This is a genomic window from Actinopolymorpha sp. B17G11, from assembly GCF_040196095.1.
GTDB lineage: Bacteria > Actinomycetota > Actinomycetes > Propionibacteriales > Actinopolymorphaceae > Thermasporomyces.
The window spans coordinates 1-115343 of record NZ_JBEFTW010000015.1 but is presented as its reverse complement, the minus strand read 5'-3'; the positions used below and the strand labels follow the sequence as shown (position 1 = coordinate 115343).

Below are 115343 nucleotides of genomic sequence, written 5' to 3'. Positions count from 1 at the left end.
ATGCCGGACCTTTCCCGTCGAACGATTCTCAAATCTGGCGCCACGGCAGCGGCGGCCGGCTACCTCTGCGTCGGCAACGCCGGTACGGCGGTGGCAGCACCAGCGTTAGCGCCAGCCGTAGGTGCGCCTGGCCGCCCACCCGACGAGGACGGCCACGAGCTGTGGCTGCGCTATCGCCGGGTCGCCCATGCCGGGCGCCTGGACGAGTACCGCCGCGCCATCGAGGGGATCGCGCCGGAGGGTTCGGGGGAGCTGCTGGCCTCCGCCGTCGCAGAGCTGCGGCGCGGCTTCGGCGGGCTGCTCGACCGGGACGTTCCGCTGGTCGATCCGGACGGCGGCGCTGTCGTCCTCGGTACGTACGACGAGTCGCCGGCGGTCCGCGCCCACGTCAGCCGGAACGAGATGGACGCGCTCGGCGACGAGGGTTACGTCATCCGGACGACCGGGCGTTCCGGGATCGTGATCGGTGCCTCGCACCAGCGTGGTGTGCTCTACGGTGCGTTCCACCTGCTCCGGCTGCTGCAGACATACCAGCGGCTCGACACACTCGATGTGCGGGAGCGGCCGGCCAATCCGCTTCGGATACTGAACCACTGGGACGACCTGGACCGCAACGTCGAACGCGGCTACGCCGGCCTGTCGATCTTCCGTTGGGACGCGCTGCCCGAGCTCGACCCGCGCTACAGCGACTACGCACGGATCCTCGCCTCCGTCGGCCTCAACGCGACGGTCGTCAACAGCGTCAACGCGAACGCACAGTTCCTCGCCTCCGAACGCCTGCCCGGTCTCGCCGCGCTGGCAGGCGTGCTACGGGCCTGGGGTGTGCGGATGTTCGTCTCCGCCAACTACGCAAGCCCGATCGTGCTGACCGCCGGGGGCGCGGATCCGATCACGACCGCCGACCCGTTCGACGCGCGGGTCCAGCAGTGGTGGCAGGACAAGATCGCCGAGATCTACGACCTGATCCCCGACTTCGGCGGCTTCCTGGTGAAGGCCAACTCCGAGGGTCAGCCCGGTCCGCTGGACTACGGGCGTACCCACGCCGAAGGCGCCAACATGCTGGCCGACCGGCTCCGCCCGTACGACGGTCTGCTCGTGTGGCGGAGCTTCGTCCACGAAGGCTTCTCCGACTGGGCGGAGTACCAGTACGAGACCTTCGCCCCGCTCGACGGCGACTTCGCCGACAACGCGGTCGTGCAGACGAAGAACGGCCCGATCGACTTCCAGGTCCGCGAACCGGTCCACCCGTTGTTCGGGGCGATGCCGCGGACCAACCAGGCGATCGAGCTGCAGATCACCCAGGAGTACACCGGCCACGAGGTCCATCTCTGCTACCTGGTGCCGCAGTGGAAGGAGGTCCTCGACTTCGACACGCTCGCCCAGGGGGAGGGCACCACCGTCAAGGCCATCGTCGGCGGAGCCGCCTACGGGCAGTCGAACGTCGGTCTCATCGGGGTGGTCAACTTCGGCGACGACCGCGACTGGACCGGGTACCAGTTGGGCGCGGCGAACACCCATGGCTTCGCCCGGCTGGCGTGGAACCCCGACCTGTCCGCCGAGAAGATCGTGACCGAGTGGATCCGGATGACGTTCACCCCTGCTGCGCCCTTCGTCGAGAAGCTGCGCCGGGTCATGCTCGACTCCTGGCGTACGTACGAGGCCTACACGTCCCCGCTGGGCATGGGATATCTGACGTTCCCCACCGGGTCACACTTCGACCCGGATCCCCGGTCGACGCTGAACCAGTCCCACCACACGACAACCGAGGGCACGGGCTTCGACCGGAGCGTGGCGACGGGTTCCGGATTCGCCGGGTTGTACGCGGCGCACTGGTCCGAGCGCTACGAGTCACTGGAGACGGTCCCGGACGACCTGCTGCTCTTCCTGCACTGGGTGCCCTACACCCACCGACTCCACTCGGGTACGACGGTCATCCAGCACATCTACGACAGTCACTTCGCCGGCTACCAACGGGTCCTGCAGATGCGCGAGACCTGGCGCGGGCTCGCGGGACAGGTCGACGCCCGTCGCCATGCCGACATCCTGGCGACCTTCGACGACCACGTGTTCCATGCGCGACGGTGGCGGGACGCGATCGTCGCGTACTTCTTCGGCTACTCCCGGACGCTGGACGAGCGGCGAGGCTGGCTGGCGTACGAAGCCACTGGCGGCGCCCCACTCCTGCTCGGTGGCTGGCCGAACCGGCTCGCGTTGAGCGTGACCAACGGAACCGTCGCGACGCACGCCGTCACCGCGCGGGTGGACGTCCCGAGCGGCGGATGGACATCTGGCACCGTCTCGGCGGAGCTCGCGGCCGCCGCAACGGTGGAGATGAGGGCCCCGGTGCAGCCGCCGCTGGTGGCCGACCAGGTCCCGCTCGGGCTCACGGTGACGCCCGACGTCGAGCTGCTCGGCAACGCCGGTCAGCCGGCGGTCGTGGTGCCGGCCGGCCGCCGGTGCCACGTGGCCCTCGACGCGGGCTCCGGGTCGAGCCCGCTCGTCCCCGGCTACCAACGTCTGACACCACAGACGTCATGGGACCCCACGCGGGCGTACGGATGGGTCGGCAGGAGCCCGCAGGAGCGTGACCGGGGCGGGGCATGGGACGCCGCACGCCGGGACTTCTGCGGTGACACGGCTCCAGCGACACTGCGGCTGGCGATCCCGGCAGGCGTCCACGAGGTGTCGATCCTGGTCGGTGACGGAGGTCCCGACGTGTGGCCGACGTTCGTCGACGTCGACGGCGTACGCATCGCCGAGGGTGGCCGGATCCGCGGTGGCACCTTCGAATGGCTGCATGCCGACCTCGACGGTGGAGGGTCCGGGCGGGAGGTGGACCTCGCGTTCTCCAGCGTCCCCGGACGGTTCTGGCGGCTGTGCGCGCTGGTCATCATCGACCACGACTCGGTGGTGCCACCCGCGGTCGTGACCGATGTACGTGCGGACGGCGTGTGGTTCGGCGGCCGACCGAACGAGGTGACGGTGACGGTGGCGGGTACGACGCCGGACGCGCCGGCGGACGTCACCATCACCGTCGACGTTCCCGACGGCTGGTCGGTGGAGCCCGCGCCAGGCCAGGTGCCTCCCGGCGACGAACGGACCTTCGTCGCGGTCGTCACCCCGCCGTCGCCACCCGCACTCGCGACCGTCGCAGTCCGGATCGAGGGCGACGCCGAGGCGGAGAAGTGGCCCCTCGACGTCGTGAGCGTGCCTGCCGCCGACGAAGCCGTGCTCGCCCTCGACGCCGGGAGTCCGACGAGTCCCGTGCTCGACGGCTACACCCGGCTGTCACCTGCGGAGACCTGGGACGCCGGTCGGGGATTCGGCTGGGTCGGGGAGCCACCCGACTTCCGCGACCGCGCCCGGATGGACGTCCTTCGCCGCGACATCGTCCTGGGCCGGGACCAGGACTACGTGCTGCGGGTCGCGGTACCCGCCGGCCCGCACCGGGTCCACATCCTCACCGGAGACGCCTTCGCACCGTCCGGGACGACGACGGTCTACGAGGGCGACACCGAACTCGGGAGTTCCGGACCGGAGATCATCCCGCAGGCCGAGTTCCGGTGGTTCTCGTTCGTGCTGGACGGCGGGACGCCGGGACGTCTCGCCGATCTGCGCCTCGTCGGGTCGCTACGGGACGGCTACTGGCGGGTGGCAGCACTGGTCATGCAGGGGGAGTAGCACCAACCCATCACCACGTCGGCAAGGGAGATCGGCTCATGCACACTCGGCTTCGACGACTGCTGCTCGCGGTGTTCGCGGTGTTCGCACTCGTTGCTACGGGCACCACGCCACTGGTCGCCGCCCAGGCCGTTGACGCCCAGGCCGTTGACGCCCCGGGCGTGGACGCTCAGGGCGCGAACACACAGGGGAGGTTCACCAACCCACTGATGTCGAACTTCGCCGACGCGTTCTCCGATCCGGGAGTGATTCGCGGCAAGGACGGCTACTGGTACGCCTTCGCCACGGCGACCGTGATGACGCACGAGAACCAGGACGCGGGCGGTCCGCCGTACTACATGCCGATCGGCAGGACCGCCGATCTGGTGAACTGGGAGTACGTCGGGACGGTGTTCAGCGAGGAGAACCACCCGACGTGGAAGCCCTTCCCGGGAACGGGGTACTGGGCGCCGGACGTCCGCTACGTCGACGGTAGGTACTACCTGTACTACTCGCTCGCCGGCGGGGGGAACGCCGCCATCGGCCTCGCCACGGCGCCGACCCCGGCCGGGCCGTGGACCGACTCGGGTGGACCCGTCGTCGACTTCGTACCCGACGGCGAGATCATGGAGATCGACCCGGCGCTGTTCGTCGACACCGACGGGACGAAGTACCTCTACTACGGTTCGTTCCGGCGTGGCGGCATGCATGTGGTGCGGCTCTCCGCTGACGGCACGCGGGCCGTGGGGGAGTCGACCCAGGTGGTCGCCGGCGACCGTGGGGAGGCGCCCTGGGTCGTCAAGCGGGACGGCTACTACTACCTCTTCTACTCCGCGTACGGATGCTGCGCGGTCGACACCGGTGGCTACCCGGTCTTCGCCGGGCGTTCGATGTCGCCGACCGGTCCGTTCGTGGACGCCGAAGGTGTTTCGCTGACGGCCACCGCACCGGGCGGGACGATCGTCAACTCACCCAACGGCAACAGCCTGGTCGGTACCGGGCACAACGCGGTCGCCGTGGACAGGTCAGGACAGGACTGGTACTTCTCCAACGCCAACAGCCGGTTCGACGCATGGGGTGGACGCCCGACGGTGATGGACCGGCTCGACTGGATCGCTGGCTGGCCGACCGTCCGGGCCGGCGCATGGACGTCGGACATACCGCTGCCGGCGCCCGCGGGGACATGGGACGTGGGCGGTACCTTCGCCGACGGGTCGCTACGGGGGTGGCGGCAGAGCCCCGAAGAGGCGTGGCGCCTCGACGAGGACGCCGACTCCGGCGCCTTCGCTTCCGCCCGATCGCGCGGCCCGCAACCGGTGCTGCTGCGCAGCAAGGAGGCAGGTGCCGCCGACTACCGCGCCGAGGCGGATCTTCGGGTGAGAGGCGACGGTGCGGTCGGCCTGGTGGTCGGCTACCAGAACGCGGGCACCCACGCCACCGCCTGGCTCGACCCGGATCGGCGGGCGCTGGTCGTCGACGTCGTGGTGGACGGTGAGACCGTGCAGGCGGCGACCAGGCCTCTCCACGACGGCTTCGCCTTCGACGCGTGGCACGCGGTCACGGCGGAGGTGCGCGGTACGCGGGCGACGTTCGAGGTGAGTGCGGCGATGGAGGGCAGTCCGCTGGCGAGACTGCACCTGGACCTGCCCGACGAGCTCGCCGGGCAGGCACCGGTCGGCGTGGTGTCCCGCGGTGGCGGTGGGCAGGCCGACAACGTGGGGACCACCACGCTCTACGAACCGGTGACCGAGAAGGTGCCCGACCCCGAGGTCGGCACGCCCCTCCCGGAGTACGGCGACGAGTTCGACGGCACCACCCTCGGCCAGGGCTGGACGTGGGAGGGGGCGCCCAGCGGCGATCTGGCCGATGGTGCGTATGTCTGGGACACCCAGGACGCCGACTTCAGCCAGGACGACCACGCGTCGGTCCTCCTGCGGGAGGCACCGGAGGGCACGTACACCGTGGAGACGAAGCTCACCCTGCCACTCGGCACGGGTCCGCGGGGGTACGAACGGGCTGGGCTCGTCGCGTGGATCGACCGGGTCGACTCCGTGCACGTGGCTCCCACGTCGACGGGCGCGACCCGACAGGCGTTCCTGTGGGTGGGCCCGGACGCCAGTCCGTGGCCGGACGCGGTGCAGCTCGGCCCGTCAGCGGACACGCTCTGGCTCCGGCTGCGGCACACGACCCACCCTGGTACGGGTGAGCACCTGTTCCAGGCGGCGACCAGTCGCGACGGAACGCACTGGAACTGGGGCGCCATCTGGCCTCTCCCGGGCGACGCGGCGCCACCGCGGATCGGGCTCGTCTCGATGGGTGGCGAAGGAGCGACGGCCAGGTTCGACCACGTCCGCGTCTACGGTCCCTGAGACGAGATCGTCCGCGGTGGCGTCGCGGTCCGGCCGGCTGTGTTCCCCGCGGCTGACCCTATGACCGGTCGGCCGCGACGCCCTCGGCGTACATCTTGGCGATCACCGTTTCGATCGCCGGCTCCTGGATGGACAGGTCGGCCAGTGGGTACCGCTCGGCGATCGCGGACACGAGCGGTGCCGCGCTGGCGGCGGTGGGGAACGCGAGCCACTGCCGTGGTCCGTCCCTCCGGACGACCCGCGCGCCCGGGACCTCGATCGCGGGCAGGGGCTCGGCCAGGTCGACGACGAGGGTGCGTTCGCTGTCACCGAGCTGGTGCAGACCGTCGAGGTCGCCGTCGTACATGAGGGTGCCGTGGTCGATCACCATGACCCGGGTGCACAGCTGCTCGATGTCGGTGAGGTCGTGGGTGGTGAGCAGGACCGTGGTGCCCTGTTCGGCGTTCAGGTCGCGGAGGAACTCCCGGACTTTCGCCTTGCTCACGATGTCGAGTCCGATGGTTGGCTCGTCGAGGTAGAGCACCTCGGGGTCGTGGAGCAGGGCGGCCGCGATGTCGCCGCGCATGCGCTGGCCGAGGGAGAGCTGGCGGACCGGTACGTCGAGGAGTGGGCCCAGCTCGAGCAGGTCGACGAACCGGTCGAGGTTCTCGGCGTACCTCCCGTCCGGGATCTTGTAGATCCTGCGCAGCAGCCCGAAGCTGTCGCGCAGCGGGAGATCCCACCAGAGCGTGGTGCGCTGGCCGAAGACGACGCCGATCCGGCGGGCGAGGGAGAGGCGCTCCTTCGACGGCTCGATCCCGGCCACGCGCAGCGTGCCCGCGCTCGGCACGAGGATGCCGGTGAGCATCTTGATCGTCGTCGACTTCCCTGCGCCGTTGGGGCCGATGTAGCCGACCATCTCACCCCGGTCGACGGTGAAGGACAGGTCGGCGACGGCGTGCACCTCCGCCTTCGTACGACGGATCCGACCGACCCGCCGGCGTACGACGAAGGTCTTTCCCACCCCGGACAACTCGATCAGCGCGCCAGGCCCGGCGGGCTGTGAAGGTACGGACGGCGACATGTCAGCTCCCTGTACTGCGATAGCTACGGATTCCCGCGCGCCAGGCGAGCGCGGCGACGAGGGCAATGGCGAGGGCTGCGACGGGCGAGCCGAACTGGAACGCCTTCGGCAGCCCGAGCGGGTCGGCGTGGCCGAGGATGTGCAGGGCCGGCATCCAGTTGACGAACGCCAGCGGGATCACGAACGTCGCCGCCCTGACCAGCTCCTTGGCGAAGATCGTCGGCGGATACTGCGTGAGGAACGTCCCGCCGTAGGTGAACGCGTTGGTGACCTCCGCCGCATCGCTCGCCGCGAACTGGAACGAGGCGCCGAGCACGAAGATCGCCCCGAAGATCACACTGCCGCTGACGAGCATCACCGGCATCAACAGCACCCGGTCCCAGGTCCAGTCGAGGTCGAGTGCGAACAGCGACCAGACGAGCACCACGGTCGCCTGCGTGATCCGGCCGAGTCGGCGCAGTGCGAACTCGTCGCCCGCCACCTGGATGAACGCCGGCACCGGTCGCACCAGCATCACGTCCAGCGATCCCATCCGGATCCGGCGTCCGAGCCGCTCGGTGCTGCCGATGAGCAGGTCGGCCACACCGAGCGCGAAGCTCGATGTCCCGTAGAGGAACGCCACCTCCGGCAGGGTGAAACCACCCAGTTCGCGGGTGTGGGCGAACATGATGAAGATGGCCACGAAGTCGAGCGCGGTGACCACGAATTGCCCGGCCGTCAGCATGAGAAACGATGCCCGGTAGACCATCGTCGACCGGATCCACATCGTGACGATCCAGCCGTACGCACGCAGCGCGTCAGCCACCCTGGACCACGACCTTTCGCGTGGCGAGCGAGGTCAGGAAGTAGCCGGCCACCCACAGCACCAGGGCCCACGCCGCCTGGAAACCGAACACCGGCAGGAGGTCGAGGCCTTGGTAGGTGCCAAGGAAGACGTCCGCGGGGATCTGTAGCGCCGAGGACCAGGGCAGGATACGGGCGAGGTCGCCGAACCAGCCGGGAAAGATGTTCAGCGGGAGGAGCATGCCGGAGAAGAACATCGCCAGCACTCCGGCGACCTGGTGCACCCCGCGGGAGTCGAGGAGCCAGAAGCCGGTGAGGGCGAAGAGGTAGTTGATCGAGAAGCACACGATCGCGCCGAGGAGGACGGCCAGGAGGAAGGCGAGCCAGGTCAGTGGATCGCGGGGGAGGGTGAGGGTGAAGACGAGCGCGCCGATGAAGGTGGGCGGGACGCCACGGGCGAGCAGGTGGAACGCCGCCCTGCCGAGATCGCCGGCGAGCCACCAGGCCTGGAAGCTGACCGGCCGGGTGAGGTCGACGGCGATGTCGCCGGTACGGATGCGCTCGGCGAGCTCGTCGCGGAACCCGCCGCCCCAGAGGCCACCGATCATGCCGAGCGACTGGCCGAGCCAGACGTAGGTGACCGCGTCACTCACGTCGTAGCCGCCGAGCCCGGGCCGGGCCTCCCACAGGGCGATGTAGGTGAACGCCATGATGAATCCGAAAACGGTGTTGGTGAAGACACCGGCGACAGTGGCCGCGCGGTAGGTCGCGAAGCGACGGAAGGTACGCAGCGCGATGGCCGCATAGACCCTCATCGGGGTTCGGGCTCCCTTCGTGGAAAGGCATCCGGGCATCAGTGGTCGGGCATCAGTGGTCGGGCATCGGTCGTCGGGCATCGGTCGTCGGGCATCGGTCGTCGGGCATCGGTCGTCGGGCATCGGTCGTCGGGCATCAGTCGTCGGCATCAGTGGTCGGGCTTTGGGCACCGGGCATTCGGGTTCGGGCAGGGGGAATCGCCCGGCCATGTGGTCATTGGCCGGGTGCGAGTCGGGTGCTTGGCGCCGAAGGGTGCAGGCGAGCCGAGCACGCCGAATGTCCCCCGAGCCAACGCGGACCGGGGGTTCGTCAGGTGGAGAATTCTGGGCTGTGGCCCTGCTGTCGCTCGTCAGGGCATTTGTCAGGACCGGTCAGCTTATCGGCTGTCCGGCCGCGATGGGAAGGCCCCTGTCCGCGGGTCTTCCCCTCGATGGACTTCGGCCAGGTGGTGCGTGATAGGCAGGTGGGGTTCGATCGCTGCCCACCTACGAGGACCGTCGACATGCCGCGACTGCTGACCGCCTACCGCGTGATGGCCTACGTCACCGGGATTGTTCTGATCGCTCTGCTGTTCGTCGCCGTCCCGCTTAACCACCTCGCGGACAATCCGGGACCGAGCGCGGTGATCGGGCCGCTGCACGGCTTCCTCTATGCGGTGTACGTGGTGGTCGTCCTGCTGCTCGGCTACGCGCGGCGGTGGTCTCTCTGGCGGACCCTCGTGGTGCTGGTCGCGGGGACCGTGCCGTTCGCCGCGTTCTTCGCCGAGCACCGGATCGTGATGGACGCACGTACGCAGGATGGCGGTGCTGGTGCACCCGACGCTGCCGACGAGACGGGACACGCCGGCGGACACGACACGGTCCCGGCAGCACATGACTGAGCGGCCCATGACTGAGCGGCCCATGACTGAGCGGCCCATGACTGAGCAGCCGACGATGGGACAGGCGGACGTCCTCGTACTCGCCCGGGAGCACGCCCGCGCACTCGTCGACGTCGACGGCGTCGTCGGCGTCATGGTGGGTGGGAGCCATGCGCGCGGGACCGCCGACGGGAGCTCCGACCTCGACCTCGGCGTCTACTACCGCGAACCGCTGGACCTCGACACCCTCCGCGCCCTCGCGAGCGAGACGGTCGGTCGGCCCACGGAGGTCGCCGGGCCCGGTGGTTGGGGTCCGTGGGTCAACGGTGGTGCCTGGCTCGACCTGCCGAGCGGCCGGGTGGACTGGATTCTGCGCGACCTCGACCGGGTGCACCGCGAGTGGGAGCGCGCGCAGCGAGGGGAGTTCGGGCTGCATCACCAGCCGGGGCACCCGTTCGGATTCGTCTCGACGACGTACGTGGGCGAGGTGGCGTTCGGCATCGTCGTCGCCGATCCCAGTGGCGAGCTGGAACGACTGAAAGCCGCCGCGGGACACTATCCGAGTCCGCTCCGCGTGGCATTCGCGAACTGGCTGTGGGAGGCCGGGTTCAGCCTCGACATCGCGCACAAACCGGCCGGCCGCGGCGACGCGGCGTACGTCGGAATGTGCCTTGCCCACGCGGTCGGCATCATGGCGCACGCTCTCCATGCCCACGACGGTCGGTGGGTCGTGAACGAGAAGGGCCTCGTCGACGGCGCCGGTCGGCTGCCCTCGGCACCGACCGACTTCGCGGAACGGGCGCACGGCCTGTGCGCCGGTGGCACGGACCCGGCGGATCTCCTTGCCCGGCTGGACTCCGCGGCCGTGCTGCTCGCGGACGTGCGGGCCGTTGCCGGCCAGCGGGCGGAAACGGGTCATGATCGCGACTAGCTTCCAGGCGGTGGTCCCGACCGTCGTCCCTGGAGGTCACCGTGGAGACTCCCGCATCCGATCCGCTCCTCAGCCACGCGCAGCTCTCCCGTCGGGGTGTGATCACGCTGGCCGGCGCCGGTGTCGCGCTCGGCGCGCTTGGTGACGACGCCGTGGCAGTGCCGGCTGACGCGGTTCCGGCTGATGCCGCGCAGGCGGCTCCCTCGTCTCTCGGCGCGTCCGAGGCGGCGGTTGTGCCTCGCCTGTTGAACGGTGCCCGGTACCCGATCGGCATGTGGTGGCCGCCGCATCCCTTCGCGACGAACGACGAGCGGTACGCCGAGATGGCCGAGGCGGGCTTCACGTTCGCAATCGGCGGCAACTACCTCAACGACCAGTGGATCACCCGCTGGGCCCTGGCCGCCGCCGAACGCGCCGGACTCGACTTCGTACCCGTCGATCCCGACCTCGGCACGCTGACGCACTCGTTCGACGCGGGGGTTCCGGACGACCGGCCCTTCGTGCTGAGTGACGAGGAGGTCGTGGAGGGTGTACGCCAGGCGCTGGGGCGGTATCCCGGTCAGGCGTTCGCCGGGATCAACCTCTACGACGAACCGTCACCACCGAAGTTCGCGACGCTGGCGAAGTACGTCGCCGCGGTCCAGGCGCTCGCCCCGGAGGCCCTTCCGTACATCAATCTCTTCCCGTCCAACGACATCGCCTACGTGCGCGGGTTCGTCGAGACTGTACGACCGCCGTTCGTGTCGTTCGACCGCTACCCGCTGCTGCTCGGCGGCGACGACCAGGGCTGGTGGGACAACCTGCAGATCGTGCGGACGGTCGGGCTCGAGGCCGGCATCCCGTACTGGGTGTTCATCCAGAGCATCAAGTACGCCAACCACCGGATGCCGACGGCGGCCGAGCTGTCGTGGCAGATCGGGATCGCGCTCGCCTACGGCTACAAGGGGATCCAGTACTTCACCTACTGGACGCCTGATCCGGCGCGGGGTGAGGCGTTCGAGCCGGCTCTCATCACGGTCGACGGGAAGCGCACGGACCTCTGGCATGCCGCGAAGAAGATCAACCCGATGCTGCAGGCGGCCGGTACGCGGATCCTGCCGCTGACGAGCCACGCCGTCAGCGTGACGGGTGTGGACGCACCGCCCGCCGGCCTTCCGGTGTTCGAGGCCGACGAATGGATCGTCGACGCGACCGGGGCCCCGGTCGTGATCGGCGCCTTCGCGGCAGCCGGTGACGCGTCGAGCCGGACGTTGATCATCGCCAACTACAGCCACGCGGGCGAGGCTCGGGCGACGCTGACGTTCGGGCAGGATGTGACCCGTGTCGAGTTCGAGGAGTCACCCGGCCAGCGGCCGCCCAGGGTCGTCGGCAACCCCGCCGACATCCGGCTCCCCGCGGGCGGCTTCACCGTCGTCACACTCACCAGGGGCTGAGGAGGAAGGTCCGGCGCAGGGCGAGCCTGCGCAGGACCGGCTGGAGCGCGCCTTCCGCCAGCTGCTCGTGGCGGATCACCGGGTCCGGGCTGCGCTGACCTACGGCTCGCGCCCGGCCGGGCTCGGCGACGCCTTCTCGGATGTGGAGTTCTGGGTCTTCCTCGACGATGCCGAGCTCGGCTCATGGTCGGTCATGGACTGGATCGGCCAGGTTGCGGAACCGGATCTCGTTGTACGCAACGAGTCCGGTGGCTGGGTCGCCGTGGTCGACCGGCACATCCGGGTGGAGCTGCACGTGTGGCCGGCGTCCGAGACCGAGGTCGTACGCAGCTGGCCGGGCAGGGGAGCGCCGGTCGAGGCGATGCTCGTCGTCGACCGGGACGGTCGGCTCGCGCCAGCACTGGCGGAGCTTCCCGTGCATGCTCCCGCGCCCTCCACGTCCCTCGAGGTCGCGGAGCTGTGCGGCAGATTCGCGAACTGGTGGCTCCTCGGCCGCAACGTCCTCGCGCGAGGAGAGTACGAACGCGCTGTCGACGCCCTCGCCCACATACGCCGGCACCTGCTGTGGATGGCGCGCCTGGCCGAAGGTGCGACCGATCGGTGGCTCACGCCGTCGAGGTTGGCGGAGCGGGACCTGTCGCGCGAGACGCTGGACGCCCTCCAAGGGATCGGCACAGGAACCGGGCGTGGCGACGACCTGGCTGACGCCTTCGTCGCGGCGTGGGAACTCGGCATCCGGCTGTGGAGTTCGCTGGCACAGAAGTGGGAGTTCCACCTTCCTCCGCTCGCGGAAGGCCGGTCCGCCCCGGACATCCCCACGTAGGTCGACGCCCGCGGGCGCCCCGGAGTGGGACGGCTGAACGGCGTCAGGTCACCAGGCGTCGACGCCGAGTAGCTTGCGGCCAAGTGGTCCGGCGGCGGCGAGTTGGCGCTCGTTGAAGCGCCCAGGTGCGGGAGCCTTGCCCGCGCCGTGCGGGTGGTCCTCCCGGGCGTACCGCATGAACTGCGCCACCCGCGCCACCGGCTGGCGGTTGTGCGACGCGCCGTGCGGCATCAGGTGGTGCAGCAGGGCGAAGTCGCCCGCCTCGCCAGTGACCTCCACGCTCTCCAGGTGGGTGATCCGCTTCCAGTCGTCGTGCAGGTGCCGGCCCTGTGGATGCGCGCGCGACTCCTCCTCGACGATCTTGTGGCCGCCGGGCACGATGTGGATGCCGCCGCCGTCGGGAAGAACGTCGGTGAAGTAGTAGCAGCCGCCGACCTGGACCTCCTCCAGCGTGAAGAGGAAGTTGTCGACGTCCTTCGGTACGGAGGCGTCGATGTGCAGCGTCTGGCTGCGTGGAGTGTCGCGGTGCATGTCATTGCGCATGGTGACGCCGAGCGAGCCGTCGAAGACCCGGAGCCGGTGGGACTCCAGAAGTTGCGCGGCCACGTGGTACAGGCGTTCGTTGGCCCAGAGCGGCAGGAGTTCGGGTGTGTCGTAGGTGTGGTCGCCGGGCGTCGCCATCGGCTTGATCCGCCCGTCGGCGGTGTGCCAGTGCTCGGGGATGTTCAGGTCGCGGGGGATCATGTCGAGGATGAGGTCGCGGTAGTACGCGGCCTCCTCCCTCGAGATGGCACCGCGGACCACCACGTAGCCCTGCTCCCAGAACTGTTCGATCTCGGTGTAGGTCAGGACCTTTGGTGTGTCGACCACGGCGGTCACGATGCACTCCTCGGCTGTTCCAGTGGGGCGGCGTCGGACCGCCGCACCTCAACGGTACGAAGGCGACCGGCATGGTGGCAGCGGGTTTGCCAGCATCGGCCAGCGCCACGGGCGCCACCAACGACGACCCCTCGCCCAACCGGCCGCGTCAGTAGCCGGCGGCCTTGTCGACGACGTGGGTCAGCGACTCGCCGTCGACGAAGCGGCGGAGGTTCGCGATGAAGATGTCCACCGCGCGCTGTCGCGTCTGTGGTGTGGTTGCTCCGTTGTGGGGCGTGATGATCGTGTGGGGCGCGGTCCAGAACGGGCTGTCGGCCGGCAGCGGCTCCTGCCCGTGTGCGTCGATGCCGGCGCCGGCGATCCAGCCGTTCTGCAGGGCGGCGAGAAGAGCGTCGTCGTCGGCGATACCGCCGCGGGAGAAGTTGACGTAGTAGGCGGTCGGCTTCATCGCCTGGAACTCCGCCTCGCCGAGCATTCCCCGCGTCTCCGGTGTGATCGGCGCGGTCAGGACGAGGAAGTCCACCCGGGGAAGGATCTTGTGCAGCTGGTCCGGCCCGTAGACCTCATCGACGTTCGGGGTGGGCTGCGGGTTGCGGCGGATACCCAACACCTGCATGTGGAACGCCTTCGCCTTCAGCGCGAGGTCGACACCGGAGTAGCCGAGGCCGAGGATGCCGACCGTGAGACCGTTGAGCTCACCGTGGGTGTGCCGTTCCCAGCGTTGTTCGTTCTGCGCGCGTACCCACCGCATCGCGTCGCGGTTGAGCATCAGCATGAGCATGATCGCGTGCTCGGCCAGGGGTACGGCGCCGTTGCCCTTCGAGCAGGTGACCGTCACCGGGCTCGCGACCATCTCGGGAAAGACCTGGTTGTTGGGTCCCGCGGCCCAGCTGTGCACCCACGCCAGGTGTGATGCCTTGGCGAGGTTGGTCGCGTCGACGTGGCCGGCCACCACATGCGCTGACCCGATCTTGTCCGCCAGTTCGTCGCCGGCGTACCGCTCGACGGTGGCCTCGGGGACGGCTGCGCAGATCTGGCCGAACTGGTCGTCGGTGACGCTGGTGACAAGCACGAGGGGGTCGCGCATGGATCACTCCACTCCACAGTCATGTCTGGGAAGACCTGCAGGTCAGGGAAAGACAGTCTGGCGGGAAAGCGCTTTACGCGCCCAGGATCTCACTGTTGGGCCCATCCGTGCGAACGGATGGCTGGCCGATTCCCGTCCTGTCGCGCGACGCGGAGACCGGATGAGCCGCGCGGCTGACCCGTCAATCCAGCCTGACGTGACCCAGGCGGCGACCTGATCCACCACGGTGGCCGGCTCACAGGCGTAGGAACTGAACGACGGCTCGATGTGGTCACGCAACCATGCGGCGAACCCCAGTTGCCGGGCGACGAAGTCCTCGTCGGTTCCCCGCCACGGCGGTCGCGCACGCAGGCGTTCGACGAGTACGTCGTCCGGGCAGTCGAGCAGGCAGGAGTGGATCGGTCCGACGAGCTGGCGGGTCGGCAGCGTCTCGAGCTGGTCAGGGGTGATCGTGCCGCACAGCACGGTCGAGCGGCCGTTCTGGGCGATCCCGTGCGCGATCTGCAGCCACGTGGCTCGCCAGGCATCCCAGCCGAGGGCGGCGATGTGCAGGGTGAGGTCGACGTCGAAGACCTCACAGCCGACGAGTTTTCGCGCCAGCGCCGGCACAATCGTCGTTTTTCCCGCACCGCTGGCGCCGATGACCACAAAGAGCGGACGGAGCGGCACCAGGCGTACCCATCCACAGCGGGGACATCGCAGTTGGGAGCCGTCGCCGCGTGGACGCAAGCCCGTTCCGGGCCCGCACTGCAGGCAGAACTCCACCTCGACTGGTTTCTCCGGCGTCGTCTGCATCGGTCGGGCACGCTACCCGCGACGCCCGTGAGGGCCAACAGGTTTCGGCTCCGAGCACTCAGCACCGGGCTGTCCGACCTACCGCATAGCATCGGCCGGGTGCTGACACCTGACTGTCCGATCGAGACCGACCGGCTCCTGCTACGGCCGTTCACCCCGGATGACCACGACGCCCTGTTCGACATCCAGCGTCGTGCCGACGTGGCCCGCTACCTGTACTGGGAGCCGCGCCGTGCGGAGGAGATGCCCGACGTCCTGGCAAAGCGGATCAGCCGGAGCTGCATCAGGTCCGAGGGCGACGGCCTCGCGCTTGCCGTCGTACGCCGTGACACCGGCGCACTGGTGGGCGACCTCCTGGTGTTCTGGGTGAGCCGCGAACACCGGCTGGGCGAGATCGGGTACGTCTTCCACCCCGACCATGGCGGGCAGGGATTCGCCACCGAGGCGGCGGAGGTCGCCCTACGGCTCGGCTTCGAGGGACTCGGCCTGCACCGGATGATCGGGCGCCTCGACGCCCGCAACGTCCGCTCCGCCCGGCTCCTCGAACGGCTCGGGATGCGACGCGAGGCGCACTTCGTGGAGAACGAGTACGTCAAGGGCGAATGGACCGACGAGGTTGTCTACGCGATGGTGGAGACGGAGTGGCGGGCCACCAGGGCACGTGACGACACTCGCGTCAGCCGCGCACCAACTCCTTGAACCGCCGGCCACGTTCGACGAAGTTGCCGAACATCCCGTAGCTCGCACAGGCCGGCGACAAGAGCACCGTGTCTCCTGGCCGGGCCACGCTGCGCGCTGCCGCCACGGCGTCGTCGAAGCTCGCCGCGCGGTGCAGCTCGAACCCGTCCGGCTCCCCCGGGGACTCCCGCATACGAACGGATTCGGCGACAGTTTCCCGCGGACGAAGGGACTCCGCGATCGCGTCGGCGGTCTGGCCGAACACGACGGCGGCGCGGCAGCGCTCCCGTACCCGACGTCCGAGGTCTGCGAAGGGCAGCTTCTTGTCGTAGCCGCCGAGCAGGATCACGAGCGGTCCGGTGAGCGTGTCGAGAGCAGCGAGAGTGCGTTCGGGGGTGGTGGCGATCGAGTCGTCGTAGTAGGTCACACCGTCGCGTTCGACGACGTACTCCATCCGGTGCTCGACACCGGCGGACGACCCGAACACCTGCTCCGCGGCGTCGCCCCAGCCGTCGAACGCCCCCGCCGTCGCGGCGACGGCGGCGGCCATGTTGTGCAGGTGGAACCGGCCGGCCAACCGTCTCGCCGACACGTCCAACACCCGCCCACCGTGGTGGATCGACTCACCCTGGATCCACGTGCCGCTCGTGGCGTCGCCGCTCTCGCCGAACCACCGGGTCGTGCCGCCGGCGAAGTTTCGTACGACCGGATCATCGGCGTTGAGCACCCGGAGGTCACCGTCGCGTTGGTGGGCCACGATGGCGCGCTTGGCGGCGACGTAGCGGTCCATCGAGCCGTGCCGGTCCAGATGGTTGGGCGTGACGTTGAGCACGACCGCGACCTGCGGGCTGCGCCGGATCGCGTCGAGGTTCTCCAGCTGGAAGCTCGACAGTTCGAGGACGACGACGTCCTCTGGCGCGATCTCGTCCACGACCGGAAGCAGCGAGACTCCGATGTTGCCGCCGAGCCAGGTGCGCCGCGGCCCTTGCTCGAGGATCCTGGCGATGAGCGTGGTCGTGGTCGTCTTGCCGTTGGAGCCGGTGATGCCGTAGACCGTCCGGGCGCGACACAGCTTGACGAAGAGGTTCAACTCGGTATCGACGGCGTGCGCGAGCGACAGCCAGGGAGAGTCAAGCGGTACGCCTGGGCTCGCGACCACGAGATCTGCCTGGCGAAAGTCCTTCTCCCGGTGCTCGCCCAGATGGAACTCGACCGGCCAGCCGGCCAGCTCGGCAACGGATGCGTGCAGATCCTCAGCGGACTTGAGATCGGTGACGGTCACCCTGGCGCCCGACCGGCAGAGGTACTTCGTCACCCCGACACCCGCGTCGAACAGGCCGAGACCCATCACCGTCACGCGGGCGCCTTCCAGGCGCGGAACATCGACCAGCATCCGCCCATCCTCTCGCAGTCGGATGGCCGACCGGGCGGACTCAGCCGGTTGGCGTCAGACGGTGAAGGATCTGCCGGGTCTGCTGGTCGGCGGGGAAGAACGACTCGACGGCCAACTCCGCGACGGTGACATCGTTCGGGCTCCCGAAGCTGGTGACCGTGCTGTGCAGGTGAAGCTCCCCAGCCGGGTGCGCGAGCTTCAGGGTCAGCAGAAGCTCTCGGGAGGAGGCTTCGTATGGCCGGTCCAGGGCTGCGGCGACGCCGGGATATCTGCGGATCTCGGCGAGGAGGTCGGCCAGCTTCGGGTCGCCCGTGAGCCGTGCGAGACGGGTGAGGCGGTGACCGAGGTGGGCGGTCCAGTCGTCCCGGTTGCGGATCCGCGGCGCCAGGCCGTCGGGGCGCAGGCTGAGCCGGTACACGTTGATCGGCTGCGCGAGAAGCGCCGCATCGACATCGACCAGGAGCGGTGCGATCGCATTGTTGGTGCGTACGACATCACCGCAGCGGTCCAGGACGAGTGCCGGATAGGGCTCGTGGCCGGCGAGCAGGCGTTCGAGCGCATCGCTGATCGCGCGGGACTGTGCGCTGTCCAGGCCGGTCTCGGTGTAGGCGGGGGCGTAGCCCGCTGCGAGCAGGAGAGCGTTCCGTTCGCGCAGCGGTACGTCGAGTTGGTCGGCCAGAGCGAGCAGCAGCCTCCGGCTGGGCTGGGACCGGCCGGTCTCCACGAAGCTCAGATGTCGGGCGGAAACGCCGGTGTCCAGGGCGAGGTCGAGCTGGCTCCGGCCGCGTAGGCGCCGCCACTCCCGCAGCAGATCACCGACCTGCGGGTTGTCGGCGGGGGCCAGCGGGGTCACGGTCGGTGGGCTCCTCACCGCACCGACCATAGGCCGTCGCCCATTCGCCCGGCGACTACCTGGGAGGTAATCGACACGACGACCCGAGTCGCCGAAGCTCGTCTCGCAAGGTCACGCCCGCTCGGCGCTGAGCATCGTTCACAAGTATTCGACGGAAGGAAGAAACCATGACGGCCTACGCGGTCGCCCACCTCCGCAAGGCACCGGTGCATGTGGAGGTGTTGACCTATCTCGAACGAATCCAGGGGACTCTGGATCCGTTCGGTGGGCGGTTCATCGTGCACGGAGGGCCGGTGGACGTTCGGGAGGGCCGTTGGGCCGGTGATGTGATCATCATCGAGTTCCCCGACATGACGGTCGTGCGCAGCTGGTACGAATCCTCCGCCTATGAGGAGATCAAGCCGCTGCGGACCCGCCACCTCGACGGTGACGTCATCTTCGTCGAAGGTGTCGGACGGGACCACGATTCAGCCGGGATGGCGGCGAGCCTGCGCCAGACCCTCGACGCGCAGAGCTGACCGGCAAGGACGCCATGTCGTCGGTGTGCGCAGAGGACACGATCTCGCCGCCGCCGTCGGGCGTTGGACCGTCGGTGGTGACCTCATCGGAGTGGTAGCAGGCTCGCCAAGGCTCGTGCTCAGGACCGTCACCTGAACGACAACATGACCTCAACGGTCGGGTAGAAACTGCCGGATCGGCTCCGACTTCCTCTCAGAACTCGTACCACGTTGGCACAGACGACCACGTGACAGACAAGGAGCACCGTGCAGGAATTACCCCTCGGCTATGAGCGTCTCTGCGCCGAGATCGTTGCGCAGACCGGCCTAGTGCGGTCCGACATCAAAGGCGCCGACATGACCGTCCAGGCGCCCAGCTGCGCAGACTGGAATGTCGGCCAGTTAGTTCGGCATCTTGGTGGCGCCCATCGCTCGGCCGAGGCACAGGCGCTCATCCACCGCGCCGACGCCGCCCTTTGCGCTCGGTATGACCTACACGGTCGACCCCGACCTGGCGATCGACGCTATCGACGAGTGGATGCGCCTCACCGCGATGCCGGTGATTTTCGAGATCGACCCCGGCAGGCGCAAGCTGCTCGGGCCCGGCCGCAACCTGCACTTCCATGCCACCGACACCACACCAGAGAAGTCCGCGGAGTGGACGATCGATCTCACCGGCGACGTCATCACATGGCATCGTGGTCGTGCGAAGGCGGCTGTGGTCTCGGTGCGGGGACCTGTGGCCGATCCTCCTTGTCTGCTACCGACGCCTACCTGTTCGTCGCAACGGAATAGCGATCGTCGGCGACAGCCAGCTGCTCGACCTGTGGCTGGAGGCGGTCCCGTTTGGTTGACTCGACTTGGGGTTTTCGTAGCCTCCGCACCCTAAACGTCCGCGCCGGAGCACTGAGCTGTCGCCGATTCCGGGCAGCACCTGGGCGGTGAGGGCCGTGCTGGTGGTCGTGGACGCTGGTTGATAAGGGGTGGCGACTGGTCGCTGACTTCCTCGCCGAAACGGAGTGCGGATCTGTCATTGGAGCGGTGGTGACCTGCGCAGACCTGGGGTCAGGGCGAGTGCGGCCGCCGCGGTTGCGCCGACTGTGGCGATTGCTACCGCGCCGACGCTCAGTGGTGCCACTGTGAGGAGGGCGCCGGCCAGCAGTGGGCCGACGGCAATTCCGGCAGTTCCGATCCCGCCAACGAGGCCGAACACGTGGCCTTGGTCGGCGGGCGGGATGCGCTCGTACTCGATGGTGGTGAAGGTGGCCGAGAAGAGTCCGGAGCCGAAGCCGGCCGTGAGCATCGCGCCGACCACGGCGGGCACCGGTGCCTGGGACGCGATGAGGATGAACGGTGGCACGAGTGCGAGCAGGACAGCGGTCGCCATCAGCAACCGTCGGTCGAGGCGGGGCCCCAGGATGCCTGCGAGTGAGGAACCGGCGATCGCGCCGATCCCGCTCGCGGTGAGGATGGCCGCGAGCTGGGGCGCGCTGTGGAGAACTGTCTGCCCATAGACGGGGGCGAGGACGCTATTCCAACCGGACATGGCGACAGCGAGCGCGAGCATGATCGTGATCAGCCGCACGAGAACGCGGTCTGCCCGCAACACCTGGGCTGCTGATAGCAGTGACGGTCGGTGGTCCTGGCGGGGTTGGCGTTCGGCTGGCAGGAACAGCTGGATGGCCAGACCGGAGACGAGGAAGGTCGCGGCATCGACGACGAGAGCCCACGGAGCGCCCACCAGGGCGATGGTGGCGCCGGCGAGGGGTACCCCGATCACCTTCGCGAGCTCGAGGGAGGCGAGATACGGTCCGCTGACAGTCTCGGTCGTCGTCTCTGCCAGGCGTGCCGTCTGCGCGAGCATGACCATGCTGGCGGCGACGGCGGGGGTGCGAAGGAGGCCGTTGACCGCGACCAGGACCAGGAGGAGGGGGTAGGCGATCCCGGTGGTCACGTGCAACACGGGAACGGCGAGGACTGCGAGGCCTGCGACAACGTCGGAGATGACGCGGGTACCGCGCGGGCCGAGATGCCGGATGACCGACCCGGCGAACAGTGACGCTGCCGCGACCGCGAGAAACTCGCACGTGGCCGCGATGCCGGTGAGCGCCGTGTCACCGGTGGTCTGGAAGACAAACCATGGGAGGGCGACCAGACTCATCGCTCCGCCGACGGTGGAGACAAGATTGGCGCCCATAAGGGCGGCCAGGGGAGCACGTCGGCGAGGTCGCGTTACCGTCACGTAGGAAGTTTACGGCGTAAACGTGTACGGTGTAAACGTGCGGGAGTCGCGCGAAGCCGAGCCGTGGAATGCGCCGTCAGGCGGAGTGCCAGTGAGCCGCCGCGACGAGATCGTCGACGCTGCGATCGCCATCTCCGAAGAGGTCGGCGTTGACAACCTGTCGATGCGGCTGATCGGCAAGCGGATGGGTACCTCGGCCATGGCGATCTACCGGCACGTCCCTAGCCGGGAGGCACTCCTCGACGCCATGGTGGGCCGCGTCCTCGCCTCCGTCGCACTGCCTGGACCGGAGAAACCGTGGCCAGAACGCCTCCGGGTGATCGGACACGGGTTGCTCGATGCCGCCCAAGCCAACCCGACCGTCTTCCCGATGGTGCTCACCCGCACCTACCAGGCCGATGAGGCGATTGCTGTGATGCGGTCGATGTATGAGGTGCTGGCCGAGGCTGAGGTACCGCCGGATGCCGTGCCGCGCGTCGAACGCATGGTCAGCACGGCCTTGATCGGTTACGCCGTAGCCGCCTCGACTGATGCCTTCTGGGCCGTGGACCCCACACTCGCGTCCCGTGAATTGAGAGTTCCTGACGTCCGGTCGGCCGGGGGAGCCCCCGAACGCTGGCACGACGAGCTGGACCAAAACGTGGACGACCTCGTCATGCTGGTGCAGTCCCTTGCAAGAAAGGATCGGCGTAGCGAAGATCCTTGACTCGATCTGTCCGTACGAGGATCGCCACCGAACACCTACAGCCGCTCAAGGCAGCCAGTGAGACCTTCTACGACGGCGAGCACGTCAACCGAGCGATTGCGAGTGGCAGACGAACTGCCCGCCGTGGAATCGTGCCGAGCTTGTCGTCCACACCGCTGGCAGCATCAGAACAAGCGACTTCCGTACTGTGCAGGAGCAGCGTTTCGACCGGAGCCGATCCCATACGCACAGCCCAGGTTAGTTCTGGGGCTCCGGGAGTCGGGGATGCTCGGTCGGGTAGAGCGCAACCATGAATGCGTGGGCCTTGCCTGGATTTCGTCTGGGCAACTGCGCGAACTCGTTGACCAGGTCCAGGACGCGGCGGTAGAACTCCTCGGCGTCTGCGTCGTCGATCCAGGCGTAGCGCTTGATCGCGCGGAGATTGTCGTCGATGTGAGCGGGAGCGGCCTCGGCTGCCCACTCGGCCATTCGGTTAGGGATCAGCTCGGTCTGTTCAGGCGTGATCTGGCCGACGTAGAAGACTCGTGCGGTTCTCCCGTAGAAGCGTTCCTCTTGTCCCCGGATGGTGCGCGTTCGTACGACCTTGAGCATCCCGGCGTCGGTCAGGAGATCGACGTGATAGGCGACCGTGCTCTTTGGGCGCTTTACCGCAGAGGCTAGTTCTTGCACCGAGGCCGCCCTCTCGAGCAGTAGTTCGAGCAGGGTGCCGCGGAAGGAGTCGAACATCGCCTTGAGCTCCTGGGTGGACGTGACGATGCGCACGTCGTCGAGCTCGTAGTCCGGCACCTGCTGACTGATCGACATTTCTCGATTACTCCGCTACTGTGACTGCTCGAAATATCTGGATTAGTTTCGCGGCCAGGCTACGCGTCGCGGCACGAAACGATCAACTACACGCGATAAGCGCCAGGCGAGGGATCTCGTGACCGGCGAGGGCGGATGGGAATCGAGGCTGGACATGGTTGTCGTGGATGTGGAACACGTTGGAGGGTCTTCCTGGGAACCGGCGGCGTCGAGGATCGAGTGCGCCGGACGTCGGCCGCACCCGGCGAAACGCTGCCTGACCTCGGATGAGGTGCCGAATGCCTGACAGGACGGCGGCCAAGCCATACACCGTCCGCCCGCTCGATGCGTCGACATGGGATGCCTTCGCGGAGTTGGTCGAGCGTAACGGTGGGGTATTCGGCGGATGCTGGTGCATGGGCGGTCACCCCGAGGCCGCGCAGGAAGGCCTGGACAAACGCGCCGCGAAGGAAGAGCGCGTACGCACGGGCCGAGCCCATGCCGCGCTGGTATTCGATGCCGAAGGCGTTGCCCAAGGTTGGGCGCGTTACGGCAGCCTCGAAGAGCTGCCGGGAATCAGTCACCGGCGCGCGTATGAGCAGGATCCACCACCGCGGCCAGACTGGCGCATCAGCTGTTTCTACGTCGACAAGCGTCACCGCCAGCAGGGCGTCGCCCGGGCCGCCCTCGAAGGGGCGCTCGACCAGATCGCGCGGGCAGGCGGAGGGCTCGTCGAGGCGATCCCTGAGGTGACCACCGGGCGCACGGCGCATGGCCGGTTCCTGTTCAACGCGACGGTCGAGCTGTTCGAGCAGAACGGATTCCAGCGCGTACGCCAGGTCGGCAAGCACGCATGGATCGTCACCCGCGTCCTCGACCCCGCCTGACCTCCGTCGAGGTCACACCAGGCCCCGGCCCGAGCATCCGGATCCGCCCACAGTTATCCATCTGGCCAGAGCCCGTTCGACGAGCAAGGAGATCGCTATGACCACCCTGTCAGATCGACCCAACACCGCTTTGATGGTGATCGACGTCCAGAACGGCGTGGTGGCCGATGCGTACGAGCGCGACAGCGTCGTCGCCAACATCGGCACACTCGTCGACCGGGCTCGCGAAGAGGGCGTCGCCATCGTGTGGGTTCAGCACTCCTCCGAGCAGATGACAACAGGGAGTGAATCCTGGGCCTACGTCGCGGAACTGAGACGTCAGGAGTCAGAACCGTTGGTGCACAAGACATTCGCCGATTCCTTCGAAGACACCGACCTCGAGGACGTACTGGCCAAGGCTGGTGTCGGACGCCTGGTCGTGACAGGAGCGCAGACGGACGAGTGCATCCGGTCTACGATCCACGGCGCCTTTGTACGTGGCTACGACGTGACTCTCGTCGGCGACGCGCACACAACGGAGGATCTGAGCCCGTGGGGTGCTCCACCGCCGGACAAGGTCATCTCGCATACGAACCTCTATTGGCAGAACCACTCGGCGCCCGGCCGCACTGCCGGAGTCACGGAAACAAAGGACGTGACGTTCAGCGGCTGAAGGGCCGGCATCGGAGCGAGCCGACTGTCAAACGAACCGGCATGCTGCGCCGACGGCATCCACCGTCGAAGACGACCCTGGCCGGCTTGATCAAGCACATGGCCTCAGTCGAGGAGTGCTGGACCGCGGACGCTCAAGGTCGTAAACCCGACCTGCCGTGGGATCCGGCCGAAGCCGAGGAGGACTGGGACTGGAACTCAGCGGTCACCTTCGCGACCAGCCTGTCCGTGACCAAGCCCTTCACCGGACGCGTCGTCGTCTTCGGTTCGGCATCCGGAGAGGCCAGCCTCACGACCCACGACCTGGTCTTCGCCCACCAGGTACAGGTCAAGGGACCGCACATAGGCGCATTGGCGACCGCGGCGCCTTCCATCTACCGACGTCTGCTCGATGAGATCGAAACGCTCATTGAGCAAGGCGTGTATATCCCCGGCACTCCACACATTCATCCCCTCAGCGACGGCCCGGCCGTGCTCCAAGAACTTGAAGCGGGCGTGACGCACGGCAAGCATGCCCTCGACCCAACGCGATGGGGTGAGCATTGTGAGCCATCGCAACGCTCCGCTGTCGGAACGCTTGGACACTGCCACCCTCGTTCACCCGAACGCTGGCTCGTCGACGGGCGACAGCTCAGAACCCGCGCCGGGACGACGAATCAACGCCGCGGAGCAGCTCGACCAGCGGCATGTCGGCCATGGAGGTCAGCACCATGTCGGCGTCGTGGAGGGGGAGCTGCCTTGTCATCGCGTTGGGGACGACGACGCAGGACAGTCCGGCCGCCCTCGCCGCCGCCAGTCCGTTGGGGGAGTCTTCCAGGGCGATCGCCCGCTCCGGCGCGACGCCGAGTGCCTCGACGGCGACCTGGTAGAGCGCCGGGTCCGGCTTGGTCCTGCGTACGTCCTCGGACGTCTTGACGGTGTCGAAGTGCTCGGTCAGGCCGAGCCGGCGCAGGTGCCCGTCGACCCAGCTCAGCGGGGAGCTGGACGCCAACCCGATCTTGAGGCCGTGTTCTCGCGCGTCCCGGAGATACGCCTCCACGCCGGGCAGGATCGGGTTGGCCGCGATCAGCTCGTGGACGCGGGCCCGCTTGGCGGTACGGATGGCTGTCCGGTCGACGCTTCGGCCGCTCAGGTCGGCGAGATGGGCGTACGGATCCCAGCCGTGATCGGAGCTGCCGATGCACTGCGCCCAGATCTCGATCTCCAGTACGGCGTCATGGGCGGCGAAGATCTCCTGCCACGCCTGGAACTCCGGTACCTCGGTGTCGAGGATGAGCCCGTCGAAGTCGAACACCAGGGCCTCGAAAACCGGGGCCTCGAACGCCGGCATGGGTCGCGGTTCAGCCGGGCCGTCACCGTCCTGCACCTCAGATCTCTCCACGACGACCATTCTGGGTTGTCGTAGGTCCGACGTGGTCGACGACCCGCGGAGGCGCCCTCGGATGCCCCGGGCGTCGAGGGGGAGGTAATTGCCCGGGCGGGCCACCTAGGCTCCGGGCATGGCAGCGCGCGACAACCGTCGGGAGCCCCGGCCACGTGGCCGCCCGCCGCACCCTGACGTGCTGACGCCCACCGAGTGGGCGGTCCTGCTGAAGGTCCGGGAAGGGCTAGGTAACGCCGAGATCGCCCAGATCCGCGGATGTCGCGTCGACACCGTGAAGTACCACGTCGCGAACATCGTCGGGAAGCTGCAGCTCACCGACCGGGCAGCCCTGCAGCGCTGGTCCGGCCGACCACTCGGGGACGAGCCAGGGCCCGGGATCGACCTCGCCCGGGCCGAGAGGAGACAGAAGATGGCCACCACGACCGCACCAGGCACGCTCACCGGGATCGCACCGATGTTCCTCGTCGACGACGTGGCGAGGACCGCCGAGTGGTACCGCGACCACCTGGGTTTCGACATCGGCGACTACCTCCGCGAGGACCACGCGCATGGCCGAATGCACGAGAGCCTCGGTGAGCCCGTCTTCGCGATCCTGCACCGCGACGGCCAGCGGGTGATGCTGGGGCGGACGACGGAGCGCGGCAGGGGCGTGCACTCCAACCAGGACTTCAAGAAGATGTCCTGCGACGCGTACTTCTGGGTCGAGGACGTCGAGGCGTTGTACGCCTATGCGAAGGCGGCCCGCGTGACCTTCCTGCAGGACCTGCACGACCGGTACTACGGCCTGCGCGAGTTCCAGCTCAGGGACTGCGACGGTCGGGTTCTCACCTTCGGCGGAGACCTGCCTGGCAGCTGAGCAGTCCCTGACGTGGACGGAGCTGGGTTCCTCCTGTTTGGGAGAAACACCTGGAAGCGCGGTCGTCGTCCGGCTGACATTCAGAACGTTGGCCTCGGGACGGCATCGGATCAGGCATTGGCGACAACCCGTTCGAACCCGTCGATCCCTTACCCGGTTGGACTGTCCTACGTCCGGCGCCCCTGGTGACGTGACCCCAGGGCCGGCCATACTCGAAGGCCCGCGTCCCAGAAGGAGTCCACGTCATGCAGATCGAGGCCATGGAGATCGAGTCCGCCGTTGACAAGGCGCTCGCGCGCCTGGACCTCGCGACGAAGGCGAGCCTGCTTGCCGGCAAGGACGTCTGGTCGCTCCCGGCTGTGCCCGAGATCGGGTTGAAGTCGCTGGTGATGTCCGACGGGCCGATCGGCGTACGCGGAACCCGGTGGACGCCCGACGACCCGTCGATCGCGCTGCCCAGCCCCACCGCGCTCGCGGCGACCTGGGATCCGGAGCTGGCCCGGCGTGTCGGGCGGCTGCTCGCCCAGGAGGCGCGCCGCAAGGGCGTGCACCTGCTGCTGGCGCCGACGGTCAACCTGCACCGGAGCCCGCGCGGTGGACGGCATTTCGAGGCGTACTCCGAGGATCCGTTCCTCACCGGCCGGATCGGGGTGGGCTACGTCGCGGGTGTGCAGGACGGCGGCGTCGGTGTGACCGTCAAGCACTATGTGGCGAACGACTCCGAGACCGACCGGTTCACCGTCGACGTGCGCGCGTCGGACCGGGCGCTGCGCGAGCTCTACCTCGCGCCGTTCGAGGCGATCGTGCGCGAGGCCGGCGCCTGGGGTGTGATGACGGCATACAACAAGGTCGACGGCACGACGATGACCGAGCACGACGGGCTGGTGAACGGCGTGCTGAAGGGCGAATGGGGCTTCGACGGGGTGAATGTCTCCGACTGGACCGCGGCCCGCGACACCGTGGGTGCGGCGCTCGGTGGTTTGGACGTCGCGATGCCCGGGCCGCGGACCGTCTTCGGCGAGGCACTGGCGCGCGCCGTCGAGGAGGGCAGGGTGCCCCTGACCGTCGTCGACGAGGCCTGCCGCCGGGTGCTGCGGCTGGCGGCGCGGGTGGGTCTGCTCGCGGGCGCGGGACCTGTCGTGGCGCCCGAAGCGCTCCCGGAACCGGTCGACGGCGAGGGCCTCGCGCGTGAGGCGGCGAGCCGGTCGTTCGTCCTGCTCCGTAACGACGGCCTGCTCCCGCTGGACCCGGGCCGGCTCACGCGAGTGGCGGTCATCGGTGCGGCCGCGGCCGAGGCGCGCGTCCTCGGCGGTGGTTCGGCACAGGTGTTCCCGGAGCGGGTCGTCTCGCCGCTCGACGGTCTCCGGGCGGTCCTGCCCGAGGTGACGTACGCCGTCGGCGCGGATCCGCGGACCAAGCTCGCTCCCGCGGCCGGCGACTTCGGGCTGCACGCGGTGTTCCGGGCCGCCGACGGCACGGTCCTCGGTACGCAACCGCTCCAGGACGGCTCTGCCCGCTGGCTGGGCGACCTGCCGGACGGAGTAGACCTCGCGGCCCTGGACAGCGTCGAGGTCGCGGGCGAGTTCACACCAGCCATCGCTGGCACCCACCGGTTCGGGATCGCCGGTGTGGGGGACTACCGGCTCGTCGTCGACGGTGTGGAGCGGTTCGCCGGCCGGCTGGAGGCCGACAGCGACGATCCTGGCGCGGCGCTACTGAACCCGCCGGAGCTGCGCTTCGACGTCGACCTCTCGTCCGGACGTCCGGTCCAGGTGTCGCTGACCCACCGGGTCGCCCGTGCCGAGGACCGCGACGAGGGTGCGTTCATCACGTTCCGGCTCGGCCATGCCACTCCGACGCCTCCGGCGGACGCGCTGATCGAGCAGGCCGCTGCGGCTGCCGGAACCGCGGACGTCGCGATCGTCGTGGTGGGAACGACCGAGGAGGTCGAGTCGGAGGGTTTCGACCGGTCGAGCCTCGCGCTCCCCGGACGTCAGGACGAGCTGGTCCGGAAGGTCGCGGCCGCCAACGCACGCACGGTGGTCGTCGTCAACGCCGGCTCGCCGGTGGAGATGCCGTGGCGCGACGAGGTGGCGGCCGTCCTGCTGGTCTGGTTCCCGGGCCAGGAGGCCGGCGCGGCCCTGGCCGACGTACTCACGGGAGTCGCCGAGCCCGGCGGGCGGCTGCCGACCACCTGGCCGGTGGCCGCGGCCGATTGCCCCATCCTCGACGTCGAGCCGGTCGACGGTGTGCTGGCGTACGACGAAGGGATCTTCATCGGATACCGCGCATGGCAACGCCGGGAGGGCCCCGCCCCGGCGTACTGGTTCGGGCACGGTCTCGGTTACACCGACTGGTCGTACGACACCATCGACGTACGACCGGCGAGCGATCCGGATCTCGCCGAGGTGACAGTCGGCGTCCGCAACACCGGCACCCGGGCCGGCCGGGAGGTCGTCCAGGTCTACCTCGCGGCCGAGGCGCCCGAACCCGAGCGGCCCGCCCGCTGGCTCACCGGTTTCGCGAGCGTCAGCGCGGCGCCGGGAGAAGCCGCCGAGGTGACCGTCACCGTGCCTCGCCGGGCCGCCGAGGTCTGGGACGACGGCTGGACACTCGTGCCCGGAACCTACCGGGTGGAGGTCGGCAGAAACGCCGCCGACGTCCGGGTCACCGCACCGCTGGCGCTCGGGTCCTAGAAACGCGGACCCGCTTGGGTCGGAGAAACCCGGACAACAACCGTCCCGGGATGGTCATCGCTCCGGGTCCTTCGTACGTGTACAACGTGATGGACATGCCGAGCGACGACTACGACGAAGGGCACATTCGGAGTTTTACGGGAGCCTTTCCGGACCTGTTCCCGCGGGCGGTACGCCTGGCCCGCCGGATCCTCACCGACCAGGCATCGGCCGAGGATGTGGCGGCGGAGGCCCTGACTCGTGCGTACGCGGCCTGGGACCGGATCAACACCTCCGCCGGCCACCGCACCGCATGGGTCCTGAGGGTCACCACCAACCTGGCCATCGACGTCGTACGCCGGCGGGCGAACCTGGAGAGGGTGACCGAGGCGTCGCCCTTCGAGCTCGAGACCCTCGGATCGTCACCGCGCCAGGTGGACGAGCAGGACGCCGCCACCACCCGACTGGTCCTCATCGACGCGATGCGCGGGTTGCCACGCCGCCAGCAGGAGGCGATCACCCTGCGGTATCTCGCCGGCCTCAGCCAGGTCGAGACCGCCCAGGCGCTCGGCGTCAGCACGGGAACCGTGGCGAGACATGTCCATCGCGGTCTCGCCGGCCTTCGGACCCACCTGGCCGAGTTGCAGCCGGCGATAGCAGGGATCACGGAACTCGTCGAAGGAGGACGCATGAAGATCAGTTCGTTGCAGGAAGCAGTGGAGCTGCAGGGCACCGACACCGTGCTCGAAGCGCACGTGACCGGGGTACTGCCCGGCGAGTGGGGGTGGAGCGTCGACGTCGGAATCCCCGCCGTCCTTGTCATGCGCGGACGACGCCAAAGGCCGATTGGCGACGACGACCTGTCCGCGCTCGTGGGCGAGGACGTCGACTGCGTGGTCGCCGAAGTCGACCTGGACCGCGAACGCATGGTCGTGGCGCGGGTGATGAGTGGTGTGGACGAGGAGGAGGAGTACGCCCGACGCCACCGGCTCGTGGCCGGGATTCGGCCCGGCGAGCTGCGGTCGGGACGGGTGCACTCGCTCGTACCGTTCGGTGCGTTCGTGGACATCGGTGGCCTGCATGGACTGGTGCACGTGTCGGAGCTGGGGCGGTCGGTCGACCATCCGGGCGAGGTCCTTCAGGTCGGCCAGGACGTGGACGTCGAGGTCCTCGACACGAACGTCGAGCTCCAGCGGGTCGCGCTCCGCCTCCATCAGATCGCCTCAACGCAGTGAGACTCCCGCCGCCTCCTCGTGTCCGGCACGGTTCGGGCGTACGGCACCATGGGAAGCTGCCGTGCGACGAAAAAGGCGGGTGTGATGGGAGTACGTAGCGACTATCTGGCCGTTGCCGACTCGGCCGTGGCGTTGCTGAAGGATTTGGCGGTCGCGTCGAAGTGGGACGGACCGAGTGCGCTCGAGGACTTCAGCGTCGGAGGGCTCGCGTTCCATCTGGCCAACCAGATCTTCCATGTCCCGCAGACGACACCGTCCTCCGGTCCGGCGATCTCGCTCGCGGAGAACTACGCCCGGGCCGCCTGGGTCGGCAAGGACGCGTCGCACGAGGTGAACGTCGGGATCCGCCAGCGCAGCGAGAACGACGCCACAGAAGGCGTTTCGACATTGATCAGCCAGGTCGAGGCCGCGCTCGCCGAGGTCAGGGCGTTGATCGCCGAAGCACCCGAGGACCTTGTCGTCCACATCGAACGGGCAGGTTGGGACCTGACATTCGACGACTTCCTGACGACCCGGCTGATGGAGCTCGTCGTCCATTCCGACGACCTCGCGGTGAGCGTGGGAGTTCCGACGCCTCCCGTGCCCGAGTCGGCGGCGCGGACGGTCGTGGATCTGCTGAGCGGGATCGCGGTACGACGGCACGGTGCGACGGCGGTGATCCGGGCTCTGTCCAGGGCCGAACGCGCGCCCTCGACGATCGCCGCCTTCTAGCCCGGACGGTCAGGTCCCGCTGGCGCCGGCCCTGGGCCCCGACCTGGCCCGGAATGGCTGGTGGCCGCCGGCGCCTTCGGACACGCGCCGGTCCTCAACCGGGCTGGGCAGCCAGTTCGGCGATCCGGCTGACCCGCGCGGCGACCACCGGGTGGTCGCGGGGGATACCGCGTTCGGGAGCGAGCCAGCCACACAGTTCAGGAAGACCGTGTACCACCGCCGACCGCCTGATCGACTCCAGGTGGTCGGGCGGCAACGGCTGGACCCGCTGGTAGCCCTCGAGCAGCACCGGCAACAGCGGGACGCCCAACACCTCCGGGGCGTTGAGATGGAAGAACCCGAGGTCGAACAGGGAATCAGTACCTCGGATCTCGCCGAAGTCGATGAGTCCGGTGTACGCACCACGCTGGACGAAGATGTGGGCCAGCGTGAGGTCACCGTGCGCGAGGGTGGCGGCCGGCACGGGGCGGGCGATCTCCTGCTCGACCAGCCGTTCGATGGCGTCGAGAGTCTCGGTGCTGAAGGCGGTGGCGAGTGGACCCGGCCATGTGTGGCGTGGCGGAAGGCCGTCGATGACGAAACTGCCGTAGGTGTCGAGCTGCGCCTGTAGCGGCCCAGGTCCGCGCCGCTGGATCCAGCCGAAGCCCTTCACCGGATGCTGGTTGAGCCGGGCAAGGTCGGCGCCCGCCTCCTGGAGTGCCGTGGTCGCACCCGACCGGACCGAGACCTGTTCGAGGGGGACGCCGTGGATCTCGGTGGTGATGAGGACAGAGCGCCCGAGCGCGGGGTCGAACGGCTCGACGTGGACCGGCTCGGGAACCCGGACACCCAGCTGGCGGAGCTGGCGGAAGAGTTCCGCCTCCGCCTCGAGATTCTCATCGGCCTCCTCCGCGAGCCGGAGATAGAACGTCTCGCGGTCGCGGCGCAGACGGTAGACCTGGGTACGGAGGCCGTCAGGTGTGCGCTGACAGGAGACAGGCACCGTGGTGCCGAACGCCCTGTCGACGACGGCGTCAAGAGCAGCCTGGTCGACGTCGGGCTTGCGGGCGAGCACGGGCAGGTATCTGGGCCCTTCATGCATGGCGGTAACCGTACGGACGTCCCTTTTCGAAGTAAATGCCCAAACCGGACATCTCCCGATCGGCTCACGGCATGGGCTCGACGTGCCACGCGTCGCCGTCCGGCCGGAGCCGCCAGACATCTGTCACCCGGAGGGTCCAGCCGTCGCCGTTCAACGTGGTGGGAAGGGACGGCGGGGATCCGTCCGGAAGGGTCGAGGCATCGAGCGGCACCCAGATCTCGGACCAGTCGGGCGTGAGGAGCGCGCCGCCTGGTGCGACGAGTTCGCAACCATCCGGTGAGCGCCAGGCGAGGTGGCGATAGACGGTGCCGATGTCGAGGGGTGTGACCTGGCCCGGACGGAACGTCAGCCCGTTGCGCTGCCAGCGGATTCGTAGCACTCTCGATGCCGCGAACCGCTTCCTGAGCACGTCGACCTTGGCTTGCTGCCGCTTCTCGCGGGCGGTTTCGAGTCGTCGTACACCCTCGAGTCCGTACGCTTCTCCACGCGTTTCGGCGGCGGCCAGGTCGTGGTTCTCAACCGTCTCGGACAGCAGCGCCTGGAGGTCCTTGACGACCTGCAGCCGACGTCGCCATTCGCTGCCGGTCGCGTCGAGAAGATATCCGTACGCAGGTCCGGTGTGGTACGGAAAGCTGCGTACCCACGACACCTCGTCACCGTCAGGAAGGTCCTGCACATGCTCGGCCAACGCCTGCGGTGAAGCGCCCGAGAGCCGCCAGCCGGTGTACTCCGCCATTCCTTCGGCGATGTCGAGGTTCTGTTCGCGCATCGCCTCTGCCGCCGTCGCATGCAGACCTCGACGACGGCGGAACAGCAGAGCATCGGCCGCCGCGGATCGCCACTCGTCGTCCGTCCCCACGAGCGCGAGAGCACGGGAGAGGGCGACGCTTTCGAGTCGTAACCAGGTCCGCCCGTTCGCGGTGTCGAGCAGGTCGGCTCCAGGGACGCCGGTGGTCTCGATCGAGGTGATGTCGGAGAAGAGTTGCGGTTGCACCACTACGTGCCACGCTTCGTGGAGCAACTCGCGCACGGCCGCCTTATCGGTGTCGTGGAAGGAGAACTCGCTGGCCGCCCATCGCCTACCCGCCCACTCGAGCGAGGTACTTCCGAGTGCGAAGTCCGGCGGCCGTGGGCCCGACCACAGGCCTTGACCGTCAGGTGCGTAGCCCGGTCGGCACGGATCGGCGGTGAGCAGGATGCGGTCGTCCTCGATGCCCATCCACGAGACGTCCGCGAGCGAGATGCCCCACAGGTCACCGTCATCGGCAACGAGACAGGCTCGTGCGGTGGAGACGAGGTCGGCGAAGCGTGTCATGGCCGCACGTCCAATCGTGACTGCCGCAAGGCGGCGATGGCGGCCTCCAGCACGTCGTCCCGGCCGGCGGCGATTCCCTCTGGCGTTGGCGCGACGAGGATGTCGGGGTGGATGCCGAGGTTCTGGAACCGGGCCCCGTCGGCGTAGGTGACCCGCATCCCGGTGAAGCTCACAGAAGCCCCTCCAGGAAGGTCCACCCAGGTGACGTTGCCGTTCGTGCCGGCGGTCGGCGTACCGACGAAGATCCCGCGGCCGGCGTTGCGGAGGCAGATGCAGAAGTCCTCGGACTGGCTGATCGCCCGATCGTCGATCAGCACCGCGACCTCGCCGCCATAGTGCAGGTCCAGGTCGGGATGGATGAGGTAGTGCTCCTGCGTCCAGTACTCGGCCACGTGGTCGCGCCCCGGTGTCGTTCCTGCCCCGCCACCTCGCCGCGAACCCGAACGCAAGGGAAAGTGGTAGTGCGGGCTGTGGCACGGACGGTCGATCAGCCGGGGTACGACGGTGCCGCGCGGATAGCACCGCGGGTACCCACGCATGTCGAGGAGGAGCCCGGGCGCGTCGACGAAACGGGCGAACGCCTCGTCGACGACCGCTGGACTCTCGGCCGTCGCGAGGTCGAGGTAGCCGAACTCCTCGACCCAGCGTGCTGCGTCCTGGTTGTGTGCCGGCGGACTCAGTTGAGACGCTGGACGGCTCCGCGTCACCGTGACCTTCCGGTCGTGTCCGCCGGAGTTGACGGTCAGTTCGGCAGGTGAGTTCGCCGGCCCGAGGAGGACGACCCGCGACAGCCTCGCCATCCGTGCCTGGGGCGTCGAGGCGGAGATGAGGGGCGCGTACTCGGCGGCGACGTCGGTGAGTGTCCGGCCGTCGACCTGCGTCACGTCCATTCCCGGGACGAGCTCCTGACCGTCCTCGCTCCCGCGCGCCGTCGCGTCGGGCGGTTCGCCGACGACAAAGCGATCGCCCAACGCCAGCAGGCGGATCGGTGGCGCATGCGTGGCCGACCGCGCGACGAACACCTGCTCGCGCAAGGCGTGGTTGACACTCACGTGACTGTCGTTGAGGAGTGCGGTCAGCTCGAGCAGGACCTCGCCCCAAGTGGCGATGGTGCCAGCCGCCTCGACCCGTGGGACCCACTCGTCGAGAAGGCGCGGCCAGTCGAGGTCGGCGTACTCCAGATGTGGAGAGAACTCACCGAGGACGCACCAGAGTTTGAATAGTCCCAGGAGCCGCGCCTCACGAGAGGGCAGGTCCGGTGAGGTGGTGACCCGCTCGTACGCCGGTGAATCGGGCAGGACGAGCGGGCGCCCGGTCAGGCGTTCCGGCGTCCCGTCGTGAAGCAGGCCTGCGGCGGCGGCGACCGCGGCGTCCGGATCGCTGGGCGACACGATGCGGTCAGGTGTGACGTCGACCAGACTGTGGCCGGTGGCCAGCCGATGGTGGCGTTGGCAGACCTCGACGTCTCCCCACAGCAGGAGCGACTCGCCGGTCGCCCGGGCCGCCGGAACATGAGGGCCGTCCGCGGTCTCGTGGACGACGAACGGTCGCCCCGCGGACTGGAGTCCGGCCAGCGCCACCTCACATCGAGCGAAGGACTCGTCGTCGACGATGACCGCGAGCGGACCGGTGTAGGAGGGCAGTGCGTCGAAGTCGGTCGACGCGTACCTTGCGCGTACGGGTGGACCGGCCGAGCGCATCGGAGTGAGGAAACCGGCGGATCGGTGTTCCCAGGTCGAGCCGTAGACCGACCTCCTTCCGACCGCGGAGCCCTCGTTCCAACCATGGTGGACGCGTTCGAGCCGGCCGGGCGTCGGGAGCGGGGAGTCGACGAAGAAGCCGAACGCGTCCGGCAGCGGGCTTTGTGCCCAGGTAGCGGAGCCCACGGGGTACGCACGCCGCAGGTCGAGGACGATCCCGGTGCCGTCGGCGAGGCTGTCGACCGCTTCTCCCCACCTGGTCAGCAGGTCGGGTTGCTCGGTGAGGCCGGCGTTGCCCGCGTCCAGGTATCCGAGACCGCCCGAAAGCCGGCGAGCGGAGGGCAGCCGGACAGTTTCGACCGTCTCGCCTGCGCGGTCATCTCGGAGGCGGCCGGTAGGGGAAGTGTTGCTCGCGACCGCCCGGGTCCACCGATCGTCGAGGTGGCGGATCAGGAGGTTGAGGGCGGCGGCGTACGCCTCGCCGGTCTGAGCCGCCTCCACGCGCGGGATGGCGGCCACCAGCAGGTCCTCCCACCGCTCATCTGGAACGGTCAGGCTCGGATGGTAGAAGTACAGCTCGCCCCACACACGCGCCAGTCCGGTCAGTCGCTCGATCCGCGCGGAGTCGCCAGCCATTGGTCGAGTATGACCCGGTTTCGCACGCGTCCTCGGGCACGCGGACCGTGTTGCGATTTTCGCAACGTACGCATAGGCTCGATCTCATGGCCGACTCCACCGCGACACGGGTGCGCGCACTGATCGAGTCCAGCGGGCTCACGCAGTCGGCGTTCGCCGCCAGAGCGGGGCTGGACGCGTCGAAGATGTCCAAGTCACTGTCGGGCGTGCGGCGGTTCACCTCGTTGGACCTCGCTCACATCGCTGAGCTCGGCGACGTGACCGTCGACTGGCTTCTCGGCGGGAGGGCCGGCCCGCCCGCGGTGGCTGCCCGCGCGGAGAGCTCCCATGACGGTGGAGTGGATGCGGGCGTTCGCGAGGCGACCCGCCTGGCGCAGGCGCGGGAGGATCTCGCGTTCCTCGGCTATGCGCAGGCATCGGGCACGGTGCGTTCGGTCGACGCTCGCGACCGGCCGGCGGACAATGGCGCCCGCCTCGCCGCCCGGGTCGTCGACCAACTCCGCGACGCAGGAGGCGATCCGCTTGCCCGGGATCTCGCGTCCGTCGTCGAGCACTACTTCGGCATCGGCGTCGCCGTGAGCATGATTCCGGCCGGGTGTGACGGCCTGGCCTGGCACGACCAGCACACCCGGCTCATCCTGGTGGCGACGAGCGAGTATCCGACCCGGCAACGCTTCACGGTCGCTCACGAGCTGGGCCACCTGCTGGCCGGCGACGACCAGGGCCTCTCGATCGACAAGGACGTGATGGATCCGGAACGCCGGCGCCATCCGTCCGAGGCCACCGCCAACGCCTTCGCCGCCGCGTTCCTGCTTCCGGAGGACGCGTTGCGCGACGCTGTACCGAGCGACGGCGGGTTGTCGGTCGATGACTTCGCCGCGCTGGTCATGCGCCTCTCCGTCTCGCCCAGCACCCTCGCCTACCGCCTTCACGCCCTCGGCCTCATCGCGACCCCGCTTCGGGAAGAGTTCCGTACGCTGACGACCGCCGCATGCGCGTTCCGGGTGGGGCGGAGCGGTGAGTTCGCTGACTGGATCGAGTCGAGTCGCCGGTCGCGGCTCCCCGCAGCGCTCGTCCGGGACACCTTCACGGCCTATCTCGATGGCAAGGCCACCCTGCGACCGTTCGCCAACCTCGTCGGTGTCGATGTCGACATCCTGCGGCGGGCCCTCGAGACGCCGGCTGAACCGGGCGCCGGCGATCCGGAGCCCGAGTTCGTTCCGTGACCGCCTACTGGTTCCCCGACAACACCGTCCTCTGCAACTTCGCGGCGGTCGACAGCCTGGCGCTACTCGAGGAGACTCTCGCCGGGCGCGGTCGCTGGGTGGAGGCGATCGCCTTCGAGGCGGACCGATCGGCAAGGACCTACCCGTGCCTCGCGACGATCGGGCGCGACGGTTGGCTCGGCAAGCCCGTCGAGATCACCGAAGCCCACGACATCCACCAGATCGAACGCCTCCGCCGCGCGGTCTTCGGCGGGCCACCGCGGCAGGCGCTGCGCCACCTCGGCGAAGCCCAGACCTGTTACGTGATCCAGTCTTGGCCCGAGTTCGCCGGCTCGCACTGGGTGAGTGACGACCGGGAGGCGTTACGGTACGCCCGGCTGGCCGGCATACCCACCTGCGACACCGCCGGTCTGATCAGCGAGGCGATCGCGGGCGACCTTGTTTCGCGTACGCACGGCTATCAGCTCATGCGCGACATGCTGTCCGCCGGTCGCCACCCCCGCGTCCCTTCCCATCCCGCCCACCTCTGAATCCCGCCCACCTCTGAAGGCGAGGTAGTCGTCGATCGACGGTGGGACCACTCGGACAGGTCGCCAGGACCGTCCGAGCCGTCATGCGCTGATCAACTTCTGGCGAAGTGGGCGAAGCCTCGCCCGAGGGATCTCACCAGCCGCGGGAACGCCATTCGCCGAGGTGGGGGCGTTCCGCGCCGAGGGTGGTGTCGGCACCGTGACCCGGATAGACCCACGTCTCGTCCGGCAAGCGGTCGAACAGCTTGCGCTCCACATCGCCCAGGAGGATCTCGAAGTCCTTCTTCGACCCGTGCGTGTTGCCGACCCCGCCGGGGAAGAGGCTGTCACCGGTGAAGATGTGCGGCCGGCCGCCCGGCTCGTCGTACAGCAGGGTGATCGAACCCGGCGTGTGGCCGACCAGATGGATCACCTCGAGTGTGCACGAGCCCACCGACACCTGGTCTCCGTCGCGTAGGACCTCGTCGGTCGGTACCGGGATCCCCTCGGCGTCGTCGACGTGCGCCGCGGTCCGGGCGCCGGTGTGTGCCACGACGTCGGCGAGCGCCTGCCAGTGGTCGCCGTGCCGGTGGGTGGTGACCACACGCGCCAGCGGACCGTCGGCGTCGAGCAGGCCGAGCAGCGTTGCCGCTTCGTTGGCGGCGTCGATGAGGAGCCTCTCGCCGGTCTCGCGGCATCGGAGAAGATAAGCGTTGTTGTCCATCGGACCGACCGCGACCTTGGTGAGGACGAGGCCGGTGAGCTCCCGTACCGCAGGTGGTCCGCCAACCGTTACTTTTCCGTCGTACGCCACAACTCGTCACGCTAGCGCACCGGACACCCGACTCCGCGGTAGCCCTGTGCCCAGGTGTCGCTCGACGACACCTGGGCCGGCCGCGGCAATTCGGTGGACTGGACGTGAGATCCTTATGTGTTGTGACGGACCTTCCCCAGCTGCTGACAGACCGACTGGCCCGTGCCTTCTCCGAGGTTGCCGGCGATCACGCCGACCCCGCGGTCCGGCGTTCCGACCACGCCGACTACCAGGCAGACGGCGCACTCCCGCTGGCGAAGAAGCTCCGCCGCCCCCCGCGCGAGATCGCGGCCGCGATCCTCAACGTCGCCAAGATCGAGGACCTCGTGGCAAAGGCTGAGATCGCGGGTCCGGGGTTCCTCAACCTCACGGTCGCCGACTCCGCGCTGACACGAATCGTCGAGGAGATGGCCGCCGACGAGCGCGTCGGAGTTGCGACCGTAGCCGAGCCGCAGAAGATCCTCGTCGACTACTCCGGGCCGAACGTCGGCAAGGAGCTGCACGTCGGGCACCTGCGCTCGACAGTGATCGGTGACGCACTCGCCAGGCTGCTGGAGTTCCTCGGCCACGACGTGGTCCGGCAGAATCACCTGGGCGACTGGGGGACGACGTTCGGCATGCTCATCGAGCACTTCGCCGATTCGGGCGCCGACCCGACCTCCGACGACTTCGCGCTCGGCGACCTCACGGACTTCTATCAGGCGGCCAGGCGGAAGTTCGACGCCGACGAGGACTTCGCCGACCGGGCCCGCCGTCGGGTGGTCCTCCTGCAGAGCGGTGACGCCGCGACCCACGCGCTGTGGAAACTGTTCATCGAGGAGTCGGAGAAGCACTTCCAGGGCGTCTACGACGCGCTCGACATCACCTTGACCCCTGAGCACAACGTCGGCGAGTCCGCGTACAACGATGGTCTGCCCGGCATCGTGGAGGAACTCGACCGGCTTGGCCTGCTGCGGGAGAGTGACGGCGCCATCTGCCTCTTCCCCGAGGGTTTCACCGGCCGCGACGGCAAGCCGTTCCCGATCATCGTCCGCAAGCGCGACGGCGGCTACAACTACGAAGCCACCGATCTGGTGGCGATCCGCCGGCGCCTGCTCGACCTGCATGCGGACCGGATCTACTACGTCGTCGCCAACGAGCAGCGGTTGCGGCTCGCGATGCTGTTCGTAGCGGCCCGGGACGCCGGCTGGCTCAAGCCTCCAGCCACCGCGGAGCACATCACCATGGGGATGGTGCTCGGCACCGACCGCAAGCGGCTCCGGACCCGGTCCGGAGACCTGCCGAAGCTCGCGGATCTGCTCGACGCGGCGGTACAGCGCGCGGAGGCCGTGGTCAGCGAGAAGGCACCTGACCTCGACGCCGACGAGCGGTCAGCCGTCGCGAGAGCGGTCGGGATCGGGGCGATCAAGTACGGCGACCTGTCCAACGACCGGATCAAGGACTACCTGTTCGACCTCGACCAGATGGTCTCCTTCGACGGCAACACGGCGCCGTATCTCCAGTACGCCCGTGCGCGGATCCTGTCGGTGTTCCGGCGTGGGGAGATCGACCCGGCGAGCATCAAGGGCTCCGAGGTCGTGCTCACCGCCCCGGAGGAGCACCGGCTCGCGCTGCGGCTCGCCGAGTTCGAGGGCGTGCTGCACAAGGCGGCTGAAGGCGTCGAGCTGCACCGGATCTGTGGGTACCTCTTCGACCTGGCCACGGCGTTCACGGCGTTCTACGAACACTGTCCGGTTCTGCGTGCCGAGGACGAGAAGACGAAGACCAGCCGGCTCGTCCTCTGCGACGTGACCGGGCGGGTCCTCGCCACCGGGCTCTCCGTCCTGGGCATCTCGGCTCCCGACCGCATGTAGGAGCCCCCTGTTGCGGCGCTGGTCACTCGGTGCCGCCACAGCGCGGTCGCCGACCGAGTGGACGCTCGGCGTGGAAGGATGACAGCCATGAGTGAGTCCGTGAGCACGACAGTCGAGCTTCGCGCCGCGATCGACCGGAGCGGTTACTACCCGGACGTCGTCGCCGACGCGCTGGAGACCTGCCTCGCCGGTGAGCGGGTGCTGTCGTACTTCGTCCACCACGAGCCGACGTTCACCCGCGACGAGGTGACCCGCCACATCACCGTGCTGGTCCTCACCCCGACGCGGCTCATCGTGGGCCACACCGACGAACACCCCGCCGACGACAGCCTGCCGACGCCTTACGCCACGGCGTCGACCGAGGCGGTACCCATCGACCGGGTGAGCTCGGTCGTGGTGAGCCGCGTGGTCGCCAACCCGGCGGCGTACGAACCAGGCGGGGCCGTGCACTCGGCGATCCTCACTGTCGGGTGGGGAGCGATGGGACGTCTGGAGCTGGAGCCGGCCGCCTGCGCCGACCCCAACTGCGAGGCCGACCACGGCTACAGCGGCACGTTCTCTTCCGACGACGTGACGGTCCAGGTCAGCTCGGCCGCCGAGGGTGGCGACGCCGTCGGGCGCCTGCTCGGGTTCGCGCAGGAACTGTCGAGCGTGTCCCGGCGCCCGTCGGTCCGGTGAATGCTGGTCCTCCCGAAGTACGGCGAGGCCGCCCTCTCTGATCTCGTCGCGGCCGCGATGGCGGGTCTGGAGGTCGACAGCGCGCGGAACCTGCTCGGGCTGCCGCCGGCGAGGCGGTACGTCGTCCTCCTCATCGACGGACTCGGCTGGAACCTGCTGCGGACCTACGCCACCGAGGCGCCGTACCTCGCCGGGCTCGCCGACCAGGGCGGGCGGCCGCTGACCGCGCCGGTGCCGTCCACGACCTCGACGAGCCTGGTCAGTTTCGGCACCGGGCGCCCGCCCGGTGAGCACGGGGTGGTCGGCTACACGATGCTGGTGCCGGGCACCGACCACCTCCTCAACACGCTGCGCTGGAACACCACCGTCGAGCCACTGCTCTGGCAGCCGCACGCCACCCTTTTCGAGCAGGCCGAACGAGCCGGCGTCGCGGTGACATCGGTGTCACCCAAGGCGTTTCGCGGCTCGGGCCTCACCGTGGCGGGGCTCCGCGGTGGCGAGTTCGTGGCGGCCGACAGTGCCGGACAGCGGATCGCGTACACCGCGGAGGCGTCCGCCCGCGGCCAGCGCAGCCTGGTCTATCTGTACGAAGGAAGCCTTGACTGGACCGGCCATCGGGACGGCTGCCACTCGCCGGCCTGGAGGCACCAGCTGTCAGCGACCGACGCCTTCGTCGCGCGACTCCGTGCGGCGTTACCCGCCGACGCGACCCTGCTCATCACCGGCGACCACGGCATGCTCGACGTACCCTTCGACCGACGGGTCGACGTCGACAGCGACCCGCGACTCCGTGCGGGGGTCTACCTCGTCGGCGGTGATCCACGGTTGCGCTACCTCTACACCGAGCCTGGGGCGACCGACGACGTGGTGGCGGCCTGGCGCGAACGGCTCGGGCCCGACGCGATGGTGCTCACCCGGGACGAGGCCGTGACCCAGGGCTGGTTCGGTCCCGTGGACGAACGGGTGCTGCCGCGCCTGGGTGATGTCGTGATCGCTTCGCTCGGCGATGTCGCCGTGGAATGTGCCGCCGAGTTTCCCATGGAGGCGAGCCTGCTCGGCTGGCACGGCTCACTCACCGCCGACGAGATGCTGGTACCCCTCCTCGTCGCCGCCTGATCCGTGGGAATGATCACGCATACGTGATCATTTCCCACGACACACGGCAAATTTGCCGTGCATCGTTGGTACTTGCCAGGTAAGCGTGATCGTTCACGTCCGGCGCGTCGGTGGCACGGGTGTGAGGTAGCCCACCCTTTTCGACCACGAGTCGATCACGGCGTGTCTCGCAACCTGAGTTTGCAAGGATGGCTCGCCGTGGCCGAACTCGTCTTCTTCACCGGAACGATGGACTGCGGCAAGTCCACACTCGCCCTCCAGCTGGACTACAACGCGCGTCAGCGTGGGCTTGCTGGGCGTCTGTTCACCTGCCATGACAGGGCCGGGCAGGCGACGCTGTCCAGCCGCCTCGGACTGACCGTGCCGGCGATCGAGGTCAAGGCTGATCTCAACCTGCAGCGTCTGGTGGTGGGGGAGATGACCGCGGGCGCGCGGATCGACTACCTGATCTGCGACGAGGCACAGTTCTACTCGGGTGAGCAGATCGAGCAGCTCGGCCGCATCGTCGACGAGTTGAGCGTCGACGTCTACGCGTTCGGGATCTTGACCGACTTCCGGACCCGGCTGTTCGAAGGCAGCCAGCGCCTGGTGGAACTGGCCGACCGGGTGGAGGCCCTGCAGGTGAGGTCGCTGTGCTGGTGCGGCCGGCCCGGCACCCACAACGCGCGCACCGTCGGCGGCGTCATGGTCACCGAGGGCGAGCAGGTGGTGATCGGCGACACCGACGAGGTGCGGGCGCTCGACCTCGGCTACGAAGTGCTGTGCCGGCGCCATCACCGGCGGAAGGTGACTGCGCACGTCGGCAACTCAGGATCGCTGTCGCCCGACGTCCTTCCGTTCGGCACCAGCAGCTGACCCAACGACGACCGGGAAACGCGCGACGGCCCCGTACGCAGGAACGTCCGCGCCAGCTCAGCACTCCTGCAGGAACCGGTCCAGCACCCGCGCCCCGAACCGCAGCCCGTCGACCGGCACGCGTTCGTCGACCCCGTGCGCCATTCCCCGGAACGCATAGTCGGGCGGCAGGCGCAGCGGCGAGAAGCCGTAGCCGGCGATGCCGAGCCGGGCGAACGCCTTCGCGTCGGTGCCGCCCCCCATGCAGAACGGCACGACGACCGCCTCGGGATCCTCGGCCCGCAGCGCGTCGCCCATGGCCCGGAACCACGGCGAGTCCACGGGCGCTGCGACGGCCTCGGTGTAGTCGAGCGTTTCGCGGCTGACGTCGGGGCCGAGCAGTTCGTCGATGGTGGCGAGGAACTCCTCCTCCGTGCCGGGCAACGCGCGCCCGTCGAGCAGGGCGTGGGCGGTGCCGGGGATCACGTTGATCTTGTATCCGGCGTCGAGCATGGTCGGCGTGGCCGTGTTGCGCACCGTGCCGGCAGCCAGCAGGCTCGCCCGGCCGAGGCGTTCGAGGGTGCCGTCGATGTCGGTCAGGTCGACGGGGACGTTCAGGGCCGCGCCGGCGTGTTCGAGGTAGGCCTGGACCGTCGGCGTGAGGCGTACCGGCCACTCGTGGTCCGCAATCCGGCCGAGCGCCTTCGCGAGCTTCACGACCGCGTTGTCGGGGTTGGGCCGAGACCCGTGCCCCGCCCGCCCGCGTGCGGTGAGCCGCAGATGGATGGTGCCGCGCTCGCCGGCCGCCACCGGGTAGAGGCGTACGCCGTCGACATGGAACGTATGCCCACCGGACTCGCTGATCGCCGCCGTACACCCGGCGAACAGGTCGGGGTGGTTGTCGACCAGCCAGTTCGCGCCGTAATCGCCGTGTGCCTCCTCGTCAGCGACGAACGCCACCACGATGTCGCGCCTCGGCTCCACCTCCCGGACCGCCCACGACCGCAGCACGGACAGGACCATCGCGCACATGTCCTTCATGTCGATCGCACCCCGGCCCCACACGTAGCCGTCCTGGATCCTTCCGCTGAACGGCGGCACGGACCACTCACTCGGATCGGCGGGTACGACGTCGAGGTGGGCATGGACGAGCAGCGCGTCGGCCTCGGGGTCGCGGCCGGCGATCCGGGTGACGACGTTGGCCCTCCGGGGAGCGGACTCGAGCGTCTTCGGTACATAACCCGCAGCCGCCAGCGTGTCGGCGACGAACGCAGCCGCCTCGCGCTCGCCCACGGAGTCGCCAGGTCCGCGGTTGGTGGTGTCGAACCGGATGAGCTCGGCGCAGAGCTCCTCGACGCCATCGTCGGGGTGGCCGGACGACCCGGAATCCTGCGTACTGGCTGGGCTCACAGCGGTCCTTCCTGGCTGGGAGGTGTGTGGGGTCTGGGGACGTGTGCGGTCGTGGCCCTTCCTCCGGACGCTAGGCGAGGGCAGGTTCGGTCAGTCTCAGCCTGGCGGTACCGGTCTGGGCGTCTGATTCCAGCTCGACCTCGCTGCCGAGCGGGACCGCGAGCTGCCCACGGCAGTGGCCGAACCCGAGCTCCCAGACGATGGGTACGCCGAGATCGCCCAGCCGGTCGGACAGGACCTCCCGGACGTCGGCGAGTTCACCACAGTCGACCCACGAGCCGAGGGCGATGCCGGCCACGTTGCGAAACCACCCGGCCCGGCGGAGGTGGCTGAGGTACCGGTCGATGCGGTACGGCTCCTCGGTGACGTCCTCGAGCAGCGCGATCGCCCCCGGAGGCGGCGGTGCGATCTCCGGGACCCCGGCACCACTCGCGACCAGGCTCAAATTGCCGCCGACCGCGATCCCGCGTGCCCGACCAGGTACCAGTGGCGCGGCCCGCGGACTCTCGAGCAGCACGCCAGCATCGGGCGCGAACAGCATGCGGCGCAGATTGTCCTGGGCCACCGGGTCGTCGACGAAGGAGCCGCTGCCCACCATCGCGCCGAAAACGGTAGGGATACGCAGCCGCGAGCCGATCACCTGGTGGAGTGCCGTGATGTCGCTGGACCCGGTGAAGACCTTGGCCGGTGCTGCGGCGAGTGCGTCCCAGTCGAGAAGGTCGAGAGTCCGCATCGCACCGTAGCCGCCGCGGGCGCAGAACACCGCGACCGTCTCCGGATCGCACCAGGCCCGCGTCAGGTCCTCGGCCCGTTGTCCGTCCGTACCGGCGAGATAGTCGAACCGGGGATGCCGGGCGTGTACGTACGTGCCGAGGCGTACGTCCAGCCCCCAGGCCGACAGGATCGCCACCCCCTTGTCGAGCAGGTCCGGCGCCACTGGTCCGGCGGGCGCCACGACGCTCACCCGGTCCCCGGCGCGAAGTCGCCGGAGCCGGTCGTTGTGGCGGGGCCGGTCGTTGTGGCGGGACCGGTCGTGCTGGCGGGACCGGTCGTGCTGGCGTCCCCCGTGTTGTCCTGGCATCGATGCCACTCCTTCTCGCAGCGCCCGTCGACAGCACTTCGGAGCAGCCTGTCAGATGCGGCCTCGTCACGAGGGCGGTGGTCCGCGCGAGGGTAGCGATCGGTCATGGCGAGGATCAGCGGTTCCCGAGCCCGCGGGTTGTGTGTGGCATGGCGGTCGGATTTGGAAGACTGCGTGCCGTGAGTGCGCTGATCTCAGTCTCCGAGCTGTCCGAAACCCTGCGGTCGGACCGGCCGCCGGCCGTGCTCGACGTCCGGTGGGCGCTGACCGGACCACCAGGTCGGAGCCGGTACGACGTCGGCCACATTCCTGGCGCCCGGTTTGTCGACCTCGACAAGGACCTGTCCGCTCCGCCCGGCGGGTCCGGGCAACGGTATGGCGGGGGCCGGCATCCGCTGCCGGATGCGGAGGCCTTCTCCCAGGCCATGCGGCAGGCGGGGGTGTGGGCCGACCGAGCGGTCGTGGTCTATGGCGAGCAGGACGGCTTCGGTCCCGCCCGAGCATGGTGGTGCCTTCGGTACTTCGGCCACACCGCGGTCCAGTTTCTCGACGGCGGCTTCCCCGCATGGATGGCGGCCGGCCTGCAGGTCGAGTCGACGACGCCGGACGTCGCGCCAGGTGACTTCGAAGCGCAACCGGGTGGGATGACCCTGCTCGACGCCGACGGTACCGCACGGATGGCACGCGAGGGCGTGCTGCTCGACGCCCGGGCGGGGGAGCGGTACCGCGGCGAGAGCGAGCTGGTCGACCCGGTTGCCGGCCACATTCCAGGAGCCCTGAACGCACCCACCGACGCCAACACCAGTGGCTCAGGCGGCTTTCGCGCCGCCGCGGAGCTGCGGAAGCGGTTCGCCGGCCTGGGTGTGAAGCCCGAGAGCCCGGTCGGCGTCTACTGCGGATCCGGCGTGAGCGCGGCCCACGAGGTGCTCGCGCTCGAACTGGCCGGAATCCCGGCCGCGCTGTATGTCGGCTCATGGTCGGACTGGGTGTCCGACCCGAGCCGTCCCGTGGCGACGGGCACGCATCCGGATCCGCCCGGTGCCCAACCAGGGGCACAGCAGAGCCCACCGACCGGCGGGTGGTTCGCGGAGCACGCGCGTGGTGGCGAGCGTCAGGGGTGAGCGCCGCACGGACCGAACTCCTGACCAGGCTCGCCGACCTCATCGAGGCAGTCCGCCGACCGCATCCGGTACGGGTGGCGATCGATGGCGTGGATGCGGCAGGCAAGACCACGCTGGCCAACGAGGTCGCCGAGGTGCTCCGGGCGCGGCGTCGGCACGTGATCCGCGGGTCGATCGACGGGTTCCACCGACCTCGGGCGCTACGCCGGCAGCGGGGTGAGCTGTCGCCGTACGGCTACTACGCGGACTCCTTCGACACATCGGCCGTTCGTACGTTCCTGCTGGATCCGCTCGGACCGGACGGTGACCTGCGGTATCGCTCCGCGGTCTACGACTACCGCGCCGACCGCCCGGTCGAGACGCCGCCCGTCCTGGCGGTGCCGGACTCAGTCCTGGTCTTCGACGGCGTATTCCTGCTCCGCCCGGAGTTGCGAGCCGCGTGGGACCTCCGCCTCTTCGTCTCGGTCGGTTTCGCCGAGATCCTGCGCCGTGCGACCCGGCGTGACGCGGACCTGTTCGGCGACGTCGCGCAGGTGAAGCGCCGCTACCACGCGCGGTACCTCCCCGGCCAACGGCTCTACCTCGCCGCCGAGCGACCGGCGTACGAGGCGGACGGCGTCGTCTACAACGACGACCCCGCGAGGCCCTGCATGCGGATGCGGACCACCTCGCGCTGAGTCAACTCGAGACGACCGCCGGCCGCCCGCGCGTCCCAGGCGTCGAGTCCGTCGCGGGAACGGCCGCGAAGCAGTCGGCGCCACAGCGTGTCGAACAGCGGTGCGGCCTCGTCGGGCCCGAGGAGCCCTGCCTCGTGGCCGCACCAGCCGCGATCCCTCATTCCGTCGTACGCCACGATCTGCGCCGGCCGCGCATCGACGGGGACGATGTAGCGCGGAGCGTCCGAGGAACTGACAGGGCCGTCGTCATGGCTGCGGCCGCAGTCGCATCCGCGGCTGGCGACGGGGGCGGCGACGAAGAGAGCCGACTCCGGGTGGCGCTCCATGGTGACCCGGGTGCCGCGGCACCGGAACAGAACCAGACCGCCGTCCGGGATCAGGGCGCAGACCTGGATCGGCGTGGGATGGGTGGGTGCGACGATGGTGAACCCTCGCTCGGAAAGTGCGCGGGTCCAGTCGGCGAAATTCATCACGAACGTCCTTGAAGCTGCTGGTCGCGGGTGCATCGATCCCTTGGATGAGGACCAGGTCGCGAGGCCGGCGAATACCGGCACAAAAGCCGCGGAACCTGGGGTGGCTCAGCGACAACAACAGCGACAAGAGACGCGTGAACGCATGGCGGCCATTGTGCCAGCGGCATGCGCGTACCCCCTGGGCAGGGGTCCTCTACCCAGGGGAGGCGGGCCCGATCTAGTCCTTGGCCTCGCGGCCACCGCCGCCGAAGAGGATGTCGTCCCAGCTGGGAACCGAACCCCGACGGCCGCTCGAGCGGGCCCGCTTGCGCCGTGCCTCGGCGGTCGAGCGGGCCCGACGCGGTGTGGCCTGCTCGCTGCCGTTGGACCGCTCGGCGGCGGGCGGGGGAGCCGGCTCGGCCCGGGATGCGACGGCAGGTTCCTCAACGCGCTCGGTGCTGGGCGGATCATCAAGATCGGGCATCTCGTCCGGGGCGAGCTCCCCGGAGTCCGAGGTTGGCGGACCGGCGTCGGGCCGGTGCTCGCCGGACGTGCTCCGCCCCGGCTGTGGCTTGGGTCCAGACCCACGGGCGGCCAGGGTCTGCGACAGGTCGATCGTGTCCTCGGTCTCGGGAAGCTCAAGGGCCGGCTCGGCCGGGGTGACGCCCGGGTCCGGCGAAGGAACGGGTGCGAGCCGCAGCCGGTGACCGTCTCGGGTGGAACGACCCGCGGCGGAGCGGTGTCGTTCGTCGGCGTCGTCAGGGGAAGGCCCGAACCCTGGTGCCAGCTCTGGCGTCAGCCCCGGAACCGGCTGGGTGGCCTCGCCGACGAGAGCCCTGGCGATGTCATCCGCGGACGTGACCACCCGGCCGAGCGGGTCGTAGCGGAACGTCGCCTTGTGGTCGGTGCCGCCGAGGCCGAACGACACGGCCACCACCCAACGCCCCTCGCTGCTCCGCCAGGCGTCCCAGCTCGCGTGGTCACGGCCCACCTGCAGCTCGTCGAGACGCTTGCCGACCGCTTCGTCGAGAATCTGGCCGGGCCCGTCGCGTCCATTGCGGCGGAGTGCACAGCGGCGGGCCTGCTCGGCGATGTATTCACGCTCGGCGAGCACCGGGCCGGCGTAGCGCAGGATGCGTTCGATCGGCACGTCAGCCGCCGCCGCGATGTCCTCTGAGGACTCACCGGCCCGCAGGCGGGCCTGGATCTCCTTGGGACGAAGCCGGCTCTGCCGCTCCAGCGGCAATGCACCTTGCCGGGCCCGATCACTCACCACTGCTCCCCGTAGTCGATCGTCGACGCGTAGCGCGAACTCCTCGCCAGTGCGCTCGTGAGTCAGGACCAGATGGGTGCCGTCATCGCTGAGACGTACCAGCTTGACGTCGCGCATCGTCTCCGCCTCCCCACTTCTCGAGCCCGTCTAGTCTCTCCTGGCTCGGGAGGGCGACGCCAGGCAGCGCGCCGTGGACATCGGAGGTCCTTGGGCAGGCTTTGGATTAATCAGGCCGCGGATCGGGCAAGGCTAGCGTCTTCGGGCGAGGAAACCCGCGGGCCGGGCGCGCGGCCGGCGAGTGTGACGAGGGCGGTGGCGACGGCCGCGACGAGCGGGACGAAGAACCCCGCGCGTCCGCCGGCGGCGTCCACGACCAGTCCGGCGATCGCCGCGCCCGCCGCGACACCCGCTGCCACTCCGGTGTGCGTCCACGCCATGCCCTCGGTCAGTCGCGACGCGGGCACCGTGCGCTCGATCACCGCCATCACGGCGACCAGAGTCGGTGAGATGGCGAACCCGGCGAGGAACATGACGACCCCGAGGATGCCGAGGTGACCGATGAACGGCATCGGGATCAGGGTGACGGCGAGCACCGCCGCACTCACCCGGAGCCGGACATGGGGTGGGGTACGCAGCCGCAGTGTGCCGATGACGAGCGCGGCGAGCATGCTTCCCGTCGCCCAGACCCCGAGCAGCACGCCGGACAGGGCGCGCTGGCCGCCCTCCGACGCGACGGCCACGACGACCACCTCGGCACTGCCGAAGAGGACGCCGAGACCGGCGCTCGCGACGACGAGCGGTCCGAGGTTCGGCCAGCCCAGAGCAGGTTTCCTGCCCTGCCCCGCCCGGACCTGGTGCACCGGAGGTTCCGTGCGTCGCTGGACGGCGAGCAGCAGTGCCCCGGAGAGTCCGGCGAACACCGCCGCCGCAAGTCCGGCGACGGGGCTGATCGAGGTGGCGAGCAGGGTGATGAGGGGTGGGCCGATCATGAACACCAGTTCGTCGATCAACGCCTCGAGCGCGAACGCGGTGTGTAACCCGGGCCGGCCCTCCAGGACGTGCGTCCAGCGGGCCCGCACGAACGAACCGATCAGCGGGCTGGTGGCACCCGAGACGGCCGCGATGAGCTGCGGCACCGGCGAGCCGGTGCCGGCCTGGACGGCGACGATGACGCCACCCATCGACACCGCGTTGAGGAGAGCGAGCGGCGGGATGACGCGGCCCTGGCCGAAGCGGTCGACCAGCCGCGCCTGCACCGGAGCCGTGACCGCCTGCGCGACGATGAACGCTGCCGCGACGGAGCCGGCGAGGCCGTAGGAGCCGCTCACCGCCGACACCAGGAGCACGAGGCCGATGCCGGTCATCGATATCGGAAGTCGGGCGTACCACCCGATCGCCGAGAACGCGAGACTGCCGGGCAGGCTCAGGATCGTGCGGTAGGGCGTGAACATGTGACCAGCGGCTCGCAAATGCTCGACGGTGAACTGGACTCGAGTTCGTTCACCCTAACGACGGGCACCGACAGACCGCCTGGGAATATCGACCCATGGCGGCCGAACCGTTCGATGCTCTCCTGCTGGTGTCCTTCGGGGGTCCGGAGAAGCCGGCCGACGTCCTGCCGTTCCTCGAGAACGTCACACGCGGTCGGGGCATACCGCGCGAACGCCTCGCCGAGGTCGGCGCACACTACGACCTCTTCGGGGGGCGGAGCCCGATCAACGACCAGTGCCGGGCGTTGCGTCAGGCGCTCGTCGACGAGTTCTCCGCGAGCGGGCTCGACCTCCCCGTCTTCTGGGGAAACCGGAACTGGGACCCCTACCTCGTCGACGCCGTGCGCGAGCTCCGTGACGCTGGCGCCAGGCGGGTGGTGTGCCTGCTGACCAGCGCCTACGCGTCGTACTCGGGCTGCCGGCAGTATCGCGAGGACCTGGCGGCAGCCGTCGCGGAGGTCGGTGAGGGGGCGCCGGTGTTGACCCGACTTCCGCACTACTTCAACCGGCCGGGCTTCGTCGCGCCGTTCGTCGACGGTACGCAGGAGGCGTTGGCTCGGCTGCCCGTAGGCGCTCGCGTCGTGTTCGTGACCCACTCGATCCCCGAGGCGATGAACGACGCGAGCGGCCCGGACGGCGGTCGCTACGTCGCCGAGCACCGTGACGTGTCCGCGGTCGTCGCCGCCACGGTGGCGGAGCGCATCGGCACCCGCCTCGACTGGGACCTCGCCTACTGCAGCCGCTCGGGTCCGCCCGCCATGCCGTGGCTCGAGCCCGACATCAACGACCACCTCGCCACCCTCGCCGACAAGGGCGTGCCCGGCGTCGCCGTCGTACCCATCGGTTTCGTTTCCGACCATATGGAAGTGATGTACGACCTCGACACCGAGGCGAGGGCGACCGCCGAACGGCTGGGGCTGGCGTTCGCGCGCGTTCCCACGCCGGGCGTCGACCGGCGGTTCGTCGCGATGGTGCGCGAACTCGTGCTCGAGCGGATCACGACGGCCCGCGGAGAGATCGCCGAACCGCCGGCCGCCGCGGTCGAAGGTCTGCTCGGGCCGGCGTGGGGTGACTGTCCGGCGGGCTGTTGCGCCAATCTCCGTGGACCGCGCCCCGCCGCCTGTGGCGCCGACTGACACGCTCCCTTCCCGCAGGAAGCCCGCAGGAAGTCGGCCGCGAGGGTTCCCCCACGAAGTCGACCGGGGAAAATCGAGATCTGGAAATGTGTCGCTACGATGACCTGGATATGGCCGGCGCATGACGGGGCAACAAACCGCGGAAATGCCCGGCTCCCTTCTTTGGGTGACCACGGACACTGCTGAGTAGACACGCGATGCAGACATTTCCCTCAGGGCACGGTGCTCTTCCCTGTGAGGTGACGACATTCGTCGGTCGCCGCCAGGCGGTGGCGGACGTCAAGCGCCTCTTGTCAGCGGCGCGACTGGTGACGTTGACCGGGTTTGGAGGGGTCGGCAAGTCCCGGTTGGCCATGCAGGTCGGTCGTGAGCTCCGCCGAGCCTTCCCTGACGGTGCGTGTCTGATCGAGCTCGCGAAACTCAGAGATCCGCTGCTCGTCGGACAGGCGGTCGCGGCCGCACTGGATGTCCGCGACCGGTCGGTCCGCAATATCGAGTCGGTATTGTTGCGCTATCTCGCAGACAAGCGAATGTTGCTCATTCTGGACAACTGCGAACATGTTCTCGACGGATGCGGCGAACTCGTGACCCGCCTTTTGTCGGCGGCACCAAAGGTACGGATACTGGCGACCAGTCGGGAATCACTCGGTATTTCCGGTGAACACAGTTGGCGCGTCCCTCCTTTGGCATTTCCTACCGAGACCGCTGCGGGGACCATGGGCGTTTCTCGGCTCGCGGGGGAGGCGACCGGTCGGTTACCGGCCCGCCGGCACGAGGCGCTGATGCTCTTCGAGGACCGAGCCGCGGCCGTGTCGCCCGGCTTCTGCGTCAACGGCGACAACGAGGCGACCGTCGCCCGGCTCTGCCAGCGTCTGGACGGCGTACCTCTCGCCATCGAACTCGCGGCGGTCCGGATGCGGATGTTGTCGGCGGAGCAGATCCTCGCGCGGTTGGAGGATCGCTTCCGGCTGCTGACCGACGGCCAGCATGACGCGCAGGGCCGGCACAGGTCGTTGCGTGCGGCGGTGGAGTGGAGCTTCGACCTCTGCACCGAAACCGAGCGGTTGCTGTGGGCACGGTGCTCGGTGTTCGCCGGCGGGTTCGACCTTGACGCGGTGGAGAGCGTCTGCGCAGGCGAGGGCCTCTCCCAGGCGGACGTCTTCGCCGGCGTGACGGGACTCGTGGACAAGTCCATCCTCAGCTGCGACCACACCGGGCGGGCGGCGAGATACCGGATGCTGGAGACGATCCGGCACTACGGTCAGGAGCAGCTCGTCGCCGGCGGCGAGGAGGCCACCGTCCGGCGCGGGCATCGCGACTACTACCTGCGGATCGCCGAGCAGTCCGACGCCGACTCGTGCGGCCCACGCCAGGCCGAGTGGATGGCGCGGCTACGGGACGAGCGATCGAACATCTGGGCCGCGCTCGACTATTGCCTCACCGAACCAGGGGAGGCACGGACCGGGCTGCGGATGGCGTCGGCGCTGTGGTTCTACTGGGTCGCGTGTGGTGTCGTCCGCGATGGTCGGCTCTGGTTGGACCGCGCGCTCGCCCTCGACACCGCGCCGAGTGGTGAACGCGCCCGCGCGCTGTGGATGGCCGGTTGGATCGCCAGTCTGCAGGGTGACAACACGGCGAGCCGGCGCCTGCTCCGTGAGTGTCAGGGCCTCGCCAGGCAGCTCGGCGACGAGACCGACCTGACGTATGCGACCCAGTTCCTCGGTGAAGCGGAGACCTTCGTCAACGACCTCGAGCACGCGATGCCGTTGCTCGACGACGCGTTGTCTCGGCATCGGCAGGCGAACGCCTGGACGGCGCCGGGACTGCTGATCTTCGGTCAACACGCCAGAACCGACTTCCTTCGCGGCGATGTCGACCGTGCTGTCGCCCGGCTCACCGACGGTCTGGAACTCTGCGTGTCTCTGAACGAACGCTGGACGCTCTCGTGCACGGAGTGGAACCTCAGCGTCACCTGGTGGGCAGCGGGGAACGTGCGGGAGGCCGCGAAGTACGCCGGCGACGCATTGCGGAAGAAGGCGGCGCTGGACGACCAGTTCGGCATCCCCTTCTGTCTCGAGGTCCTGGCATGGGTCGCCGCGTCCGACTCCCGCCCGCACCGAGCCGCGGTGCTCCTCGGTGCCGTACGCAGGATGTGGGACCTGATCGGCCGTCCGCTCTTCGGCTTCACCACCCTGCTCGAGTGGAGTGCGGAGGCCCGGCAGCGCAGCCAGGTCGCCCTGGGTGAGGACGCGTTCGCGGCGGCCGAGCGGATCGGTGCCACAGTCCCGCAACAGGAGCTGATCGCGTTCGCGCTGAGTGACGAGGCGGATCTCCAGGCGGTGGCGGGCAGCGCTACCGTCGCTGTGCCGTCGACCGGGCGGGGCACGACAGCCGTACGAATTCCGGCTTCCCGGAGGCCCGCGGCCCCGGCAGCCCTGACCAGACGCGAACGCGAGGTGGCCGCACTCGTCGCGGAGGGGATGACGAACAAGGAGATCGCCTCCCGGCTGGTCATCTCCCGCCGGACGGCGGAGGCACACATCGAGAACATCCTCACCAAGTTCGGGTTCAACTGCCGCGCACAGATCGCGGCATGGGCGGCCGTCAACGCCGAGCTGGCCTGAGGTGTCCTCGGTGGCGACCGGATGCGCCAGAGCGTCGAGCCGCCGGGAAGAAACTTCCGATCCAGGACATTAGGCTCTGGATCATGACTGCGGAGACGACGCCCGGACCAGGCGCGGAAGCCGGGCAGGATCCGGTGGCCGATCCGGCGACACCGTTCCACGACCTCGACCACTATGTCGCGCTGCGGCGGCTGACGGGCATGTGGCTGGCTCCCGACGGGGGCCAGCTGGTGGCGGCCGTCCAGCAGCTCGCCCCGGACAGGAAGAGCTACCTCAGCGCGCTGTGGCGGATCGACCCCTACGGGGATAGGCCTGCCCGGCGCCTGACGCGTGGCGCCAGTGGCGAGACCAGCCCGGCGTTCCTCCCCGACGGGTCACTGCTGTTCGTGTCCAAGCGACCACACGCCGAATCCGAAGGATCCAAGGAGTCCGACGACGAGAAGCCTGCCCTGTGGCTGCTCCCCGCCGCCGGCGGCGAGGCGCGTGCGGTGGCGACAAGGCCAGGCGGGATCGCCGGCGTAGCGGTCGCGCGCGCCGCCGGCACCCTGATCGTGTCTGCCTCCGCGCTGCCGGGAGCGAAGACGCCTGACGACGACGCCGAACGCCGGAAGGACCGCAGGGACCACGCGGTTGCGGCGATCCTGCACGAGGGTTACCCGATTCGGCACTGGGACCACGACCTCGGTCCCGACGAGGTGCGCCTGTTCGCCGCGGAGCGGCCGCTCGCGGGCGACGCGGAGGAGGACGAACCCGTCGACCTCCGTGACCTGACCCCTGAGCCGGGCCGTGCCCTCGACGAGGCCAGTTACGACGTCAGTCCCGACGGCAACACCCTGGTGACGACGTGGGGCGTTCGCCTCCCACGCGGTGACGTACGCGCCGAGCTCGTGGCGGTCGACACGGCGACGGGCGAGCGCCGGGTGCTCGGCGGCGACCAGGCCTACGAATACGGGGAGCCGCAGATCTCGCCCGACGGCCAGTGGGTGGCATGCGTACGCCACCTTCGCAGCACGACGGAAGCGCCGGCGGACAAGACCCTGTGGCTCGTGCCGCTCACCGGCGGACCGGGCCGCGACCTCACCCCGGAGCTGGACCTGTGGCCGACCGGGCCGCGGTGGTCGCCTGACGGGAGCGTGCTCTACTTCGTCGCCGACGAACTCGGCCGAGCGCCGGTGTTCGCGCTCGAGGTCGATACCGGTGACATCCGCCGGTTGGCCGCCGACGCGGCCTACACCAACCTGTCACCGGCGCCGGATGCCCGGTCGCTCTACGCCCTGCGTACGTCCATCGACGCGCCGCTCGCGCCCGTCCGGCTGGCCGTGGACCGTGAGGACCAGACTCCGACATTCCTGCGCGGACCGGACGAGGCGCCGGCCGTTCCCGGTCACGTCAGCCAGGTGAGAACGGAGGCGGCCGACGGCACACCGCTGCGGGCCTGGCTGGTCCTGCCCTCCGGCGCGTCGAGCGACACACCCGCTCCGCTGCTGTTGTGGATCCACGGTGGCCCGCTCGGCTCGTGGAACACCTGGAGCTGGCGGTGGAACCCCTGGCTGATGGCCGCTCGCGGCTACGCCGTGCTGTTGCCCGACCCCGCACTCTCCACCGGCTACGGCCGCGAGTTCGTCAAGCGGGGTTGGGGACGTTGGGGTGCTGAGCCCTTCACCGACCTGATGAGCATCACCGACGCTGCCTGCGCCCGCGACGACATCGACGAGCAGACGACGGCCGCGATGGGCGGGTCGTTCGGCGGCTACATGGCCAACTGGGTCGCCGGGCACACCGACCGGTTCAAGGCGATCGTGACGCACGCGAGCCTGTGGGCCCTGGACCAGTTCGGGCCGACGACCGACGTCGCGGCGTACTGGTACCGCGAGCTCACACCGGAGCGCGCTCTCGCCAACTCACCGCACATGTTCGCCGACCGGATCCGCACGCCGATGCTGGTCGTCCACGGCGACCGTGACTACCGCGTTCCGATCGGCGAGGCGTTGCGGCTGTGGTGGGAGCTGTCGTACCGCCACGAGGGGGAGCCGGACGACTTCCCGCACCGCTTCCTGTACTTCCCTGACGAGAACCACTGGGTGCTCAGCCCGCAGCACGCGAAGGTGTGGTACGACACGGTGCACGCGTTCCTCGCCTGGCACGTCCACGACGAGCCATGGGCCCGACCAGACCTGGTCTGAGCCGGTCGGCCAGAACCGGGCATTCGTGACATGGCTGCCAATTCAGGTCTTTCATTGCGCGAAACGGGTTGCATCCAACGAGGACTGCGCACATTTCAGCAACAAAATCGGGTTACATCTTGCTGGATGTGGTTCCGTTCAGCCGGGTCGAAGGTATAGCTTCCGGGCAGTCAAACTCCGTCTCGCGGACCTGCGAGGCGGAGTCCCTGTGACCTGATGTCCCAAGCCTGCATGGAGAGTTCCCGTTCGACTGCGCTGTGTAGTTATCGAAGGCTGTTGTTGTAGGAAAGCAGGCGGCGCTGCCGAGGCAGCAAGCGCCGTACGACCGGGAGGTGAAAGTGTCGGCGACCGACCAGACGGAGCACGCGGTCGAGCAGAGCAAGACTCCGCGACAGTCCGGACGAAGGTCCGCGGCGCGATATGTGGTCGGTCGGATAGTCAAGGCACTGTTCACGATCTACGTCGTCGCGACGGCGACGTTCTTCCTCGTGCGACTCCTTCCTGGCAACCCGGTTGACGTCTACATCAACCAGCAGATCGCGCAGTACGGCATGAGCTACCAGGACGCCGCCAACCAGGCCGCGGGACTGTTCTCGTTCGATCCCAACGAGCCGGTTCTCCTGCAGTACCTCGACTATCTCGCCGGCATCGTGAGGGGTGACTTCGGCGAGTCGCTGCTCTCACCCGGCTCGTCCGTGCTCGGCCAGATCGGTGCGTACCTTCCCTGGACACTCTTCAGCGTCGGAATCGCCCTTGTCGTCAGCTTCATCCTCGGCATCGGGATCGGCATGATGATGGCCTACCGGCGCGGCGGCATCTTCGACCATCTGATGACCTTCGCCGGCTCGGTGACCCACTCGGTCCCCAACTTCCTGCTCGCGATGATGATCGTCGTCTTCTTCGGCGTACAGCTGGAGTGGCTGCCGATCGCCGACATGCGCGGTGCCTACTCACCCGGCGTGGTTCCGGAGTTCAGTGCGGCCTTCATCGCGGACGCGCTCTACCATGCGGCGTTACCGATGCTGGTCTATGTGCTGACCTCGCTCGGCGGTTGGATGCTGGTGATGAAGTCCTCCACCGTCGAGACGCTCGGCGAGGACTACGTCACCGTCGCACGAGCCCGTGGGCTCACCGACCGGCGGATCCAGTTCCAGTACGTCGGGCGCAACGCGATGCTGCCGCTCTTCACCAGCTTCGCGTTGTCCTTGGGATTCGTCGTCGGCGGCTCGATCCTGGTCGAGCAGGTGACGCAGTACCAAGGCATCGGCTTCCTGCTGTTCGAGGCGGTCAACCGGCGTGACTATCCCGTCCTCCAAGGGATTCTGCTGGTCGTCACCATCTCCGTCGTGATCGCCAACCTGGTCGCCGACCTTCTCTACAGCCGGATCGATCCGCGGATCCGGATCGCGAGCGGAGGGAACTGAAACGTGGCCCAGATTCTCGAGCCGAGCGCCACGGACTTCCACGCTCCGCCACCACCGGACGAGAAGGACGTCGGTGTCTTCAGGGCGTTCGTCCGTGCGCTGATGCGCAGTCGCACTGGCTTCATCGGGTTTCTCGTCTTCGCGGGCATGGTGCTCATCTGCCTGATCGGTCCGCTGTTCACCCCCGACGACCTGCCGACCGACGTCGCGAGGATCTACGCCGCACCGACGCTCGCGCATCCCCTGGGCTTCGACTCCGAGGGACGCGACGTGCTGATGCAGCTCATCAACGGTGGGCGAACGGTCATCTTCGTCGGCTTCATGGCGGCACTCGTCTCCACCGTCATCGCCGTCCTCTTCGGGGCACTCGCGGCGTACGTCGGTGGCCGGGTCGACTCCATCATCGTCACCGCCACCGACATCGTCCTGACCGTTCCGGGCATCATCCTGCTGGCGGTGCTCGCCGCGTTCTACCGGGTCGGAAGCTCCTGGGCACTGGCGGTGATCCTCGGCATCCTGGGGTGGCCGGGGCTCTTACGCGCCGTGCGTGCGCAGGTGTTCTCGTTGAAGGAACGCGAGTACATCGAGGCGGCCAAGCTGCTCGACCTCGGCACCGTCCGGATCGTCATCCGCGAGATCCTGCCCAACATGGCGAGCTTCATCCTGATGAACTTCGTCATCGGCATGACGAACGCCATCTACGCGCTGGCCGGCCTTTATCTGTTGGGCCTCGCGCCGATGGAGGGCGACAACTGGGGCATCATGATCAACTTCGCGTGGACGCGGGGGGCGATCTTCTTCGAGGGCAGCTTCTTCTACATCATGGGCCCGGTGCTCGCGATCTGCATCCTCCAGCTCGCGCTCGTGACGATGGCCCGCTCGTTCGAGGAGATCCTCAACCCGCGGCTGCGGCACAACTAGGAGGACGTACGCAAGTGGATCGCGAGCAGGAGAGTCCCACGGTGACCGGATCGGCGTCCGGCGTCGCCGCGACAGGTGAGCCGATCCTGTCCGTGCGGGATCTCTCGGTGGAGTACAAAACCGGCCAGGGTGTCGACGATCCCGCACAGCGTGCGGTCAACAGCGTGAGTTTCGACCTCTACCCGGGCGAGAGCATCGCGCTGATCGGCGAGAGTGGGTGCGGCAAGACCACGCTCGGGCTTGCGATTCTGCGTCTCCTGCCCAGACTCGGCTCGATACCGAGCGGATCGGTCACCTATCGACGCAGGGACGGGTCGGTCGTCGATCTCCTGAGCCTGAACCACGAGCAGCTGCGTCAGTTCCGGTGGAGCGAGTGCGCCATGGTCTTCCAGGGCGCGATGAACTCCTTCAACCCCGTCCTGCGGGTCTGGGACCAGATCTATGACACCATCCGGGCACATGACACGTCGATGTCCCGCCACGACGCCCATGACCGCGGTGTCGAGGTGCTGAAGGAGGTCGACCTCGAACCCGACCGGGTACTCAGGTCCTACCCCCACGAGCTGTCCGGCGGGATGCGCCAGCGGGTCCTGATCGCGATGAGCATGCTGTTGCGCCCGCAGATGCTGATCCTCGACGAGCCGACGACCGCACTCGACATCCTGACCCAGCGGGCGATCGTCGACCTCATCCACGACCTGCATGACAAGCTCGACTTCGCGATGATCTTCGTGTCGCACGACCTCGCCGTGGCGGCCGAGCTCGCGACGCGGGTCGCGACGATGTACGACGGCGAGATCGTCGAGATGGGCGATGTCAGGGACATCTTCTATCGCCCGCAACACCCTTACACCACGAGCCTCATCAACGCCGTGCCCACGGTTGCCGACGGTTCGACCGTCGTCGAGTCACCCGTCGGTGCCACCGGCCAGGAGTCGCCCGCGAACGGAGGTCCGGCCGATGAGTGAGCTACTGGAACTCGACTCTCTCACCCACGTGTTCAAGACCCGTCGCGGCGAGGTCCGTGCCGTGGATGATGTGTCCCTCAAGCTCGCCGAGGGCGAGGTGCTCTGTCTCGTCGGCCAGAGCGGCTCGGGCAAGAGCACCGCGGCCAAGATCGCGTCCGGTCTGCTCAAGCCCACCGAGGGTGCCGTGCGGTTCGACAAGGGAGACATCTACGCCAAGGGCCACGGGCACAAGCAGCGGTTCAAGAGCTTCCGACGAGCCGTTCAGTACGTCCATCAGGATCCGTACGCCTCGCTCAACCCGATCCAGGACGTCATGGCCACCCTGTCCGCGCCGCTGTTCCGGCACCGCCTGGTGCGCAGCAGGTCGGAGGCCCGCAGCCGGGTGTCGGACCTCCTGACCCAGGTGGGTCTCACACCTCCGGAGACGTTCCTGACGAAGTTCCCGCACCAGATGTCAGGCGGCCAGCGGCAGCGGGTGGCGGTGGCAAGGGCGCTCACGCTCGACCCGCGGCTGATCATCGCCGACGAGGCCACCTCGATGCTGGACGTGTCGATCCGGATCGGCCTGCTCGGCATGCTGACCAAGCTGCGCAAGGAACTCGGGGTCGGCTTCCTCTACATCACCCATGACCTCGCGATGGCGAAGTACTTCGGACGTGAGGGCAACATCGCCGTCATGCACGTGGGCCGGATCGTGGAGTTCGGCCCGACCCTCGACGTCATCGCGGACCCGCAGGATCCCTACACCCAAGCACTTCTGGAGGCTATCCCAGAACCGGACCCCGACCTGGCGCGGCGCAAGCGCGCCGCCCGCCTCGCGGCCAGCCGAGCCGGCCAGGACAAAGGAGTTCCGGCGGCATGATCGGTCCCGGAGCCGGAATGGCGGCATTTCGATGGGCGGCTTTCCTTGCCGTGTGCGCAGGGTTCCTGCTGCTCGTCGTCCAACCCGGGACAGCCGAGTTCGTGATCACCGTGTTCATGCTGTGTCTCAGCGTGTTCTTCGCTGGGGCGGTCGCTGTTCTCGTACGAATGAAGAATCGCTGAGGAATCACCTCCTTATGCGGCACAACCCTTTGATGGGGAGGAACCCAATGAATGCAACACCTGGCCCGGTCGAGCGGGAGTTGTCCCGTCGACACGTGCTCGAGATCTTCGGTTTCGGTGCCGCGGGGGCGGCCCTCCTCGCCGCGTGTGGCGGCGGCGGGGGCGGGACAGGCACCGGCGGCGGCGGTGGCGGTGGAGGCGGCAGTGCCGAGTTCGCCGGTGCGTGGCCGTACCAAGTGCCGCCGAAGGGTCACTTCAACCTGATGAGCGGTGTCACCGACGGCATCATCGCCGGTGGTGCCTATCAGGACCTGGTGGTCCTGCCCGGTGGGATGTACTACTGGGCGGACAAGAAGTGGGAGCTGCTGCTCGCCGAGAACTTCGCCATCGACGACGCTGCCAAGACCTTCACCTACACCGTGCGGTCCGGGCTCACCTGGAGTGACGGCAAGCCCATCACCAGCAAGGACGTCGTTACGACCTTCTGGTGTCTGCGGGTCATGCGTAACGTCGTCTGGAACTACGTCTCCAAGGTCGAGGCGACCGATGACCAGACGGTCGTCTTCACGATGAACAACCCGTCGACGGTGCTCGAACGTTACGTCCTTCGGCAGGCGATCTTCGCTGACGCGGTCTACGGCGAGTTCGCCACCCGTGCCCAGGAGCTGTTCGACGGCGGCAAGGACCTCGACAGTCCCGAGGGCGGCACGCTCAACAAGGACCTGCAGGCGTTCCGGCCGGAGGCGGGCAAGTTCCTCGCCAGCGGCCCGTTCACCTTCGACACCAACAGCATCACCAACGCCCAGCTGACGCTCGTCAAGAATGACAAGGGTTACCTGGCCGACACGGTGAAGTTCGACGTTGTCACCCTCTTCAACGGCGAGACCCCGACGATCACCCCGCTAGTGCTGAGCAAGAAGGTCGACTACGCGACCCACGGGTTCCCGGTGGCAACGGAGAAGGAGTTCATCAACAAGGACATCCGGGTGCTCCGGCCACCGGTCTACTCCGGTCCCGCGCTCTTCATCAACCTCGACAAGCTCAAGGAATTCAAGGACGTCAAGGTCCGGCAGGCGCTCGCGCACGCCATCAACCGCGACCAGAACGGCACGGTCTCGCTCGCCGAGTCCGGCAAGGGCGTCAAGTACATGGCGGGGTTCTCCGACATCCAGGTGCCGGACTGGCTGAGCCAGGAGGAGCAGGACCAGCTCAACCCGTACGAGTTCGACCAGGACAAGGCGGCTTCCCTGCTCACCGAGGCAGGCTGGAAGAAGCAGGGCAACAACTGGCTGAAGCCCGACGGCAAGCCGGCAAGCTACGAGCTGACTTTCCCGGCCGAGTTCGCGGACTGGTCTGCCGCGGGTGCGGAGCTCGCCAAGCAGCTCTCGTCGTTCGGCATCCAGGTGAAGGGTCGTGGCGTCACGCACACCCAGCAGCCGATCGATGTCGACAAGGGCGCGTTCGAGTTCGCGATCCAGGGGTGGGGCGCGGGCAACCCGCATCCGCACTTCGCGTTCGTCGCGGACTTCTTCACCCACAACATCCCGATTGCGGCCAACCAGGGCGGGAAGGGCAGCGCGTTCGAGCTGAACCAGACCACCGAGGCGTTCGGCAAGGTCGACCTGGAGAAGACCGTCACCGAGGCGGGCCAGGGTCTCGACGAAGCGGCGCAGAAGAAGAACGTCGCCACCGCGGCGATCGCGTTCAACGAGCTGTTGCCGATCATCCCGATCTTCGAGCGGTACGGAAACAACGCCGCGCTGGAAGGGGATCGGGTGAAGGCCTGGCCGCCGGACGATGACCCGATCCTGCTCAACTCGCCGTACGCCGACAACTTCACGGTCCTGCTCATGCTGACCGGGAAGCTCGAACCCGCCGGCTGAGCGAGAGTTCGGCCGACCCCACGCGGTCAGTGGAGCGGCGGAGCAACACGGACGGACCCCCGGCAGGCATGCCCTGTCGGGGGTCCGTCCGTGTCCAGGTCACCTGACCGCTCGGGTCATTCCTTGTGGTCTGCGCTTCGCGCGCCAGGCGCATGCCTTGGATGAGGGTGCCCCTCACACAATGTGCCGTGCGACTCATCCGGCGGACAAGGCCTCCTCGGCCGTTTCCGGCCGCCGCCTCGCGCCGAGCCAGGCGTCCTTGAGCGAGATCTTCGCGCCCATCCGCAGGATCGCCCCCTCGTAGATCCGGGCGCCGGCGACGACGAGAAGAGCGATGGCCGCCAGCATCAGGCCCAACGCGAGTCCCGTCTCCCACCAGGGCGCCGAGCCGCGGGACATGCGTACCGGCGCGCACAGCGCGGAGAAAGGTGGGATCACGCCGAGCAGTCGCGACGCCAACCCGTCAGGGTTGAAGTTGACGTAGAACGTGGCGAAGAACGACACCATGATCAGCATGTTCGCCGGCCCGATGACGTTCTGCAGCTCCTCCTGACGGGACACTCGCGCGGCGCTGGCCGCGAACACCGCACTGTAGAAGGCGTAGCCGAGAACGAACCACAACAGGACGAACCCGACCGGGACCAACAGGTCAGGCGTCACCTCCAGCATCCCCGTGGCGTTGCCGAGCAACAGGCCGAAGGCCGCGATCAGGGTCAGCTGGAGGAACCCGAGCAGCCCGATGCCGAGGATCTTCCCGGCCAGCAGGGCCTTGGTGTTGATCGCCGAGAGGATCAGCTCGACCACCCGGCTCGCCTTCTCCTCCACGATTCCGAACGCCACCCACATGCAGTAGCCGATGATCTGGCCGTAGAGGACGATGCTGCCGATGAAGGCCACCTGACCCCGCTGCTCGGCCTTCGGGTCCGGCGGGTCGAGCGCGTCGACGGCGAGCGGAGGCACGGACTGGACGGCCCGCGCTTCGTCCAGGTCGAGCCCCTTGGCGCGAAGCTGCGCCGTGGCGGTCACGTCGCGATGGGCCGCCTGCAGCGCGGCCGCGAGCGTGTCGTCCAGGTCCTCCTTGACGAGGATCTTGTCCTTCATGATGTAGGCGTCGAGGTCGCCGTCCTCGACGGCCGCCTTGGCCCGCGCCTCGGAGGAGTAGTGGTGCTGCTCGATGGTGATGCCGAGCAGCTGCTCCTGGGCGTTCACCGCCGCCGACAGCTTGTAGATGCCGTCGGCGATCGCCACCTTGTGCGTACCGTCATTGCCGAACAGTTTCGGCATGAACAGCACGGCTCCCAGGATCACCAGTGTGATCACGGTCGAGAACCAGAACGACCGGTCACGCAGCCGTTCGGACAGCTCACGCCGGGCAACAGTCCGCGTCGCCTCCCGGAAGGTCAGAGCCGCACTCATGCTGGTTTCCTTTCGCATGGCCGCTGCGGTGCCTCACTTCGGCACACCTCGTTCCTCGGCGTACCTGCGTGGGGGCTCCTCGCGCTCATGCTGTTCCCCTTTTCGCATGGCCGCTGCGGTGCCTCACTTCGGCACACCTCGTTCCTCGGCGTACCTACGTGGGGGCTCCTCGCGCTCATGCGACGACCTCCGTCTTCTGCGTGTCCTGCGATCCTGTGGCGTTCCCCGGAAGGGCGCTGTCAGCCTCGGAGACGGCTTCCCGGAAGAGCTCCGCCAGCGTGGGGGTCAGCCAGCGGAACTCCTGGACCGCACCAGCGGCACGGGCAGTGTCGAGCAGGAGTTGGTCGTCGGTTCCCTCGGCGAGCTCGACCACCGTCTCGGTGGCCGCCCTCTTTGTCGGTCCAACGGCAGGCCGCTCGGTGAGGACCTGGGCGCCCCGCACTGCCGCGCTCCACCCCGGCGGTGCGCCGACCACCACCCGGTAACGGCGTGGACGATCCTTGTTGCGAAGGTCCTCGACCGGGCCGGACGCGACGATCCGCCCCGCCTGGATGATCCCGACGGCATCGCACAACCGCTCCACGAGCTCCAGCTGGTGGCTGGAGAAGAGGACGCCGACACCTCGCCGGACCCGCTCGCTCAGAATGTGGGCGAGGGCATCGACTCCTACCGGGTCGAGGCCGGAGAACGGCTCGTCGAGCACGAGCAGCTCCGGATCGTGGACCAGCGCGGCGGCCAGCTGCACCCGCTGCTGGTTGCCGAGGGACAGTTGCTCCACGCGTTCGTTCGCTCGGTCGGCCAGGCCGAACTCGCCTAGCAGCGAGGCGACCGACGCGGCTGCCACCGTCGGCGGGGTCCCGCGCAACCGGGCCAGATAAATCAGTTGGTTCCGGATCCGCATCTTGGGGTAGAGGCCGCGTTCTTCGGGCATATACCCGAAACCCCGGCGGGCGTCGGCATCAGCCGATCGACCGTGCCAGTGGACGGCACCGGCGTCCTGGGCCAGGACACCCATGAGTATGCGCATCGTGGTCGTCTTGCCAGCGCCGTTCGTCCCGACGAACCCGAACATCTGGCCGGGCAAAACGGACAAGGAGAGGTTATCGACGGCGACGCGGTCGCCGTATCGCTTGGTTACGCCAAGTAGTTCGAGCACCAACCAAGGCTCTCAGGCGTACACCTTGCTCGATGTCATCCTCGGGGACGGTTTCCTATCGCTCCGGGGTAGGATCCGGGCGCCCCCATGAAAGAGGGGTGACAGTGACACAGGCGTAACGGGGATGTACGTCCGCAAGATCACGAGCGACACGCGGATCCAGTACGAGTGTGCCGGATCTGCATAGGGCAGAATCTGCGCCCGCGAATCGGGCACAAGTTCAGCCCGCCACGCGTTACGTGCTCGACAAGCGGTGATGGGCGCACCGCCAAGCGCGCCACCACCAGAGGGGGTCGAGCGCGACGTTTGCGCACAAGGATGTGCGTACCGCAACACCCGCTGAGCCAGGGGGAAGAGGGACGATGGCCACCGACTACGACGCGCCACGCAAGACAGACGAAGAGCTCTCCGAGGACAGCATCGAGGAGCTCAAGGCGCGGCGCATGGACAAGAACTCAGGGAAGGTCGACGTCGACGAGGCCGAAGTAGCCGAGACGTTCGAACTGCCCGGTGCCGACCTGTCCAACGAAGAACTATCCGTGCGGGTGCTGCCCCGCCAGTCAGACGAGTTCACCTGCTCGAACTGCTTCCTGGTCCACCACCGGAGCCAGCTCGCATTCGAGAAGAAGGGCCAACCGGTCTGCCGCGACTGTGCTGCCTAGCCCGGTCCGGGCCGCCTGCTGGTGGCCACGGACAAGGGTCTGGCCAGAGTCGCTCGCAGGAACGCGTCCGGCGCCGTGTTGACCGCTCGAGAAGTCGGTCGGCACGGCGCCGGACGCGTCACGTGTGACCCGCGCTGGCCCTATGAGCCGGAAACCGGATGCCCGCGTCACGCGGAGTCGTCGGGCCGCAGGCCGGGCGGCAGCTCACCGGTCCACTTGCGCCACATCCGGGCGGCCTGACGGCCGGCAAGGAGCCTGGCGACCGCGACCCCGACACCACTCGCCACCGCCCAGGTGACGGCTTCGCGCCAGGTGAGGTCCGGATCGTCCGGGTCGGCCGGCGGCTCATTGCCCGTGACCCAGCGCCAGCCGGTGTCGACCCCCTTCTTCGTCACCGCCACGGCGGCGAAGGTGCTCAGTCCGCGTACGACGGTCCATCCAAGCTTCGACCCAGCCACGTGAAACCTCCGTTCTTGTCCCGAGTCTTCCACGCGGTACCGGTCCGCGGGGTCAGTCTCGAGTCCTCGCAGCCGCCACCGCGTCATCGAGCGCGCGGGCGAGGGCTTCCGGGCGCCGGGTCGCGACGTACCAGTACGGCGTCGGATCGGCGGGGTCGGTGACCTCGACGCGGATCCCGCGGGGGAGGTAGGGCCGCAGGAACATCCGTGCGGTCGCGTCTGCCGCCGGCCCGCGGAGGGCACGCGCCTGCGCGGACGAGAGTGGAAGCGCCGAGCCCACCGCCGTGAGAGGGAGGCGGGCAGAGCCCACCCGGAGCGAGTGCTGGTCGACCCGGATCGCGAGCCGGCCGTAGACGAGGAGGCCGGCGGCGCACAGCAGCGTCGTGGCGAGTCCGGCGATGTGCCCACCGAGATGCGGCCACCCGTGCTGGGCCGCGAACCAGAAGGAGCCCGCCAGCCCGCCCACGACCAGCCACCACCAGACCGGGACCCACAGGCGCTCGGTGTAGCGGGTGGCGCCAGCCGTGGACTGGTGCCGGTCAGGGTCGGTCTCCGCCGGTGCGTTCACGACCGCCAAGCCTCCCATCCACCCGCTCGGTGCCACGGGTAGGGTCAGGCACCGTGACCCCCGAGAACGACGTACCGGTTCTCATCCGGCGTCTCGACCCAGACGTCACCATTCCCGCCTATGCTCATGCGGGTGACGCCGGTGCCGATCTTGTCACCACGGTTGGCCTCACCCTCCAGCCGGGGGAGCGTTCGGTCGTGCCCACCGGCATCGCCCTCGCACTGCCGGCCGGGTACGTCGCCTTCGTCCATCCGAGGTCCGGCCTCGCGGCACGATGCGGGATGTCGATCGTGAACGCGCCTGGCACCGTCGACGCCGGCTACCGGGGAGAACTCCGCGTCGTCCTGATCAACCTCGACCCGCACCAACCGATCGAGCTCCGGCGTGGTGACCGGATCGCCCAACTCGTCGTCCAGCGTGTCGAGCGGGCCCACTTCATCGAGGTCGACACCCTGCCCGAATCGTTGCGAGGTGACGGCGGCTATGGCTCGACCGGTGGCTTTACCGAGGCGGGCCAGACCCGTGGGGGAGGAACCTGACGTGGTCTTTCGCAAGGCGCAGCCTTCGCAGACGACCTCCGATCTCGACGCGCGGGACCGGAGGCGTCGCGGCCGAGGTCCCGACGACGCCATGGCTGACCAGGCGGCGTGGGATCCGGCAGATCCGTACGCCGGTGGTGCACCGACCGCCGCTTCCGGAGCCCCGGGCGTCCCCTCACGCCCAGGACCCTACGACTCCAGCGAGGTGGAGCACGGCTCCGATCCCGCGGCGGCCGGCCGGGACGACTTCGGCGCCCTGCAGATCCCCAGAATGGCCGGAGTCGAGGTCAAGGTGGGAATCAACCAGGCATCACAGGTGGATGCCGTGTTCCTCGTGCAGGGCGCATCAGCGCTCGAGCTACGCGCCTTCGCGGCGCCGAAGAGCCGCGGCCTCTGGGACGAGGACCGGCGCAGCGTCTCGGCCGACGTCACGCGAGCGGGCGGGGTCGTGACCGAGGGGGAGGGCCCGTTCGGACGCGAGCTCAAGGTGATCATGCCGGGTCGGACACCTGACGGTCAGCCGGTCAACAAGACCTTGCGGTTCGTCGGCGTCGACGGCCCACGCTGGGGCCTCCGCGGCACCCTGCACGGCCAGGCCGCCTCGGACCCGGCGGCTGCGGGCCCTCTGCTTTCCGCCATGTCCGCGATTGTCGTCGTGCGCGGCAAGAGTCCGATGGCGCCCGGCGAGATGATCCCGTTGCGCGACCCCCATGCCGCGCGACCTGCGTAGGCGGGCTCGGAACGGCTCCGCAGTCGTCCGGCGACTGGTCGACCGGTCGAAGCGGCACGGGCACGGGTAACCTGCGTCGCATGACCGAGGCCAGGAGGCGTGACCCCCATGAGTGAGGGTGGAAAGACCACGCGCACCGGCATGTGGCGCCGCGCCCTCTCCCGGCTCGCAAGCAGCCAGGACGCGCTGGAGGCGGCCGAGCTGCAGGACGACGTGTTCGAATCGGGTTATGAGCCGATCGGGAGCTGTGCTCACCGTGAACAGGTCCAACTCTGCGGCACTCTCCGCACGGTCACCCTCAGACCGCGAGGCGGCGTCCCGGCGCTGGAGGCCGAGCTGTACGACGGTTCCGGCTCCGTCACCCTGGTCTGGCTGGGCCGGCGCCGGATCGCCGGCATCGAACCTGGCCGCAGCCTGATCGCCAAGGGTCTGATCGCTTCCCGCGACGACGAGCGGATCATGTACAACCCACGTTATGAGCTTCGGCCCACAGATGACCCGGACCACTAAGGTGACCCGGACCACTAAGGAGCAGCGGTGACCGACCAACAGCCGGCCGAACAACAGCGCGTGGACGAGCCGGAACCTTCGGCGCAGGAGGGGTTCTCCCTCGTCCGGGCGTTCGGCGGCTGGGGAGGCATGCTCGACGCGGGTATACCCGGCGTGGCTTTCCTCATCGCCTACACGGTGTCTGGCCAGGATCTCCGGTTGGCGCTGATCATCGCGCTGTCGGTCGGTGCGGTGCTGGCCGTGATCCGGCTGGTACGTCGCGACCCGCTACAGAACATCATCGGCGGCTTCATCGGCGTCGCCATTGCCGCGCTGATCGCGAACGCCACCGGGAAGGCCGAGGACTTCTATCTCCCGGGTCTGTTCATCAACGCCGGCTACGCCGTCGCCTATCTTGTCGGAAACCTCCTTCGCTGGCCGCTGATCGGTCTGATCGTGGGCTTCGCCGCGGGCTGGGGAACCACCTGGCGGCAGGATCCCGTGCTGCTGAGCGCGTTCATGCGGGCAGGTTGGCTCTGGGTGGGTCTGTTCGCGGTCAAACTGGCGGTGCAGCTGCCGCTGTATCTCGCCGGCGAGGTCGTCGCACTCGGAATCGCCCGGGTGGCCCTCGGCTGGCCGTTGTGGCTGCTCGTCCTGTGGCTCAGCTACATCGTCATCAAGGGCTCGGTGCCGCGGGAGCACTGGGCGGCGGTGAAGCAGGCCGCCGACAAGATCGGGCAGGCCCGTGGCGGCTCCTGAGGTCGCGACGCCACACGTGACAAAGCCGCCCTACCTGTCTTCGGTCGGAGGCTGGGTCTCATGCGGTGACAGGAGTTCCTGAAGCTCCTTCTCCCGCTCGGGAATGGCGACGAACAGCAACTCGTCATGACCCTCGAGGGGGGTGTCGCCGGTCGGCACCAACACCCGCCCGGACCGGACAATCGTGACGAGCGTGGTGTCAGGCGGCCAGGAGACGTCCTGGACGCGGCGGCCGATCGTCGTGGAGTCCTCCGGGAGGGTGAGCTCGACGAGGTTGGCCTCACCCTGTCGGAAGGTGAAGAGGCGTACGAGGTCGCCGACACTCACGGCCTCCTCGACGAGTGCGGCCATGATCCGCGGCGTCGAGACGGCGACGTCCACACCCCAGGACTCGTTGAACATCCACTCGTTCTTGGGGTGGTTGACCCGGGCGACCACCCGCGGGACACCGAACTCGGTCTTGGCCAGCAGAGACACGACGAGGTTGACCTTGTCGTCTCCCGTCGCGGCGATGACGACGTCGCAGCGGTGCAGGGCGGCCTCGTCGAGCGTGGAGAGCTCACAGGCGTCGGCCAGGAGCCACTCTGCGTGCGGGACGACCTCGACCTTCATGGCGGCCGGGTCGCGGTCGATGAGGAGGACCTCGTGGTGGTTCTCGACCAGCTCACTCGCGATGGACTGGCCGACGTTGCCGGCACCGGCGATGACCACGCGCATCAGAGTTCCTCCGGACCCGAGGCGAAGGCGTTCTCCACCTTGTCGATCGTGCCCTCGCGCATGATGACGTGAACGAGGTCGCCGTCCTGTACGACCGTGTCGGGGCCGGGCAGGACGCCCTCGCCGAGCCTTGTCAGGAACGCCACGCGGGCCCCGGTGGTCCGCTCCAGATCGCTCACCCGGTGGCCCACCCAGGCCGCGTCGATGTGGATCTCGGCCAGGCGTACGGTCCCTGTGGGGTCGCGCCACTCCGGCTCGGAACCTTCCGGCAGCAGCCGGCGGATGATCTGGTGGGTCGTCCACGGAATCGTGGCGACCGTGGGAATGCCGAGGCGCTGGTAGACCTCAGCACGCCCAGGGTCGTAGATCCGGGCGACGACGTTCTCGACCCGGAAGATCTCGCGGGCGATCCGGGCGGACAGGACGTTGGAGTTGTCGCCGCTGGAGACCGCGGCGAAGGCTCCGGCCTGCTCGATACCGGCCTCGGCGAGGACGTCGCGGTCGAAGCCCATGCCGGTGACGGTCCGGCCGCCGAAGCTCGGGCCGAGCCGGCGGAATGCCTCCGTCGCCCGGTCGACCACGGCGACGCTGTGGCCACGGTCCTCGAGGCTGTGCGCGAGTGTGGAACCGACGCGTCCGCAGCCCATGATCACGATGTGCACGGTGTCCTTCTTCGCCCGATCGCTGGTCGGATCGTCCCTGACGCTACACCGCGTCACCCCGCCGGTGGCGGACCGGGCATCGGACTCTGCCTGATCAACAGCGCGCCCCGGCGCGGAAACCCGTACGGTGCCCGTCGACAGGCCGTCCGTCGCTACCTCTAGCATCCTTGCCGTGGGAATAGGCGACCTCGGCAAGCGGCTGCTGATCGGGCGCAAGCTCCGCAGTACCCAGATCCACCAGACGCTTCTGCCGAAGCGCATCGCTCTCCCCGTCTTCGCCAGCGACGCACTGTCCTCCGTGGCGTACGCACCGGACGAGATCTTCATCATGTTGTCGTTCGCGGGCCTCTCCGCGTACGCCTTCTCCTGGAAGATCGGCATCGCGGTCGGGATCGTCATGCTCGCGGTGGTGGCGTCGTACCGGCAGAACGTGCAGGCGTATCAGTCCGGCGGCGGCGACTACGAGGTCTCGACGGTCAATCTGGGTCACGCGGCCGGGCTCACTGTCGCAAGTGCGCTGCTGGTCGACTACGTGCTCACCGTGGCGGTGTCGATCTCGTCGGCCGCGCAGTACGCCGCGACGGCGATCGAGTCGTGGCAGGGGCACCAGACGACGGTCGCGGTGATCGCCACGCTCTTTCTCATGGCGATGAACCTGCGCGGGATCCGAGAGTCCGGTACGGCGTTCGCGATCCCGACGTACCTCTTCATGGCGGCGATTCTCGGGATGTCACTGTGGGGTCTCGTCCGCTACTTCCTCGGAACCCTGCCCGAAGCCGACTCCGCCGATCTCCAGATCGCTGCCGAACCGGAGTTCGCGCAGGGCTTCACGGGGCTCGCCGCCGCGTTCCTGCTCCTGCGGGCGTTCGCGTCCGGTTGCGCCGCGCTCACCGGGGTGGAGGCGATCAGCAACGGCGTTCCGGCGTTCCGCAGACCCAAGGGGCGCAACGCCGCGGCGACCCTGCTTCTGCTCGGCGTCATTGCCGTGGTGATGGGCCTGAGCGTCAACCTGCTGGGCAACGCCATGGGCGTGCGCATGGTCGAACGCCCAGCGACCCAGCTGCTCAACCCGGACGGCACTCCGGTGGGACCGGGCTATCACCAGGACCCGGTGATCAGCCAGCTCGCGGGAGGGATCTTCGACCACTTCCCGATCGGGTTCTACTTCGTCGCCGCGGCGACCGGCGTGATCCTGGTGCTGGCCGCCAACACGGCGTTCAACGGGTTCCCGGTCCTGGGGTCGATCCTGGCCCGCGACGGCTACCTGCCGCGGCAGCTGCACACCCGCGGCGACCGGCTGGCGTTCAGCAACGGGATCGTCCTGCTGGCGGGGTTCGCGATCGTGTTGATCGTCGCGTTCGACGCCGAGGTCACCTCGCTGATCCAGCTCTACATCGTCGGCGTGTTCGTGTCGTTCACGGTGAGCCAGACCGGCATGGTCCTGCACTGGACAGCGCTGCTACGGACGGAGCAGGATCCGGGCGCCATCCGGCGTATGCAACGCAGCCGGTTGATCAACGCCTTCGGGCTCAGCGTGACCGCTGTCGTGCTGGTCGTCGTCCTCGTCACGAAGTTCACCCAGGGAGCGTGGATCTCGATCCTCGCGATGGCGGTGCTCTTCGTTCTCATGCGCGGAATCCGGGCGCACTACGACCGGGTGGCCGAGGAATTGACGGCGGCGCCGGAGGATGAGCTGACCCTGCCGTCCAAGGTGCACGCGGTCGTCCTGGTCTCGAAGCTGCACCGGCCGGCGTTGCGGGCGCTGGCGTTCGCGCGGGCGTCGCGTCCGGACGTGCTCGAGGCGTTGACCGTGGACGTCGATCCGGAGGAGACCCGCAAACTCGTCGACGAATGGGACCGTCGCGGCATCCCGGTGCCACTCAAGGTCCTCGCTTCGCCCTACCGCGAGATCACCCGGCCGATCCTGGACTACATCCGTCACATCCGGCGGGCGAGCCCGCGCGACGTGGTGACGGTGTACATCCCGGAGTACGTCGTCGGGCATTGGTGGGAGCACCTGCTCCACAACCAGAGCGCGCTGCGGTTGAAGACCCGCCTGCTCTTCACCACGGGCGTGATGGTGACCAGCGTGCCGTACCAGCTGCGTTCGTCGCAGATCGCCGAACGCCGGGCAGAGCGGCAGGTCAACGCTCCCGGTGGCGTACGACGCGGCGGACCCCGGCGGACCGGCGGCAAGCCGTCCGCACGGCGGTGACCAGACCGTGGCCCACCTCGGGCGCGTCGGCTACTTCTGGCGCTGGGTGGCTCGGTGACGGTGGTCGGCGACGCGGACCCGGTTGGCGCACCGGAGCGAACAGAATCGGCGCCGTCCTCCCCGTGACGTGTCGACGAACACGAGGCCGCACTCGTCCCGGTCACAGCGTCCGAGCCGTTGACCTCCGGCGTCGCACAGTGCGTGCGCGAGTCCGGCCGCGGTCTGTGCCCGGACCCGCGTCACGACGTCGGGATCTTCGGGGAAGTAGTGCAGGTGCGGAAACCGGCCACCGTGCTGGCTCACGAACGGCCGGCTGGCTCCCTTCTCCAGCAGTGCGTTGATGGTGTCGACCTGATGGTCGAGGGATGTTTCTCCGTACGCCTGACGCAGTGAGTCGGCCCAGGTACGCAGTTGCGCGGCCTGAGTTGCGGAGAGCGTCCTGGTATGGACGTCATGGGCAGCCAGCAGTGCACGGAGGCCGTCCGGATCGTCGGCGCCGTGGGTGTGGCAGAAGTTGACCAGCGCGGTCGACAGTTGCGCCGCGGACCCGCCGTAATGGTTGAAGTGCACAAGCCCATGACAGCATGCTGGGGTGGTGCGACACAACAGCCCACATTCCGCATCCTGCCCGCCGGCGTCCCCGTCGCCCAGTCCGTCGCCCAGTCCGTCACCCTGCGCGTCAGCGTGTCCGTCGTGCGGGTGGCGGTTGGCGGATCCCGGGGTGCGGCACCTGTCGTGGCACGCGACCTCCACCGGGTGGGTGGGGTACCTCCGCTGCGTGTGTGGTGACGTCGTGGTCATGGTGGCCGGAAGGGTCGCGGCGGCGGCCGGGCTCGCGGAGAGCGTGCCTCAAGACCCGGGGGACTGATCGCCTAGACTCGGGCGGCGGATGAGGCCGGGCGGCCGGCGGGCGTCAAACCTCCTGATCGCGGCCGTCGCGCCAGCGTCCAGCCCCGCAGTGCCACCGATGAGAAAGGGACGCCAAGCGTGAGCCACCCCGGCCGAGGCCTGCTGCGTGTCGCGCGCGGCGGTCTCCTCGCCGTGTGCTGCGCCATGCTTGCCCTGGCGGGGCACGTCATCGGCGGTGGAGATGTCCCGAAGGCACACACCTGGGTCGCGGTGGCGGTGCTCACCGGCGCGGGGTTCAGCGTTCTGGCCGACCGACGGCGCTCCTTCGGCCAGGTACTCGCGGGGGCGGTGGCCGCGCAGGCGGGGTTCCACCTCGCGTTCTCGCTGACCGGCCCGGGTACTGGCGATCACGCCCAGCCCGCCGCCGACGGGTCTCACGGCATGGGCCTGCCCACGGATCTCGCCATGGTCGGCGGCCACCTGCTGGCAGCCGCCGGCACCGCCGCGCTGGTGACCCACGGCGACACGGTGCTCTGGTCACTCGTCGAGCTTCTTGGGCTCGTACGCATGCCCCCGCTGGGCGCACCGCTCGTGGTCACCGTGCCGTGCTCACCGGCGCCCTCGCGGCCGGACCTTCCTCGGCCGGGCGCCAGCCTGTCCGCCCGGGCGCATCCCAGGCGTGGGCCACCGCGTCGTACCCGCTGACGTTCCACGTCGAGCCGAGCCGTGGCGACGCGATGTTCGCCGCCACCTTCTTATCGCCAGGCGTTGCTGACGGGCAGCCGACCTCACCGAGTCGACGGTCGGTGCGCCGCATGCGCCACGTCACCGAAGGGTTCTCATGTTTTCCCACCCAGTTCGCCGCGGCGCGGTCGTCGCGGCGGCGACCGCGAGTGCGCTTGCCCTGCTCGCCGGGCCCGCGTTCGCCCACGTGACTGTCAATCCCCGGGAGGAGACGCAGGGCAACTACGCCAAGCTCGCCTTCCGTGTCCCCAACGAGTCCGACACCGCCGCCACCGTCAAGGTCAAGGTGTCCTTTCCGCTGAAGACCCCCCTGGCCTCGGTCCGCGTGAAGCCGCACGACGGCTGGAAGGCACAGGTCACCAGGACCAAGCTGCCCGAGCCGGTCGAGTCGGGCGACTACACCCTCGAGGAGGCGGTCAGCGCGATCACCTGGACCGCCGAGAAGGGCGTCAGGATCGGCCCGGACGAGTTCGACGAGTTCGAGGTCTCGGTCGGTCCACTACCGGAAGAGAAGTCGCTGGCCTTCCCCGCCGTCCAGACCTACGACGACGGCGAGGTGGCCGAGTGGACCGAGCCGGTCCGTGAGGGCGCTGCCGAGCCTGAGCACCCGGCACCCGTTCTCACGCTCACGCCAGAAGAACGCGGCTCCGGCCACGGCACCGCACCCGCGGCCGACAAGGATGAGGCCGGCTCCGACGACCCGGCCGCGCCCGTCGAGGTGGCGGCGGTCGGGACGTCCGACCAGACCGCACGGCTGCTGGGTGGTACCGGGCTGGGTGTCGGCGTCCTCGGCCTCGCCGCTGCCCTGCTGCTCCTGCTCGCCGTACGCCGCAAGGACGCCGGGTGACGGTCGTCCCGAGGGGACGTGGTGGCTCGCACCCCTGGAGGGTGCGGGCCACCGCGACCCCCCTTGTCCGGGTCCTGACGCTCGCGGTCATCCTGGTGGGATGCACGCTCGCCCAGCTCGCCGGACCGGTACCGGCGTCTGCACACAACTCGTTGGTGTCGAGCACGCCTGCCGACGGTGCCCACCTGCGACGGGCCCCCACGGCGGTGACGCTGACATTCGACCAGCCGGTCGGGCGCCGGTTCGGCGTGGTGGCGGTCACCGGACCCAGGGGCGAGAAGGTCCAGGCCGGTGCGCTCGAGGTCTCCGGAGCGAAGGCGACGCAGCCGCTGCGGACGCTGAGCCTGCCCGGCACCTACCAGGTCGCCTGGCGGGTCGTCTCCGTGGACGGGCATCCGATCACCGGCACGTTCCGATTCCGCCTCCAGAAGGGGGCCGCGGGCCTCGCGCCGTCGCCGGCGGACTCGGCGACACCCTCGACGGCGACACCCACGGCAACGGACCTGCCGACCGATTCTGCAACGGACCCGCCGACCGATACGCCCGCGCCGTCCGGCACGGCCACGACACCGGCGACCGGAGGCGGCAGTCGCTGGCCGATCATCGTGGGTGGGCTGGCCCTGATTCCGTTGATCGCCGTCGGCGTGGTGCTCGCCGTGTGGCGCGGCCCCAAGGCGCCGGACTCCGGCGCCCACGGATGAGGAACCGCTGATGGCGACGGAACGCCGGAGTCCCGGTCTCGACCCGCGCGCCGCACCCTGGCTGGTCGCGGCGGCTGTCGTGCTGGGTGCGCTCGGTGTGCTCCTGGTCGCGCTGGGGGTGGGTGGGGGTGGACCGCGGCCGGCCGCGCCCGGTCTTCCCGACCCCGGTGCCCTCACCGGTTGGGGGATCCCGGTCGCCAAGCTGACGATGGACCTCGCCGCCGTCGGTGCGGTCGGGTCCCTGCTCCTCGGCGTCCTGGCACCGTCACGTGGCGACGATCTCGATCCCGTCGCCGCGCGTGCGGTCAGGTCAGCCGCCGGGTGGGCATGGGTCTGGGCCGTCGCGGCAGCCGGCACGCTGGCGTTGACGCTGTCGGACTTCCTCGGCGTACCCCCTGGACAGGTCGACTACCAGGGCACACTGCTGGGCTTCATCGCGGAGGTGTCCCAGGGACGTGCCCTGGGCGTGGTCGTCGTGCTCACCGTCGTTCTCGCCGGGGCGGCGCGCAGCGTCCGCACCCCGAACGGCGCGGCCCTCCTGCTGATCCTCGCGATCGCGGCAGCGCTTCCGCCGGTCCTGACAGGGCACTCGGCGGGGGCGGCGAACCATGACATCGCGACGTCGAGCCTGATCGTCCACGTCGTGGCGATCACGCTGTGGGTGGGTGGCCTGCTCGGTCTCGTGGTCTACGCGCGCTCGAGCCGAGCCGTCCTGCGTACCGCGGTGCCTCGCTTCAGCACGGTGGCGCTCTGGTGCTTCTGCGCCGCGGCAGCGTCGGGAGTCGTCAACGCCTGGGTGCGGATCGAGAGCGTCGAGCAGCTCGTCTCGACGTCCTACGGTCGGCTCGTCCTCGGCAAGGTCGTCGCACTGGTGGCACTGGGGGCGTTCGGCTGGTGGCATCGCCGCGCGATACTGCCCCGGTTGGAGCGCGAGGACTCGGGAGCGTTCCGCCGGTTCGCGGCGGGTGAGGTTGCCGTCATGGTGGCGACGGTGGCGCTGGCCGTGGCCCTGGCGCGAACTCCCACACCGGTCGGGGAGGAGCGCCAGGCGGCCACGACGGCCGGGGCGCTCATCGGCTACGACGTGGCGCCGTTCTCGTTGTCGCGGGTGTTCTCCGAATGGCGGATCGACAGTCTCGTCCTCACGCTGGCGGCCATCGGACTCGTGTGTTACCTGCGAGGCGTACGACGGCTGCGGGCCAAGGACATCCGCTGGCCAGTCGGTCGCACGATCGCCTGGGTTTCGGGCATCGCCGTCGCGGTGGTCGTGCTCTGTGGCGGGATCGCGACGTACGCACCTGTGATGTTCAGCGTCCACATGGTCCAGCACATGACCCTGACGATGCTGGTGCCGATCCTGCTCGTCATGGGAGCGCCGGTGACCCTTGCCCTGCGGGCGTTGCCGGCGCACCATCGATCGATCGCCAAGGCAGACGGCGGGACCGAAGGACCGAGCGGCGGCGCCGGCGAGGAGGAGGCGGCGATCCATCGCGCTGGTACGGCAACGGATCGCGGACTCCGCGAGTGGCTCCTCGTCGTGCTCCACAGCCGCGTCGTGCGGGTGGTGACCTTCCCACCGGTCGCGCTGGGCCTCTACATCGTGAGCCTCTACGCCTTCTATCTCTCGCCGATGTTCGTGTGGGCGATGCGTTCGCACAGCGGGCACCTGGCGATGGCGGCTCACTTCCTACTCGTCGGTGGCCTCTTCTTCGCGACGGTGATCGGCCTCGATCCGTTGCCGCACAAGCTGCCCCCGCTTGGCCGGATGGTGATGCTGTTCGCGTCACTTCCGTTCCATGCGTTCTTCGGCGTGATCGTGATGACGAGCACCACCCTGATCGGCGCTGCGTGGTACTCCTCCCTCCGGTTGGGTTGGGTCGATCCGCTGGTCGACCAGAACGTCGGCGGAGGCATCGCGTGGGGCGCGGCCGAACTCCCGTCCCTGCTGGTGTTGGGCGTGATCTTCGCCCAGTGGATGCGGTCGGACACCCGCGAAGCGCGGCGCTTCGACCGTCGCGTGGACGCGGGGACAGACATCGAGTTGCCGGCGTACAACGCCTGGCTCGCCCAGCTCGCGGCGAGGGAACAACGGCGTACCAAACCGCACTGACCTTTCTCCTCGCCGGTCCGGGCATGCCGGCCCCGGTCGGGTGGCGCGGCGCCGGCGCCACCGTGTATCTTGACATCGAGATACCTGACCACCGCGAGCCGGTGAGTTAGGGCACCCTGACCAGTTCTGTCCGTGTTCGCGTAGGCAGGATGGCGACGAGGTACGCCCGCAGCAGCCGACGACGAGGGAGTACGCACAATGGCGAGCAACGACAACGGCGGCGGCCAGGGCCGGTTGGACAGCTTCGGCGCCCGGGGCCAGCTCGACGTCGGTGGCACGGCGTACGAGATCCACCGGCTCGCCGCCGTCGACGGCGCCGACCGTCTGCCGTACAGCCTGAAGATCCTGCTCGAGAATCTCCTGCGGACCGAGGACGGCGCCAACGTCACCGCCGACGACATCCGTGCCCTCGCCGGCTGGGAAGCCGAAGCCGAACCCAGCAAAGAGATCCAGTTCACCCCGGCGCGGGTGATCATGCAGGACTTCACCGGCGTACCGGCTGTCGTCGACCTCGCCACCATGCGCGAGGCCGTGCGCGACCTCGGCGGCGACCCGGCGTCGATCAACCCGCTCTCACCTGCGGAGCTGGTGATCGACCACTCCGTCATCGCCGACGTCTTCGGTGCGCCGGACTCGTTCGCGCGCAACGTCGAGATCGAGTACGAACGCAACGTCGAGCGGTACCAGTTCCTGCGCTGGGGTCAGGGTGCCTTCGACGACTTCCGCGTCGTGCCGCCCGGCACCGGCATCGTCCACCAGGTCAACATCGAGCACCTCGCCCGCGTGGTGTTCGAGCGCGACGTCGACGGCGTGACCCAGGCCTATCCCGACACCTGCGTCGGCACCGACTCGCACACCACCATGGTCAACGGTCTCGGCGTCGTCGGATGGGGCGTCGGCGGCATCGAGGCCGAGGCCGCCATGCTCGGGCAGCCGATCAGCATGCTCATTCCGCGCGTCGTCGGTTTCAAGCTCGCAGGCGAGCTGCCCGCCGGCGCGACGGCGACCGACCTCGTGCTCACCATCACCGAGATGCTGCGCAAGCACGGGGTGGTGGGGAAGTTCGTCGAGTTCTACGGCCCGGGTGTCGGCGCGGTGCCGCTCGCCAACCGCGCCACGATCGGCAACATGTCGCCGGAGTACGGCTCGACGATCGCGGTCTTCCCGATCGATGACGAGACCGTGCGCTACCTGCGGTTGACGGGGCGTTCCGCGGAGCAGGTCGCTCTGGTGGAGGCGTACGCCAAGGAGCAGGGCCTCTGGCACGATCCGTCGCGAGAGCCGGACTTCTCCGAGTACCTCGAGCTCGACCTGGCGAGCGTCGTCCCCTCCATCGCCGGCCCGAAGCGACCGCAGGACCGGGTGAGCGTGAGTGTGGCGAAGCAGGCATTCCGCACGGTGTTGGGCGATTACGTCGGCGACGCCCAGCCGGTCGAGGAGAGGGGCTACGACGAAGCTGACGCGGAGTCGTTCCCCGCCAGCGACTCGCCCTCCTACACCGGCAGCAACGGCGCTGACGCCCCGCGCACCTTCGAGTCCGCCGCCGCGTCCGGCAACGGTCGCCCGAGTTCGCCGACCCGAATCACGCTCGCCGACGGCACCGAGTGCGAGGTCGACCACGGCGCCGTCGTGATCGCGGCGATCACGTCCTGCACCAACACCTCCAACCCGTCGGTGATGGTGGGTGCGGCGCTGCTCGCGAAGAAGGCCGTGGAAAAGGGGCTGACCAGCAAGCCGTGGGTCAAGACCACGTTGGCGCCGGGGTCGAAGGTGGTGATGGACTACTACGAGCGCGCGGGTCTGACTCCCTTCCTCGACAAGCTCGGGTTCAACCTCGTCGGCTACGGCTGCACCACCTGCATCGGCAACTCCGGACCGCTCATCCCCGCAGTGAGCCAGGCGGTCAACGACGCCGACCTCGCCGTCGTGTCGGTGTTGTCCGGCAACCGGAACTTCGAGGGCCGGATCAACCCCGACATCAAGATGAACTACCTCGCCTCGCCACCACTCGTCGTGGCGTACGCACTCGCCGGCAGCATGGACGTCGACCTCGTGAACGATCCGTTGGGCCAGGACTCGGAGGGCAACGACGTCTTCCTCGCCGACATCTGGCCGTCGGAGAAGGAGATCGAGGACGTCGTGGCGGGCGCGCTCGCTGCCGAGATGTTCACCCGCGACTATGCCGACGTCTTCGCCGGTGACGAGCGCTGGCAGAACCTTCCCACGCCGCAAGGCGATCTCTTCGCGTGGGACGCCGACTCGACCTACGTCCGCAAACCCCCTTATTTCGAAGGGATGCCGGCGTCGCCCGCGCCAGTGTCGGACATCACCGGCGCACGTGTGCTGGCGAAGCTCGGCGACTCGGTGACGACGGACCACATCTCCCCGGCCGGCTCGATCAAGCGGGACAGCCCGGCCGGTGCATACCTGCTGGAGCACGGTGTCGAACCGCGGTCGTTCAACTCGTACGGCTCGCGACGCGGCAACCACGAGGTGATGATCCGCGGGACGTTCGCCAACATCCGCCTGCGCAACCAGCTCGCGCCCGGCACGGAAGGCGGCCTCACCCGCGACTTCACCGCCGGTGGCGAGGTGGCGACGATCTACGACGCCTCGATCCACTACCAGGCCGCCGGAACCCCGCTGGTCGTCCTTGCCGGCAAGGAGTACGGCTCGGGCTCGTCCCGCGACTGGGCGGCCAAGGGCACCGCGTTGCTCGGTGTCAAGGCGGTGTTGGCGGAGTCGTACGAACGCATCCATCGGTCCAACCTCATCGGCATGGGCGTGCTGCCGCTGCAGTACGCGCCGGGGGAGTCGGCGGAGTCGCTCGGACTCACCGGCGAGGAGACCTTCGACATGGTGGGGATCGAGGAGCTGAACTCCGCTAGGACCCCGCGGGAGGTGACGGTGCGTGCGGACGGCAAGGAGTTCCGCGCCGTCGTCCGCATCGACACTCCTGGCGAGGCCGACTACTTCCGCCACGGCGGGATCATGCAGTACGTCCTGCGTTCCCTGCTGTCACGTTGAGCGGCCTGCGTCCGGCTGCCCTGCGGGCCCTACCGCTCGGTCAGCTCCGGCCCGCGGGCTGGCTCGCCCGCCAGCTCCAGACCCAGGCCGACGGCATGGCCGGCCACCTCGACGAGATCTGGCCCGACGTCGGCGACAGCGCCTGGATCGGCGGATCCGCCGACGGGTGGGAACGTGGCCCGTACTGGTTGGACGGCGTGACGCCGCTCGCGTTCCTGCTCGACGACGTGACGCTCCGCGCGAAGGTCGACCGCTGGGTGGCGGCCATCCTCGACCGCCAGACCGACGACGGCTGGCTCAGCCAGTGCGGCGATGGCCAGGCCGGCACGGACGCCGATCCTCGCGCCGCCGGAGACGCGTGGCCGCGGATGGTGGTGCTCAAGGCGCTGCTGCAGTACCACGCGGCGACCGGTGACGAGCGGATCGTCAAGGCGGCCTTGCGGTTCGCGCGCTCGCTCGCGCCACGGCTCGACCGGACTCCGTTGCACGACTGGGGTCGCAGCCGGTGGGCTGACCTCGTGCTGTCCCTGCACAGGCTGTACGACCTGACCGGCGAGTCGTTCCTGCTCGATCTCGCCAAGACCGTGCATCGGCAGGGGTACGACTGGACCGCGTTCGCGGAATCGCTTCCTTACCGCGACAAGGTGCCGCAGGCGACCCTCGACGACTTCCGGCGGCGAGCCGGCGGCGTCTGGATGAACGACGACATGATGGCGACCCACGGCGTCAACGTCGCCATGGGGATGAAGGCGCCCGCCGTCTGGTCGCGCCAGAGCGAGGGATCCCGCACCGCCCGAGCTTCTCGGCAGTCTGCTCGCCCAGCTGGACCAGCACCACGGGCAGGCATCCGGGCTGTTCAGTGCCGACGAACACCTGGCCGGCCGGCACCCCTCCCAGGGAACGGAGACCTGTGCGGTCGTCGAGCAGATGTTCTCCCTGGAGACCGCCGTCGAGGTCTGGGGTGCGGCGGAGGCACTCGTCGACCGGCTGGAACGCCTTGCCTACAACGCCCTTCCGGCATGTGCGACGGTCGACGACCGTGGGCACCAGTACGTCCAGCAGGCGAACCAGGTCGTGTCTCACGTGACGCAGGACCGCATTTACACCAACAACGGACCGGACGCGAACGTCTTCGGGCTCGAGCCGCACTTTGGTTGCTGTACCGCCAACCGCCACCAGGGTTGGCCGAAGTTCGCTGCCCGCCTTTGGATGGCCACCCCCGACGACGGGCTGCTCGCCCTGTCGTACGCACCATGCGTGCTCGAGACGAGCGTTCATGAAACGCCCGTGCGGGTGGAGGTGCGCGGAAGCTATCCGTTCGACGACACGGTCACTGTCGTGGTTCGGGTTGAGCAGCCGGGTGCGTTCCCGCTGTCGCTGCGCGTGCCGGGCTGGGCCGTGGACCCGCGCCTGTCAGTCGGGGACGCCCCGCCTGCCGCACTCGATCCCGGCAGCGTCCACCGGATGCACCGGGAGTGGGTGGGCGAGCAGGTCCTCACGCTCCGCCTGCCCGCCCGGATGCGGGCCGAACAGCGCCCGAACAACGCGGTGACAATGTGGCGCGGTCCGCTCGCCTTCGCCCTCGCGGTAGGGGAGTCGTGGCAACGCAAGGGCGGCCATGAGTCGTACCCCGACTGGGAGGTACACCCGACGACACCGTGGAACTACGCCGTCGAGCTCGATCCGGCCGATCCAGAGAAGTCCTTGACCGTACGCCGGCAGGCAGGCGTAGGCCCGCCTTTCTCACCGGAAGGCGTGCGGCTCGCGGTGCACGCCACAGGTCGGCGACTTGCGAACTGGAGGGTCGAGCACGGAGCCGCCGGCAGTCCACCACCGAGTCCTGTCGACACCAAGTCAGGGGCGGAGCAGGTCGTCCTCGTTCCATATGGTGCCGCCCGCCTCCGCGTGACCGAACTCCCGTGGATACCGCCACGCTGAAATCCGGACGGCAGCCGACTCTGCGCGCGACTCCACGTAGGTTCCTCCTGCGGTAGCGCGTTCCAGGCCGCTGCCGGTCACGGCCCGTCGTCGACCGACAGCTGGCGGGTCAACGGTGGCGTCTCGAACTCGTCCTCCTCATCCAGGTCCTCATCACCTCGTCCGCGCAGCGCGGCGGCGCCGATGAGGATCAGGATGACCGCCCCGAGATTGATCCAGGCGCCCGGCTGGATGTCTGCGATGGAGAGTTCGCCGGGTGCGACTTCGAGGACGACGGTCGTGACCCAGAGGCCCAGCGTGGCGAGGGCGAGCAGGAACGTCACCCACAGCAGAGCGCGGGACAGGAACAGAGTCGCAAGGACGCCGATGGCGCCGACCACCACCAGCGGGGTAGCCATGGACTGGTAGTAGGACGCCGCGGTCGCCGCCGGATCTGGTTGGAGCAGAAGCTGCTGCACTGGTATCTGGTCCGGGGAACGACCGTCCAACCAGTCGAAGTAGGCACTCGCGGCGACGGCGAGGGCACCGATGGTTGCGAGGACGGCTGCCCGTGGGCGGATGTCTGTCATGATCGGACCTCCTGAACCGATGACGACTGGCCCCGTGGCGGTAGACCCTCGCACCCTAGGCCCCCCCGGGCGTACGACGTCCACCTTGTGAACATGCCGCCGGCTAGTATGCCGGTCCCGCCATCGGGAGGGAACAGTGCGGCACAGCGGATCCGATCTTCGACGCCGCTGCGGCTGGCCGCTACCCAGGTTGTACGCCTCACAACGCCGCACGCACCCGCGCGGCATAGTCGGCCGCCTCGGCGTCGTCGGCGTACTTCCGGCGCGGCCACAGGAAGCCACGCAGCCCGTCGCCTCTGGTCCGGGGAATCACATGGGCGTGCAGGTGCGGGACGCTCTGGCTGACCCTGTTGTTGACCGCGACGAACGATCCCTGTGAGCCGAGGCCGTTCTCCATCGCTGCCGCAAGCCGTTGCACAGCACGGAAGAACGGGTCGCGCAACGCGTCGGGCAGATCGAGCAGCGTGTCCACGTGGTCGCGGGGGATCAGCAGGACGTGTCCCTTGAACACCGGCCGGACGTCGAGGAACGCGAGGAGTTCCGGTTCGTCGAGCACCCGGTGCGCGGGGGCTCCATCGGCGATCGCGCAGAACGCACAGCCGTCCATGAGTCCAGAGCGTACGGACTCGCGCAGCCCCACGGTCCGCAGCCAGATCCGGGCCTCCGTTCGGTCACTCTTCGTCATGGAGTAACCGCGGAGAAAGATGCTGAACATCTGCGGTCCGCTGAACACGGCACCGTGGGTGTCGTTCCAGGGCTTGACGATCAGGTTGCGCACGGGTTGTCTTTGGCGCGTGACGCTACGGCCGGGTTCCCAGGCGTCGCTTCGGGCGGCGAACATCCGCCGGGTGCTGGCAACGGTCCGGGCACACGGCGTACTCAGCCAAGCCGAGATCGCCCGCCTCACCGGACTGTCACCGGCGTCGGTCTCCAACATCGTCCACCAGCTCGGTGACGCCGGAACCGTCGAGGTCTCCCCGGGTATCCGCGGGGGCCGGCGGGCGCAGGAGGTCCGGATCCGCTGCGAGGAGGGCCTCGTCGTCGGCCTCGACTTCGGACACCGGCACATCCGCGTGGCCGTCGCCGACCTGCGGTTCGCGATCCGGTCCGGCCGCCGCCACTCCTGCGACGTCGGGGCCTCGGCGGCCGTGGCATTCGCCGCCGCCGAGAAGCTCCTGGTCGAGCTGCTCGACGACATCGGCGAGGACCGGACGAAGATCAGGGCCGCGGGAGTGGGGCTGCCGGCCCCGTTGCCACCCGGCGGCGGAACCCTCGGCTCGTGGCCGATCCTGCCCGGCTGGGAGGCCGTCGATCCGGTGCGCGATCTCGCGCAGCGCCTCGACGTACCCGTCTTCGCCGACAACGACGCCAACCTGGGTGCCCGTGGTGAGCTGTACTTCGGCGCCGGGCGCGGGGTCGCCAATCTTGCGTACGTCAAGGCAGCGACGGGACTCGGCGCGGGTCTGGTCGTCGACGGGTACGTCTACCACGGGTTCGGCGGCTCGGCCGGGGAGATCGGCCACCTGACAATCGACGAGACCGGTCCGGTGTGTTCGTGCGGCAACCGGGGGTGTCTCGAGACGCTGGTCGGCGCGCCGTACCTCCTCGAGCTCATCCGGCACAGCCATCCCGACCTGCACACGATCGAGGACCTCGTGGCCAGGGCTGTCGAGGGCGACGGCGGCTGCCGGCGGGTCATCGCCGACGCGGCCCGGCACATCGGCTTCGTCGCGGCCAACCTGTGCAATGTGGTCAACCCCGAACGGGTCGTGGTCGGCGGTGACCTGGCCGCGGCCGGCGACGTCTTCCTCGACCCGCTCCGGGCCGCGATGCCCCGCTACGCCGTGTGCTCGGTGGCGTCGACGCCGGTGGTGGCCGCCGAGACGGGAGAGCGCGCCGAAGTCCTCGGGGCGCTCGTCCTGGCCGTCGAGCAGTTGGAGATCCGGCAGGGCCGGCCGGCCGAGATCCTCACTCCGGCGATGCCCGGTGACGGTAACGAACTGGAGCGCCCGCAACTCGTTTGAGTCGGCCGGAGCCGGTGATGGTCACCAACGTGGCCAACCCCACACCTGGCCACGGCGTCCCAGGATCAGCCGGAGGGCAATCTAGACTCGAGCGAACGGTCCGCGACGAGCCGTCGGGCGGACCGTGCACGGCGAGTCCTTCGCGTGGCCGACCTGCAAGGAGGGATCTGGCAATGAGCCTGCTCGAGAAGGTACGGGAGCCTTCCGACCTGTCCGGCCTCTCCGAGCAGCAGCTCGTCGACCTGGCCCGGGAGATCCGCGACTTCCTCGTGACCAAGGTGTCCCGCTCCGGCCACCTCGGGCCCAACCTCGGCATCGTGGAGCTCACCCTCGCGGTCCACCGGACGTTCGACTCGCCGCGGGACAAGATCCTCTTCGACGTGGGCCATCAGGCGTACGTCCACAAGATCGTGACCGGCAGGCAGGCCGGTTTCGACCTGCTGCGGCAAAAGGGTGGGCTCTCGGGTTACCCGAGCCAGGCGGAGTCGCCGCACGACGTGATCGAGAACTCCCACGCGTCGACCTCCCTGTCCTACGCCGACGGCCTAGCCCGGGCGTACCAGCTCAAGGGCGAGGACCGCTACGTCGTGGCCATCGTCGGTGACGGGGCGCTGACGGGCGGGATGGCCTGGGAGGCGCTCAACAACATCGCGGCCGCGAAGGACCGGCGCCTGGTGATCGTGGTCAACGACAACGAGGCGCCGGTCCTACCGGCCGACGGTGGGTGGCCTCGCCCAGCACCTCAACGCGCTGCGGACCAACCCCCGCTACGAACAGGTCCTCGAGCTGGTGAAGCGCTCCCTCGGTCGGACGCCGCTGGTGGGTACGCCGGTGTACGACGTCCTGCACGGGGTCAAGCGCGGCCTGAAGGACGTCCTGGCGCCCCAGGGGTTGTTCGAGGACCTCGGCCTGAAGTACGTCGGACCGATCGACGGGCATGACCGGGTGGCGATCGAGTCCGCGCTCGACCAGGCGAAGCGGTTCGGCGGACCCGTCCTCGTGCACTGCGTCACCCGCAAGGGCGCCGGCTATGACCTTGCCGAGCAGGACGAGGAGGACTGCCTGCACCAGATCCGCACTGATCCGACCGGTACCTGGACGAAGGTCTTCAGCGACGAGCTGCTCGCCCTCGGCCGGGAGCGGTCGGACCTTGTGGCGATCACGGCGGCCATGCAGGGTCCCACCGGGCTGGATGCGTTCGCCCAGGAATATCCCGATCGGTTCGTGGATGTCGGGATCGCCGAGCAGCATGCCGTGACCTCGGCGGCGGGGCTGGCCCTCGGCGGCATGCACCCGGTCGTCGCGATCTACTCGACGTTCTTCAACCGTGCGTTCGACCAGATGCTGCTCGACGTGGCCCTGCACAACTGCGCGGCGACGTTCGTCCTCGACAGGTCCGGGGTGACCGGCGACGACGGGCCAAGCCACAACGGCATGTGGGACCTGTCCATCCTGCAGGTGGTGCCGGGGCTCCGGGTCGCGGCACCGCGGGACGGCGCTCGGTTGCGCGACCTGCTGCGCGAGGCGGTGGCGGTCGACGACGGTCCGACCGTCATCCGGTTCCCGAAGGGTCCGGTGGCAGACGACATCCCCGCAATCGGCGCGATCGACGCTGTTGACCCCGACGTGGACGATCCGGGCGGTTGCGACGTCCTGGTCCGCGAGGGGGAGCGGGACGTCCTGCTCGTCGCGGTCGGCGCGATGGCCACGACCTGCCTGGAGGTCGCCAGCCGGCTCAGCGAGCAGGGGATCGGGGTGACCGTGGTCGACCCGAGATGGGTGAAACCGGTCGATCCGGGCCTCGTGCGTCTCGCCTCCCAGCACCGGCTGGTCGTGTCCGTCGAGGACAGCGGGCGGGTCGGAGGCTGTGGAGCGGCTCTCGGCCTCGCCCTCGCCGACGCCGGCATCAGCACGCCGCTGCAGGTGGTCGGGATCCCGCAGCGGTTCCCCGAGCACGACAAACGTGCCAGCCTGCTGGCGGAGTTCGGGCTGGGCGCCCAAGACCTTGCCCGGGCCATCGTGGAACGCGTGGCCCAGCTCGACGGTGCGACCCTCGCGAGCGGCGATCCCGATCCGCTGCCCCGTAGCTGAGTCCCCAGCTGCCCGTAGCTGATCGTCCCGCAGCCGATCGCCCGTAGCCGGTGGCTGATCGATTACTCTCCGGTTTCGTTTCGTTGCTGTGATGCCGGGGCACGCGTGGCGCCATGAAGCTGCTGCGCACCAAGCCGGTGGAAGGGGCGATCTCCGACACGCTGGAGCCGGAGCATCGTCTGAGCAAGAGTCTCGGAGCTCTCGACCTCACCGTGTTCGGAGTCGGAGTGACGATCGGCGGTGGGCTGTTCGTGCTCACCGGAACGGCGGCGGCGTCCTACGCAGGTCCCGCCGTCGCACTGTCGTTCGTCCTCGCGGCGGTCGCGTGCGGCCTCGCCGCCCTGTGCTATGCCGAGTTCGCCTCTGCCGTGCCGGTGGCCGGTTCGGCGTACACCTTCTCCTACGCCGCACTGGGCGAGCTGATCGCCTGGCTGATCGGCTGGGACCTCATCCTCGAGTTCTTCGTCGCCGCGGCGGCGGTGGCGGGTGGGTGGTCGGGATACCTCGCGACCGCGCTGCGTGGCACACCGCTGCAGATCCCCACGGCGGTCGCGAACACCACCGACGGGGTGATGAACCTTCCGGCCGGGCTCCTGATCCTCGCCCTCACCGGGGTCCTGGTGGCCGGCATCAAGCTGTCGAGCCGGATCAACCAGATCGCGGTGGCCGTCAAGGTGGGCGCCGCGCTGTTGTTCGTCGTGGTCGGCGTTTTCATGGTCAAGGCCAGCAACCTTGCTCCGTTCGTACCGTCGAGCAAGCCGACCGAGGGCGGGACCGGTCTGACACAACCACTGATCCAGGCGATGTTCGGGGTCGAGCCGGCGATGTTCGGCTGGGCCGGCGTCGCGAGCGGCGCGGCCGTCGTCTTCTTCGCGTTCATCGGTTTCGACGTCGTGGCGACGACGGCCGAGGAGGCGCGGGATCCCCAGCGGGACATGCCGCGCGGCATCATCGGATCCCTGGCCATCTGCACGGTGTTGTACGTCGCGGTGAGTCTCGTGCTGACCGGCATCCAGAACTACGCGCGGATCGATCCGGAGGACGCGGCCCCGCTCGCGACGGCACTGGTGAACGCCGGCGCGCCCGCCCTCGGGCGGATCATCGCCGTCGCGGCCGCCGTCGGCATCACCGTCGTGGTGATGATCCTGCTACTCGGCCAGACCAGGGTCGGGTTCGCGATGGCGCGCGACGGCCTGTTGCCGGGCTTCTTCGCGAAGGTGCACCCGAAGTTCCGGACGCCGTACGTCGTGACCATCGTCGTCGGTGTCGCGGCCGCGGTTCTGGCGACGTTCACCTCGATCACCGTGCTGGCGGAACTCGTGAACATCGGGACGCTGGCGGCGTTCATCCTGGTGAGCATCGCGGTCCCGGTGCTCCGGGCGAACCGGCCCGACCTGCCGCGGGCGTTCCGGACGCCGTTCGTCCCGCTGATCCCGATCCTGTCGGTCGTTGTGTGCGCCTACCTGATGCTCAACCTCGCCATCGAGACCTGGCTGCGGTTCCTGGTGTGGATGCTGGTCGGGTTCGTGATCTACTTCGGCTACGGCCGGCGCCACTCCCGGCTCGCGACCGCCACGGAGCCGGTCGACACGGGCGGCCCGCCCAGCTCGTCAACGCCGGGTTAGGTGAGCCGCGCGGGAGCGCAGGGACAACCGACCCGGATCCCGCATGGCGACCTATGTCGGGAGGCTCGCGACTCCCTTGGGCAGGAACCGCTTCCCGGTCACGCGTTCGGCGACGCCGCTGCGGTCGAGGTACGGCGTGACGCCTCCGAGGTGGAACGGCCACCCCGCACCCAGGATCAACGCGAGGTCGACGTCCTGCGACTCAGCGACGACGCCGTCGTCGAGGAGTCGGCGCACCTCGTCGGCGATCGCCGCCAGGGCACGCTCACGCACCTCGTCCTCGCTGGAGGGGGCGTCACCGACATCGAGCAGCGCACGGGTGTCGTCGTCGAGGTAGGGTTGCCCGTTCTCGTTCCACGACCACAGCCCGGGCTTGTTCGCCGCCACCAACCGTTGCAGGTTGGGTGAGACGTAGAACCGGTCCGGGAACGCCTCGTGCAACGTCTCCGCCACGTGCAGGGCCACCGCCGGACCGACCAGCTGGAGCAGGACGAACGGCGCCATCGGCAATCCCAGCGAGAGCAACGCCCGGTCGGCGACCTCGGCCGGCGTCCCCTCGTCGAGGCACTTCGTCACCTCGCCCATGAACCGTGTCAAGATCCGGTTGACAACGAACGCCGGTGCGTCCTTGACCAGGATCGCGTTCTTCTTCAGGCCCTTCGCGACCGCGAACGCCGTGGCGAGGCTGGCGTCGTCGGTGCGTTCGCCGCGGACGACTTCCAGCAGAGGCAGGATCGCCACCGGGTTGAAGAAGTGGAAACCGACGACCCGCTCCGGGTGGGTCAGCTTCGAGGCCATGGTGCTGACCGACAACGACGAGGTGTTCGTCGCGAGCACGCACTCCGGCGGGACGATCCCCTCCAGCTCGGCGAACACCTGCTGCTTGAGCTTCATCTCCTCAAAGACTGCCTCGAGGACGAACGAACAGTCGGCGTAGACACCCTTGTCCGTCGATCCGGTCACGAGACCCTTGATCCGGTTCGCCAGATCAGCGTTGACGCGCCCCTTGGCGGCGAGCTTGTCGACCTCACCTCGTACGTAGGACAGGCCCTTCTCCACCCGCTCGTCGTCGAGGTCGGTGAGCACCACGGGCACGAGCAGGCGGCGCGCGAACAGCAGCGCCAGCTGGCTCGCCATCAACCCCGCACCCACGATGCCGACTTTGGTGACCGGCCGCGCCAGCGCCTTGTCGGGTACGCCCACCGGCTTCTTCGCCCGCCGTTGCACCAGGTCGAACGCATAGAGCCCCGCACGCAGCTCGTCGGTCATGAGAAGGTCGGCGAGCGCCTCGTCCTCCAGAGCGAAGCCTTCCGCCTTCGTACACGTCTTCGCCGCGGCGATGATGTCGAGCGCCCGGACCGGAGCAGGCGCGGCCCCGTGCAGCTTCGCGTCCACGAACGCACGGCCCCGCGCCACCGCGGCATCCCACGCGTCGCCGCGGTCGACGGGATCGCGTTCGACCGTGATCCGACCGGTGAGGACCTGTGCCGCCCAGTCGATGGACCGCTCCAGGAAGTCCGCACCCTCGAACGTGGCGTCGGCAAGCCCTGCGGGCTGGATCTCGGGGCCGCGCATCATCCGGTTGGTGTTGAGCGCGTTCTCGATGATGATCTTCACCGCGCGGTCGGCGCCGACAAGGTTGGGCAGGAGCCAGGTGCCACCCCACGCCGGCAGGATGCCGAGGAAACACTCGGGGAACGCGACGGCGGGCGCGCTCGCGATCACCGTGCGGTAGGTGCAGTTCAGGGGGAGCTCGAGGCCACCACCGAGGGCGAGGCCGTTGATGAACCCGAACGACGGCTTGCGGCCGTCATCGAGCTTGCCGAACACCTCGTGCCCGTACCGCGCGATCTCCAGCGCCTGCCGGCGATGGGTGATCCGTGGCATTCCGGTGAGATCGGCCCCGGCCGCAAGGATGAACGGTTTGCCTGTGAGACCGATCGCCGCCACGTCCTCGCGGTCGATCACCGCGTCGATGGCCGCGTCGAGCTCGGCCAGCCCTTGCGGTCCGAACGAGTTCGGTCGGGTGTGGTCGAGCCCGTTGTCGAGCGTGATGAGGGCCATCGTCCCGGCGCCGTGCGGCATCTCGACGTCCCGCACGTAGGCGTGCGTCACCACCTCGTCCGGGAAGACCTCGCTGCCGACCACGGCGTTCGTACCCGTGTCCTTGCTCACTGTGCACCCTCCCAGTGGGGGTTCTCCCAGATCACGCTGCCGCCCATGCCGATACCCACGCAGAGCGTCGTCAGGCCGTACCGCACATCCGGCCGGTCCTCGAACGCCCGGGCCAGTTGCAGCATCAGCCGTACGCCGCTGGACGCGAGTGGATGCCCGACCGCGATGGCGCCGCCATAGGGGTTGATCCGCGGGTCGTCGTCGGCAAGGCCGAAGTGCTCGGCAAAGGCCAGCACCTGCACGGCGAACGCCTCGTTGATCTCGATCAGCCCGATGTCGTCCATCGTCAACCCCGCCTTGCCGAGCACCTTCTCGGTGGCGGGAATCGGCCCGACCCCCATGACCTCGGGCTCGACACCCACGAAGGCGTACGACACCAGCCGCATCTTCGGCGTCAGCCCGAGCTCCTTCGCCACCTCCTCGGCGGCGAGGACACACGCCGTGGCGCCGTCGTTGAGGCCGGCCGCGTTCCCGGCCGTGACCCGACCGTGCGGGCGGAACGGCGTACGCAGCGTGGCGAGCCCCTCCGCCGTGGTGTCGGGCCGGGGCGGCTCGTCGGCTGTGGCGAGACCCCACCCGGACTCCGTGCTCCGGGTGGCGACCGACACGAGGTCGCGCTGGATCACGCCGTCCGCGTACGCCTTGGCGAGCCGCTGCTGACTCGCGGCCGCGAACGCGTCGGCACGCTCCTTGCTCAGCCCTGGAAAGCGATCGTGGAGGTTCTCGGCTGTCTGGCCCATCACCAGCGCGGACGGGTCGACCAGCTTCTCGGCGATGATGCGGGGGTTGGGATCGACGCCCTCGCCCATCGGATGGTGTCCCATGTGCTCAACGCCGCCCGCGATCACCAGGTCGTACGCACCGAACGCGATACCCGACGCGGTGGTCGTCACGGCGGTCATGGCGCCGGCGCACATCCGGTCGATCGCGTAGCCGGGGACGGTCCGGGGGAGGCCGGCGAGCAGCGCCGCGGTCCGGCCGATGGTGAGGCCCTGGTCACCGGTCTGCGTCGTCGCCGCGATCGCCACGTCATCGATCCGGTCGGCCGGCAGGCGAGGGTTGCGGCGCAGCAACTCGCGGATGCACTTGATCACCAGGTCGTCGGCGCGGGTCTCGGCGTACATCCCGCCCGCCTTGCCGAATGGAGTGCGTACGCCGTCGACAAAGACGACATCGCGGAGCTCTCGGGGCACGGTAGCCCTCCTCGATTTTTCGCCGGCAGATGCGCCACCTACCCACCGATGCTACTCGCTGGTAACAAGGTTGCGCGACCGATTCGCCCGATCAGCCGAGGTGTTTTGCGGCCGCCGAGCGAAGGCGCCGCCCGTGTCCAGGCGGCGCGGGACAGGAACCCGACGCCGACCCGGATCACGAGGTGAAGCAGTCACGAGGTGAAGCAGTCACGAGGTGAAGCAGTAGGAGTCACTGGAGGCGTCGCCGCCCTGCAGGCGTACCTGATGGATCCGCAACCCGCCGAAGTCGTCCCCGTGCGGGAAGAACTCGGGATCGATCGTCAGCCCGCCACGCTCCGGGTCCGCGTCGAACTTCGCCGCCCAGGCGCCCACGCCTTCGGGGTACAGCACGTCGTCCCACGCGGCGTACAACGAGTTCGTCACATAGACCCGACGTCCATCCCGGCTGATCTCGACCATCTGCGGGGCACCGGCGAGTGGCAGGTCCGGTCGGGCCGGATGCGCCCGACGACGAGCGACGCCGCCCAGCCGGATCGAGCCTGTCTCCCGCGGATGCCGCGGATCGCGCACGTCGTACTGCTTCAGTTCGCCCGTTCCCCAGCACGACACGTAGAGCCAGCGGTCGTCGACGGACAGGTCGATGTCGGTGACGAACGGCGGCACCGCGCCGAACCGCCGGAGCGCGGGCGGCAACTCCTCCGGCAGGGCAACCTCCGCGGGAATGCTGAGGACCTTGTCCGCGGTCCACCGGTCGCCGTCGCGCTGCCACAGCCAGACCGAGGCGGACAGGTCGGCGACGCTGACAACGACACCGGCGAAACCCCACGTCTGCCGCGGATCATGCGCCGGACGCAGCTCCAGCACCATCTGGTGCTCGTCACCCAGGTCGATCCGCTGGGTGAGGCGACCTTCCGACAGGCTCCAGAAGTCGACGTGGTGACCGAACCGGCGGCCGAGCAGGTCCTCGGGGTTCAACCCGTTCTCGATCATCGAGGGAGTGGCCCACTCCGAGGTGACCATCGTGTCGTGGGCGAGGTGCCACCAGAAGTCGTACGCGAGGAACTGGCCGCCCCGGTCGGTCTCCCAGGGCCCGATCACGTCGAACGTGTCGTGGTCGAGCAGTGCCACCCCACCGGGTCCTTCGGCGCCCCCGGGCCCGTTGGCGCCGCCGAGGTTCGACATGAAGATGCCGCCCGGGCCACAGTGCACCGTGTGCGGACGGGAGTAACCGGCCTTCCGAGCGAGTTCGTCCGCCTCGATCGTGCGCACGACGCGCGGGTGTCGCGGGTCCGGCTTCGTGTCGAGGATGTACGTACGGGAGGACCGCAACCCCGGCACGATCAGGTAGCGGCGCTCGAGGGTCCCGGTGTGCCCCTCGTGGCACAGCGCACTGGAGCAGGCGTTCCAGCCGAAGTGGTGGAGCTCGTTGCCCGCAGTCGGCAGCTCGGACCGCCCGACCACCTCGCCATACGACGACGAAGCCGGCGCGCAGTCGACCACCGTCATGGCGTCGCGCTGCAGCCCGGTGGGATCGAAGGCGGCGATGTAGGCCAGCTCCTCGCGGGGAGCCGAGATGGCGGCATCCGGCGTCCGGTAGAACGTCGGGTCGACGAAATCCGACATCGGGGTCACTTCCCTTCGCCACGCCCGCGGCATGCCCGTTTCCATCGTGCGTCCACGGCCGGGCCGGTGGCGAGGGGCCCAAGGTCACCGGTCGTACGGCGGCATTTGCGCTCGGGAGGTTGCGCAGCTCGCCGGCCGGTCCGCCTCGTGCGGTCAGGACGAGCCGGGGTGGTGGTCGGCGAGCGCCGACGCGAGCCGCTCGGCGGTCAGCTCGACCTGCCAGCGCCTGGCCCCGCGCGCGATGAGCGCATCCGCGACGGCCGCCTGCGTGGGTTCGACCGGGGGATCCCACGCCAGCCGGCGCACGGCGTCAGGGGCGAGGAGATTCTCCACCGGCACTTTGTGCGCCCCTGCGAGTTCGTGCAGGGAGGTCCGGCACGCGGTGAGCCGAGCGGCGGCGGAGGGGTCACGGTCGGCCCAGGCGCGCGCCGGCGGCGGTCCGTCGTACGGAGCGGTGTGCTCGGGGAGATCGCGGTCGGGCACCTGCTGGGCCTGTTGGACCGCCGACCACCACAGGTCGAGGTCACGCCGGGTGGTGCGCGTGTCGAAGCCCGGCAATCGGGCGAGCTGGTTCCGGCTCGTCGGTCGGGTGCTGGCGGCGGCGATGATCGACTGGTCGCTCAACACGCGCCCTGGCGACAGGTCGCGACGCTTCGCGGTCTGGTCGCGGGCGAGCCACAGCGCACGGACATACGCCAGCTCACGCCGGTTGCGGACGCGGTGGATGCCCGACGTGCGGCGCCAGGGATCGCGACGGGACTCCCGAGGCGGCTGGGCCATGAGGGCCGCGAACTCCTGCGTCGCCCACTCCCGCTTGCCGTCCCGGTCGAGCTGGTCGGCCAACCGGTCGCGCAGATCCACCAGGAGCTCGACGTCGAGCGCGGCATAGACCAGCCAGGGTTCCGGCAGGGGACGGGTCGACCAGTCGACGGCGGAGTGCCCTTTTTCCAGGCGGTAACCCAGCAGGTCCTCGACCATCGCGCCCAAGCCGACCTTGGGGAACGACAGCAGCCGGCCGGCGAGTTCGGTGTCGAACAGCGCCCGCGGCGAAAGCCCGATCTCGGTGAGGCAGGGCAGGTCCTGGCTCGCTGCGTGCAGTACCCACTCGGTGTCGGCGAGGGCGGCGTCGAGTTCGGAGAGATCAGGGCACCGGGTGGGGTCGATCAGTGCCGTCCCCGCGCCCTCACGGCGGAGCTGGACAAGGTAGGCCCGATGGGAGTAGCGGTAGCCGGACGCCCGCTCGGCGTCGATGGCGACCGGACCGGTTCCCGCGGCGAATGCCCGGACGGTCTCGGCCAGAGCCTCGGCTGACTCGACGACCGGAGGCAGGCCGTCGGTCGGGGTCAGGAGCGGCGCGGGCTCGTCGGCCGGCGCGTTGGCGACAGCGGCGGAGTCGGTCACCGGTTCTTCACCCGCCGGTCCGGGATGCTTGCGACGCCAGCCGGCAGGGGCGGCAGGCCGGCGGCGGTGCACAGCAGCAGGCCCCACGCCTGGGCGTGTGCGCCGATCGCACCGTCGAGCGGCGTCCAGGAGGCGCGGATCTCGATCTCCGCGCGGGCGGGTTCCTCGCCCATCCCGCCAAAGCTCTCCGAAGCGACCCGGGTGACGGTGCCGCTCGGCGCGAGGAAGGAGGCACCCTCCGCTTCCAGGGCCTCGGTGAGCCAGGACCAGCCGACCGCTCCCAACAACGGATCGGTGACCATCTCCGCCTCGATCTCCGCGCGTACGTAGGCGACGCAGCGGAACGTGCCCTGCCAGGCGTCGTGCCCCTCGGGGTCATGCAGCAGGACCAGCCGGCCGGTGGCGAGCTCGTGGTCGTCGATCACGACGTCGGCGCTCACCGCGGCGGAAAATGGCGCGACCCGCTGTGGCGCCGGGATCTCCTCACTGACGACCTCCGGGCGCAGCCGCGCGGAACGCAGCTCGCTCACGGCCCGTTGGAACACCTCGGGCGGATCATTCGATTCCCTGCGAGCGGCCACGCCCGAGAGACTACGTCCGCCTACCCCCGCGAGTCGTCGCACGACGCGCCGGCAATCCCGGCGAGGAACGGCGCATTCCGGTGCAAACCGGGGCGGCGGAACGGTTCCGAGAGGCATGCCTCAGTCCGTATCACACCGGGATCACGGTTCGGCATCGCACTCGGGGTCCGGCGTCGACCGACGGCAGATCGCCAAGCTGATCCCATCCGTACCACTCGCTGGCGTCGTCCGTCAGTCAACTAGGCTTGCCACCTTGTGGACACGACGATCGATCCCCGCGATGTCATGGATCTCTCCCCGTCCAGCCTGAACGACTCGGCGTTCCTGAGGGCCTGCCGCGGTGAGCCCGTCCCGCACACGCCGGTGTGGTTCATGCGCCAGGCAGGTCGGGCCCTGCCGGAGTACCACGCTGTCCGTGACGGCATCCCGATGCTCGAGGCGTGCTCCCGACCCGAACTCGTCGCCGAGATCACCCTGCAGCCGGTCCGGCGCTACGGGGTGGACGCCGCGATCCTCTACTCCGACATCGTGGTCCCGCTCAAGGCGATCGGCGTCGACCTCGACATCGTTCCCGGCGTGGGCCCGGTGGTTGCGAAGCCCATCCGTACCCGCGCCGACCTCGACCCGCTCCGTCCGCTCGAGGCGGCAGACGTCCCGTATGTCACGCAGGCGGTACGGGAGCTGGTCAGCGCCCTCGGGCCGACACCACTCATCGGCTTCGCCGGTGCGCCGTACACGCTCGCGTCGTACCTCGTCGAGGGCGGACCCAGCCGGGACCACGCGGCCACCAAGGCCCTGATGCACGCCGATCCCAGGCTGTGGAACGACCTCCTCGGCCGCCTGGCGGGGATCGCCGCCGCCTTCCTGCGGGTCCTGGTCGAGGCCGGCGCGTCGGCGGTTCAGCTGTTCGACTCCTGGGCCGGCTCGCTCGCACCGGACGACTACGAGGCCTACGTATGGCCCCACTCCAAGGCCATCCTCGAGGAGGTCGGCCAGCTCGGCGTGCCGCGGATCCACTTCGGTGTCAACACCGGCGAACTGCTTGGTTTGCTGGCCTCGGCGGGCGCGGACGTCGTCGGCGTCGACTGGCGGGTTCCCCTCGAAAGGGCGATCCGCCGGGTGCCCGGCAAGGTCGTCCAGGGCAACCTCGACCCCGCCCTGGTCTTCGCGCCCTGGGACGTCATCGCGGACAAGACCCGGAGCATCCTCGCCGCCGGACGGCAGGCGCCCGGACACATCTTCAACCTCGGACACGGCGTCCTGCCCCAGACCGACCCCGACGTCCTCACCCGGCTGGTGGACCTCGTCCACACCGAGTCGGTGCGTCGGTAGCCGGCTGGGGCGCGCAGCGCTCAGCTCGCCGACGTCGAGACCGTGGGGGCGGGGGATTCTGCCTGTGACGTTGCTGAGTCGGACCGGTGGGACCTCGCCCGCCACACCAGCCAGGCCGGCAGCCCGGCCACGAGCGCGAGCGTGAGGGCGAAGGGCAGCACCGCGCCGAACGCCGTCAGCAGTCCTTCGAGCACGGCGACGAACGCGTTCCACCCGCCCCGCAGCCCGACCAGGAACCCGCTGTCCTTCTCCTCAGGCGGTGCGGCCTTCGCCAGCGGCGCCTCGAACGTGACCTGGATCGTCGACAGCGCGGCCTGTGAACTCAACGTCGCGAACCGGCTCTGCAGTGACTCCAGCTCCGCTTCCCGAGTGGCCAGCTCACCCTCGACCTGGATCACTTCTCCGACTGTCTTGGCCTCGCCTAGCAGGGAACGCAACCGCTGGATGCTCTTCTTCTGGCTGGCGACCCGGCTCTCGACATCGACGACCTCCTCGGTGACGTCGTTGGCGTCCCGCTTGTCGGCGAGGACCGTGCCGAGTCCCTTGATCTCGTCGGCGATGCGGTCGAAGTCGTCGACCGGCACCCGGACGACCAGGTGGATGCTGCGGAGTTGTTCGGTGTCGCGCCCGGTGTCACTCGGCAGGTCGACGGGCGACATCGAGCTCTGCTGGTTCGCGACGTAGCCGTCGGTGGCCGTCACGAGGCTTTCGGTCCGGTCGGCCGCCGCCTGGACATCCTTCGTGCGTACGAGCAGTTCGGCCGTACGAATGATCGACCGGACCTCCAGCTCCGCCCGGGCGGGATTGCTGGACCTGCCCACCTGGCCGTCGCTCGGCTTCGTGGCAGAGGCGTCGGTGTCGCCGCCACCAGAGTCCTGGAGGGCGGCCTCCTCCGGCGCCGCCGCGCCTGCGCCTCCGTCCGCCGACGACCGTCCGGCTGACGAGCCGGCGAGTGGGTTGAGGCTGTCGCCGGAGCAGCCGGCAAGGGTGAGGGTCGCGGTCAGCAACGCCGCGACGACGATGGTGGGAGCGTGGAGCCAGCGGGGTGCGGGGCGGTGCATGGCGGGCCTCCTGCTGAGTGGAGTGGTGCCGGGCGTGGACATGTCCCCGTCTATGGCTGTGCCGCGTTGCCGTGTGACCGCGTTGCTGTGTGACCGCGTTGCTGTGTGACCGTGTCGCGTCGTTCTCGCCGTATGGCGGTGCGCTGTGCCAGTCATGACGCGGCACGTCCGGGGGAGGTTGTCCGATGTGGATCTGGAAAAGTGGAGCCATGCGTCAGGTCGTCGTTGTCGGTGGAGGCGTCACCGGAGTCGCCGGGGCATGGTTCCTACGTCAGGTGGGGGGCCCTGACCTCGCCGTCACCGTGCTGGAGAGCTCGCCGCGGCTGGGTGGGAAGCTCCACACCGTCGAGCTCGCCGGTGTGGCCGTCGACACCGGCGCCGAGGCGATCCTCAACCGCCGGCCGGAAGGTGTCGAGCTGGCCAGAGCTGTCGGCCTGGGCGAGCGGATCCGTTACGCGGCGACGACATCGGCGGGTCTGTGGTCGCGCGGTGCACTCCACCCGATACCGGGCGGCACCATCCTGGGTGTGCCCGGCGACCTCGCGGCCCTAGGGGCGAGTGGGCTGCTGAGTGCTGACGGACTGAGCCGTGTGGAGGCGGAGCCCGACCTTCCCGGAGCGCCCCTCGACGAGGACGTGGCGATCGGCACGTACGCCGCACACCGGATGGGCAGGGAACTGGTCGACCGCCTGGTCGAACCCCTGCTCGGCGGTGTCTACGCGGGGCGTTCGGACCAGCTGTCACTCCAGGCGACCGTTCCGGCCCTCGTCCCGTACCTCCGCGAGAATCCTTCGCTGCTTCGCGCGGCCGCTCGGGCGAAGGCAGCGGCGCCGGCCTCCGACGCTCCGGTGTTCGCGGGCCTCACCGGTGGGGTGGGCGGACTTGTCCCCGCCGTGGCGCAGGCGTCAGGTGCGTCCGTACGCACTGACGCGACTGTCCGGGAACTCCGGCGTACGTCTGACGGCCGATGGCAGCTGGTGGTGGGGCCGACCCGGTTGCCCGAACTCGTCGACGCCGACGCCGTCGTGTTGGCCTGCCCGGCACGCCCCGCGAGCCGGCTGCTCGCCGAGATCGCGCCGGCGGCGGCGGGGGAGCTCGCCGGGATCGAGTACGCCAGCATGGCGACGATCGCGCTGGCGTTCCCGTCCTCGGCGGTGCCGGGCACCCTTCCGGGTTCCGGATTCCTCGTGCCGCCGGTCGAAGGCCGCCTGATCAAGGCCGCGACGTTCTCCTCGGCGAAATGGTCCTGGATGGCAGAAGACGCGCCCGATGTCGTGATCATCCGCTGCTCGGTGGGTCGACTGGGCGACGTGACAGAACTCCAGCGCGACGACGCGGACCTGGTAACGGGAGCGGTAGCCGACCTGCGGGAGTTGGTGGGGATCAGCGCTCAGCCGATCGACGCGCACGTGGCACGTTGGGGCGGCGGGCTCCCGCAGTACGCGGTCGGCCACCGCGCCCGGATCGCCAGGATCAGGGCAGACCTGGCGCGGCAGCCTGGGATCGCCGTGGCGGGGGCGGCGTACGAAGGAATCGGCATCCCCGCCTGCATCGCGAGCGCGCGCTCGGCGGTGACCCAGCTGCTCGGTGCGTCCGACGCTCCGGGGACAATGACGGCATGACCGAGCACTCGGACCGGACGGAGCGCGAGGCGAAGCCGAAGGCGCGCGAGCTCAACCAGGTGATCCGCTACACCATGTGGTCGGTGTTCCGCCTTCGTGATCCCCTTGGCAGTCTCGACCGCGCGGGCCTTGCCGCCGAGGTGGAGGCGCTGATCAGCCAGTTGGGGGAGAAGGACGTCGTGGTCCGCGGCACCTACGACGTGTCCGGGCTCCGGGCCGACGCCGACCTGCTGATCTGGTGGCACGCGCCGGACTCCGACGACCTGCAGGAGGCCTACAACCGGTTCCGGCGTACCAACCTCGGGCGGCACTTCGAGCCCGTGTGGTCCCAGCTCGCCCTGCACCGTCCGGCGGAGTTCAACAAGAGCCACGTGCCGGCGTTCCTGGCCGGTGAGGAGCCGAAGCGGTACGTCAGCGTCTATCCGTTCGTGCGTTCCTACGAGTGGTACCTCCTGCCCGACGACGAACGCCGTGCGATGCTCGCCGAACACGGCAGGATGGCGCGTGACTACCCTGACGTACGCGCCAACACCGTCGCGTCGTTCGCCCTGGGCGACTACGAATGGATGCTGGCGTTCGAGGCCGACGAACTCCACCGCATCACCGACCTGATGCGGCACCTGCGCGGCGCGCGGGCGCGGCTGCACACCCGGGAAGAAGTGCCGTTCTTCACCGGCCGCCGCAAGCCGCTCGCCGACATCGTGGGCCTCCTGCCGTAGAGCGAGCGAAGGGACCGCCGGGTGTGAGCTTCTTACGGAGAATCCTCGGAGGGAAGGACGACCTGGCTCCCGCCGGGACGGTCCATCTCGACGTCGACCGACGCAAGGCCCAGTTGGTCGAGCTCGAACGCGTCCTCGACAAGCTTGTCGAGGTGATGAAGGCGAACGACCAGCGGATGTCCAACCCTGGTTGGCGCGAACGCATGGCTGAGTACCGCCGGCTCTCCGGAGAGTCCTACCGGCTACGGGCGGGTTCGTTCACCCGCGAGCAGATCCTCGACCTGGCGTTCGAGATCCGGCCGGTGTTCACCGGTGAGCTCCCGGAGGATGTGCGGGTCGTCGAGCCGCTGCAGGTACAGCTGCTGGCGGCGGCCACCGCACTACAGGACGTCCTCCCCGGCGAACGCCTCGATTCATGACCGTCGTGCGGTCTAGGTCGACTCGCTGGGTTCGAGGGTGAGCGAGACCGAGTTGATGCAGAAGCGCTGGTCGGTGGGCGTGCCGTAGCCCTCGCCCTCGAACACGTGGCCGAGGTGGGAGTCACAGCGGGCGCACCGCACCTCCGTGCGGGTCATTCCGAGCGAGCGATCCTCGATCAGCTGCACCCGGTCGGCGGCCAGCGGCGACCAGAACGACGGCCAGCCGCAGTGGCTGTCGAACTTCGTGTCGCTACGGAACAGCTCGGCACCGCACGCGCGGCACCGGTAGACCCCGGTCGTCTTGGTGTCGACGTACTCCCCGGTGCCCGGTCGTTCAGTGCCGGCTTCGCGCAGGACGCGGTACTCCTCCGGTGACAGCTGCTGGCGCCACTCGGCTTCAGTCTTGACGACCTTCTCAGGCATACTTCCGACCTTACGTCGCCCAGGTGGGTCTGGTTCGGACGACTCGGCAGGTCGGCACCGAACCAGGTCGTTCCTGGACGGGGAAATCACGGTTTTCGGGTTATCCACAACCGCACGCTGGGGTGGCTGCACGCGAGTGATCAGGTCGCGTAACGTTTCCCTGGCGCCCGCCGATCGGGCGACCCACAACGGCGCCGTCCCCACCACGGGGTGGGTGACGGGCGATGGATTCTGGTGGCCACGACTGAGTACGGGGAGAGTTGGGTGCAATGGGCGGGACGACAGTAGACCCCGGCGATCTCGACGACTTCGCCAAGCGCATGCGCGAGCTGGATGAGGACTGGACTGACGAGAACGGCTATCCGCAGAGGGTGTTGCTGGCCGAGGACGGCGACTCGGGATTCCCGAGGCTGGGCACGTTCGAGGAGGCCGGGCAGTTCCGGACGCAATACAACGCCGCGCGGGCCAACATGGCCCAGAACTTCAACGACCTGCACAACCTGCTCGAAGGCTTGGCTGACGCAAGCAAGAAGATCGCCGACCAATACCGCTCGACCGAGGCGCTCAACAACGCCAGTGTGGGCGAGATCGACCGGATCCTCGGCGAGGAGATGGCGCCGGCACCTGGGTCCGGCCAACCGGGTCAGACGGGTCAGCCGAACCCCCAGGCACAGGCGTGACGGGAGCCGACGACGATGACTGAGAAGCTTGCCGGATCCGGGCACCAGAGGATTCTCTTCCGCGTGCGGGGATACCCGGACCCTTACTACGTAGGCGACTATGACGATCCCAAGGCGCCGAGTGAGGGCTGGATCAACGGCGCCGCCGAATATTGGAAGCACGCCGGCACGGCTGCCGCCGATATTGCCGAAGGGCTGGAGACGGCACGCGATCAACTCTTCTCCGGCGGTAACAGTGGAGGCTGGCAGGGGAAGGCCGCCGACTCCTTCAAGGACAAGCTCGAGCAGGTGATCTGGTTCGCCAAGGAGGTCGCGCACCGCTGCGACAAGACCAACCCGAAACCGCCCGCGCCGCAGTCGGAGGACCAGGCGTTCCAGGTGAGCGACGACGGGGCTGACTCAGAGGGCTTCCGCCAACTGTTCGAGGACCTGGGCGGCTACGTCGGTGGCATCCAGAACGACGACAAGCTCCCCAAACCCGGATGGCACGAGGACTCCTACTACATCAAGTGGTGGGTGTCTGGCGTGACGAACGGATCGATCAAGTACGAGTTCCGCAAGGGCAGCGCCGACGGTGAGATTCTCCAGATCCCGAGGATCGGGGAGGCCAACGGCGGAAACGACATCGACCGCGACTCGATGAACGACTACTACAGCGAAGCCGGCATCCAGACAAAGACCAGCGAAGACGGCCTCTACGACTGCCAGGTGCCGGCCAACGGGGTTGACTACGACGGCATCTTCCGCACTCTCGAGATGAACAAGTCGGAAGAGGAGAGGTGCCAGCAGACCGCGACGGATCTCACCACCAAATACACCGAGGTCTCCGGGAAGTTTCCGCAGCCTGCGCAGGCACCGCAGATCGCCTCTGGAGACCCGGGCGGCGGCGGCGGTGGGGGCGGTGGCGGTGGAGGCGGTGGAGGCGCCGGCCCGTTCGGCACGCCTGACACGCCCGGCAGCCCTGACACGCCCGGCATACCCGACACGCCTGACACGCCTGACACGCCCGGTACACCGGACACGCCTGACGTCCCCGACGGCACGGACTCCGACGGTGACGGGATCCCGGACTCCCAGGATCCGTTCCCGAACGACCCTGACCACAACGGCGACGGGATCCCCGACGGCGATCAGTTTCCGGGTAGCGGCGGTCGCGGCACTGGTGGTGTCGACACCGGTACCGAGACAGCCCGCGCAGGCGGACTCGGCGGCGGCGGCATCGGCGGCGGCGGTGGCGGAGGATTCCCGAGCGGCACGCCGATACACGGAGCTGGACCGGCCGTCAGCGGCATTCCCGGTGCCGCAGGAGCGGGCGCCGGCATGGGCGGTGTCGGTGGCTTCGGCGGCGGCATGGGAGCCGGGGCAGGAATGCGTGGCGGCATGGGCGGCATGATGCCCATGATGGGCGGCGCTGGCATGGGCCAGGACGGTGGCCAGGAGCAGGAACGCAACACCTGGCTCGAAGAGGACGAGGACGTCTGGGGCGCTGACGGTGACGCCCCGCCAGGCGTCATCGGCTGAGCTGTTCCGTTCAATCCGTTTCTCGGGCGGGGTCGGACATCCGGCCCCGCCCAAGTCTTTGCCCGTTCAGGATGGGAAGCGGGCTTGCGCGGGCTGTATGACGACCTCGGCCGATTCCGCACCGTCACGCGCGATCTCGATGTGCAGGCCACCTGCGTCACCCTGGACAAACCCGTGCTCCGGGTTCAGTCGCGAGCTGGCCCAGGACATTGCCGCCTCGCGATCTGCTCCGCTGACGAGTTGGTCGAGCACGGCGTCGATGTGCGTACGTAGAACTTTGTCGCTCACCGGATGGCCCGCATCCTCGACAGAGAGGCGAATCTCGCCCCTCTTCACCCGGGCGAGGGAGGTCGTGCCCTCTGCATCCTTGTCGCAGCTGTCTGTGTCACAGGCGAACCCGGCGCCGCCGAGGCCTTTCTGGATGTCGCCGATCGAGGCAGGAAGCACTGCACTCCCGGAGACGGGCTTGGTCCCGTCCTTGGCGAAGGTTGCGAACGAGGCGTCGGGGAACGCCCCGAACTCCACCCGGCCCCACGGCACGAACGTCGTTCGGGACTGGCCGCCCTCGATCTCCGGAAGTTCGTTGGCCTCAGAGCCCAGCAGCGTCTCGCTGATCGCGGTGAACGCCTGCGTGGTCGGCTCAACTGGATCGCCCCGGGGAGCAGTCAGGCTGCCAACTCCTGACTGCCGCCCCATGACCTCCACATGGAGCGCTTCGCCGTCCTGACCTGCCTGCATGCGTACGGCGACATGCGCACCGTCAGAGGCCGTGAGATAGCAGGAACGTACGACGGTCGGTTGGCTCAAGGTCTCGTAACAGGAGAAGCCCTGCTTCTCGATGGCCGCCTCGATGTCCGCGACGTCAGCGCCCTCCGAGCTGGCGTTGGGCGGATCACTGCTCGCCCCGCCACCGGAGTTGCCGATGTACCAGTAAGCCGCGATGCCGCCTCCGATGAGGAGGAGAGGGATACCCACCAGCAGCGCGACGGTGAGGATCACCTTGCCTCGGCTGCGAGGCGGCCGCTGCCGCGGAGCCTGCGGGGATCCCCACACCGCTGGCGGAGGACCTCCGGGGGGACCCTGCGGATGGGGACCGGGTGGCAGGTTGGCCGGCGGCTGAGGAGGCGGCTGAGGAGGCGGTCCCACGGACCCTGGAGGGCCGTAGGGGCCGGGCCCGCCACCTTGTGGGCCAGCAGGCGGTCCGGAGGCAGGACCTGTGGTGATCGGCCGTCCCTGCGCGGACCATCCCTGCTGCTGTGCAGGGGGCGGCGACCCACCCCACGGCGGCGGCGAGGACGAAGTGTCTGACGATGGCCGCTGAGGCGCACCTTCGGGTGTGTCTCGCTCGCCGGGAACGTCGTTCATGGGTTCAATGCCTCCCGTGAGGGCGTCGCGGTCTCTGCCACCGTATGTCGGGACTCGCCCCGGCAGAAATGAGGCACGGCCGAGGCGTCTCGAGGCGTGCTGTCGGTGACTCGCGCTAGCGTTCGGGCATGGCGACGCCGTACGAAGAGATCGAGGTGGGCGCGCGCACCGTGCGTGTGTCCAACCCCGACAAGGTGTACTTCCCCGAGCGCGGGTTCACGAAGCGAGACATCGTCCATTACTTTCTCTCCGTCGGCGACGGCATCCTGGGTGCCCTGCGCGAGCGTCCCACCACGTTGGAGCGGTGGCCCGGTGGCGTTTTCGAGGGAGCGAAGTTGTCGACCAGGGGCGACAACCGAGGCGACGCGTTCTACCAGAAGCGGATACCCAAAGGCGCGCCGGAGTGGGTGGAGACGGTCCGCATCACGTTCCCCAGCGGGCGCCCCGCCGACGAGGTCTGCCCACCGAGACCGCGGTGATCGCCTGGGCGGCCAACCTCGGCACACTCACCTTCCACCCATGGCCCGTACGCCGACCCAACGTGGACCATCCCGACCAGATCCGGATCGACCTCGACCCGCAGCCGGGGACGGACTTCGCCGATGCAGTCCGCGTGGCCCCCCAACTACGCGCGCTGCTGCACGAGCTGGGCATGGAGGGTTGGCCCAAGACCTCCGGTGGGCGAGGCCTCCACGTCTACGTACCCATCCAGGCGAAGTGGACTTTCGTCGAGACGAGGCGAGCGGTCATCGCCCTCGGTCGGGAGCTGGAACGCCGACTGCCTGACCTGGTGACGATGTCCTGGTGGAAGGAGGAGCGCGGAGAGCGGGTCTTCATCGACTACAACCAGATGGCGAGGGACCGCACGATCGCGTCGGCCTACTCCATCCGCCCGAGGTCCCGGGCACCGGTGTCGGCACCACTGCGGTGGGACGAGTTGGAGAGTGTCGCTCCCGAGGACTTCGACATCGTGACCATGCCGGAGCGATTCGCCACGGTGGGTGACCTCCACGCGGGAGTCAATGAAGAGGCGTACGCGATCGACACCCTGCTGGAGTGGGCCGAGCGCGACCAACGCGACGAAGGGCTGGGCGACCTGCCATACCCACCGGACTATCCGAAGATGCCGGGCGAGCCGATGCGGGTCCAGCCCAGCCGGGCCCGTAACAAGGCCTGAAAGAGGTGCCACTCGTGGCACATGATGCTCCCGGCGCGGTGGTCGAGGCATTCCGCGAGCACTGGGCCCGGCTGCTCGCGTTGCTCGCCGGCCACTTCCGCAGCCTGGACATCGCCGAAGACTCGTTGGCTGAGGCATTCGAGCTGGCGGTCGAGCACTGGGCGCGGGACGGCATCCCCGACCGCCCGGAGGCATGGCTCTTCACCACGGCGAAGCGCCGAGGCCTCGATCGGGTGCGCCGAGACGCCACCCTGGCCCGCAAGCTTCCCCTGCTCGTCATCGACGCCGCGGCAGGGACAGACCCTGCGGGCGGTGCGCGGCCGGACGGGTTCGATCCGGACGACGCGGCGATCTCCGCCATCCCCGATGAACGGCTGCGCCTGCTGTTCACCTGCTGCCACCCGGCCCTCGCTCTCGAGGCGCGGACGGCGCTCACACTCCGACTGGTCGGCGGCCTGACGACACCGGAGATCGCTCGCGCCTTCCTGGTCTCTGAACCGACCATGGCTGCTCGACTCACCCGCGCCAAGAAGAAGATCGCCGCCGCCTCGATCCCCTACCGTGTGCCCACCGAGGCGGAGCTGCCTGATCGGCTGGGCGGTGTCCTCACTGTGCTCTACCTGATCTTCACCGAAGGCCACTCGGCGTCCTCCGGGGACGCGCTCGTTCGGCGGGGCCTGTGCGATGAGGCGATTCGGCTCACGCGGGTGGTCGTCGAGCTCCTCCCGGACGAGCCCGATCCGATGGCTCTGCTCGCCCTGCTGCTCCTGCACCACTCCCGGAGGGACGCCCGCGCCGACGACACCGGCGAGCTGGTACTTCTCCCTGACCAGGACCGCGAGCGCTGGCATCAGACGGAGATCGCGGAAGGCGTCGCCCTGCTCGAGAAGGCAGCGGGGTTCGGCGGACGCGCGACGTCGTACCTCCTTCAGGCGGCGATCGCCGCTGAGCACGCGTCAGCACGTCGCGCGGTCGACACTGACTGGCGGGCGATCACCATGCTGTACGAACGCCTGGAACGCATGACGGACTCGCCCGTCGTACGCCTCAACCGGGCCGTGGCGGTCGCCGAGGCCGACGGTCCGGCGACGGCCCTCGCCCTGCTGGCCGACCTCGACGAGCGGCTTGCGAACTACCACCTGCTACCCGCGACCCGAGCCGACTTCCTGCGCCGGATGGGGCGGCTCGTCGCGGCGCGCGAGGAGTACTCAAGAGCGCTCCGGCTCGCGGGAAACTCTCCAGAACGCGCGTACCTCGCCCGCAGAATCGCAGAACTCGAACCCCACGGGCACCATGCGGAAGCCGAGGATGCCCGACGGTCCGATCTGAGCTGAACCTAGCCGGGTGAGCCGTTGCGCCGGCCGGAACCGGTAGGGGCGGCGTCTGGATCAGTCGGCACGGGATCGCGGTGTTCGATGAGGTGCAGGCACGGAACACCGAGTCGGCGGCGTGCCTTCGAGGTCCAGTCGAAGTGGAAGAACTCCGCCACCAGGTGCGGCCGCGTGAGGATGACGACCTCGGCCGCGTTCCGCTCCCGTACGGCGGCAGCGAGCGCATCGACCGGATCCGCTGACGTCACCTCGCCGTCGGCCGAGCACCCGCACCGACCGAGCGCCTGAACGCTCTGGTCGAGCGCTGACTTGCTGCGTTCGACGATCTCCCGCTGGATCTTCGCCAGGTCGACGTCGGGGAAGTTGAGAGCGGACGTAGCGAGCACTTCACTCGCCGCGATCGACCCGAGCGCCGACTCGACCCGAGCCGACGCGTCCTCGACGGGGAGCAGAACGTGGACATGGGTGGGTTCGCCCGACACCCGGTATAGCTCGGCGATCTGATGTGCGTCGAAGTGCGAGATCGGCTTTTCGATGAGGAGCACGACTTTGTACATGGGCACCTCCTCGTGTGTCCGCGCCCATCGTGCCGCGCGGGTGCCCGATTGGAAAGTGCCCTTGGTCATCTGTGCGGCAAATTGTGAGGAGCGCGTGCTCACTTCGTGCCCAGGACCTCGGCGAGGTCGAAGCGGACCGGCTCCTCGAGCTGGGCATAGGTGCACGACTCCGGCTCGCGGTCTGGTCGCCAGCGGACGAACTGCGTGGTGTGCCGGAAACGTACGCCTTCCATGTGGTCATACCGGACCTCGACGACCCGCTCCGGTCGAAGCGGCACGAACGACAGGTCCTTGCCGGCGCTCCAGCGGCTCTGTTCGGCGTTGCGCGGAGTGCGACTGCCCGCCTCCTGCTTGGCCCATGACCACGGATGGTCGTCGAACGTCGTCACGAGCGGCTGAAGCTCGGTGAAGAGCTCCCGCCGCCGGGCCAGCGGGAACGCGCCGATCACACCAACGCTGGCGAGGTCACCGGCGTCGTTGTAGAGGCCGAGCAGGAGGGAGCCGATCGCGTCCGGGCCGCTCTTGTGGACCCGGTAGCCCGCGACGACGCAGTCGGCGGTGCGTTCGTGCTTGACCTTGAACATCGTCCGCTTGTCGGGTTCGTACAACCCGTCGAGCGGCTTGGCGATCAGACCGTCGAGCCCGGCACCCTCGAACTGGTGGAACCAGCGCTCGGCCAGCTTCCGATCGGTGGTCGCGGGCGTGGTGTGGACCGGCGGGCCCGCGTTCGACAGGGCTTCCACGAGGGCCGCACGGCGCTCCTCGAATGGCCGGCCGGTGTAGTCGGTGTCGCCCAGGGCGAGCAGGTCGAACGCCACGAACCGGGCGGGCGTCTGCTCGGCGAGCAGCCGGACCCGGCTGGCCGCGGGGTGGATCCGCAGCTGGAGGGCCTCGAAGTCCAGGCGTACGCCTTCGGCGTCCTCGATCACGATCTCGCCGTCGATCACGCTGCGGGCGGGAAAGATCGCCTTGACAGCCTCGACGAGCTCCGGGAAGTAGCGGGTCATCGGTCGTTCGTTGCGGCTGCCGATCTCCACCTCGTCGTGGTCACGAAAGATGATCGACCGGAAGCCATCCCACTTCGGCTCGAAACTGTGGGCACCCTGAGGTATCTGCTTCACCGGCTTCGCCAGCATGGGCGATACCGGCGGCATGACCGGAAGTTGCATGGCCCTATCTTGCCCGGTCCCGCTGACAGGCCAGCAGATCAAGGTCGCCAGGAGGGGTCGCGGCCGAGCATGGCGACAACCCGGTCCAGCGGCGCAGCTGTGGCGGGCACCTCGACACCCGGCTGGAAGTGGCTGCGGGGTCCACGGGTCTCGGGCGTGTCCGGCACCTTCGCGGCCAGGACGACGGCGACGTTGAGTACGTCCTGGTCGTACGTCGTCGCGACATCAAGGGCCTTCGCGACATCCCAGCCATGGACGACGTTGTCGAGGAAGTGGAACCCGATCGCCGCACGGGCAGGGAACGGTGCCGTGATCCGGACCTCGGGCAGCCAGAAGTCGCGCTCGAGAACGCCGTTCTGGGCGAACGCGGCCGTCACCAGGGTCGCCGCCTCCGTGTAGGGCCCGGACGGGTCGTCGTCGAAGGGGCGTGGACGCCAGGCGGCCAGCTCGGTAGGTTCGCCCGACGCCGCGAGGGCGAAACCGTCGTGCTGTCCGATCATGTGTTCGAGGAGATGGCGGACATTCCAGGCGGCGCACGGGGTGGGCCGGTCGAGCTGGTCGGCGGTGACGGTGTTGACGAGCCTGGTGGTGGTATCCACCACCCGCCGGTCGAGCTCTCGGATATCCATGACGCTCCTTCGTGTTCCCCTCGGACGTCGACAGTACGCGTTCGAGTGGGTGCGAGGAGTGAAGACATGCGGAGCCGCCAGTGGAGGGTCGGCGACCGACACGCACCGCTGTCACCGGCGAGGTGATGGACAGGTTGGGGGCGCTCCGCGGACCGACAGATGTCGCCGGCTGGGCGAGTCAGGCGAAGAGCCACCGGAAGAACAGGAACCCCTCGGCCTCGAGCAGGCTGGCAAGGCGAAGGTCGGCCGGCGCGGAGAGTTCGGGCCCGGTGAGGATGCGCATCGCTGGCCCGGCCAGAAGCTCGGGCGAGATCGTCAGGCACAACTCGTCGAGGAGTCCGGCGCGGGCGAGGAAGCCCGCGAAGGTCGGACCACCCTCGCTGAGAATGCGCTGGTGCCCCCGGGCGGTGAGGGCGTCGACAACGGCCTCGGCATCGACCTGCTCGTCGCCGGCAATCGCGAGGTCGACCTGGCTGGCGAGCTGCCGTCGCCGATCGGGGTCGGCCTGGGCACAGGTGAGGACGACGGTGCGCGGATCGGTCAGCAGCCGGTCGGGGATGTCGAGAGAGTCGGTCACCACCGCGATCGGCGGCGTGGGTGGCAGTCCGAGCTGTTCGCGGAGCGGGGCGAAGGCGGGACGGATGTCAGCGGGCGCGTAGCCCTCGACCCGGGCCGTGCCCGCCCCGACGACGATCACGTCGGCCAGGGCGCGCAGGAGCGCGAGAATGCGGCGGTCAGCCGGACCGGAGATCGACCCCGACCGATGATCGGGCCCCTGGGCGGCGCCGTCGACGGTGGAGACGAAGTTGACCCTGACCCAGCGACGATCCCGCGGATAGGCGTACAGCTCCGCGAGGTCGGCGTCGTCCAGGTCGGCGTCGTCCAGGTCGGCGCCGCGCGCCGGTCCGGGAACGACGACGCCAGTCTCCGCGGTCCGGCCGACGGAGGCGGGTGGGTGGGCAGCGGTCTGCGGGATCAACAAGCGCACAGGGAGATCTCATCAGAGAGTCGCCGCAAGCAGAAATTGACGCGACACTGGCAGCACGGCGGAGGGAAGGGGAGCACGGTATGGCCAATCGGCTCAGTGATCGTCTCCGACTCCCACCGGCCCGGCCCGTCGTGATCGGTGATCTGTCGACCAGGACGACGCCGGGCTTCAGGGGCGGCAAGCGCCAGGCGCGGGCGGCCCTCGGCGACCTCGGCCCGGCGCTCGCCGATCTGCAGGAACGGCTCTTCGCCGAAGGTCAGACCGGCGGTAAGCGAAGCCTGCTCCTCGTCCTTCAGGGTATGGACACGGCGGGAAAGGGCGGAGCCGTACGGCACTCGGTCGGACTGGTGAATCCACAGGGCGTCCATGTGGTGGGCTTCAAGGCGCCCACGCCCGAGGAGCGTCGCCGCGGGTTCCTGTGGCGGATCCGCCGTGAGCTTCCGGCGCCGGGCTATCTCGGGATCTTCGACCGGTCGCACTACGAGGACGTGCTGGTCGCGCGCGTGCGCGGGCTGGTGAGCCGGGCCACCTGGTCCCGCCGGTACGCGACGATCAGGAGGTTCGAGGACCAGCTGACGTTCCGCGGAATCCGGATCGTCAAGTGCTTCCTGCACATCTCGAAGAAGGAGCAGAAGAAGCGCCTGATGGCTCGGCTGGACAACCCTACGAAGCACTGGAAGTACGACCCGAACGACGTCGCCGAACGCCTCCACTGGGACGACTATCAGCAGGCGTACCAAGACGTGCTGGAGCGGACCGACACCTCGGCCGCGCCGTGGTATGTCATACCCAGTGATCACAAGTGGTACCGCAACTGGGCGGTCACTCAGCTGCTCGTCGAGCACCTGCAGGATCTGGATCCCCAGTGGCCCGCAGCGGACTTCGACGTCGAGGCGGAGAAGGCCCGGCTCGGCGCCACCTGACGGGCGCCATGGCATCCGACGACACGGCCGGGATGGGCCCCCGGCTTGCGCTCAGACCCGCTTGAGCACCACGAGTGAGCGGGAGATGACCTTCAGCTGCTCGCCCGCCAGCACGGCCCCACGTTCCCGGAGGTCGTCGTCGGCCGTGTCCAGCACGGGCTCCCACGCTTCGCCGTACTTCGCGCCTGGTACGGAGAACTCGAGGTCGTCCTCGGAGGCGTTGAACAGCAGCAGGAACGAGTCGTCGACAATGCGTTCGCCCTGCCGGCCGGGCTCACGGATCGCTTCGCCGTTGAGGAAGACAGTGAGCGACTTCGCGAACCCCGCCGTCCAGTCGCGGCCGGTCATGTCGGTGCCGTCGGGCTTGAGCCAGGCGACGTCGCCTACCCCGTCCCCGCCGCCAAGACCGTCGAAGAATCGGCGGCGCCGGAAGACCGGGTGCTCGGCGCGGAGTTGGCTCACCGTCCTCGTGAAGGCGAGCAGGTCCGAGTCGGCGTTGACCCAGGAGACCCAGGAGATGTCGTTGTCCTGGGAGTAGGCGTTGTTGTTGCCGTGCTGGGTACGTCCCAACTCGTCGCCGTGCAGCATCATCGGCACCCCCTCGGACAGGAACAGGGTGGCGAGGAAGTTGCGTAGCTGGCGTTGGCGGAGCGCGGCGATGCTGTGGTCGTCCGTGGGTCCCTCGGCGCCCGAGTTCCAGGACCGGTTGTCCGACGTGCCGTCGCGGTTGTGCTCGCCGTTGGCTTCGTTGTGCTTGTGGTTGTACGAGACGAGATCGCGCAACGTGAAGCCGTCATGGGCGGTGATGAAGTTGATCGAAGCGTACGGCTTGCGCCCGTCGTCTTCGTACAGGTCCGACGATCCGGTGAGCCGCATCGCGAACTCGCCGAGGGTGGCGGGGCGGCCGCGCCAGAAGTCGCGTACGCAGTCGCGGTACTTGCCGTTCCACTCCGTCCAGACCGGCGGGAAGTTGCCGACCTGATAGCCACCCGGCCCGACGTCCCACGGCTCGGCGATCAGCTTGACCCGCGACACGATCGGGTCCTGCTGGACGAGGTCGAAGAACGCCGACAGCCGGTCGACCTCGTGGAACTGCCGGGCGAGGGTCGCCGCCAGGTCGAACCTGAAGCCGTCCACGTGCATCTCGCTCACCCAGTAGCGCAGCGAGTCCATGATCAGCTGGAGCACGTGGGGGTGCCGCATGAGCAGGCTGTTGCCGGTGCCCGTCGTGTCCATGTAGTAGCGCGGGTCGTTGTCGACCAGCCGGTAGTAGGCGGCGTTGTCGATGCCCCGGAACGCGAGCGTCGGCCCGAGGTGGTTGCCCTCCGCGGTGTGGTTGTAGACGACGTCGAGGATCACCTCGATGTCGGCCCGGTGCAGCGCCCGGACCATCGCCTTGAACTCCTGCACCTGCTCACCGCGCTGGCCCGACGCGGCGTAGGCGTTGTGGGGCGCGAAGTAGCCGATCGTGTTGTAGCCCCAGTAGTTGGACAGGCCCTTCTGGACGAGGGTGCTGTCGTGGACGAACTGGTGCACCGGCATCAGCTCGACCGCCGTCACGCCCAGCGACTGCAGGTGGTCGATCATCGCCGGCGCCGCGAGTCCCGCGTAGGTGCCCCGGATCACCTCGGGAATGTCCGGATGGTTGATCGTCAGCCCTTTGACGTGTGCTTCGTAGATGACCGTCTCGTGGTAGGAGCGACGGGGGAGTCGGTCGTCCTGCCAGTCGAAGTAGGGGTTGACGACGATCGACTTCATCGTGTGAGCGGCGGAGTCGGCGGAGTTGAGCGTGTCCGGGCTGCCGAAGCGGTACGAGAACAGCGACTCGTGCCAGTCGATCTCACCCTCGATCGCCTTGGCGTAGGGGTCGAGCAGGAGCTTGGCGGGGTTGCAGCGGTGACCGGTCACGGGTTCGTACGGGCCCTGGACGCGGAACCCGTAGCGTTGTCCAGGACCGATCCGCGGGAGGTAGCAGTGCCAGACCGAACCCTCCCGTTCGGTCAGAGCCACGCGGGTCTCGCGGACGTTCCCGCTGTCCCGGTCGCCGGCGCCATCGCCGTCGAACAGACACAGCTCGACGGCATCGGCGACCTCGCTGAACAGCGCGAAGTTGGTGCCCGCCCCGTCGAACGTCGCACCCAGGGGGTACGGCGTTCCAGGCCAGACCTCGACCATTCCGCTCCTTTCCGCCGGATCGCACATGTTGCTGACTAGCGGCATCTTTCCAGGTGAGCCGGCGCCCCGGGCGGCGCATGGGCCCCCTGCGGCGGAATGGTTACCTGTCAGGCGAGCCCTGAGCGGCGGAGGACCAGTTCGACGACCTCCGGCCGGGCGCCGAGGGGGGCGCTCACCGCGAACGCGCCCGCCTGTCCGGCGTCCGCGCGGATGCGGTCAGCGAAGAAGCCGGGTGCGAGGAGGTACGTCGCGACGGCGACGCGCCGCGCGCCGCCGGCCTTCGCTTGCGAGACGGCGGGACCGACCCGGGGCTCCGCCGCGGAGGCGAAGCCCGCCGTGACGGGCGTGTCGATTCGCGTGGCGAGCGCGCTGGCAACGCCCTGGACGGCACGGTTGGCGTCGGGATCGGTGGAGCCGGCCGCGGCGAGCACCACCGCGTCGTAGTCGGCCGCCGCGCACGCCTCGTCCAGGCGAGCGGCCAACGCGTCGAGGAGTAGGTCGTCGGGCCCCAGCACGTCGCCGGTGCGGACCGGCCACCCGCGCTTCTCCACGAGGGCCGACACGCCCGGCAGGTCGACCTTCGAGTGGTACGCATGGCTCAGCAGGAACGGCTGGACGACCACATCGTCGACGCCACGCTCGCCCAGCAGGTCGAGCGCCTGTTCCGGCGAGGGCGCAGCCAGTTCGAGGAAGGCCGCGCAGCTCTCGAGATCAGGCGTAGCGGCCCGCGCTCGAGTCGCCGCCGCGGAGGCCACCTGCTGTGCGACCTGTGCCGCTCGGGCGTCGCGGCTGCCGTGGGCCAGCAGCAGGAGGCCCTGGGTCATCGCCGCCCGTCGCCGGATGCGAGCCGTGATGCCAGGGTGACGACCTCGCCCACGACGATGA

The 115343-nt window shown here is 69.0% G+C and carries 101 protein-coding genes and 3 pseudogenes; 60 read left to right on the top strand and 44 right to left on the bottom strand.

The genetic code is table 11. From position 1 onward, the window contains the following. Positions 1 to 3681 (top strand): alpha-glucuronidase family glycosyl hydrolase, encoded by a 3681-nt coding sequence (locus tag ABN028_RS17235; RefSeq protein ID WP_349697267.1) that lies wholly within the window; start codon positions 1 to 3, stop codon positions 3679 to 3681. 38 nt (positions 3682 to 3719) lie between these two features. After that, positions 3720 to 6029 carry a glycoside hydrolase family 43 protein gene (locus ABN028_RS17230; RefSeq protein ID WP_349697266.1) on the top strand — a complete coding sequence of 770 codons (2310 nt, stop codon included), beginning with the start codon at positions 3720 to 3722 and terminating at the stop codon, positions 6027 to 6029. A gap of 58 nt (positions 6030 to 6087) precedes the next feature. Here the strand turns inward: ABN028_RS17230 and ABN028_RS17225 are convergent, their stop codons facing one another. Genes ABN028_RS17225 through ABN028_RS17215 form a run of 3 tightly spaced genes read right to left on the bottom strand, consistent with a single transcriptional unit; the run spans position 6088 to position 8690 of the window. Further along, on the bottom strand, positions 6088 to 7092 hold the full coding sequence (locus ABN028_RS17225) for an ABC transporter ATP-binding protein (protein WP_349328108.1): 1005 nt from the start codon (positions 7090 to 7092) through the stop codon (positions 6088 to 6090). A gap of 1 nt (position 7093) precedes the next feature. After that, complete coding sequence (locus ABN028_RS17220) at positions 7094 to 7897, bottom strand: ABC transporter permease (RefSeq protein ID WP_349697265.1); 804 nt, start codon at positions 7895 to 7897, stop codon at positions 7094 to 7096. Next, positions 7890 to 8690 (bottom strand): ABC transporter permease, encoded by an 801-nt coding sequence (locus ABN028_RS17215; RefSeq protein WP_349328110.1) that lies wholly within the window; start codon positions 8688 to 8690, stop codon positions 7890 to 7892. Before ABN028_RS17215 ends, ABN028_RS17220 begins: the two co-directional genes overlap by 8 nt. A 503-nt stretch (positions 8691 to 9193) precedes the next feature. Here ABN028_RS17215 and ABN028_RS17210 point away from each other — a divergent pair. The 4 genes from ABN028_RS17210 to ABN028_RS17195 all read left to right on the top strand — a co-directional run bounded on the left by ABN028_RS17210 (position 9194) and on the right by ABN028_RS17195 (position 12737). Further along, a complete protein-coding gene (locus tag ABN028_RS17210) occupies positions 9194 to 9571 on the top strand; it encodes a DUF3817 domain-containing protein (protein ID WP_349328111.1) in 378 nt (125 codons plus the stop codon). Between the two features lie 37 nt (positions 9572 to 9608). After that, a complete protein-coding gene (locus ABN028_RS17205) occupies positions 9609 to 10481 on the top strand; it encodes a nucleotidyltransferase domain-containing protein (protein ID WP_349328112.1) in 873 nt (290 codons plus the stop codon). A 41-nt stretch (positions 10482 to 10522) separates the two neighbouring features. Beyond that, the gene (locus tag ABN028_RS17200) at positions 10523 to 11914 is read left to right on the top strand and encodes a hypothetical protein (protein ID WP_349697264.1); all 1392 of its coding nucleotides are present in this window, start codon (positions 10523 to 10525) and stop codon (positions 11912 to 11914) included. Between the two features lie 67 nt (positions 11915 to 11981). Then, entirely contained in the window at positions 11982 to 12737 is a 756-nt protein-coding gene (locus tag ABN028_RS17195) for a hypothetical protein (RefSeq protein ID WP_349697263.1), read from the top strand. Between the two features lie 48 nt (positions 12738 to 12785). Here the strand turns inward: ABN028_RS17195 and ABN028_RS17190 are convergent, their stop codons facing one another. The 3 genes from ABN028_RS17190 to ABN028_RS17180 all read right to left on the bottom strand — a co-directional run bounded on the left by ABN028_RS17190 (position 12786) and on the right by ABN028_RS17180 (position 15498). Then, positions 12786 to 13616, bottom strand: a complete 831-nt coding sequence (locus ABN028_RS17190; RefSeq protein ID WP_349697262.1) for a phytanoyl-CoA dioxygenase family protein — start codon at positions 13614 to 13616, stop codon at positions 12786 to 12788. Between the two features lie 148 nt (positions 13617 to 13764). Beyond that, positions 13765 to 14703: a D-2-hydroxyacid dehydrogenase gene (locus ABN028_RS17185; RefSeq protein ID WP_349697261.1), complete on the bottom strand. Its 939-nt coding sequence runs from the start codon at positions 14701 to 14703 to the stop codon at positions 13765 to 13767. Positions 14704 to 14745: 42 nt separating this feature from the next. Further along, positions 14746 to 15498: a nucleoside/nucleotide kinase family protein gene (locus tag ABN028_RS17180; protein WP_349697260.1), complete on the bottom strand. Its 753-nt coding sequence runs from the start codon at positions 15496 to 15498 to the stop codon at positions 14746 to 14748. A gap of 99 nt (positions 15499 to 15597) precedes the next feature. Between ABN028_RS17180 and ABN028_RS17175 the strand changes: the two genes are divergently transcribed. Next, a complete protein-coding gene (locus tag ABN028_RS17175) occupies positions 15598 to 16197 on the top strand; it encodes a GNAT family N-acetyltransferase (protein WP_349697259.1) in 600 nt (199 codons plus the stop codon). On the opposite strand, the gene murD is transcribed toward ABN028_RS17175, so the two are convergent. Together murD and ABN028_RS17165 are read right to left on the bottom strand one after the other, a co-directional pair. Further along, complete coding sequence (murD, locus tag ABN028_RS17170) at positions 16175 to 17569, bottom strand: UDP-N-acetylmuramoyl-L-alanine--D-glutamate ligase (protein WP_349697258.1); 1395 nt, start codon at positions 17567 to 17569, stop codon at positions 16175 to 16177. The two genes, ABN028_RS17175 and murD, sit on opposite strands and share 23 nt — an antisense overlap. Positions 17570 to 17609: 40 nt before the next feature. Further along, the gene (locus ABN028_RS17165; RefSeq protein ID WP_349697257.1) at positions 17610 to 18440 is read right to left on the bottom strand and encodes a helix-turn-helix domain-containing protein; all 831 of its coding nucleotides are present in this window, start codon (positions 18438 to 18440) and stop codon (positions 17610 to 17612) included. A gap of 149 nt (positions 18441 to 18589) precedes the next feature. On the opposite strand from ABN028_RS17165, the gene ABN028_RS17160 reads away from it, so the two are divergent. Continuing rightward, positions 18590 to 18940 carry a DUF1330 domain-containing protein gene (locus ABN028_RS17160; protein WP_349697256.1) on the top strand — a complete coding sequence of 117 codons (351 nt, stop codon included), beginning with the start codon at positions 18590 to 18592 and terminating at the stop codon, positions 18938 to 18940. Positions 18941 to 19186: 246 nt separating this feature from the next. Continuing rightward, positions 19187 to 19714 (top strand): maleylpyruvate isomerase N-terminal domain-containing protein, encoded by a 528-nt coding sequence (locus ABN028_RS35380; protein ID WP_502879187.1) that lies wholly within the window; start codon positions 19187 to 19189, stop codon positions 19712 to 19714. 235 nt (positions 19715 to 19949) lie between these two features. Here the strand turns inward: ABN028_RS35380 and ABN028_RS17155 are convergent, their stop codons facing one another. Further along, positions 19950 to 21161 carry an MFS transporter gene (locus ABN028_RS17155; RefSeq protein WP_349697255.1) on the bottom strand — a complete coding sequence of 404 codons (1212 nt, stop codon included), beginning with the start codon at positions 21159 to 21161 and terminating at the stop codon, positions 19950 to 19952. Positions 21162 to 21198: 37 nt separating this feature from the next. Between ABN028_RS17155 and ABN028_RS17150 the strand changes: the two genes are divergently transcribed. After that, positions 21199 to 21867 (top strand): TetR/AcrR family transcriptional regulator, encoded by a 669-nt coding sequence (locus ABN028_RS17150; RefSeq protein ID WP_349697254.1) that lies wholly within the window; start codon positions 21199 to 21201, stop codon positions 21865 to 21867. Positions 21868 to 22104: 237 nt separating this feature from the next. Here ABN028_RS17150 and ABN028_RS17145 read toward each other — a convergent pair whose 3' ends face one another. Continuing rightward, positions 22105 to 22671, bottom strand: coding sequence for a helix-turn-helix domain-containing protein (locus tag ABN028_RS17145; protein ID WP_349697253.1), 567 nt, complete (start codon positions 22669 to 22671; stop codon positions 22105 to 22107). 278 nt (positions 22672 to 22949) lie between these two features. Here ABN028_RS17145 and ABN028_RS17140 point away from each other — a divergent pair, with 278 nt between their 5' ends. The 3 genes and pseudogenes from ABN028_RS17140 to ABN028_RS35375 all read left to right on the top strand — a co-directional run. Beyond that, a complete protein-coding gene (locus ABN028_RS17140; RefSeq protein ID WP_349330773.1) occupies positions 22950 to 23537 on the top strand; it encodes a GNAT family N-acetyltransferase in 588 nt (195 codons plus the stop codon). A 97-nt stretch (positions 23538 to 23634) separates the two neighbouring features. Continuing rightward, the gene (locus ABN028_RS17135; RefSeq protein WP_349697252.1) at positions 23635 to 24189 is read left to right on the top strand and encodes an isochorismatase family protein; all 555 of its coding nucleotides are present in this window, start codon (positions 23635 to 23637) and stop codon (positions 24187 to 24189) included. A gap of 41 nt (positions 24190 to 24230) precedes the next feature. Then, positions 24231 to 24344, top strand: a pseudogene (locus ABN028_RS35375) (mycothiol transferase); the annotation flags it as partial. A 42-nt stretch (positions 24345 to 24386) separates the two neighbouring features. On the opposite strand, the gene ABN028_RS17130 reads toward ABN028_RS35375, so the two are convergent. Continuing rightward, entirely contained in the window at positions 24387 to 24773 is a 387-nt protein-coding gene (locus ABN028_RS17130) for a hypothetical protein (RefSeq protein WP_349330771.1), read from the bottom strand. A 46-nt stretch (positions 24774 to 24819) separates the two neighbouring features. Further along, positions 24820 to 25569 carry an HAD family hydrolase gene (locus ABN028_RS17125; protein WP_349330770.1) on the bottom strand — a complete coding sequence of 250 codons (750 nt, stop codon included), beginning with the start codon at positions 25567 to 25569 and terminating at the stop codon, positions 24820 to 24822. A 118-nt stretch (positions 25570 to 25687) separates the two neighbouring features. Between ABN028_RS17125 and ABN028_RS17120 the strand changes: the two genes are divergently transcribed. From ABN028_RS17120 to ABN028_RS17105, 4 genes are all read left to right on the top strand, one after another. Further along, entirely contained in the window at positions 25688 to 26428 is a 741-nt protein-coding gene (locus ABN028_RS17120; RefSeq protein ID WP_349330769.1) for a LuxR C-terminal-related transcriptional regulator, read from the top strand. Between the two features lie 245 nt (positions 26429 to 26673). Next, a complete protein-coding gene (locus tag ABN028_RS17115) occupies positions 26674 to 29124 on the top strand; it encodes a beta-glucosidase (protein ID WP_349697251.1) in 2451 nt (816 codons plus the stop codon). Between the two features lie 50 nt (positions 29125 to 29174). Continuing rightward, positions 29175 to 30338 carry a sigma-70 family RNA polymerase sigma factor gene (locus ABN028_RS17110; protein ID WP_349697250.1) on the top strand — a complete coding sequence of 388 codons (1164 nt, stop codon included), beginning with the start codon at positions 29175 to 29177 and terminating at the stop codon, positions 30336 to 30338. An 84-nt stretch (positions 30339 to 30422) separates the two neighbouring features. Next, positions 30423 to 31049: a maleylpyruvate isomerase N-terminal domain-containing protein gene (locus tag ABN028_RS17105; protein WP_349330766.1), complete on the top strand. Its 627-nt coding sequence runs from the start codon at positions 30423 to 30425 to the stop codon at positions 31047 to 31049. A 94-nt stretch (positions 31050 to 31143) separates the two neighbouring features. Here the strand turns inward: ABN028_RS17105 and ABN028_RS17100 are convergent, their stop codons facing one another. The 3 genes from ABN028_RS17100 to ABN028_RS17090 form a co-directional block, all read right to left on the bottom strand. After that, positions 31144 to 32130 (bottom strand): phosphotransferase family protein, encoded by a 987-nt coding sequence (locus ABN028_RS17100; protein ID WP_349697249.1) that lies wholly within the window; start codon positions 32128 to 32130, stop codon positions 31144 to 31146. A gap of 64 nt (positions 32131 to 32194) precedes the next feature. Continuing rightward, the gene (locus ABN028_RS17095) at positions 32195 to 33445 is read right to left on the bottom strand and encodes a hypothetical protein (RefSeq protein ID WP_349697248.1); all 1251 of its coding nucleotides are present in this window, start codon (positions 33443 to 33445) and stop codon (positions 32195 to 32197) included. Further along, positions 33442 to 35781, bottom strand: a complete 2340-nt coding sequence (locus tag ABN028_RS17090) for a S41 family peptidase (RefSeq protein ID WP_349697247.1) — start codon at positions 35779 to 35781, stop codon at positions 33442 to 33444. The genes ABN028_RS17095 and ABN028_RS17090 overlap by 4 nt, the downstream gene beginning before the upstream one ends. 86 nt (positions 35782 to 35867) lie before the next feature. On the opposite strand from ABN028_RS17090, the gene ABN028_RS17085 reads away from it, so the two are divergent. Both ABN028_RS17085 and ABN028_RS17080 read left to right on the top strand, forming a co-directional pair. Continuing rightward, positions 35868 to 37007, top strand: coding sequence for a helix-turn-helix domain-containing protein (locus ABN028_RS17085; RefSeq protein ID WP_349697246.1), 1140 nt, complete (start codon positions 35868 to 35870; stop codon positions 37005 to 37007). Then, positions 37004 to 37537 carry a hypothetical protein gene (locus ABN028_RS17080; RefSeq protein ID WP_349689080.1) on the top strand — a complete coding sequence of 178 codons (534 nt, stop codon included), beginning with the start codon at positions 37004 to 37006 and terminating at the stop codon, positions 37535 to 37537. The genes ABN028_RS17085 and ABN028_RS17080 overlap by 4 nt, the downstream gene beginning before the upstream one ends. A 133-nt stretch (positions 37538 to 37670) precedes the next feature. Here ABN028_RS17080 and ABN028_RS17075 read toward each other — a convergent pair whose 3' ends face one another. After that, positions 37671 to 38330, bottom strand: coding sequence for an MBL fold metallo-hydrolase (locus ABN028_RS17075; RefSeq protein WP_349697245.1), 660 nt, complete (start codon positions 38328 to 38330; stop codon positions 37671 to 37673). Between the two features lie 122 nt (positions 38331 to 38452). Between ABN028_RS17075 and argS the strand changes: the two genes are divergently transcribed. The 4 genes from argS (at position 38453) to ABN028_RS17055 (ending at position 42832) form a co-directional block, all read left to right on the top strand. Beyond that, positions 38453 to 40183 (top strand): arginine--tRNA ligase, encoded by a 1731-nt coding sequence (gene argS / locus ABN028_RS17070; protein ID WP_349697244.1) that lies wholly within the window; start codon positions 38453 to 38455, stop codon positions 40181 to 40183. Positions 40184 to 40270: 87 nt separating this feature from the next. Further along, entirely contained in the window at positions 40271 to 40861 is a 591-nt protein-coding gene (locus tag ABN028_RS17065) for a DUF5998 family protein (protein ID WP_349330758.1), read from the top strand. After that, positions 40862 to 41977, top strand: coding sequence for an alkaline phosphatase family protein (locus tag ABN028_RS17060; protein ID WP_349330757.1), 1116 nt, complete (start codon positions 40862 to 40864; stop codon positions 41975 to 41977). Positions 41978 to 42175: 198 nt separating this feature from the next. Beyond that, a complete protein-coding gene (locus ABN028_RS17055) occupies positions 42176 to 42832 on the top strand; it encodes a thymidine kinase (protein WP_349330756.1) in 657 nt (218 codons plus the stop codon). 57 nt (positions 42833 to 42889) lie between these two features. Here the strand turns inward: ABN028_RS17055 and ABN028_RS17050 are convergent, their stop codons facing one another. Beyond that, positions 42890 to 44221 (bottom strand): M20/M25/M40 family metallo-hydrolase, encoded by a 1332-nt coding sequence (locus ABN028_RS17050; RefSeq protein WP_349330755.1) that lies wholly within the window; start codon positions 44219 to 44221, stop codon positions 42890 to 42892. Positions 44222 to 44291: 70 nt separating this feature from the next. Beyond that, on the bottom strand, positions 44292 to 45302 hold the full coding sequence (locus tag ABN028_RS17045; RefSeq protein WP_349697243.1) for a S66 peptidase family protein: 1011 nt from the start codon (positions 45300 to 45302) through the stop codon (positions 44292 to 44294). Between the two features lie 179 nt (positions 45303 to 45481). Between ABN028_RS17045 and ABN028_RS17040 the strand changes: the two genes are divergently transcribed. Continuing rightward, positions 45482 to 46423: a sulfurtransferase gene (locus ABN028_RS17040; protein WP_349697242.1), complete on the top strand. Its 942-nt coding sequence runs from the start codon at positions 45482 to 45484 to the stop codon at positions 46421 to 46423. Further along, positions 46420 to 47100: a nucleoside/nucleotide kinase family protein gene (locus tag ABN028_RS17035; protein WP_349697241.1), complete on the top strand. Its 681-nt coding sequence runs from the start codon at positions 46420 to 46422 to the stop codon at positions 47098 to 47100. The genes ABN028_RS17040 and ABN028_RS17035 overlap by 4 nt, the downstream gene beginning before the upstream one ends. Here ABN028_RS17035 and ABN028_RS17030 read toward each other — a convergent pair. The 3 genes from ABN028_RS17030 to ABN028_RS17020 form a co-directional block, all read right to left on the bottom strand. Then, positions 47046 to 47570, bottom strand: coding sequence for a hypothetical protein (locus tag ABN028_RS17030; RefSeq protein ID WP_349330751.1), 525 nt, complete (start codon positions 47568 to 47570; stop codon positions 47046 to 47048). The two genes, ABN028_RS17035 and ABN028_RS17030, sit on opposite strands and share 55 nt — an antisense overlap. Before the next feature lie 220 nt (positions 47571 to 47790). After that, the gene (gene sepH, locus ABN028_RS17025) at positions 47791 to 48942 is read right to left on the bottom strand and encodes a septation protein SepH (protein ID WP_349330750.1); all 1152 of its coding nucleotides are present in this window, start codon (positions 48940 to 48942) and stop codon (positions 47791 to 47793) included. Positions 48943 to 49052: 110 nt separating this feature from the next. Then, a complete protein-coding gene (locus ABN028_RS17020; RefSeq protein WP_349697240.1) occupies positions 49053 to 50276 on the bottom strand; it encodes an MFS transporter in 1224 nt (407 codons plus the stop codon). 95 nt (positions 50277 to 50371) lie between these two features. On the opposite strand from ABN028_RS17020, the gene ABN028_RS17015 reads away from it, so the two are divergent. From ABN028_RS17015 to ABN028_RS16975, 9 genes are all read left to right on the top strand, one after another. Then, the gene (locus ABN028_RS17015; RefSeq protein ID WP_349697239.1) at positions 50372 to 51451 is read left to right on the top strand and encodes a ferrochelatase; all 1080 of its coding nucleotides are present in this window, start codon (positions 50372 to 50374) and stop codon (positions 51449 to 51451) included. A 239-nt stretch (positions 51452 to 51690) separates the two neighbouring features. Beyond that, entirely contained in the window at positions 51691 to 54075 is a 2385-nt protein-coding gene (locus ABN028_RS17010) for a LuxR C-terminal-related transcriptional regulator (protein ID WP_349697238.1), read from the top strand. A gap of 83 nt (positions 54076 to 54158) precedes the next feature. Next, positions 54159 to 56258: a S9 family peptidase gene (locus tag ABN028_RS17005; RefSeq protein ID WP_349697237.1), complete on the top strand. Its 2100-nt coding sequence runs from the start codon at positions 54159 to 54161 to the stop codon at positions 56256 to 56258. 338 nt (positions 56259 to 56596) lie between these two features. Next, a complete protein-coding gene (locus ABN028_RS17000) occupies positions 56597 to 57682 on the top strand; it encodes an ABC transporter permease (protein WP_349330745.1) in 1086 nt (361 codons plus the stop codon). A 3-nt stretch (positions 57683 to 57685) separates the two neighbouring features. Next, positions 57686 to 58603 carry an ABC transporter permease gene (locus ABN028_RS16995; protein WP_349330744.1) on the top strand — a complete coding sequence of 306 codons (918 nt, stop codon included), beginning with the start codon at positions 57686 to 57688 and terminating at the stop codon, positions 58601 to 58603. Between the two features lie 14 nt (positions 58604 to 58617). Further along, on the top strand, positions 58618 to 59571 hold the full coding sequence (locus ABN028_RS16990; RefSeq protein WP_349330743.1) for an ABC transporter ATP-binding protein: 954 nt from the start codon (positions 58618 to 58620) through the stop codon (positions 59569 to 59571). Beyond that, positions 59564 to 60433: an ABC transporter ATP-binding protein gene (locus tag ABN028_RS16985; protein WP_349330742.1), complete on the top strand. Its 870-nt coding sequence runs from the start codon at positions 59564 to 59566 to the stop codon at positions 60431 to 60433. Before ABN028_RS16990 ends, ABN028_RS16985 begins: the two co-directional genes overlap by 8 nt. Further along, on the top strand, positions 60430 to 60615 hold the full coding sequence (locus tag ABN028_RS16980) for a hypothetical protein (RefSeq protein WP_349330741.1): 186 nt from the start codon (positions 60430 to 60432) through the stop codon (positions 60613 to 60615). The genes ABN028_RS16985 and ABN028_RS16980 overlap by 4 nt, the downstream gene beginning before the upstream one ends. 47 nt (positions 60616 to 60662) lie before the next feature. After that, positions 60663 to 62498 carry an ABC transporter substrate-binding protein gene (locus ABN028_RS16975; RefSeq protein ID WP_349697236.1) on the top strand — a complete coding sequence of 612 codons (1836 nt, stop codon included), beginning with the start codon at positions 60663 to 60665 and terminating at the stop codon, positions 62496 to 62498. 195 nt (positions 62499 to 62693) lie between these two features. Here ABN028_RS16975 and ABN028_RS16970 read toward each other — a convergent pair whose 3' ends face one another. After that, a complete protein-coding gene (locus ABN028_RS16970; RefSeq protein ID WP_349330739.1) occupies positions 62694 to 63914 on the bottom strand; it encodes an ABC transporter permease in 1221 nt (406 codons plus the stop codon). Positions 63915 to 64089: 175 nt separating this feature from the next. Next, entirely contained in the window at positions 64090 to 65070 is a 981-nt protein-coding gene (locus ABN028_RS16965) for an ABC transporter ATP-binding protein (protein WP_349330738.1), read from the bottom strand. Positions 65071 to 65432: 362 nt separating this feature from the next. On the opposite strand from ABN028_RS16965, the gene ABN028_RS16960 reads away from it, so the two are divergent. Then, positions 65433 to 65732 (top strand): DUF4193 domain-containing protein, encoded by a 300-nt coding sequence (locus ABN028_RS16960; protein ID WP_349330737.1) that lies wholly within the window; start codon positions 65433 to 65435, stop codon positions 65730 to 65732. A gap of 167 nt (positions 65733 to 65899) precedes the next feature. Here the strand turns inward: ABN028_RS16960 and ABN028_RS16955 are convergent, their stop codons facing one another. Both ABN028_RS16955 and ABN028_RS16950 read right to left on the bottom strand, forming a co-directional pair. Continuing rightward, positions 65900 to 66190, bottom strand: coding sequence for a DUF4235 domain-containing protein (locus tag ABN028_RS16955; RefSeq protein WP_349330736.1), 291 nt, complete (start codon positions 66188 to 66190; stop codon positions 65900 to 65902). A gap of 52 nt (positions 66191 to 66242) precedes the next feature. After that, positions 66243 to 66758 carry a DUF3093 domain-containing protein gene (locus tag ABN028_RS16950; RefSeq protein WP_349330735.1) on the bottom strand — a complete coding sequence of 172 codons (516 nt, stop codon included), beginning with the start codon at positions 66756 to 66758 and terminating at the stop codon, positions 66243 to 66245. Positions 66759 to 66811: 53 nt separating this feature from the next. Between ABN028_RS16950 and dut the strand changes: the two genes are divergently transcribed. The 4 genes from dut (at position 66812) to ABN028_RS16930 (ending at position 69275) form a co-directional block, all read left to right on the top strand. Further along, a complete protein-coding gene (dut, locus tag ABN028_RS16945) occupies positions 66812 to 67297 on the top strand; it encodes a dUTP diphosphatase (RefSeq protein WP_349330734.1) in 486 nt (161 codons plus the stop codon). Between the two features lies 1 nt (position 67298). Next, positions 67299 to 68027 (top strand): DUF3710 domain-containing protein, encoded by a 729-nt coding sequence (locus ABN028_RS16940; RefSeq protein ID WP_349330733.1) that lies wholly within the window; start codon positions 67299 to 67301, stop codon positions 68025 to 68027. Positions 68028 to 68135: 108 nt separating this feature from the next. After that, entirely contained in the window at positions 68136 to 68537 is a 402-nt protein-coding gene (locus tag ABN028_RS16935) for an OB-fold nucleic acid binding domain-containing protein (RefSeq protein ID WP_349330732.1), read from the top strand. A 27-nt stretch (positions 68538 to 68564) separates the two neighbouring features. Beyond that, the gene (locus ABN028_RS16930) at positions 68565 to 69275 is read left to right on the top strand and encodes a DUF3159 domain-containing protein (RefSeq protein WP_349330731.1); all 711 of its coding nucleotides are present in this window, start codon (positions 68565 to 68567) and stop codon (positions 69273 to 69275) included. A 30-nt stretch (positions 69276 to 69305) separates the two neighbouring features. Here ABN028_RS16930 and ABN028_RS16925 read toward each other — a convergent pair whose 3' ends face one another. Then, positions 69306 to 69992, bottom strand: coding sequence for a potassium channel family protein (locus ABN028_RS16925; protein ID WP_349330730.1), 687 nt, complete (start codon positions 69990 to 69992; stop codon positions 69306 to 69308). Further along, complete coding sequence (locus tag ABN028_RS16920) at positions 69992 to 70654, bottom strand: potassium channel family protein (protein ID WP_349330729.1); 663 nt, start codon at positions 70652 to 70654, stop codon at positions 69992 to 69994. Before ABN028_RS16920 ends, ABN028_RS16925 begins: the two co-directional genes overlap by 1 nt. Positions 70655 to 70826: 172 nt before the next feature. Here ABN028_RS16920 and ABN028_RS16915 point away from each other — a divergent pair, with 172 nt between their 5' ends. Next, positions 70827 to 72869, top strand: coding sequence for an APC family permease (locus ABN028_RS16915; RefSeq protein ID WP_349330728.1), 2043 nt, complete (start codon positions 70827 to 70829; stop codon positions 72867 to 72869). A gap of 30 nt (positions 72870 to 72899) precedes the next feature. On the opposite strand, the gene ABN028_RS16910 is transcribed toward ABN028_RS16915, so the two are convergent. Beyond that, on the bottom strand, positions 72900 to 73439 hold the full coding sequence (locus ABN028_RS16910) for a CGNR zinc finger domain-containing protein (protein ID WP_349697235.1): 540 nt from the start codon (positions 73437 to 73439) through the stop codon (positions 72900 to 72902). A 417-nt stretch (positions 73440 to 73856) separates the two neighbouring features. On the opposite strand from ABN028_RS16910, the gene ABN028_RS16905 reads away from it, so the two are divergent. From ABN028_RS16905 to ABN028_RS16875, 7 genes and pseudogenes are all read left to right on the top strand, one after another. Then, positions 73857 to 74423 (top strand): hypothetical protein, encoded by a 567-nt coding sequence (locus ABN028_RS16905; protein ID WP_349697234.1) that lies wholly within the window; start codon positions 73857 to 73859, stop codon positions 74421 to 74423. A 136-nt stretch (positions 74424 to 74559) separates the two neighbouring features. After that, positions 74560 to 75309 (top strand): YcnI family copper-binding membrane protein, encoded by a 750-nt coding sequence (locus tag ABN028_RS16900; protein ID WP_349697233.1) that lies wholly within the window; start codon positions 74560 to 74562, stop codon positions 75307 to 75309. Positions 75310 to 75350: 41 nt separating this feature from the next. Then, positions 75351 to 76010, top strand: coding sequence for a copper resistance CopC family protein (locus tag ABN028_RS16895; protein WP_349697232.1), 660 nt, complete (start codon positions 75351 to 75353; stop codon positions 76008 to 76010). Between the two features lie 10 nt (positions 76011 to 76020). Then, positions 76021 to 78120, top strand: coding sequence for a bifunctional copper resistance protein CopD/cytochrome c oxidase assembly protein (locus ABN028_RS16890; RefSeq protein WP_349697231.1), 2100 nt, complete (start codon positions 76021 to 76023; stop codon positions 78118 to 78120). Between the two features lie 198 nt (positions 78121 to 78318). Further along, positions 78319 to 81147, top strand: coding sequence for an aconitate hydratase (locus tag ABN028_RS16885; RefSeq protein ID WP_349697230.1), 2829 nt, complete (start codon positions 78319 to 78321; stop codon positions 81145 to 81147). A gap of 95 nt (positions 81148 to 81242) precedes the next feature. Continuing rightward, a pseudogene (locus ABN028_RS16880) lies at positions 81243 to 81683 on the top strand (beta-L-arabinofuranosidase domain-containing protein); the annotation flags it as partial. 274 nt (positions 81684 to 81957) lie between these two features. Beyond that, entirely contained in the window at positions 81958 to 83085 is a 1128-nt protein-coding gene (locus ABN028_RS16875) for a glycoside hydrolase family protein (RefSeq protein ID WP_349697292.1), read from the top strand. Between the two features lie 77 nt (positions 83086 to 83162). Here ABN028_RS16875 and ABN028_RS16870 read toward each other — a convergent pair whose 3' ends face one another. After that, entirely contained in the window at positions 83163 to 83654 is a 492-nt protein-coding gene (locus ABN028_RS16870; RefSeq protein WP_349330720.1) for a hypothetical protein, read from the bottom strand. A gap of 199 nt (positions 83655 to 83853) precedes the next feature. Further along, on the bottom strand, positions 83854 to 84432 hold the full coding sequence (locus ABN028_RS16865; RefSeq protein ID WP_349697229.1) for an HIT family protein: 579 nt from the start codon (positions 84430 to 84432) through the stop codon (positions 83854 to 83856). Positions 84433 to 84448: 16 nt separating this feature from the next. On the opposite strand from ABN028_RS16865, the gene ABN028_RS16860 reads away from it, so the two are divergent. The 3 genes and pseudogenes from ABN028_RS16860 to ABN028_RS16850 all read left to right on the top strand — a co-directional run bounded on the left by ABN028_RS16860 (position 84449) and on the right by ABN028_RS16850 (position 89394). Beyond that, positions 84449 to 85678 carry an ROK family transcriptional regulator gene (locus ABN028_RS16860; protein WP_349697228.1) on the top strand — a complete coding sequence of 410 codons (1230 nt, stop codon included), beginning with the start codon at positions 84449 to 84451 and terminating at the stop codon, positions 85676 to 85678. Positions 85679 to 85851: 173 nt separating this feature from the next. Then, positions 85852 to 87769, top strand: a pseudogene (gene dxs / locus ABN028_RS16855) (1-deoxy-D-xylulose-5-phosphate synthase). Positions 87770 to 87882: 113 nt separating this feature from the next. Continuing rightward, entirely contained in the window at positions 87883 to 89394 is a 1512-nt protein-coding gene (locus ABN028_RS16850) for an amino acid permease (protein WP_349697227.1), read from the top strand. Between the two features lie 51 nt (positions 89395 to 89445). On the opposite strand, the gene ABN028_RS16845 is transcribed toward ABN028_RS16850, so the two are convergent. The 5 genes from ABN028_RS16845 to ABN028_RS16825 all read right to left on the bottom strand — a co-directional run bounded on the left by ABN028_RS16845 (position 89446) and on the right by ABN028_RS16825 (position 96367). Continuing rightward, the gene (locus ABN028_RS16845; protein ID WP_349697226.1) at positions 89446 to 91569 is read right to left on the bottom strand and encodes a 3-hydroxyacyl-CoA dehydrogenase NAD-binding domain-containing protein; all 2124 of its coding nucleotides are present in this window, start codon (positions 91567 to 91569) and stop codon (positions 89446 to 89448) included. Further along, positions 91566 to 92762, bottom strand: a complete 1197-nt coding sequence (locus ABN028_RS16840) for a thiolase family protein (protein WP_349689038.1) — start codon at positions 92760 to 92762, stop codon at positions 91566 to 91568. The genes ABN028_RS16845 and ABN028_RS16840 overlap by 4 nt, the downstream gene beginning before the upstream one ends. 207 nt (positions 92763 to 92969) lie before the next feature. Continuing rightward, positions 92970 to 94385 (bottom strand): selenium-binding protein SBP56-related protein, encoded by a 1416-nt coding sequence (locus tag ABN028_RS16835; protein WP_349697225.1) that lies wholly within the window; start codon positions 94383 to 94385, stop codon positions 92970 to 92972. Positions 94386 to 94538: 153 nt separating this feature from the next. Beyond that, complete coding sequence (locus tag ABN028_RS16830) at positions 94539 to 95786, bottom strand: HRDC domain-containing protein (RefSeq protein WP_349330712.1); 1248 nt, start codon at positions 95784 to 95786, stop codon at positions 94539 to 94541. Beyond that, positions 95783 to 96367, bottom strand: a complete 585-nt coding sequence (locus ABN028_RS16825) for a DUF3000 domain-containing protein (protein WP_349330711.1) — start codon at positions 96365 to 96367, stop codon at positions 95783 to 95785. The genes ABN028_RS16830 and ABN028_RS16825 overlap by 4 nt, the downstream gene beginning before the upstream one ends. Positions 96368 to 96652: 285 nt before the next feature. On the opposite strand from ABN028_RS16825, the gene hemE reads away from it, so the two are divergent. Next, a complete protein-coding gene (gene hemE / locus ABN028_RS16820; protein ID WP_349330778.1) occupies positions 96653 to 97699 on the top strand; it encodes a uroporphyrinogen decarboxylase in 1047 nt (348 codons plus the stop codon). 20 nt (positions 97700 to 97719) lie between these two features. Here the strand turns inward: hemE and ABN028_RS16815 are convergent, their stop codons facing one another. Next, on the bottom strand, positions 97720 to 98760 hold the full coding sequence (locus tag ABN028_RS16815; RefSeq protein WP_349697224.1) for a DUF4349 domain-containing protein: 1041 nt from the start codon (positions 98758 to 98760) through the stop codon (positions 97720 to 97722). 209 nt (positions 98761 to 98969) lie between these two features. Between ABN028_RS16815 and hemG the strand changes: the two genes are divergently transcribed. The 3 genes from hemG to ABN028_RS16800 are packed head-to-tail and all read left to right on the top strand — an operon-like array spanning position 98970 to position 101520. Continuing rightward, the gene (gene hemG / locus ABN028_RS16810; protein WP_349697223.1) at positions 98970 to 100382 is read left to right on the top strand and encodes a protoporphyrinogen oxidase; all 1413 of its coding nucleotides are present in this window, start codon (positions 98970 to 98972) and stop codon (positions 100380 to 100382) included. Continuing rightward, the gene (gene hemQ / locus ABN028_RS16805; RefSeq protein WP_349330708.1) at positions 100379 to 101101 is read left to right on the top strand and encodes a hydrogen peroxide-dependent heme synthase; all 723 of its coding nucleotides are present in this window, start codon (positions 100379 to 100381) and stop codon (positions 101099 to 101101) included. Before hemG ends, hemQ begins: the two co-directional genes overlap by 4 nt. 23 nt (positions 101102 to 101124) lie before the next feature. Next, on the top strand, positions 101125 to 101520 hold the full coding sequence (locus ABN028_RS16800) for a hypothetical protein (protein WP_349330707.1): 396 nt from the start codon (positions 101125 to 101127) through the stop codon (positions 101518 to 101520). A gap of 12 nt (positions 101521 to 101532) precedes the next feature. Here the strand turns inward: ABN028_RS16800 and msrB are convergent, their stop codons facing one another. Then, positions 101533 to 101943 (bottom strand): peptide-methionine (R)-S-oxide reductase MsrB, encoded by a 411-nt coding sequence (msrB, locus tag ABN028_RS16795; protein ID WP_349697222.1) that lies wholly within the window; start codon positions 101941 to 101943, stop codon positions 101533 to 101535. Between the two features lie 269 nt (positions 101944 to 102212). Here msrB and ABN028_RS16790 point away from each other — a divergent pair, with 269 nt between their 5' ends. Together ABN028_RS16790 and ABN028_RS16785 are read left to right on the top strand one after the other, a co-directional pair. After that, on the top strand, positions 102213 to 102623 hold the full coding sequence (locus ABN028_RS16790) for a DUF2563 family protein (RefSeq protein ID WP_349330705.1): 411 nt from the start codon (positions 102213 to 102215) through the stop codon (positions 102621 to 102623). A gap of 15 nt (positions 102624 to 102638) precedes the next feature. Next, complete coding sequence (locus ABN028_RS16785; protein WP_349697221.1) at positions 102639 to 104144, top strand: hypothetical protein; 1506 nt, start codon at positions 102639 to 102641, stop codon at positions 104142 to 104144. Between the two features lie 66 nt (positions 104145 to 104210). Here the strand turns inward: ABN028_RS16785 and ABN028_RS16780 are convergent, their stop codons facing one another. Continuing rightward, entirely contained in the window at positions 104211 to 105143 is a 933-nt protein-coding gene (locus ABN028_RS16780; RefSeq protein ID WP_349697220.1) for a hypothetical protein, read from the bottom strand. Positions 105144 to 105637: 494 nt separating this feature from the next. On the opposite strand from ABN028_RS16780, the gene ligD reads away from it, so the two are divergent. The 3 genes from ligD to ABN028_RS16770 are packed head-to-tail and all read left to right on the top strand — an operon-like array spanning position 105638 to position 108020. Beyond that, on the top strand, positions 105638 to 105988 hold the full coding sequence (gene ligD / locus ABN028_RS35370; protein WP_502879186.1) for a non-homologous end-joining DNA ligase LigD: 351 nt from the start codon (positions 105638 to 105640) through the stop codon (positions 105986 to 105988). Further along, on the top strand, positions 105985 to 106686 hold the full coding sequence (locus ABN028_RS16775; protein WP_502879185.1) for a DNA polymerase domain-containing protein: 702 nt from the start codon (positions 105985 to 105987) through the stop codon (positions 106684 to 106686). Before ligD ends, ABN028_RS16775 begins: the two co-directional genes overlap by 4 nt. Before the next feature lie 14 nt (positions 106687 to 106700). Further along, a complete protein-coding gene (locus tag ABN028_RS16770) occupies positions 106701 to 108020 on the top strand; it encodes an RNA polymerase sigma factor (protein WP_349697219.1) in 1320 nt (439 codons plus the stop codon). Between the two features lie 2 nt (positions 108021 to 108022). On the opposite strand, the gene ABN028_RS16765 is transcribed toward ABN028_RS16770, so the two are convergent. The 4 genes from ABN028_RS16765 to ABN028_RS16750 all read right to left on the bottom strand — a co-directional run bounded on the left by ABN028_RS16765 (position 108023) and on the right by ABN028_RS16750 (position 111360). After that, positions 108023 to 108574, bottom strand: coding sequence for a hypothetical protein (locus ABN028_RS16765; RefSeq protein WP_349330699.1), 552 nt, complete (start codon positions 108572 to 108574; stop codon positions 108023 to 108025). A gap of 98 nt (positions 108575 to 108672) precedes the next feature. Next, positions 108673 to 109743, bottom strand: coding sequence for an ATP-dependent DNA ligase (locus ABN028_RS16760; RefSeq protein WP_349697218.1), 1071 nt, complete (start codon positions 109741 to 109743; stop codon positions 108673 to 108675). 38 nt (positions 109744 to 109781) lie between these two features. After that, positions 109782 to 110372: a TIGR03086 family metal-binding protein gene (locus ABN028_RS16755; protein ID WP_349330697.1), complete on the bottom strand. Its 591-nt coding sequence runs from the start codon at positions 110370 to 110372 to the stop codon at positions 109782 to 109784. A 178-nt stretch (positions 110373 to 110550) separates the two neighbouring features. Next, positions 110551 to 111360 carry a dihydrofolate reductase family protein gene (locus ABN028_RS16750; RefSeq protein ID WP_349697217.1) on the bottom strand — a complete coding sequence of 270 codons (810 nt, stop codon included), beginning with the start codon at positions 111358 to 111360 and terminating at the stop codon, positions 110551 to 110553. A gap of 80 nt (positions 111361 to 111440) precedes the next feature. Between ABN028_RS16750 and ABN028_RS16745 the strand changes: the two genes are divergently transcribed. Beyond that, on the top strand, positions 111441 to 112283 hold the full coding sequence (locus ABN028_RS16745; RefSeq protein ID WP_349697216.1) for a PPK2 family polyphosphate kinase: 843 nt from the start codon (positions 111441 to 111443) through the stop codon (positions 112281 to 112283). 51 nt (positions 112284 to 112334) lie between these two features. Here the strand turns inward: ABN028_RS16745 and glgX are convergent, their stop codons facing one another. Beyond that, complete coding sequence (glgX, locus tag ABN028_RS16740) at positions 112335 to 114458, bottom strand: glycogen debranching protein GlgX (RefSeq protein ID WP_349330694.1); 2124 nt, start codon at positions 114456 to 114458, stop codon at positions 112335 to 112337. Between the two features lie 107 nt (positions 114459 to 114565). Continuing rightward, positions 114566 to 115343 (bottom strand): sirohydrochlorin chelatase (locus ABN028_RS16735; protein ID WP_349697215.1); only part of this gene is annotated, 778 nt, incomplete at its 5' end.

Coding starts and splice junctions, on each gene's coding strand:
- ABN028_RS17235 (WP_349697267.1), top strand. CDS start 1: ATGCCGGACCTTTCCCGTCGAACGATTCTCAAATCTGGCGCCACGGCA.
- ABN028_RS17230 (WP_349697266.1), top strand. CDS start 3,720: ATGCACACTCGGCTTCGACGACTGCTGCTCGCGGTGTTCGCGGTGTTC.
- ABN028_RS17225 (WP_349328108.1), bottom strand. CDS start 7,092: ATGTCGCCGTCCGTACCTTCACAGCCCGCCGGGCCTGGCGCGCTGATC.
- ABN028_RS17215 (WP_349328110.1), bottom strand. CDS start 8,690: ATGAGGGTCTATGCGGCCATCGCGCTGCGTACCTTCCGTCGCTTCGCG.
- ABN028_RS17210 (WP_349328111.1), top strand. CDS start 9,194: ATGCCGCGACTGCTGACCGCCTACCGCGTGATGGCCTACGTCACCGGG.
- ABN028_RS17205 (WP_349328112.1), top strand. CDS start 9,609: ATGACTGAGCAGCCGACGATGGGACAGGCGGACGTCCTCGTACTCGCC.
- ABN028_RS17185 (WP_349697261.1), bottom strand. CDS start 14,703: ATGCGCGACCCCCTCGTGCTTGTCACCAGCGTCACCGACGACCAGTTC.
- ABN028_RS17180 (WP_349697260.1), bottom strand. CDS start 15,498: ATGCAGACGACGCCGGAGAAACCAGTCGAGGTGGAGTTCTGCCTGCAG.
- murD (WP_349697258.1), bottom strand. CDS start 17,569: ATGCTGGTCGATGTTCCGCGCCTGGAAGGCGCCCGCGTGACGGTGATG.
- ABN028_RS17160 (WP_349697256.1), top strand. CDS start 18,590: ATGACGGCCTACGCGGTCGCCCACCTCCGCAAGGCACCGGTGCATGTG.
- ABN028_RS17145 (WP_349697253.1), bottom strand. CDS start 22,671: ATGTCGATCAGTCAGCAGGTGCCGGACTACGAGCTCGACGACGTGCGC.
- ABN028_RS17140 (WP_349330773.1), top strand. CDS start 22,950: ATGCCTGACAGGACGGCGGCCAAGCCATACACCGTCCGCCCGCTCGAT.
- ABN028_RS17135 (WP_349697252.1), top strand. CDS start 23,635: ATGACCACCCTGTCAGATCGACCCAACACCGCTTTGATGGTGATCGAC.
- ABN028_RS17120 (WP_349330769.1), top strand. CDS start 25,688: ATGGCAGCGCGCGACAACCGTCGGGAGCCCCGGCCACGTGGCCGCCCG.
- ABN028_RS17115 (WP_349697251.1), top strand. CDS start 26,674: ATGCAGATCGAGGCCATGGAGATCGAGTCCGCCGTTGACAAGGCGCTC.
- ABN028_RS17110 (WP_349697250.1), top strand. CDS start 29,175: ATGGTCATCGCTCCGGGTCCTTCGTACGTGTACAACGTGATGGACATG.
- ABN028_RS17105 (WP_349330766.1), top strand. CDS start 30,423: ATGGGAGTACGTAGCGACTATCTGGCCGTTGCCGACTCGGCCGTGGCG.
- ABN028_RS17100 (WP_349697249.1), bottom strand. CDS start 32,130: ATGCATGAAGGGCCCAGATACCTGCCCGTGCTCGCCCGCAAGCCCGAC.
- ABN028_RS17095 (WP_349697248.1), bottom strand. CDS start 33,445: ATGACACGCTTCGCCGACCTCGTCTCCACCGCACGAGCCTGTCTCGTT.
- ABN028_RS17090 (WP_349697247.1), bottom strand. CDS start 35,781: ATGGCTGGCGACTCCGCGCGGATCGAGCGACTGACCGGACTGGCGCGT.
- ABN028_RS17085 (WP_349697246.1), top strand. CDS start 35,868: ATGGCCGACTCCACCGCGACACGGGTGCGCGCACTGATCGAGTCCAGC.
- ABN028_RS17065 (WP_349330758.1), top strand. CDS start 40,271: ATGAGTGAGTCCGTGAGCACGACAGTCGAGCTTCGCGCCGCGATCGAC.
- ABN028_RS17060 (WP_349330757.1), top strand. CDS start 40,862: ATGCTGGTCCTCCCGAAGTACGGCGAGGCCGCCCTCTCTGATCTCGTC.
- ABN028_RS17045 (WP_349697243.1), bottom strand. CDS start 45,302: ATGCCAGGACAACACGGGGGACGCCAGCACGACCGGTCCCGCCAGCAC.
- ABN028_RS17030 (WP_349330751.1), bottom strand. CDS start 47,570: ATGAATTTCGCCGACTGGACCCGCGCACTTTCCGAGCGAGGGTTCACC.
- sepH (WP_349330750.1), bottom strand. CDS start 48,942: ATGCGCGACGTCAAGCTGGTACGTCTCAGCGATGACGGCACCCATCTG.
- ABN028_RS17020 (WP_349697240.1), bottom strand. CDS start 50,276: ATGTTCACGCCCTACCGCACGATCCTGAGCCTGCCCGGCAGTCTCGCG.
- ABN028_RS17015 (WP_349697239.1), top strand. CDS start 50,372: ATGGCGGCCGAACCGTTCGATGCTCTCCTGCTGGTGTCCTTCGGGGGT.
- ABN028_RS17005 (WP_349697237.1), top strand. CDS start 54,159: ATGACTGCGGAGACGACGCCCGGACCAGGCGCGGAAGCCGGGCAGGAT.
- ABN028_RS16985 (WP_349330742.1), top strand. CDS start 59,564: ATGAGTGAGCTACTGGAACTCGACTCTCTCACCCACGTGTTCAAGACC.
- ABN028_RS16980 (WP_349330741.1), top strand. CDS start 60,430: ATGATCGGTCCCGGAGCCGGAATGGCGGCATTTCGATGGGCGGCTTTC.
- ABN028_RS16975 (WP_349697236.1), top strand. CDS start 60,663: ATGAATGCAACACCTGGCCCGGTCGAGCGGGAGTTGTCCCGTCGACAC.
- ABN028_RS16970 (WP_349330739.1), bottom strand. CDS start 63,914: ATGAGTGCGGCTCTGACCTTCCGGGAGGCGACGCGGACTGTTGCCCGG.
- ABN028_RS16960 (WP_349330737.1), top strand. CDS start 65,433: ATGGCCACCGACTACGACGCGCCACGCAAGACAGACGAAGAGCTCTCC.
- ABN028_RS16935 (WP_349330732.1), top strand. CDS start 68,136: ATGAGTGAGGGTGGAAAGACCACGCGCACCGGCATGTGGCGCCGCGCC.
- ABN028_RS16925 (WP_349330730.1), bottom strand. CDS start 69,992: ATGCGCGTGGTCATCGCCGGTGCCGGCAACGTCGGCCAGTCCATCGCG.
- ABN028_RS16900 (WP_349697233.1), top strand. CDS start 74,560: ATGTTTTCCCACCCAGTTCGCCGCGGCGCGGTCGTCGCGGCGGCGACC.
- ABN028_RS16890 (WP_349697231.1), top strand. CDS start 76,021: ATGGCGACGGAACGCCGGAGTCCCGGTCTCGACCCGCGCGCCGCACCC.
- ABN028_RS16885 (WP_349697230.1), top strand. CDS start 78,319: ATGGCGAGCAACGACAACGGCGGCGGCCAGGGCCGGTTGGACAGCTTC.
- ABN028_RS16870 (WP_349330720.1), bottom strand. CDS start 83,654: ATGACAGACATCCGCCCACGGGCAGCCGTCCTCGCAACCATCGGTGCC.
- ABN028_RS16850 (WP_349697227.1), top strand. CDS start 87,883: ATGAAGCTGCTGCGCACCAAGCCGGTGGAAGGGGCGATCTCCGACACG.
- ABN028_RS16835 (WP_349697225.1), bottom strand. CDS start 94,385: ATGTCGGATTTCGTCGACCCGACGTTCTACCGGACGCCGGATGCCGCC.
- hemE (WP_349330778.1), top strand. CDS start 96,653: ATGGATCTCTCCCCGTCCAGCCTGAACGACTCGGCGTTCCTGAGGGCC.
- ABN028_RS16815 (WP_349697224.1), bottom strand. CDS start 98,760: ATGCACCGCCCCGCACCCCGCTGGCTCCACGCTCCCACCATCGTCGTC.
- hemG (WP_349697223.1), top strand. CDS start 98,970: ATGCGTCAGGTCGTCGTTGTCGGTGGAGGCGTCACCGGAGTCGCCGGG.
- hemQ (WP_349330708.1), top strand. CDS start 100,379: ATGACCGAGCACTCGGACCGGACGGAGCGCGAGGCGAAGCCGAAGGCG.
- msrB (WP_349697222.1), bottom strand. CDS start 101,943: ATGCCTGAGAAGGTCGTCAAGACTGAAGCCGAGTGGCGCCAGCAGCTG.
- ABN028_RS16790 (WP_349330705.1), top strand. CDS start 102,213: ATGGGCGGGACGACAGTAGACCCCGGCGATCTCGACGACTTCGCCAAG.
- ABN028_RS16785 (WP_349697221.1), top strand. CDS start 102,639: ATGACTGAGAAGCTTGCCGGATCCGGGCACCAGAGGATTCTCTTCCGC.
- ligD (WP_502879186.1), top strand. CDS start 105,638: ATGGCGACGCCGTACGAAGAGATCGAGGTGGGCGCGCGCACCGTGCGT.
- ABN028_RS16765 (WP_349330699.1), bottom strand. CDS start 108,574: ATGTACAAAGTCGTGCTCCTCATCGAAAAGCCGATCTCGCACTTCGAC.
- ABN028_RS16760 (WP_349697218.1), bottom strand. CDS start 109,743: ATGCAACTTCCGGTCATGCCGCCGGTATCGCCCATGCTGGCGAAGCCG.
- ABN028_RS16755 (WP_349330697.1), bottom strand. CDS start 110,372: ATGGATATCCGAGAGCTCGACCGGCGGGTGGTGGATACCACCACCAGG.
- ABN028_RS16745 (WP_349697216.1), top strand. CDS start 111,441: ATGGCCAATCGGCTCAGTGATCGTCTCCGACTCCCACCGGCCCGGCCC.
- glgX (WP_349330694.1), bottom strand. CDS start 114,458: ATGGTCGAGGTCTGGCCTGGAACGCCGTACCCCCTGGGTGCGACGTTC.